The organism is Streptomyces roseicoloratus, assembly GCF_004117935.1.
In the GTDB taxonomy this organism is placed as follows: domain Bacteria; phylum Actinomycetota; class Actinomycetes; order Streptomycetales; family Streptomycetaceae; genus Streptomyces; species Streptomyces roseicoloratus.
Genome location: NZ_SDOY01000144.1, coordinates 112,703 through 220,420 on the forward strand (window position 1 = coordinate 112,703; position 107,718 = coordinate 220,420).

At 69.5% G+C, this 107,718-nt stretch carries 111 protein-coding genes, 1 pseudogene and 1 riboswitch (1 of these 113 running past the window's edge); of the genes and pseudogenes, 46 read left to right on the plus strand and 66 right to left on the minus strand.

The window, feature by feature from the left end; translation table 11 throughout:
- Nucleotides 1-1,278: the 5' portion of a murein biosynthesis integral membrane protein MurJ gene (gene murJ, locus ESG85_RS24195; protein ID WP_386478845.1), read on the minus strand. The gene continues 426 nt to the left of window position 1, outside the view; the window shows 1,278 of its 1,704 coding nt (coding positions 1-1,278); it begins with the start codon at nucleotides 1,276-1,278; its stop codon lies beyond the left edge, outside the window.
- A gap of 146 nt (nucleotides 1,279-1,424) precedes the next feature.
- Between murJ and ESG85_RS24200 the strand changes: the two genes are divergently transcribed.
- The 3 genes from ESG85_RS24200 to ESG85_RS24210 all read left to right on the plus strand — a co-directional run bounded on the left by ESG85_RS24200 (nucleotide 1,425) and on the right by ESG85_RS24210 (nucleotide 3,879).
- A complete protein-coding gene (locus ESG85_RS24200; RefSeq protein WP_128982684.1) occupies nucleotides 1,425-2,603 on the plus strand; it encodes a lipid II:glycine glycyltransferase FemX in 1,179 nt (392 codons plus the stop codon).
- Nucleotides 2,604-2,663: 60 nt separating this feature from the next.
- Nucleotides 2,664-2,845: riboswitch (cobalamin riboswitch) on the plus strand.
- Nucleotides 2,846-2,883: 38 nt separating this feature from the next.
- Nucleotides 2,884-3,096, plus strand: a complete 213-nt coding sequence (locus ESG85_RS24205) for a CbtB domain-containing protein (protein WP_128982686.1) — start codon at nucleotides 2,884-2,886, stop codon at nucleotides 3,094-3,096.
- An 18-nt stretch (nucleotides 3,097-3,114) separates the two neighbouring features.
- Nucleotides 3,115-3,879 (plus strand): CbtA family protein, encoded by a 765-nt coding sequence (locus ESG85_RS24210; protein ID WP_128982688.1) that lies wholly within the window; start codon nucleotides 3,115-3,117, stop codon nucleotides 3,877-3,879.
- 59 nt (nucleotides 3,880-3,938) lie between these two features.
- Here ESG85_RS24210 and ESG85_RS24215 read toward each other — a convergent pair whose 3' ends face one another.
- Nucleotides 3,939-4,979 carry a C40 family peptidase gene (locus ESG85_RS24215; protein ID WP_128982690.1) on the minus strand — a complete coding sequence of 347 codons (1,041 nt, stop codon included), beginning with the start codon at nucleotides 4,977-4,979 and terminating at the stop codon, nucleotides 3,939-3,941.
- A gap of 260 nt (nucleotides 4,980-5,239) precedes the next feature.
- Between ESG85_RS24215 and ESG85_RS24220 the strand changes: the two genes are divergently transcribed.
- Nucleotides 5,240-5,830 carry a histidine phosphatase family protein gene (locus ESG85_RS24220; protein WP_128982692.1) on the plus strand — a complete coding sequence of 197 codons (591 nt, stop codon included), beginning with the start codon at nucleotides 5,240-5,242 and terminating at the stop codon, nucleotides 5,828-5,830.
- Nucleotides 5,831-6,017: 187 nt separating this feature from the next.
- On the opposite strand, the gene ESG85_RS24225 is transcribed toward ESG85_RS24220, so the two are convergent.
- Entirely contained in the window at nucleotides 6,018-6,797 is a 780-nt protein-coding gene (locus tag ESG85_RS24225; RefSeq protein WP_128982694.1) for an SGNH/GDSL hydrolase family protein, read from the minus strand.
- Between the two features lie 251 nt (nucleotides 6,798-7,048).
- Nucleotides 7,049-7,636: a TetR/AcrR family transcriptional regulator gene (locus ESG85_RS24230; RefSeq protein WP_128982696.1), complete on the minus strand. Its 588-nt coding sequence runs from the start codon at nucleotides 7,634-7,636 to the stop codon at nucleotides 7,049-7,051.
- A gap of 83 nt (nucleotides 7,637-7,719) precedes the next feature.
- Between ESG85_RS24230 and ESG85_RS24235 the strand changes: the two genes are divergently transcribed.
- Entirely contained in the window at nucleotides 7,720-8,580 is an 861-nt protein-coding gene (locus tag ESG85_RS24235; protein ID WP_128982698.1) for a class I SAM-dependent methyltransferase, read from the plus strand.
- Between the two features lie 605 nt (nucleotides 8,581-9,185).
- Nucleotides 9,186-10,472, plus strand: coding sequence for an aminotransferase class V-fold PLP-dependent enzyme (locus ESG85_RS24240; protein ID WP_128982700.1), 1,287 nt, complete (start codon nucleotides 9,186-9,188; stop codon nucleotides 10,470-10,472).
- An 89-nt stretch (nucleotides 10,473-10,561) separates the two neighbouring features.
- On the opposite strand, the gene ESG85_RS24245 is transcribed toward ESG85_RS24240, so the two are convergent.
- The 3 genes from ESG85_RS24245 to ESG85_RS24255 form a co-directional block, all read right to left on the minus strand.
- A complete protein-coding gene (locus ESG85_RS24245; protein ID WP_128982702.1) occupies nucleotides 10,562-11,479 on the minus strand; it encodes a F510_1955 family glycosylhydrolase in 918 nt (305 codons plus the stop codon).
- 748 nt (nucleotides 11,480-12,227) lie between these two features.
- On the minus strand, nucleotides 12,228-14,498 hold the full coding sequence (locus ESG85_RS24250) for a heavy metal translocating P-type ATPase (protein ID WP_128982704.1): 2,271 nt from the start codon (nucleotides 14,496-14,498) through the stop codon (nucleotides 12,228-12,230).
- 28 nt (nucleotides 14,499-14,526) lie between these two features.
- On the minus strand, nucleotides 14,527-14,745 hold the full coding sequence (locus tag ESG85_RS24255) for a heavy-metal-associated domain-containing protein (protein WP_128982706.1): 219 nt from the start codon (nucleotides 14,743-14,745) through the stop codon (nucleotides 14,527-14,529).
- A 221-nt stretch (nucleotides 14,746-14,966) separates the two neighbouring features.
- Between ESG85_RS24255 and ESG85_RS24260 the strand changes: the two genes are divergently transcribed.
- Entirely contained in the window at nucleotides 14,967-15,806 is an 840-nt protein-coding gene (locus ESG85_RS24260; protein WP_128982708.1) for a DUF2182 domain-containing protein, read from the plus strand.
- Between the two features lie 19 nt (nucleotides 15,807-15,825).
- Here the strand turns inward: ESG85_RS24260 and ESG85_RS24265 are convergent, their stop codons facing one another.
- Together ESG85_RS24265 and ESG85_RS24270 are read right to left on the minus strand one after the other, a co-directional pair.
- On the minus strand, nucleotides 15,826-16,449 hold the full coding sequence (locus tag ESG85_RS24265; RefSeq protein WP_128982710.1) for a DUF1326 domain-containing protein: 624 nt from the start codon (nucleotides 16,447-16,449) through the stop codon (nucleotides 15,826-15,828).
- A gap of 730 nt (nucleotides 16,450-17,179) precedes the next feature.
- Nucleotides 17,180-17,806, minus strand: a complete 627-nt coding sequence (locus tag ESG85_RS24270; protein WP_246095250.1) for a TetR/AcrR family transcriptional regulator — start codon at nucleotides 17,804-17,806, stop codon at nucleotides 17,180-17,182.
- Between the two features lie 142 nt (nucleotides 17,807-17,948).
- Here ESG85_RS24270 and ESG85_RS24275 point away from each other — a divergent pair, with 142 nt between their 5' ends.
- Complete coding sequence (locus ESG85_RS24275) at nucleotides 17,949-18,899, plus strand: saccharopine dehydrogenase family protein (protein WP_246095251.1); 951 nt, start codon at nucleotides 17,949-17,951, stop codon at nucleotides 18,897-18,899.
- 187 nt (nucleotides 18,900-19,086) lie between these two features.
- On the plus strand, nucleotides 19,087-19,968 hold the full coding sequence (locus tag ESG85_RS24280; RefSeq protein WP_181019094.1) for a DUF5655 domain-containing protein: 882 nt from the start codon (nucleotides 19,087-19,089) through the stop codon (nucleotides 19,966-19,968).
- A gap of 61 nt (nucleotides 19,969-20,029) precedes the next feature.
- Here the strand turns inward: ESG85_RS24280 and ESG85_RS24285 are convergent, their stop codons facing one another.
- The 23 genes and pseudogenes from ESG85_RS24285 to ESG85_RS24400 all read right to left on the minus strand — a co-directional run bounded on the left by ESG85_RS24285 (nucleotide 20,030) and on the right by ESG85_RS24400 (nucleotide 43,150).
- Entirely contained in the window at nucleotides 20,030-20,443 is a 414-nt protein-coding gene (locus tag ESG85_RS24285; RefSeq protein ID WP_181019095.1) for a TIGR03618 family F420-dependent PPOX class oxidoreductase, read from the minus strand.
- Nucleotides 20,444-20,641: 198 nt separating this feature from the next.
- Nucleotides 20,642-21,964 (minus strand): DUF317 domain-containing protein, encoded by a 1,323-nt coding sequence (locus tag ESG85_RS24290; RefSeq protein ID WP_128982714.1) that lies wholly within the window; start codon nucleotides 21,962-21,964, stop codon nucleotides 20,642-20,644.
- Between the two features lie 13 nt (nucleotides 21,965-21,977).
- The gene (locus ESG85_RS24295; RefSeq protein WP_128982716.1) at nucleotides 21,978-23,126 is read right to left on the minus strand and encodes a DnaB-like helicase N-terminal domain-containing protein; all 1,149 of its coding nucleotides are present in this window, start codon (nucleotides 23,124-23,126) and stop codon (nucleotides 21,978-21,980) included.
- Entirely contained in the window at nucleotides 23,126-24,403 is a 1,278-nt protein-coding gene (locus ESG85_RS24300) for a DNA cytosine methyltransferase (RefSeq protein ID WP_128982718.1), read from the minus strand. The genes ESG85_RS24295 and ESG85_RS24300 overlap by 1 nt, the downstream gene beginning before the upstream one ends.
- Nucleotides 24,400-25,260 carry an adenine nucleotide alpha hydrolase family protein gene (locus ESG85_RS24305; RefSeq protein WP_128982720.1) on the minus strand — a complete coding sequence of 287 codons (861 nt, stop codon included), beginning with the start codon at nucleotides 25,258-25,260 and terminating at the stop codon, nucleotides 24,400-24,402. The genes ESG85_RS24300 and ESG85_RS24305 overlap by 4 nt, the downstream gene beginning before the upstream one ends.
- Before the next feature lie 210 nt (nucleotides 25,261-25,470).
- Nucleotides 25,471-26,307, minus strand: a complete 837-nt coding sequence (locus tag ESG85_RS24310) for a hypothetical protein (RefSeq protein WP_128982722.1) — start codon at nucleotides 26,305-26,307, stop codon at nucleotides 25,471-25,473.
- A 95-nt stretch (nucleotides 26,308-26,402) separates the two neighbouring features.
- Nucleotides 26,403-28,193, minus strand: a complete 1,791-nt coding sequence (locus ESG85_RS24315) for a type IV secretory system conjugative DNA transfer family protein (protein WP_128982724.1) — start codon at nucleotides 28,191-28,193, stop codon at nucleotides 26,403-26,405.
- Between the two features lie 60 nt (nucleotides 28,194-28,253).
- Nucleotides 28,254-29,018 (minus strand): SPDY domain-containing protein, encoded by a 765-nt coding sequence (locus tag ESG85_RS24320; protein WP_128982726.1) that lies wholly within the window; start codon nucleotides 29,016-29,018, stop codon nucleotides 28,254-28,256.
- Nucleotides 29,015-29,581 (minus strand): hypothetical protein, encoded by a 567-nt coding sequence (locus ESG85_RS24325; RefSeq protein WP_246095252.1) that lies wholly within the window; start codon nucleotides 29,579-29,581, stop codon nucleotides 29,015-29,017. The genes ESG85_RS24320 and ESG85_RS24325 overlap by 4 nt, the downstream gene beginning before the upstream one ends.
- A gap of 60 nt (nucleotides 29,582-29,641) precedes the next feature.
- A complete protein-coding gene (locus tag ESG85_RS24330) occupies nucleotides 29,642-30,454 on the minus strand; it encodes an SPDY domain-containing protein (protein WP_128982728.1) in 813 nt (270 codons plus the stop codon).
- On the minus strand, nucleotides 30,451-30,840 hold the full coding sequence (locus tag ESG85_RS24335; RefSeq protein ID WP_128982730.1) for a hypothetical protein: 390 nt from the start codon (nucleotides 30,838-30,840) through the stop codon (nucleotides 30,451-30,453). The genes ESG85_RS24330 and ESG85_RS24335 overlap by 4 nt, the downstream gene beginning before the upstream one ends.
- A 264-nt stretch (nucleotides 30,841-31,104) precedes the next feature.
- Nucleotides 31,105-31,851 carry a hypothetical protein gene (locus tag ESG85_RS24340; protein WP_128982912.1) on the minus strand — a complete coding sequence of 249 codons (747 nt, stop codon included), beginning with the start codon at nucleotides 31,849-31,851 and terminating at the stop codon, nucleotides 31,105-31,107.
- A gap of 387 nt (nucleotides 31,852-32,238) precedes the next feature.
- A complete protein-coding gene (locus ESG85_RS24345; protein WP_128982732.1) occupies nucleotides 32,239-32,670 on the minus strand; it encodes a hypothetical protein in 432 nt (143 codons plus the stop codon).
- A gap of 100 nt (nucleotides 32,671-32,770) precedes the next feature.
- Entirely contained in the window at nucleotides 32,771-33,268 is a 498-nt protein-coding gene (locus ESG85_RS24350) for a hypothetical protein (RefSeq protein ID WP_128982734.1), read from the minus strand.
- A 157-nt stretch (nucleotides 33,269-33,425) separates the two neighbouring features.
- Entirely contained in the window at nucleotides 33,426-34,424 is a 999-nt protein-coding gene (locus ESG85_RS24355) for a hypothetical protein (protein WP_128982736.1), read from the minus strand.
- A gap of 26 nt (nucleotides 34,425-34,450) precedes the next feature.
- Nucleotides 34,451-34,810 (minus strand): hypothetical protein, encoded by a 360-nt coding sequence (locus tag ESG85_RS24360; RefSeq protein ID WP_128982738.1) that lies wholly within the window; start codon nucleotides 34,808-34,810, stop codon nucleotides 34,451-34,453.
- Between the two features lie 1,043 nt (nucleotides 34,811-35,853).
- Nucleotides 35,854-37,368, minus strand: a complete 1,515-nt coding sequence (locus ESG85_RS24370) for a VirB4 family type IV secretion system protein (protein WP_128982741.1) — start codon at nucleotides 37,366-37,368, stop codon at nucleotides 35,854-35,856.
- A gap of 28 nt (nucleotides 37,369-37,396) precedes the next feature.
- Nucleotides 37,397-37,876, minus strand: a complete 480-nt coding sequence (locus ESG85_RS24375; RefSeq protein ID WP_128982743.1) for a DUF6238 family protein — start codon at nucleotides 37,874-37,876, stop codon at nucleotides 37,397-37,399.
- A 71-nt stretch (nucleotides 37,877-37,947) separates the two neighbouring features.
- On the minus strand, nucleotides 37,948-39,420 hold the full coding sequence (locus ESG85_RS24380) for an SCO6880 family protein (protein WP_128982745.1): 1,473 nt from the start codon (nucleotides 39,418-39,420) through the stop codon (nucleotides 37,948-37,950).
- 87 nt (nucleotides 39,421-39,507) lie between these two features.
- Nucleotides 39,508-40,872, minus strand: a complete 1,365-nt coding sequence (locus ESG85_RS24385; RefSeq protein ID WP_128982747.1) for an SCO6881 family protein — start codon at nucleotides 40,870-40,872, stop codon at nucleotides 39,508-39,510.
- Nucleotides 40,873-40,903: 31 nt separating this feature from the next.
- Nucleotides 40,904-41,593: a hypothetical protein gene (locus tag ESG85_RS24390; RefSeq protein ID WP_128982749.1), complete on the minus strand. Its 690-nt coding sequence runs from the start codon at nucleotides 41,591-41,593 to the stop codon at nucleotides 40,904-40,906.
- Nucleotides 41,593-41,908: pseudogene (locus ESG85_RS24395) on the minus strand (DUF6112 family protein). The gene ESG85_RS24390 and the pseudogene ESG85_RS24395 overlap by 1 nt, the downstream one beginning before the upstream one ends.
- A 123-nt stretch (nucleotides 41,909-42,031) precedes the next feature.
- On the minus strand, nucleotides 42,032-43,150 hold the full coding sequence (locus ESG85_RS24400; RefSeq protein WP_128982753.1) for a C40 family peptidase: 1,119 nt from the start codon (nucleotides 43,148-43,150) through the stop codon (nucleotides 42,032-42,034).
- Between the two features lie 516 nt (nucleotides 43,151-43,666).
- On the opposite strand from ESG85_RS24400, the gene ESG85_RS24405 reads away from it, so the two are divergent.
- From ESG85_RS24405 to ESG85_RS24480, 16 genes are all read left to right on the plus strand, one after another.
- Nucleotides 43,667-44,422: a DNA-methyltransferase gene (locus tag ESG85_RS24405; protein ID WP_128982755.1), complete on the plus strand. Its 756-nt coding sequence runs from the start codon at nucleotides 43,667-43,669 to the stop codon at nucleotides 44,420-44,422.
- 147 nt (nucleotides 44,423-44,569) lie between these two features.
- Nucleotides 44,570-45,109 (plus strand): DUF4913 domain-containing protein, encoded by a 540-nt coding sequence (locus ESG85_RS24410; protein ID WP_164986310.1) that lies wholly within the window; start codon nucleotides 44,570-44,572, stop codon nucleotides 45,107-45,109.
- Entirely contained in the window at nucleotides 45,109-45,594 is a 486-nt protein-coding gene (locus ESG85_RS24415) for a hypothetical protein (protein WP_128982759.1), read from the plus strand. Before ESG85_RS24410 ends, ESG85_RS24415 begins: the two co-directional genes overlap by 1 nt.
- A gap of 18 nt (nucleotides 45,595-45,612) precedes the next feature.
- Nucleotides 45,613-46,311, plus strand: coding sequence for a hypothetical protein (locus tag ESG85_RS24420; RefSeq protein WP_128982761.1), 699 nt, complete (start codon nucleotides 45,613-45,615; stop codon nucleotides 46,309-46,311).
- A 28-nt stretch (nucleotides 46,312-46,339) separates the two neighbouring features.
- A complete protein-coding gene (locus ESG85_RS24425; RefSeq protein WP_128982763.1) occupies nucleotides 46,340-47,062 on the plus strand; it encodes a hypothetical protein in 723 nt (240 codons plus the stop codon).
- A gap of 148 nt (nucleotides 47,063-47,210) precedes the next feature.
- Complete coding sequence (locus ESG85_RS24430) at nucleotides 47,211-47,570, plus strand: SH3 domain-containing protein (RefSeq protein WP_246095253.1); 360 nt, start codon at nucleotides 47,211-47,213, stop codon at nucleotides 47,568-47,570.
- A gap of 41 nt (nucleotides 47,571-47,611) precedes the next feature.
- Nucleotides 47,612-48,055: a hypothetical protein gene (locus ESG85_RS24435; RefSeq protein ID WP_128982765.1), complete on the plus strand. Its 444-nt coding sequence runs from the start codon at nucleotides 47,612-47,614 to the stop codon at nucleotides 48,053-48,055.
- Nucleotides 48,052-48,501: a hypothetical protein gene (locus tag ESG85_RS24440; RefSeq protein ID WP_181019096.1), complete on the plus strand. Its 450-nt coding sequence runs from the start codon at nucleotides 48,052-48,054 to the stop codon at nucleotides 48,499-48,501. Before ESG85_RS24435 ends, ESG85_RS24440 begins: the two co-directional genes overlap by 4 nt.
- Before the next feature lie 113 nt (nucleotides 48,502-48,614).
- Nucleotides 48,615-48,917 carry a hypothetical protein gene (locus ESG85_RS24445; protein ID WP_342781380.1) on the plus strand — a complete coding sequence of 101 codons (303 nt, stop codon included), beginning with the start codon at nucleotides 48,615-48,617 and terminating at the stop codon, nucleotides 48,915-48,917.
- A 40-nt stretch (nucleotides 48,918-48,957) separates the two neighbouring features.
- Complete coding sequence (locus ESG85_RS24450) at nucleotides 48,958-49,791, plus strand: winged helix-turn-helix transcriptional regulator (RefSeq protein ID WP_128982771.1); 834 nt, start codon at nucleotides 48,958-48,960, stop codon at nucleotides 49,789-49,791.
- Nucleotides 49,788-50,312, plus strand: coding sequence for a hypothetical protein (locus tag ESG85_RS24455; protein ID WP_128982773.1), 525 nt, complete (start codon nucleotides 49,788-49,790; stop codon nucleotides 50,310-50,312). The genes ESG85_RS24450 and ESG85_RS24455 overlap by 4 nt, the downstream gene beginning before the upstream one ends.
- 146 nt (nucleotides 50,313-50,458) lie before the next feature.
- The gene (locus ESG85_RS24460) at nucleotides 50,459-51,697 is read left to right on the plus strand and encodes an MFS transporter (protein ID WP_128982775.1); all 1,239 of its coding nucleotides are present in this window, start codon (nucleotides 50,459-50,461) and stop codon (nucleotides 51,695-51,697) included.
- Between the two features lie 28 nt (nucleotides 51,698-51,725).
- Nucleotides 51,726-52,031 carry a hypothetical protein gene (locus ESG85_RS24465; protein WP_128982777.1) on the plus strand — a complete coding sequence of 102 codons (306 nt, stop codon included), beginning with the start codon at nucleotides 51,726-51,728 and terminating at the stop codon, nucleotides 52,029-52,031.
- 45 nt (nucleotides 52,032-52,076) lie between these two features.
- On the plus strand, nucleotides 52,077-53,306 hold the full coding sequence (locus ESG85_RS24470) for an ATP-grasp domain-containing protein (protein WP_246095254.1): 1,230 nt from the start codon (nucleotides 52,077-52,079) through the stop codon (nucleotides 53,304-53,306).
- Nucleotides 53,303-54,172 (plus strand): SPDY domain-containing protein, encoded by an 870-nt coding sequence (locus ESG85_RS24475; RefSeq protein ID WP_128982779.1) that lies wholly within the window; start codon nucleotides 53,303-53,305, stop codon nucleotides 54,170-54,172. Before ESG85_RS24470 ends, ESG85_RS24475 begins: the two co-directional genes overlap by 4 nt.
- A gap of 47 nt (nucleotides 54,173-54,219) precedes the next feature.
- Nucleotides 54,220-55,917, plus strand: a complete 1,698-nt coding sequence (locus ESG85_RS24480; protein ID WP_128982780.1) for an MSCRAMM family protein — start codon at nucleotides 54,220-54,222, stop codon at nucleotides 55,915-55,917.
- Between the two features lie 170 nt (nucleotides 55,918-56,087).
- On the opposite strand, the gene ESG85_RS24485 is transcribed toward ESG85_RS24480, so the two are convergent.
- From ESG85_RS24485 to ESG85_RS24520, 9 genes are all read right to left on the minus strand, one after another.
- The gene (locus ESG85_RS24485) at nucleotides 56,088-58,025 is read right to left on the minus strand and encodes an AAA family ATPase (RefSeq protein ID WP_128982782.1); all 1,938 of its coding nucleotides are present in this window, start codon (nucleotides 58,023-58,025) and stop codon (nucleotides 56,088-56,090) included.
- Nucleotides 58,025-58,597, minus strand: coding sequence for a hypothetical protein (locus ESG85_RS24490; RefSeq protein WP_128982784.1), 573 nt, complete (start codon nucleotides 58,595-58,597; stop codon nucleotides 58,025-58,027). Before ESG85_RS24490 ends, ESG85_RS24485 begins: the two co-directional genes overlap by 1 nt.
- On the minus strand, nucleotides 58,594-59,952 hold the full coding sequence (locus tag ESG85_RS24495) for a dsDNA nuclease domain-containing protein (RefSeq protein WP_128982786.1): 1,359 nt from the start codon (nucleotides 59,950-59,952) through the stop codon (nucleotides 58,594-58,596). Before ESG85_RS24495 ends, ESG85_RS24490 begins: the two co-directional genes overlap by 4 nt.
- Nucleotides 59,953-60,412: 460 nt before the next feature.
- Entirely contained in the window at nucleotides 60,413-61,180 is a 768-nt protein-coding gene (locus ESG85_RS36155) for a hypothetical protein (RefSeq protein WP_246095255.1), read from the minus strand.
- Nucleotides 61,181-61,223: 43 nt separating this feature from the next.
- Complete coding sequence (locus ESG85_RS36160; protein WP_246095256.1) at nucleotides 61,224-61,523, minus strand: hypothetical protein; 300 nt, start codon at nucleotides 61,521-61,523, stop codon at nucleotides 61,224-61,226.
- Between the two features lie 96 nt (nucleotides 61,524-61,619).
- Nucleotides 61,620-62,894 (minus strand): MFS transporter, encoded by a 1,275-nt coding sequence (locus ESG85_RS24505; protein WP_128982788.1) that lies wholly within the window; start codon nucleotides 62,892-62,894, stop codon nucleotides 61,620-61,622.
- Between the two features lie 81 nt (nucleotides 62,895-62,975).
- The gene (locus ESG85_RS24510; RefSeq protein ID WP_128982790.1) at nucleotides 62,976-63,506 is read right to left on the minus strand and encodes a carboxymuconolactone decarboxylase family protein; all 531 of its coding nucleotides are present in this window, start codon (nucleotides 63,504-63,506) and stop codon (nucleotides 62,976-62,978) included.
- 33 nt (nucleotides 63,507-63,539) lie between these two features.
- A complete protein-coding gene (locus tag ESG85_RS24515; RefSeq protein ID WP_128982792.1) occupies nucleotides 63,540-64,400 on the minus strand; it encodes a hypothetical protein in 861 nt (286 codons plus the stop codon).
- Nucleotides 64,401-65,133: 733 nt separating this feature from the next.
- On the minus strand, nucleotides 65,134-67,884 hold the full coding sequence (locus tag ESG85_RS24520) for a heavy metal translocating P-type ATPase (RefSeq protein WP_128982794.1): 2,751 nt from the start codon (nucleotides 67,882-67,884) through the stop codon (nucleotides 65,134-65,136).
- Nucleotides 67,885-68,049: 165 nt separating this feature from the next.
- On the opposite strand from ESG85_RS24520, the gene ESG85_RS24525 reads away from it, so the two are divergent.
- The 12 genes from ESG85_RS24525 to ESG85_RS24580 all read left to right on the plus strand — a co-directional run bounded on the left by ESG85_RS24525 (nucleotide 68,050) and on the right by ESG85_RS24580 (nucleotide 75,754).
- Nucleotides 68,050-68,271, plus strand: coding sequence for a DUF2933 domain-containing protein (locus ESG85_RS24525; protein ID WP_128982796.1), 222 nt, complete (start codon nucleotides 68,050-68,052; stop codon nucleotides 68,269-68,271).
- A gap of 34 nt (nucleotides 68,272-68,305) precedes the next feature.
- Nucleotides 68,306-68,587: a hypothetical protein gene (locus tag ESG85_RS24530; protein ID WP_128982798.1), complete on the plus strand. Its 282-nt coding sequence runs from the start codon at nucleotides 68,306-68,308 to the stop codon at nucleotides 68,585-68,587.
- Nucleotides 68,580-69,272 (plus strand): methyltransferase family protein, encoded by a 693-nt coding sequence (locus ESG85_RS24535; RefSeq protein WP_128982800.1) that lies wholly within the window; start codon nucleotides 68,580-68,582, stop codon nucleotides 69,270-69,272. Before ESG85_RS24530 ends, ESG85_RS24535 begins: the two co-directional genes overlap by 8 nt.
- 6 nt (nucleotides 69,273-69,278) lie before the next feature.
- Complete coding sequence (locus ESG85_RS24540) at nucleotides 69,279-69,560, plus strand: hypothetical protein (RefSeq protein WP_128982802.1); 282 nt, start codon at nucleotides 69,279-69,281, stop codon at nucleotides 69,558-69,560.
- Nucleotides 69,561-69,652: 92 nt separating this feature from the next.
- A complete protein-coding gene (locus ESG85_RS24545) occupies nucleotides 69,653-70,210 on the plus strand; it encodes an ATP-binding cassette domain-containing protein (protein WP_342781381.1) in 558 nt (185 codons plus the stop codon).
- Nucleotides 70,207-71,709, plus strand: a complete 1,503-nt coding sequence (locus ESG85_RS36695) for an ABC transporter permease (protein ID WP_128982806.1) — start codon at nucleotides 70,207-70,209, stop codon at nucleotides 71,707-71,709. Before ESG85_RS24545 ends, ESG85_RS36695 begins: the two co-directional genes overlap by 4 nt.
- A complete protein-coding gene (locus ESG85_RS24555; protein WP_128982808.1) occupies nucleotides 71,706-72,347 on the plus strand; it encodes a DUF305 domain-containing protein in 642 nt (213 codons plus the stop codon). The genes ESG85_RS36695 and ESG85_RS24555 overlap by 4 nt, the downstream gene beginning before the upstream one ends.
- Before the next feature lie 477 nt (nucleotides 72,348-72,824).
- On the plus strand, nucleotides 72,825-73,178 hold the full coding sequence (locus tag ESG85_RS24560) for an SPDY domain-containing protein (protein ID WP_128982810.1): 354 nt from the start codon (nucleotides 72,825-72,827) through the stop codon (nucleotides 73,176-73,178).
- Between the two features lie 100 nt (nucleotides 73,179-73,278).
- A complete protein-coding gene (locus tag ESG85_RS24565) occupies nucleotides 73,279-73,563 on the plus strand; it encodes a hypothetical protein (protein ID WP_386480881.1) in 285 nt (94 codons plus the stop codon).
- 14 nt (nucleotides 73,564-73,577) lie between these two features.
- Nucleotides 73,578-74,399, plus strand: coding sequence for an SPDY domain-containing protein (locus tag ESG85_RS24570; protein WP_128982814.1), 822 nt, complete (start codon nucleotides 73,578-73,580; stop codon nucleotides 74,397-74,399).
- A 291-nt stretch (nucleotides 74,400-74,690) separates the two neighbouring features.
- Complete coding sequence (locus ESG85_RS24575; protein WP_128982816.1) at nucleotides 74,691-75,026, plus strand: ArsR/SmtB family transcription factor; 336 nt, start codon at nucleotides 74,691-74,693, stop codon at nucleotides 75,024-75,026.
- Nucleotides 75,027-75,028: 2 nt separating this feature from the next.
- Complete coding sequence (locus ESG85_RS24580; RefSeq protein ID WP_128982818.1) at nucleotides 75,029-75,754, plus strand: cation efflux transmembrane domain-containing protein; 726 nt, start codon at nucleotides 75,029-75,031, stop codon at nucleotides 75,752-75,754.
- A gap of 96 nt (nucleotides 75,755-75,850) precedes the next feature.
- On the opposite strand, the gene ESG85_RS24585 is transcribed toward ESG85_RS24580, so the two are convergent.
- From ESG85_RS24585 to ESG85_RS24630, 9 genes are all read right to left on the minus strand, one after another.
- Nucleotides 75,851-76,537, minus strand: coding sequence for a hypothetical protein (locus ESG85_RS24585; protein ID WP_128982820.1), 687 nt, complete (start codon nucleotides 76,535-76,537; stop codon nucleotides 75,851-75,853).
- Nucleotides 76,538-76,610: 73 nt separating this feature from the next.
- A complete protein-coding gene (locus ESG85_RS24590; protein WP_164986309.1) occupies nucleotides 76,611-77,069 on the minus strand; it encodes a hypothetical protein in 459 nt (152 codons plus the stop codon).
- Nucleotides 77,070-77,152: 83 nt separating this feature from the next.
- On the minus strand, nucleotides 77,153-78,877 hold the full coding sequence (locus ESG85_RS24595; RefSeq protein WP_128982822.1) for a relaxase/mobilization nuclease domain-containing protein: 1,725 nt from the start codon (nucleotides 78,875-78,877) through the stop codon (nucleotides 77,153-77,155).
- A gap of 15 nt (nucleotides 78,878-78,892) precedes the next feature.
- A complete protein-coding gene (locus tag ESG85_RS37000; protein WP_425471273.1) occupies nucleotides 78,893-79,651 on the minus strand; it encodes a plasmid mobilization protein in 759 nt (252 codons plus the stop codon).
- A 202-nt stretch (nucleotides 79,652-79,853) separates the two neighbouring features.
- The gene (locus ESG85_RS24610) at nucleotides 79,854-80,045 is read right to left on the minus strand and encodes a hypothetical protein (RefSeq protein ID WP_128982826.1); all 192 of its coding nucleotides are present in this window, start codon (nucleotides 80,043-80,045) and stop codon (nucleotides 79,854-79,856) included.
- Nucleotides 80,042-81,475, minus strand: a complete 1,434-nt coding sequence (locus ESG85_RS24615; RefSeq protein WP_128982828.1) for a hypothetical protein — start codon at nucleotides 81,473-81,475, stop codon at nucleotides 80,042-80,044. Before ESG85_RS24615 ends, ESG85_RS24610 begins: the two co-directional genes overlap by 4 nt.
- Nucleotides 81,472-82,098 carry a WhiB family transcriptional regulator gene (locus ESG85_RS24620; RefSeq protein ID WP_128982830.1) on the minus strand — a complete coding sequence of 209 codons (627 nt, stop codon included), beginning with the start codon at nucleotides 82,096-82,098 and terminating at the stop codon, nucleotides 81,472-81,474. Before ESG85_RS24620 ends, ESG85_RS24615 begins: the two co-directional genes overlap by 4 nt.
- A gap of 197 nt (nucleotides 82,099-82,295) precedes the next feature.
- Nucleotides 82,296-82,988: a zinc finger domain-containing protein gene (locus tag ESG85_RS24625; protein ID WP_128982832.1), complete on the minus strand. Its 693-nt coding sequence runs from the start codon at nucleotides 82,986-82,988 to the stop codon at nucleotides 82,296-82,298.
- Nucleotides 82,989-82,994: 6 nt separating this feature from the next.
- A complete protein-coding gene (locus ESG85_RS24630) occupies nucleotides 82,995-83,873 on the minus strand; it encodes a helix-turn-helix domain-containing protein (RefSeq protein ID WP_128982834.1) in 879 nt (292 codons plus the stop codon).
- Nucleotides 83,874-84,947: 1,074 nt separating this feature from the next.
- On the opposite strand from ESG85_RS24630, the gene ESG85_RS24635 reads away from it, so the two are divergent.
- Nucleotides 84,948-86,342 carry a helix-turn-helix transcriptional regulator gene (locus ESG85_RS24635; RefSeq protein WP_128982836.1) on the plus strand — a complete coding sequence of 465 codons (1,395 nt, stop codon included), beginning with the start codon at nucleotides 84,948-84,950 and terminating at the stop codon, nucleotides 86,340-86,342.
- A gap of 73 nt (nucleotides 86,343-86,415) precedes the next feature.
- Here the strand turns inward: ESG85_RS24635 and ESG85_RS24640 are convergent, their stop codons facing one another.
- From ESG85_RS24640 to ESG85_RS24705, 14 genes are all read right to left on the minus strand, one after another.
- Entirely contained in the window at nucleotides 86,416-86,769 is a 354-nt protein-coding gene (locus tag ESG85_RS24640; protein WP_128982838.1) for a MazG-like family protein, read from the minus strand.
- A gap of 9 nt (nucleotides 86,770-86,778) precedes the next feature.
- Nucleotides 86,779-87,540, minus strand: coding sequence for a 3-deoxy-manno-octulosonate cytidylyltransferase (locus ESG85_RS24645; RefSeq protein WP_128982840.1), 762 nt, complete (start codon nucleotides 87,538-87,540; stop codon nucleotides 86,779-86,781).
- Between the two features lie 20 nt (nucleotides 87,541-87,560).
- A complete protein-coding gene (locus ESG85_RS24650) occupies nucleotides 87,561-88,562 on the minus strand; it encodes an NAD-dependent epimerase/dehydratase family protein (RefSeq protein ID WP_246095260.1) in 1,002 nt (333 codons plus the stop codon).
- Between the two features lie 29 nt (nucleotides 88,563-88,591).
- Nucleotides 88,592-89,428, minus strand: coding sequence for a phosphotransferase (locus tag ESG85_RS24655; protein WP_128982842.1), 837 nt, complete (start codon nucleotides 89,426-89,428; stop codon nucleotides 88,592-88,594).
- Entirely contained in the window at nucleotides 89,425-90,084 is a 660-nt protein-coding gene (locus tag ESG85_RS24660) for a histidine phosphatase family protein (protein ID WP_128982844.1), read from the minus strand. The genes ESG85_RS24655 and ESG85_RS24660 overlap by 4 nt, the downstream gene beginning before the upstream one ends.
- On the minus strand, nucleotides 90,081-90,845 hold the full coding sequence (locus tag ESG85_RS24665) for a phosphotransferase (RefSeq protein ID WP_128982846.1): 765 nt from the start codon (nucleotides 90,843-90,845) through the stop codon (nucleotides 90,081-90,083). The genes ESG85_RS24660 and ESG85_RS24665 overlap by 4 nt, the downstream gene beginning before the upstream one ends.
- Nucleotides 90,842-91,687: a class I SAM-dependent methyltransferase gene (locus tag ESG85_RS24670; RefSeq protein WP_128982848.1), complete on the minus strand. Its 846-nt coding sequence runs from the start codon at nucleotides 91,685-91,687 to the stop codon at nucleotides 90,842-90,844. The genes ESG85_RS24665 and ESG85_RS24670 overlap by 4 nt, the downstream gene beginning before the upstream one ends.
- Nucleotides 91,688-91,718: 31 nt before the next feature.
- The gene (locus tag ESG85_RS24675) at nucleotides 91,719-92,231 is read right to left on the minus strand and encodes a P-loop NTPase family protein (RefSeq protein ID WP_128982850.1); all 513 of its coding nucleotides are present in this window, start codon (nucleotides 92,229-92,231) and stop codon (nucleotides 91,719-91,721) included.
- A 96-nt stretch (nucleotides 92,232-92,327) separates the two neighbouring features.
- Nucleotides 92,328-93,380 carry a glycosyltransferase family protein gene (locus ESG85_RS24680; RefSeq protein ID WP_246095261.1) on the minus strand — a complete coding sequence of 351 codons (1,053 nt, stop codon included), beginning with the start codon at nucleotides 93,378-93,380 and terminating at the stop codon, nucleotides 92,328-92,330.
- The gene (locus ESG85_RS24685) at nucleotides 93,377-95,104 is read right to left on the minus strand and encodes a carbamoyltransferase family protein (protein WP_128982854.1); all 1,728 of its coding nucleotides are present in this window, start codon (nucleotides 95,102-95,104) and stop codon (nucleotides 93,377-93,379) included. Before ESG85_RS24685 ends, ESG85_RS24680 begins: the two co-directional genes overlap by 4 nt.
- Entirely contained in the window at nucleotides 95,104-96,060 is a 957-nt protein-coding gene (locus ESG85_RS24690) for a thymidylate synthase (RefSeq protein ID WP_128982856.1), read from the minus strand. The genes ESG85_RS24685 and ESG85_RS24690 overlap by 1 nt, the downstream gene beginning before the upstream one ends.
- A complete protein-coding gene (locus ESG85_RS24695) occupies nucleotides 96,057-97,907 on the minus strand; it encodes a hypothetical protein (protein WP_128982857.1) in 1,851 nt (616 codons plus the stop codon). Before ESG85_RS24695 ends, ESG85_RS24690 begins: the two co-directional genes overlap by 4 nt.
- Nucleotides 97,904-98,545: an HAD family hydrolase gene (locus ESG85_RS24700; RefSeq protein WP_246095262.1), complete on the minus strand. Its 642-nt coding sequence runs from the start codon at nucleotides 98,543-98,545 to the stop codon at nucleotides 97,904-97,906. The genes ESG85_RS24695 and ESG85_RS24700 overlap by 4 nt, the downstream gene beginning before the upstream one ends.
- Before the next feature lie 103 nt (nucleotides 98,546-98,648).
- Nucleotides 98,649-99,137 (minus strand): ATP-binding protein, encoded by a 489-nt coding sequence (locus tag ESG85_RS24705; RefSeq protein WP_128982861.1) that lies wholly within the window; start codon nucleotides 99,135-99,137, stop codon nucleotides 98,649-98,651.
- Between the two features lie 342 nt (nucleotides 99,138-99,479).
- Here ESG85_RS24705 and ESG85_RS24710 point away from each other — a divergent pair, with 342 nt between their 5' ends.
- Together ESG85_RS24710 and ESG85_RS24715 are read left to right on the plus strand one after the other, a co-directional pair.
- Nucleotides 99,480-100,868, plus strand: coding sequence for an NsdA family TPR-like regulatory protein (locus tag ESG85_RS24710; protein ID WP_128982863.1), 1,389 nt, complete (start codon nucleotides 99,480-99,482; stop codon nucleotides 100,866-100,868).
- 75 nt (nucleotides 100,869-100,943) lie between these two features.
- Entirely contained in the window at nucleotides 100,944-101,429 is a 486-nt protein-coding gene (locus tag ESG85_RS24715) for a TrmO family methyltransferase domain-containing protein (RefSeq protein WP_128982865.1), read from the plus strand.
- Nucleotides 101,430-101,518: 89 nt separating this feature from the next.
- Here ESG85_RS24715 and ESG85_RS24720 read toward each other — a convergent pair whose 3' ends face one another.
- The gene (locus tag ESG85_RS24720; protein WP_128982867.1) at nucleotides 101,519-101,917 is read right to left on the minus strand and encodes a hypothetical protein; all 399 of its coding nucleotides are present in this window, start codon (nucleotides 101,915-101,917) and stop codon (nucleotides 101,519-101,521) included.
- Nucleotides 101,918-102,064: 147 nt separating this feature from the next.
- Between ESG85_RS24720 and ESG85_RS24725 the strand changes: the two genes are divergently transcribed.
- The 4 genes from ESG85_RS24725 (at nucleotide 102,065) to ESG85_RS24740 (ending at nucleotide 105,374) form a co-directional block, all read left to right on the plus strand.
- The gene (locus tag ESG85_RS24725) at nucleotides 102,065-103,171 is read left to right on the plus strand and encodes a helix-turn-helix domain-containing protein (protein WP_128982869.1); all 1,107 of its coding nucleotides are present in this window, start codon (nucleotides 102,065-102,067) and stop codon (nucleotides 103,169-103,171) included.
- A gap of 16 nt (nucleotides 103,172-103,187) precedes the next feature.
- A complete protein-coding gene (locus ESG85_RS24730; RefSeq protein ID WP_128982871.1) occupies nucleotides 103,188-103,856 on the plus strand; it encodes a YdcF family protein in 669 nt (222 codons plus the stop codon).
- Nucleotides 103,798-104,454 carry a WbqC family protein gene (locus tag ESG85_RS24735; RefSeq protein ID WP_246095263.1) on the plus strand — a complete coding sequence of 219 codons (657 nt, stop codon included), beginning with the start codon at nucleotides 103,798-103,800 and terminating at the stop codon, nucleotides 104,452-104,454. The genes ESG85_RS24730 and ESG85_RS24735 overlap by 59 nt, the downstream gene beginning before the upstream one ends.
- A 69-nt stretch (nucleotides 104,455-104,523) precedes the next feature.
- Nucleotides 104,524-105,374 (plus strand): IS5 family transposase gene (locus ESG85_RS24740; protein ID WP_386480879.1). Its coding sequence is split into 2 segments (ribosomal slippage): nucleotides 104,524-104,863 and nucleotides 104,863-105,374, totalling 852 coding nucleotides; the frame shifts between segments, so codons are not numbered across the junction.
- A 15-nt stretch (nucleotides 105,375-105,389) separates the two neighbouring features.
- Here the strand turns inward: ESG85_RS24740 and ESG85_RS24745 are convergent.
- A complete protein-coding gene (locus tag ESG85_RS24745; protein ID WP_128982873.1) occupies nucleotides 105,390-106,460 on the minus strand; it encodes a hypothetical protein in 1,071 nt (356 codons plus the stop codon).
- Nucleotides 106,461-106,501: 41 nt separating this feature from the next.
- Here ESG85_RS24745 and ESG85_RS24750 point away from each other — a divergent pair, with 41 nt between their 5' ends.
- Together ESG85_RS24750 and ESG85_RS24755 are read left to right on the plus strand one after the other, a co-directional pair.
- Nucleotides 106,502-106,801, plus strand: a complete 300-nt coding sequence (locus tag ESG85_RS24750; RefSeq protein ID WP_128977975.1) for a transposase — start codon at nucleotides 106,502-106,504, stop codon at nucleotides 106,799-106,801.
- Between the two features lie 2 nt (nucleotides 106,802-106,803).
- Complete coding sequence (locus ESG85_RS24755; RefSeq protein WP_246094928.1) at nucleotides 106,804-107,685, plus strand: IS3 family transposase; 882 nt, start codon at nucleotides 106,804-106,806, stop codon at nucleotides 107,683-107,685.
- Nucleotides 107,686-107,718 lie beyond the last annotated feature (33 nt).

Genomic DNA, 107,718 nt, shown 5'->3' on the forward strand with positions numbered 1-107,718 from the left:
ACAGGCGATCACGAGGGTGAGGAAGAAGGGCGTACGAGTGTCGCCGAGGGCGTAGAAGCCCCGAGCGAGAACGTACTGCGCCGATAACGCCGCGAGACCTGGGGCGAACGCGGCAAGGACCCAGCCGATCGCCTGTGCATCGGCCTCGGTGACCTGGCCGTACTGATAGGCGACGCCGGTGAGCCGGGGTGCCAGGAGCAGGAAGACGACGGCGGCAGGGACGATCGCCACGGCTGTGGTCTTGAGGCAGCGGGTGAGCTCCGCGCCGACCCGGCCGGGGTCCCCGTCGATCGCTGCCCGGCTCATCACGGGCAGGAGGGCGGTGACCAGGGAGACCGTGATGATCCCCTGGGGGACGACCCAGAGCTGGTACGCGCTGCTGTATGCCGTGTACCCCACACCCGCCGTGATCCCCTCGGCGTCCGCACGCAGTCCGGCCGTCGTGGTGAGCCGGGTCACCACCCAGTACGCGACCTGGTTCGCGAGCACGAGCAACAGCGTCCACACCGCGGCGCGCACCGGGCGGCCGAGGCCCGAACGTCGCCAGTCGAACCGTGGGCGCCACCGGAAGCCCGCGGATCGCAGGGCGGGCAGCAGGGCGAGGGCCTGCACCGCGATTCCCGCCGTACTGCCGAGACCGAGGAGAAGGAGCTGCCCGTCAGTGACCTCGCCGGCTCCGGTCGCCGTCGCGGCCACCACCAGATAGAGGCCGAAGACCACGATCACGACCACGTTGTTGAGGACAGGGGTCCACATCATCGTGCCGAGCCGGCCACGGGCGTTGAGTACCTGACCGAGCACGGTGAAGGCGCCGTAGAAGAGGATCTGCGGCAGGCAGTAGCGAGCCAGGGCCACCGTGAGGTCGCGCTGGGGGCCGGCGTAGTCCGTGTACGCGGTCACGATCCAGGGCGCCGCGAGCACGGCCACAGCGGTGATCGCGGTCAGTGCGACCAGGCAGAGGGTGATGAGCCGGTCGGTGTACGCGACCCCGCCGTCCTCGTGCTCCTTGGCGGCACGGACCAGCTCGGGCACGAAGACCGAGTTGAGCGCCCCGCCCATGAGCAGGATGTAGACGATGTTCGGCACCGTGTTGGCGACGTTGTAGGCGTCGGCGAGCAGCGCGGTGCCCAGGGCCGCGACGACCACCGCGCTCCGTACGAAGCCTGTGATCCGGGAGGCGAGCGAGCCGAGCATCATCAGCGCCTTGCCGCGCCCGCTCCCCGCATCGCTCTTCGCGCTCCCGACGCCGGCGGCTCCCGCCGGCCTCGTCCCGGTCACGCCGCACTCGCCGGCGAGCCATTTGCCTGGATGCCGGCGAAATCGTCTGCCACATTCCGGCGCCACCGGGCGTGCATGAGACAGGCGGGGGTATCCCGCCGCCCTCCCGCAGGGGGCGTAAGGACCAGAACGAGGAGACCTTCGACATGGCTGTCGCCGAGGTGCAGATGACCCACCGTGCCGGTGCCCTGGAGACCGTGCCCACGACCGCTGAACAGCACCTGGCCTACCTCGACTCCCTCTCGGGAGGTACGCAGGGCGACCAGGTCAGCTTCCTCCAGCTGCCGTCCTGGAGCGCGGTCAAGGACGGATGGCGGGCCGAGCGGCTCGGCTGGTTCGACGGGGCAGGCCGTCAGCGCGCCGCCGCCCAGGTGCTGTACCGCCAGCTGCCGGGAACGCGGCGCTCCTTCGCGTACATCCCGGACGGTCCGGTGCTCGACTGGGCGGACCCGGCGCTGATGGATGTCCTGCAGCTGCTCCTGGACCACCTGCGGGCGGCCGGGGCCTTCGCGGTACGCATGGGGCCGCCTTTGGGATACCGCCGCTGGAACGGGGCGACGCTCAAGGCCGCTGTCGGCCCGGGGCGCCGGGTGGGCGACGTGCTGCCGGACGTGGTCGAGCCGGTCGGGGCGGCCGTGGCGGACCGGCTGCGAGCGGCCGGATGGCGGCGCTGCGGTGACGACGGCGGCGCGGGCGACGCCCAGCCCCGGTACCTCTTCGAGCTTCCGCTGGTCGGCCGCAGCACGGACGACCTGTGGTCCGGTCTCAACCAGGAGTGGCGGCGCAACATCAAGAAGGCGACCACGGCGGGGGTCGAGACCTGCCTCGGCACCGGTGAGGACCTGCCCGCCTTCTACGACCTGCTCCAGGTCACCGAGCGGCGCGACGGGTTCCGACGGGGGCGCTCGCTTCCGTACTTCGAGCGGCAGTACGAGGCGCTCAACGCGGAGGAGGTCGGGCGCATGCGGCTCTATCTGGCACGGCACGACGGCGAGGTGCTCGCCGCCCACACCATGATCGTGGCGGGTCGGCGTGCCTGGTACCAGACAGGGGCCTCCGCCGACCACCGCCGCGAGGTCAGGCCGAGCAACGCCCTGCAGTGGCGACTGATCCGCGACGCGCACTCGCTGGGGGCGGCGGTCTACGACATGCGGGGTGTGCCGGACACCCTCGACCCCGCGGAGCGGCCGTTCGGGCTGCTGCGCTGGAAGCTCGGCACAGGAGGTCAGGTGGTCGAGACCCTCGGTGAGTGGGAGCTTCCCCTGCAAGGAGCGGTGAACAAGACCCTGCATCGGGCCATGCAGGCGTATCTCTCGCGCCGCTGAGTCCACCCCAGGGGCGTGTGGATCGGTCATGGGTGAACCCTAATCTATCCTTCTAAGTCTTTTAGAAGTTTGGTTGTGGGTTCGAGAGGCTTCGGCTACCTTGACCGGGACAAGTCAATCGACGGGCGGCGGAAGCCGGTGGGAATCCGGCACGGTCGCGCCACTGTGTGCTCGGCGGCAGCCGCTCATCTCCTGAGCGGCGCGGCTGGGCAAGTCAGACTCGCCCTCGTCGTACGAGCTCCATCCGACCGGGACGCGAGTTCCCACTGGAGGTCCTGCCATGGCCCAGACCGCTGCTCAGCCGAGCGTCGCCACCCCCGCCGCACTCCCCGTCAAGGCGATTCTGCCCTGGGCCGTCTTCTTCGGGGCCCTGATGCTGCTCGCGCTCTTCTTCGTCGGCGCCGAGCAGGGCGCCACCGCCATCTTCGCCGGCGAAGGCGTCCACGAGTGGGTGCACGACGGCCGTCACCTGCTCGGCTTCCCCTGCCACTGAGACGGGGCTGCGAGCATCATGAACTCCGCAACTGTCGGAAAGCTTCTCGCGCGCGGCATGGTGGCCGGTCTCCTGGCTGGCCTCCTCGCCCTGGGCGTCGCCTACTTCCTCGGCGAGCCGCCGACCGAGGCCGGCATCGCCTACGAGGCGGCACACAGCCATGAGGAGGGGGCGGAACTGGTCAGCCGTGCGGCCCAATCCACCACCGGTCTGGCGACGGGCGTCCTCGTCTACGGCGTCGGCCTCGGCGGAATCGCCGCGCTGGCGTACTCCTTCGCCCTGGGCCGGATCGGCGCATTCGGACCCCGCGCCACCGCGGCGCTGCTGTCCCTCGGCGGCCTGATCGCGTTCTACGTCGTGCCGTTCCTCAAGTACCCCGCCAATCCACCGGCGGTCAGCGATCCGGCCACGATCAGCCAGCGCACCACCCTGTACCTGCTCATGGTGGTGCTCAGCGTGCTGCTCGCCGTCTCCGCCGTGATCGTCGGCAAGCGGCTCGCGTCCCGTCTGGGCAACTGGAACGCGTCGGTCGGGGCAGGGGCGTTCTTCGTCCTCGCCGTCGGACTCGCCTACGCCTTCCTGCCGGCGGTCACCGAGATGCCGAAGGACTTCCCGGCTTCGGTCGTCTGGCAGTTCCGCGTCTCCGCGCTCGCCATCCAGGCCACGCTGTGGGCCGGATTCGGTCTCGTCTTCGGCATCCTGGCCGAGCGACTGCTGCAGCCGCGCGAGTCCGGCGAGCGGATCGGGGCCATGGAGCCGGGCGCGGTCGCGCCCTCGTCCTGACGCCTGTTCATGCGAGAGGGGGCGCCGGTCTCGGACCGGCGCCCCCTCTGCTGTGTGCGTCAGCCGATGCGGACGCCCCACATGAAGGGCATGCCGCTGCGGGCGATCGACTCGTACCGCACCTGGGCGCCGGGCTTGGGTGCGTGGAGGATCTGCCCGTTGCCGGCGTAGAAGCCGACGTGGCTGAGGTCGCTGCGCATGATGATCAGGTCGCCGGGCTTCAAGGCGCTGAGGGAGTTGATACGCGTCCCGACGCCGGCCTGCGCCTGGGAGGTGCGGGGTATCGTCACGCCGGCCTGGCGGAACGCCCACGAGGTGAGGCCGGAGCAGTCGAACGAGGTCGGGCCGCTCGCGCCCCAGACGTACGGCATGCCGACGCGGCTCTTGGCGGCGGCGAAGGCCGCGGCGGCGCGCCCCGAGGCGCTCGCCTCGTTGCCGAGTTCGACCCGCGCGCTTGCCCGGTTGGCCCGGTCCTCCGCTTCCGCGATCCGGGCCCGCTCCTTCGCCGAGAGGGTGTTGAGCAGGCGCTGGGCCTCGCGCAGCTTGCCCTGGATCTCCGTCTTCCGCTTCCCCAGTTCCTTCTGTACGGAGTCGAGGTCGCGCAGTTTCCCGGAGGCTTCTCGCCGCTGCTGCTGGAGAACCCGCTGCTCGGAGAGGAACTGCTGCAGTACTGCTGCCTGCCGGTCGCCGGCGCGGTCCAGCGCGGTTGCCTTCTCCAGGTACGTGTCGGGATCCTGGGAGAGGAAGAGCTGGAGGGCCGGGTCGAGGCCGCCCGAACGGTACTGGCCTGCGGCCACCGTGCCGATCTTGTCGCGGAGTTCGTTCAGCTCACCCTGCTTGCGGGCCGCCGTGTCCTGGAGGGTCTCCACCTGCTCCTTGAGGGCGTCGGCCTTTTCCTTGGCTCCGTTGTACTTCTCGGTGGCCTGGGTCGCCTCCTCGTAGAGGCGGTCCACCTGCGCCTTGACGCCCTTCTTGTTGGGGTCGGGCAGTGGGTCGGCCGAGGCCACCTGGGTGGACAGAGCCACGGCCGCCGCGGCGGTGACGGTCAGGACGCCGGTGTAGCGCGGACTGGACTGCTTCGGGCGGCGGTGGGAGGCCACTGCGGAGCTCCTTCTTCCTCGACCGCCGACGTGCTGGGCGTACAGCCGGCGCGGCGGCGCCTCCGCCGCCGCCCCGGATGGGCGACCGGCTGCGCGAAGACTCCGCGAATACTAAGCTCCTTAGATGCTTAGACTCAACGAGGATGCTTGTGGCGGGCAGTGAGGGACGCCACAGGCGCACCGGATATCGGGTGCGAAAGCCCTCACATGACGGGCGCCTTACGATGACCGGACTTCTGTGAATAGGGAGGGGAACCCTCTTGACCGTCCGGCTCACGCTGTTGTGCGCTGCCGCCCCCGTGGAACGCGACGTGCGATTCGGAGACGTGCGCCTCGACGAACGGGCGCTGCGGCAGGTTCAGGAAGCTGCCCCTTCTCTGCTCACAGCCACGGCCTCCTTGCTGTACTCGGCACCCTCGCAGCGCTGTGCTCAGACCTTCGAGGTTCTGGAGTGGGACGTGGTCACCGTCGAACCTGCCCTTCGCGACATCGACACGGGCAACTGGCTCGGCCGGACGCTTGCCGAAGTCGCGGCCGAGGACGGCGCCGGGCTCGCCGCGTGGATGTCGGATCCGGACGCAGCGCCGCACGGAGGTGAATCGGTGGCGCAGGTCTGCCGCCGGATCGCCATATGGATGGACGGCCTCCCGGACGATGCCGGGCGCGTACTGGCCGTGGTCGAACCGGCAGTGGTGCGCGCGGCGTTGGTGTCCGCACTGGGCGCACCGCAGCAGTCGTTCTGGCGCATCGACGTTCCACCTCTGGCCGTTGTTCAGCTCACGGGCCGTGACGGGCGCTGGAACCTACGGATGGGGGCTGCCTCCGCCACAAGTGGCGATGGCAGCGGTTGAACTTCCTTCCGCGCAGGCGGGCGTTCCCGGAACCGTCCGTGTGCGGTCAGCGGTCCCGCGAGGCGGCGCGTCACCTTTCCTCGAGTTCTTGCGGTCGCCCCGCTCTCATGGAGACGGGTGGATTCACCGCACGCCCGGCAGCTGATGGACGACTTCAGCCATCGGCGACGCTCCATGGTGGTTTTCGTTACAAGGGCAGGAGCTCGGGACGCTTTGGTTCCAGGGCCTCGGCTGCGGCCCTGCCGAGCAGGTGCTGGCCGAGCCAGGGCAGGAAGTGCTCCTTGGCCCACCGGAGGTCTTGGAGCTGCTGACGTACGGGAGGCTGCGGTACGTCCGACGCGCGCGCGTTCTGCGCTGGCCCCAGCCCGAGAACCTCAGCGGCTCGCAATGCGACCTGTCTGTGCCCCTCGGACGACAGATGCAGCCGGTCCTCGCTCCACGCGCTCGGATGCTGGATGGACTTCAAGGACCACAGATCCACTACCGCGCAGTCGTGCCGATCCGCTATGGCGTGGATGTGAGCTGTGTAGGTGGCGATCCTTCCACGCAGCCGACGTAGTACGGGTGTGTCCCGCGGGTCGAACCCGGTGAAGACCAGCACCGTGTTCGCGTTGGCGCTGAGCGCTGTGATGGCCTCCTCGAACCGGTCCGTGATGCGGTCGACGGAACTCCCCAACCGTAAAATGTCGTTGCCTCCGGCGCAGAAACTCACCAGGTCCGGGGCCAGTTCCGCTACCCGCGGCACTTGCTCCTCGATGATCTCGTCGATGACTCGACCCCGAACGGCGAGATTGGCGTAGCGGAACGGCACCGGGGATCGGCGGGCCATCAGATCGGCGAGCCGATCGGCCCACCCCACGCACGCACCGTCGGAGGTCTCATCGCCCAACCCCTCCGTGAAGCTGTCTCCGAGGGCTACGAACGAGCCGATGGAAGCACGACCGGGCATGCTCCGCTTCTCCGACATCTTGCCTCGCCTCCCCGTAGGCCCCGGCTCCAGAAGCAGTGGACGCGTGGGTGAGGAGCACGGACGCTGGGGCCGAGCAGGGCGGGAACGCCCACCGTGCCACCTCATCACCGCGAGCTTGGTGCGTATATTTGGTTTGGTCAAATAATTGGTCGACAGTGTGTCATGTGTCAGTCGGTAGCCGCTCAGCAGGTGATCGATACCCCTCATGGGTGTGCCGATGCAGGGTTCTGTGTGGGCGTGGCGACGGGCTAGGTGGCAACGAGGAGGGTGACCAGGCGCTCGGCGGTCTGTAGGGGCTCCGGTAGCCCGCTCGGGCCGCTGGTCATCAGCAGGTGGTGCACGGTCCCGACCAGGGCGAGAGCTGCGGTTGCGGTGTCAGTACCGGACGGGATCCTGCCCAGCCGGCTCTCGGCGTCGAGATAGCCGGTCACGGAGTCCTGGATTGCCGAGAAAGCGGGCGCCCCTGCCTCCAGCCCCTGGCGCGTGTGCAGTGCGGCTGCCGGGCGGGTCATGGCGAGGGTGACCATCGCTGGATTCACCGAGGTCAGAAGCGCGGCCGTGACCGTGACGAGGTTGGCCTTCACCGTGTCCTGGCCGACCAGTGACGGCAGCTGGTCGGCTTGGCGTGCCGTACTGGCGAAGCGGTCCAGGACGAGTTCGCCGATGAACTCGTCCAGGCCCGAGAAATGGGCATGCAGGGCCCCCTTGGCGACTCCGGCCTCGCTCGTGACCGCCCTGCTCGTGAGCGCCCCCGGCCCGTCTCGGGTCACCACCCTTTCCGCCGCCGCGAACAGCCGCTCGCGTACGTCGGGAATCGCTACACCGCGGGGTGACATACCGCCTCTTTCCGGAAGTGGATTGCCAGTATGGGCGCTCGCCCATACTGTTTGGGCACTCGCCCATACTAGTGAGGTGCCGCATGGAACACATCGTCAACACCGGGCAGGCGCAGGCGTGGAACGGCCCGGAAGGCCGCCACTGGGCCGCCCATCAGGACCGCTGGGACGCCGTGAACGACGGCTTCAACAAGCTGCTGCTCGACGCCGTCGGCCTCGCCCACAACGCCCAGGTACTCGACATCGGCTGCGGAGCCGGCCGGACTACCCGCCTCGCTGCCCGCCTTGCTCCGGCCGGGCGGGCTGTGGGTCTGGACCTCTCCGGGCCGATGCTCGACCGCGCCCGGGCCACCGCCCGCGACGAGGGCGTCGCCAACGTCGAATTCCTGCAGGGTGACGCGCAGGTGCACCCCCTTTACCCGGATACGTTCGACGCGGCCATCAGCCGGTACGGCGTGATGTTCTTCGCCGATCCCTCCGCGGCTTTCGCCAACCTCGGCCGCGCGCTTCGGCCGCACGGGCGCCTCGCGTTCGTCTGCCCGGCAGAGCCGGAGGGGAACGAGTGGATCACGGCTATGACGTCGCTGCGCGGCATCCTTCCGGTCGGCGATTTCGGCACGCCGGGCGCGGGCATGTTCTCGCTGTCCGATCCCGACCGCATCACCGGGATTCTCTCCGCCGCCGGGTTCGCGGACATCCGCATCGAGCACGTGACGGCGTACGGGCACTGGGGCGAGCGCGCCGAGGACGCTGCGGCGTTCCTCCTGGACTCCGGCCCCGGTCGCCATCTGCTCGACCAGGTGGATGCCGACGTACAGGCCCAGGCTCGAAGCGCCCTGCAAGACGTGCTGCGACTGCACGAAACAGAGGGCCGGGTGGCGCTTCGGAGCACGGCATGGCTGGTGACCGCGCGTCGACAGGCCGGAACACCGGCCGGGGCCTGATCGAGGATCCGGCGTCCCTGAGGGTTCAGCTGTGCGGCCGGCAGGTCCTTGGTCCCCGCGTTCGTCGCGTCGCTCGCGGGGCTCAGAGGTTGATCCCCCTTTGCGTGATACGAGCTCGAGGGACTGTAGGACCGGGCGAACAGCGTAGGTACGTCGGCGGCCGGGGGAGGTACCGCTCGTTGTTTCCTACGTGGCAGGGGGATCGCCCGGTCCTAGCTGTTGGAGCTTGATTCCCGTGCCGCTGGGTTCCAAGCCGCGAGAAGAATTCTGCCCCGACGCGCGGGGTCGGCCAAGCGAATCGGATTGCGTTCACACGCGATGGCGCGATAACGCCAAAGGCGTGGGCAGGCGCCGGTCCCGCCGGAACACGTCCCACAACTCGTCCGGCATCAGACGCTCGACGAGACTCGCCGTGTTCGGGACAGTGAAAACGATTCGCCCGGAAGAAGAGATGTCTGACTGACATGACATCGCTCCACTGCCAGAGGCCGTTTGGGTGATGGAGTTGTCGGCACCCGCGGCCACCTCGCGTAGCCTCGTCACCAGAGGGGCACCGACAGCTATTCCGCCACCGCGTCGCCGGTCGCGGTGTGAAGGGGTGCTGGATGTCGATGACGAGTCGGCGTGATCTGTTGGCGAGATCTGCGGGAGTGGTGGCGGTCGCCCTCGTGCCCGGCTCCGGCGTGGCAAGCGTGCCCACACCACAGGAACTGCCGGTCACTACGCCCGATGGGGGCGTGGACTGGGACGCCTTGCGAGCGCAGTTTCGTCTGGAGCCGGGATGGGCGAATCTCGCGTTGTTCTACCTGGCCTCGCATCCGAAGGTCGTACGTGATGCGGTGGATCATCTGAGTGCGCAGGTCGATGCCAATCCTCTGTCGGTACCCACGGGGTTGGCGCTGCCCGACGGTCCGACTGGATGGCCCCGGGTTCGCCAGTCGCTCGCGACCTATCTGGGAGGCCGGGCCGACGACATCGCGATGACGGCGAGCACGAGTATCGGGCTGGGTGTCGTCTACAACGGCGTCGTGACCCGTCCGGGACAAGAGTTCCTGTTGACGGAGCACGACCATAACGCCCATCGCACCGCCGCTCGGTTGGCCGCCGAAAAGCATGGCAACAGGGTGCGGCTGGTCTCCTGGTTCGCCGATCCGGCCACCGCGACGGCCGACGGCATCGCAGCGGCGGTCGGCGAGGCGCTACGCCCGAACACCAGAATCGTGGGGATCACCTGGGTGCAGTCCAGCACGGGGCTTCGGATGCCCGTGCGTGCGGTGGCCGAGGTGGTGCGCCGGGCCAATGAAGGACGCAGTCCTGCCGACCGGTGCCTGCTGGTCGTCGACGGCGTGCACGGGCTGGCGGCAGTCGACGAGGATGCCGCCCGCCTGGGCGCGGACGTGGTGGTCGCCGGAACGCACAAATGGCTCTTCGGTCCAAGGGGCACGGGGCTGGTCTGGGTGGCGCCGGATGTCCTCGAGCAGCTGCGGCCCACGTTCGTGAGCTTCATCAGTGGCGGGGGAGCAGCGCCCCTGTCGCCCGGCGGGTTTCTGGCGTTCGAGCATGCCTTCGCCCTGCCCGTGGCAGTGGCGCTGCATGAGCAGCTGGGCCGAGCACGCGTTGCCACCCGCATCACACAGCTGTCGACCCGGGCGAAACAAGGACTGAGCCGCATCCGCGGGGTCACCGTGCACACTCCCGCCGACCCGGAGCTGTCAGCGGGTATCACCTGCTTCAGCGTGGCAGGCCACACCCATCAGCAGGTCGTCGACCACGCCGCCGCCGCCCGCGTGCGGCTGTCCACCTTGACCTACACCCGCATCGGCACCGCCGTCATCAACACCCCAGCAGAGATCGACACCGCACTCAACAGTGTGGCTGACATCACCCGCTGACAGCCGTGTTGGGCGTCGCTGGGGCGTTCGGCAGAGATCAGGTTGGGCTCGCCGATGACTGCCGGGCCGGCCCGATGCACCGCCGTACGTCAGTGGTGATCGCCGCTTGCCACATTGAGACGCTTGGTGAAGGTCTTCCCCGCGTCCTGGGACTCGTAGATCCCGTCCTGGGTGGCCGCGAGGATGTGCCGCTCGTCGACGGCGGTCAGGGCCTGGGGCTGTCCTCCGGGCACGGTCGCCGTCTTCTTCCAGGTGGCGCCGCCGTCCGAACTGATGCTCAGAGCGCCGGTGAAGTCGACGCCGAACAACGCGCTCGGCGATCCCCAGGACAGGTACTCCATCCCCGCTCCCTCGCCGGGTCCGAAGGTTGCACCTCCGTCCGTGCTCCGCGCAACGCCCTCCGCCGTGGTGGCGACAACCTGGCTCGGGTCCGCCGGATTGACCGCGAAATCAAGAGCCTGCAACTGGGCACGGTTCTGCCAGCTCGTGCCGTCCTTGCTCACCCGCAGTAGACCGCGTGTGCTGTCGTATCCGTAGATGACGCCTTGGGCGTGGTCCAGGCTGTGGAAGTCCGCCTCGCCCTGGAGCGAGGCACTCTTCCACGACCTTCCGGCATCGGTGCTCTTGATCAGCCCGTGGTCGGCCGGCTGATCGCTGTCGGGGGCCGGGTGGCCGCTGGCCAGGAAGGTCTTGGCGCCGGCCACGGTGAAGCCCATGAAGTCGTCCTTGCTGTCTCCGACCAGCTGCGGGCTCCCAGCGCCATCCGGAGTGAAGATTCCTTCGTGGGTGGCCACGTAGAGCCTGCCGTCTTCCGGGTCGACCCCCAGTCCGTGAATGTGGCTGTGCAGGGCCGGGGCCGACTTGACGCCATCACTCCCGGCAGCAGCGCCTTCGGAGGTGGTCCCGTCACCACAGGCGGCAAGGAGGAGGGCACCCGCAGCAGCGGAGCCTACGGCGAAGAGTGAGCGGGTGCGCGGTCGGCGGAACGGATTCGTGAAGGAAGGCATGAGTGAATTACCTCGTGTGTCGGTCGTACGGGGAGCCGCTGGCGGAAGCACGGGACGGTCTATACCCGTAGGACCGGCAACCGGGCCAGGCTGAGTACTCGCGGCAATGGGGCGGGCCGAAGCCAATGAGCGAACGCTGCCCCACTCGGAGGCGACCAGCCGGGGTGACGGGGGAGCGCAGGCCGAAGCAGTGAAGCGGCCGCCGAGCTGCTGATCGCTCCGACGCACAGTGAGGACATGTCCGAACCATTGGACGGGCTGGTGACCGTCGACGAATGGCTGTACTGAGCAGACAGCTGCGATGAGCCGTCACTCGTAGGTTCGTCGTGGGAGTGTCCCGCGCCGTGCGGGGTGGCGGACACGCCGTGGACCGGCGAGCCGTCCGCATGGCAGACGGTGTGCATGACGAGCGCGGCGAATGCGAGCACTCCGACGAGCAGGAGGCGCCCCAGGACACCGCCTGTGCGTACGTCTCTGCTCGCGTTCACGTTCGACCTCCGCGCGGGACACTATCAACCGACGCAGGGCGCCCTCTGTGGTGAAACCCACCATGGGACTCTGACGGCAGCCGGCCCGAGCACGTCATGGCGGGCACCTGATCACGATCAGAGATCCTCGGGAGGACGCACCCAAGATCGCGACAGTCGCGTGGCTCATGAGACTGCATGGTGCATCAGGGGGGCGAGTGACCGGTGGAGCAAGGAAGAGGGACGGACCCCATGGGGTCCGCCCCTCTTTGCCTACTGGCTTACTTGTCGGCGGCCTGGAAGCCGCGCAGGCGGAGGCTGTTGCCGACGACGAAGACCGAGGAGAAGGCCATCGCGGCCCCCGCGATCATCGGGTTGAGCAGTCCGGCCGCGGCGAGCGGCAGGGCGGCCACGTTGTAGGCGAAGGCCCAGAAGAGGTTCGAGCGGATCGTGCCGAGGGTCTTGCGGGAGAGCCGGATCGCGTCGGCCGCGGCCCGCAGGTCTCCCCGTACGAGGGTCAGGTCGCCGGCCTCGATGGCGGCGTCCGTGCCGGTCCCCATCGCCAGGCCCAGGTCGGCCTGGGCGAGCGCGGCGGCGTCGTTCACGCCGTCGCCGACCATCGCGACCGAACGGCCGTCCGCCTGGAGCTTCTTGACGACGTCGACCTTGTCCTGCGGCATGACCTCCGCGATGACCTCGTCGATGCCGACCTCGGCGGCGACGGCCTCGGCGACGGCCTTGTTGTCGCCGGTGAGCAGGATCGGGGTGAGCCCGAGGGCGCGCAGCCGCCGGATGGCCTCGGGGCTGGTCTCCTTGACGGCGTCGGCGACCTCCAGGACCGCGCGGGCCTCGCCGTCCCAGGCCACGGCGATGGCGGTCTTGCCGGCCTTCTCCGCGGTGTCCTTGGCGGCCTTGAGCTCCGCCGGGAGGGCCATGGCCCACTCGTCGAGGAGCTTCTCGCGGCCGACGAGGACGGCGTGTCCTTCGACGATGCCCTGGACGCCGAGGCCGGGGATGTTGGCGAAGTCCTCGGGGGTGGGGAGCGTGCCGACCTTGGCGGCGGCGCCGGTGGCGACGGCCTGGGCGATCGGGTGCTCGGAGGAGTGCTCCAGGGCGCCCGCGAGGCGCAGGACGTCGGTCTCGTCGGTGCCTTCGGCGGTGTGGACCTTGATGAGGGTCATGCGGCCGGTGGTGACGGTGCCGGTCTTGTCGAGGACGATCGTGTCGACCTTGCGGGTGGTCTCCAGGACCTCGGGGCCCTTGATGAGGATGCCGAGCTGGGCGCCGCGGCCGGTGCCGACCATGAGGGCGGTCGGGGTGGCCAGTCCGAGGGCGCAGGGGCAGGCGATGATCAGGACGGCGACGGCGGCGGTGAAGGCGGCGGTGAGTCCCTGGCCGGTGCCGAGCCAGAAGCCGAGGGTGCCGAGCGCGAGCGCGATGACTACGGGTACGAAGACGGCCGAGATCCTGTCGGCGAGGCGCTGGGCGGCGGCCTTGCCGTTCTGGGCGTCCTCGACGAGCTTGGCCATGCGGGCGAGCTGGGTGTCGGAGCCGACGCGGGTGGCCTCGACGACGAGCCGGCCGCCGGCGTTCAGGGTGGCGCCGGTGACGGAGTCGCCGACGGAGACCTCGACCGGGACGGACTCGCCGGTGAGCATGGAGGCGTCCACGGCGGACGAGCCCTCGACGACGGTGCCGTCGGTGGCGATCTTCTCGCCCGGGCGGACCAGGAAGCGGTCCCCGACCTGGAGGTCGGCGGTCGGTACGGTGACCTCCTGGCCGCCCCGCAGGACGGTGACCTCCTTGGCGCCCAGCTGCATCAGCGCCTTGAGGGCGGCGCCCGCCTTGCGCTTCGAGCGGGCCTCGAAGTACCGGCCGGCCAGGATGAAGGCGGTGACGCCGGCCGCGGCCTCCAGGTAGATGTTCCCGGCGCCGTCGGAACGCGCGATGGTGAACTCGAAGGGGTGCGTCATCCCCGGCGTACCGGCCGTCCCGAAGAACAGCGCCCACAGCGACCAGAGGAACGCGGCGATCGTGCCGACCGAGATCAGGGTGTCCATGGTGGCCGCGCCGTGCCTGGCGTTGGTCCATGCGGCCTTGTGGAAGGGCCAGGCGGCGTAGACGACGACCGGCGCGGTGAGCGTGAGGCTCAGCCACTGCCAGTACTCGATCTGGAGGGCCGGGACCATCGCCATCGCGATGACCGGCACGGCGAGGGCGACGGCGGTGACCAGCCGCTGCTTGAGGGGCCGCAGCTCCTCGTCGGCCTTCTCCTCGTCGGAGGGGCCCTCGGGGGCGCCGGGGGCCGCGCTCTTCGGCGGCGCGGGCTCGGCGGCGGTGTAGCCGGTGGCCTCGACGGTCGCGATCAGGGCGGCGACGTCGATGTCGGCGTCGAAGGTGACCTTGGCCTTCTCGGTGGCGTAGTTGACGGTGGCCTCGACCCCGTCCATGCGGTTGAGCTTCTTCTCGATACGGGCCGCGCACGAGGCGCAGGTCATGCCGCCGATGGCGAGCTCGACCTGGGCGGTCCCGGCCGTCGTTGGGGTGCTCATGACTAGCTCCTCGTGGTGAAGGCGGGACTCAGGCGCGGCCGACGTAGTCGTAACCGGCGTCCTCGACGGTCTCTTCGATGAGCTTGTCGTCCAGCTCCACCGCGCTGTTGATGGTGATCAGTCCGGTGGAGATCTCGACCTGCACGGTGTCGACGGCGTTGAGCTCCCGGAGCGCGCCACTGACGATCGCCTTGCAGTGACCGCTGTTGACGCCGACGACCTTGTAGGTGGTGGAGTGCGCGGACATGGGGGCCTCCTGGGCCTTCGGAGATTGATACCCCCCTGGGGTATCTCGTTGAGACAGGTATACCCCCAACGGTCCTGTCGATGCAAGCCGGATGGGGGTGAATTAATACCCATAGGGGGTATGGTGAGCTGTGGTGATGGCCATACGCGGTGACTCGGGGCGCTCACGATCCGGATCTGTGCTGTGCTGGAAACGTCAGCGTGTCCTTCTGGAGGAGCGCCATGCCGCATCCACGCGCTGCGCCTTCGGCGGCCGTCGACTCTCGCGCTCTGCTGCCGAGGCGGGATCTGGCTTTCGCCTGGGTGCTGATGTTTCTGCTCGCCGCCCTGGCATGGGCGCTGACTGTGGGCCAGGCGCGTGGCATGGCGATGGGCCCGGGCGCGATGGGGCTGGCGCTCCCCGTATTCCTGCTGCTGTGGCTCGTGATGATGGTGGCGATGATGTTTCCCTCGGTGGCGCCGGTGGCCATCACCTGGGGACACGCCATCGGGCGCCAGTCATCCGGGGTGGTCCGTGCCGTGCGCACCACGGCGTTCGTTGGCGGCTATCTGTTCGTATGGACGACCTTCGGCCTCGCCGCGTACGGCCTGCTCACGCTGACGGCCGACCTGGTGCGCGACCATCCCGATGCCGGGCGCTGGATTGGTGCCGGCGCGTTCCTTGTTGCCGGAGTGCAGCAGTTGGGGCCGTTGAAGGGGGTCTGCCTCCGGCACTGTCGGTCCCCGATGTTCCAGCTCCTGCGGTACTCGCGTTTCCGGCCCCGGTTGCGTGACCTCCGGGTCGGTGCCCATCACGGGCTCTACTGCCTGGGGTGCTGCTGGGGACTGATGATCGTGCTCATCCCGCTCGGGGTGATGAACGTCGCGGCCATGGCTGGGCTGGCCGCGGTCATCTTCCTGGAGAAGCTGTGGCGCTACGGTCCCTGGCTCGGCCGCGCGGTCGGAATCGCCTTCCTGGTCCTCGCCTTCCTCGCTGTCCTCGCACCGTTCCAGGACTGGCTTCTCCCTGGGCTCGGAGCAGATGGGGCCCCCATGGATCCCACGATGCCCGGGGGTATGTAGAGCTCCCGTCCGTGTGCCGTTACCCTCGACCCGTCGGAGCGCCCTCCGCCTGTTCGGTGGAGAAGGAGAAGTCGCCGAGCTCGCCGTACGCGCCCTCGAAGGCCAGGCCGAACGCGTCGGAACGGCCCTTGGAGGTCCCGAGCGTGAACTCCGGCGAGAAGCCGAATAGAGCGTTCTTCATGGTGGTCGGTGTTCCGTCGGGTCCGCGAAGCGCCGTGAACTCGATGTCGCTTCGGCCGCCCACGGAGAGGCGGGGCTTCTCACCGTCCGAGAGCGAGACGTCAGCCCGCTCCATACCCAGGTACTCGCCGAAGAACTGGGACAGCTCGCCGAACGGTCCGCCCGCGCGGCCGGAGACGATGGTGTCGATCGCCTCCGCCTGGTCGTCGCTCGCGCCGCCGTCCACGACGATGCCGACCTTCCAGTTGCCCGATGTCAGATTGGACGGGAACTCGTTGTACAGCGCGAAGTCCACACCGGACAGATCGACGTCGTCCAGTTGGCCCTCGGATATGTGGAAGACACCTACTCCCAGGCACTCCTCCCGGCCCTTCGCGTCGCGCGGCTTTGCATCGACGGCACAGCCGCAGACCAAGGCGCACGAGCAACCGGCGATGTAGTTGCCGGCGATGGTCCATGTCATGACGTGCTCCTCCTGTTGGGACGTCCGCCCGAGGTGACGAGCGGCGCGGGGGAGCGTTGTCGGGGCGGGGAGCGTGCGCTCCGAGGAGGGTGCAGCGCAAGGCGACGGCCGGTGGGCTGGTCGTGCACTCTCTGCAGCAGGCCATGGCCCGGGACTGGCCGGCGTGCTGTTGTCCGGATCATCCGGGAAGCGTCCATCATGAGCTGCGCATCCGGAAGTGTCGGAGCTCCCAGACCTGTCGGCGTTCCGGAGAGCGTCTCCTCCCCTTCCACGCTAGGCGGGTGCTCGTGGTCCTGCAATCACGGCCCCGCAGCCCTCGACGCCCGTGGCGCGATAGTGGGTCGGTGGAGAGCGGAAGGAGGCGGGGCAGCGGGCTGACCTCGGAGGGTGGTCACAAGGTTGCTCATCGCCATGATCGCGACACCCGTTGCGGTGCTCCTGATTCCTCGTGCGCGGGACGGCAGGACCGGGCGCGCACCGCGGGGTACGCCGAGCGCGTGGGGGAGGGGGATTCGCTCGTCATGCCTCGCGCCTCCAGAGCAACGCCCGGTCCTTGCCGTTCGGGCGCTGACTCCCGTGCCGCCGGGGCCACGCCGCGAGCATCATCCTGATGCAGAGCCCAACCCCTGGCCAAGCAGCACCCGTTGCGTAAAGACGCGATGGCGCGATGACGCCACCTCCTCGATTGAGGCAGTGGCGTCGGAGCGCCTGGAGCACCGTTCGGGAGGGCTCAGGGCAGGAGCTGGCGTACGAGGGTGTCCGTCGCCCAGTGCTCCCAGCGCGACGCGGACCATCCTCGGTTGTTCACCAGGAGACCGTACGTCTCGGGGCCGAGCACGGTTGTCGCGATGTCCGCGGCCGACATGGCGTCATGACCGTCCCGGAGGCCGGAGTCGACCTTGTCGACGAGGGACTGCGCGAAGCGCAGTTGGACGGTGTGTCGTTGGTGCAGGTTCGCCCGCCACAGCTCGGCGAGCTCCGGATCGGCGGCCGCCGCGCCGCGTACCACTTCCAGGACGGATGCGGCGCGTTCGAGGATGTGGCGCGCGCCGACGGTCTGCAGGGCGAGTTGGGTCGCCGGATCGGGCTCCGCGAGGATCTCGCGGGCCCAGGGGCGGTCGAGCGTGGCGACCGGGTCCGTGTCGCCGGCGATGGCGGTGTCCAGGACCTCCTTCAGCAGGGTCCGCTTGTTTCCGAAGGTGAAGTAGACGGTCTGCACACCGACTTCAGCGGCGCGGGCGATGTCCTCCACGGTTGTCCGTGCCCAACCTCGTTCGGTGAACAGCTCCGTCGCGGCGTCGATCATCCGCAGCCTCGTGCGGCGCGCCTTCTCGGCCCGAGTCAGGGGTGCAGTCACCAGTGCCGCCGCCTTCGTGATCGCAGGATGTATTTCACTGTAGTGAGACTACAGCGTGGTTTACTGGAGTGTGACTACAGCGAATGGTGTGTCGACTGGCCGGGTTCTCGTCGTCGGTGGCTACGGCGCCGTGGGCGGAGTCGTGACGGAGGCCCTCTCGGTCTGGTTCCCGGGGCGGGTGGTGCCGGCGGGACGGGACGAGGCCCGCGCCCGGCGGCTCGGCGGGGTACGCGTAGACCTGACCGACCCGGCAGGCTTCGCGAAGGTGCTGGACGAGCTGGGTGACGTCGCGGTGGTGGTGTTCTGCGTCGAGCCACCGGATGCCGGGCCGGCGCGTCTCTGCCTCGAGCGTGGGATTCACCTCGTCGATGTCGGTGCCGACCACCGGCTACTCCAAGCGGTCGCAGACCTGGACGGCCTCGCTGCCCGAGCGGGGGCCGCGGCGGTGCTGAGCGTGGGCCTCGCGCCCGGGCTGACCAATCTGCTCGCCCTGCGGGTCCACGAGGAGGTCGGTGGGGCCGAGCGCATCGACCTGACCGTGCTGCTTGGCACGGGGGAGCGGCACGGGGACGACGCCGTGCGATGGACGGTCGCCGGTCTGAGCGAACCCGTCACCGCCCGCCCGCGGCGGATCGAGCTGCCCGGCTACGGCACGCGGACCGCGCACCACTTCCCCTTCTCCGACCAGCACACCCTGAGGCAAACCCTCGGCGTCGCGGAGGCGACTACTCGCCTCTGCCTGGACTCCCGCCCGCTCACGGCCGCCCTCTTCGCACTGCGCCGAACCGGTCTGGTGCGACAGCAGAGCCTGCTCACCAGTGTCTTCACCCGTGTGCACATCGGCGGCGACGGCTTCGCGGTTCGAGCCGACGCCGAGCGCGACGGCCGGCGTGTTTCCTGGGCGCTCACCGGTCATGGCCAAAGCCGAGTGTCAGGGCTGGTGGCCGCCCACGTCAGCCGGACACTCCTCACCGGACGCGTATGCCCGGGGGTCCATCACATCGAGCAGATCCCCGGATTGGCGGACCTGCCCGAGCGGCTCATGCCCGATGGGATCGCCGTCCGGCGTCCGGTGACCGGAGCACGGCAGTGACCGGTGTCCGGGAAGTCGCCGTCGGCACCGCCTGAGGCAGCCCGGCTCATGCTCCTTCCATAACCGGGCTGTCGACACGAGACCCGCGGCCCCGCATCCTCACGTGTTCTTCACAGGATCGAGGTCCTTCACGGAAACAATTCAGACTTCGACCGGCGTTAGTGATCTCCTGGCAAAGAAGGGGGAGGTGCTGGTCCTGAAGCTGTTTCACGCGATGAATGGAGGCATGACGGAGGTCGTGCCGCGTCTTGCCGAGGTCGAGTCGGATGTGCAGAACCTCGTTGAGACGAACATGGAGACGATGCTGGGCGTTCGCTTCCTGGCGAGCGAGTACAGCACCGGGCGGGTCCACGGTGGGCGGATCGACTCGCTCGGGCTGGATGAGAACGGCTCCCCGGTGATTGTGGAGTACAAACGCGGGATCGACCCCGGTGTGATCAACCAGGGGCTCTTCTACCTGGCGTGGCTCGTGGACCACAAAGAGGAGTTCAGGCGTCTGGTCCGCGACCGCCTCGGGGCCTCGGCCGCCGCGCAGGTCCTCTGGGGCACGCCTCGGCTGGTCTGCGTGGCCGGAGACTTCACCCGCTATGACGTGCATGCCGTGCGCGAGCACCGGCGCAGCATCGACCTGGTTCGCTACCGCTTCTTCGGCAAGGACCTGATCGGTCTGGAGACTGTGGCTTCCGTTTCGGCTCGAACGTCTGCGTCGAAGCGCGTGCGTCAGGGTGCTGCTACGCATCCGTCCGCCAATGGCCGGCTCGGTGCGCTGGCAGCAGCGGTCGACGAGGTTCTGCTCGGCCTCGGCGACGGCATCACCCGAGTCCAGCGCAAGCAGTACCGCGCGTACCAGCGCCTACGGAACTTCGCCTGCGTCTGCCCGCCGCAGAAGACCAAGCTCCTCGTCTACCTGAAGGCCGACCCGAGTGAGGTCGAACTCGTCCCCGGCTTCACCCGGGACGTGACCGGACTCGGGCACCACGGCACGGGCGATCTGGAGGTGCAGCTGCGCTCCGAGCGAGACCTGGAGCGGGCGCAGGACCTGTTCCGCGCGAGCTACGCGGCAGCATGAAATGCCCACGGCCGCGTAGCCCACGAGCGGCTCGACCTCTCGGCTCGAACCGCTGCGGTCGTCACCAACCAGCGGGCTTGGCGGTGCCCATGGCGCGCGTGACGGTGATCTCGATGACGACGCGGTTCGGGTTGACCCGCGGGGGCTTGTAGCGCTCGGTGTAGCGGCGCTCGGCCTCCGCTACGGATTCGGGGTCGTCCTTGATCACCGCTGTGCCTTCAAGGGTGCACCAGCGTTGGCCGTCGGCTTGGCCCACGGCAGCTCGGGCCGCGGGGCCGGCGGCGCGGACGTTGCGCACTTTCCTGCTGGCACCGTCGCTGATGACTCGGGCGATGCGGGTTTCGGGGTCGTATGTGACGCCGACGGGCACGAGGTGCGGGGTGCCGTCGGGCCGCTGGGTGGTGAGGAAGCACACCCGGCGCTCCTGCCAGAAGGCGTTGCCGCCGTCAGCGGTGGGCGGGGTGTCGCGGTTCAATGTGCGTCTCCTCAGTGCGTACGGTGCGGATGAGCGGCCCGATTCGCGTGCCGACTCGGGTGTGGTATCTGCCTGCGCTTCGACGTTACGCGAGGACCCCGACTGTCCGTTCTCAGGCACACGGTCGCTCTCGACGACCGAGCCGTTTCGATCTCGGTCCGCCGAGGTCGCCCTCGAAGGGGCTCCATCTCCGCCGAGTCAGCGATGGTGCGCTACTGACCGCGGGCGTCCGGCCGGATGAGGCAGAGGAGTGACTGGGGTGGGCGTCTCTCGTCCATGGGGCCGATCCCGGCCGAGTGCGGTGGCGTCGATGAGCTTGGTGGTGAGCCGGGCGAGGACGTCGGGTGCTGTGGTGGCGGAGAGGTGGATGGCCCAGGTGGGGTGGTTAGGATCGGCGCCACCGTAGGCGGTCCACCGGTCGTCGACGCTGTGCGGATTGTGCTCGAAGGCAAGGCTGCGGTCCGGAGCCCGCCAGGTCGTGCGGGAGGTGTCGTCCTCAGTCCAGCCCGCTTCGCGAAGCGGTCCGTACGGGGCCTCGGCGGTTGACCACGGTGCGTTGGTGAGGCCCTCCATGACGGCGCGGACAAAGGCGACCGGGGTGGTGGCCGTGATCGTGCTGTACCAGAGCCGTTCGCCGACCGGCGATTCGTAGGCCGCGATCGTCCAGGCGGTGTCGGTGCGGTGCCGGGCCTCGTGGTCGAACTCGGCACGCAGGGCGAGGGACTCGTGGTTCACGATCGTCGTCTCATCGCTCCAGGTCCGGTACCGCTCCCAGTCCGTGTTCGACTTCAGGAAGATGTTCAGGAACTCCTCGTGCTCGCCGGGGCCGGCCGTAGGCACCGGTGGCGTCTTCGTGACGATCTCGGCGGGAGCCTCGTCCTGGCCGCTTGCCCCTGTCAGGACCGAGGACGTGAGGAGCTTGCGGACGGACTTCTCGACGTCGGTGAGCGGCGGGGGTCCCGGGCGGACGGCGGCGGAGTGCAGACGGTGGAAGTCGGCGACCGCCTCGGCTTCGTCGGCGTAGGCGTTGGAGATCTGGCGAAGGTGGTTCTCGCCGTGGAGGTGGAGGCTACGGCGGATCCCGCTGGTGTAGGTAGCGACGGCGACGGTGGCCGGGCCGTCGTGAGCGTGGAGGTGGATGAGCAGGCGGCCGGCGGCGATGTCGTCGTGGAGGCGCTGGGCAGCGGCGCTCACTTTGCGGATGTCCTCGCGGGAGCACCCCGGCAGGGGATAGTCAGGCCAGGTCCACTCGGTGTCGATCTCCTCCTGGAGCTCTGGGGTGACCTCGACGGTGTATCCGTGCCGGCGGAGCTGACCGGCTGCGGCGTTGGCGTAGTACGGCTCCTCACGGTCGATCCGGGCCAGGATCATCGTGTTCGGGCCGGTGCTGCGGAAGCCCAGGTCGTGCAGGTGGGAGCGGGCGGCGTCGCTCGTCGGGCCGGATGTCGTGGCGACGACGGCGGGAGTGTGGGTGGGGTGGCGGTCGAGGCGGACGTGTGCGTCGGCCGGGGCGTAGGGCATGCGGGGCCTTCGGTCATGGGGTCCGGCCGACGGTTCGCCGGGTGGAGGCGGAGCGGACGGCAGCGGCGGTCGTGCCCGGACGCTGCGGTCCGGCACGGGCGGATACGGCGACGCTGGCCCTTGGTGCCGGCGTGGCCAGTGGGGTGGTGGCCCGGTGCCAGCGAGTCCGTATGGCGGTCAGGTCGGCGAGCGCGCGGCGGCTGCCGGTGATCAGCTGGTGGACTGTGGTCGCCGGGTCGTCGGTGTAGGCGCCGATTCGACGGGCGACCTCTCCGGCACGGGCGAGCAGGGCCCGCTCGATGACCCTCGTACCCCAGTGCTCCGGGGAGCCCGCCGGCGCGGACATGAGCGTGACCACCTCGTCCGGCGCGAGCCCCGACGCGAGGAGCCCGCGGTGCTGCGCTTCCCACAGCACGGTGACCGGGTCGACCGGATCTCCGCGGTGGGACAGGGAGTTCAGGCACTGCCAGAGCGCGCCGTGAGTCGACAGGGAGAAGTCGTCGGCGGCCAGCCAGCGCATCTCCTTGATGGCCGATGGCGATACTGCGGCGCTCGCTAGCAGCATCCTTTCCTCATCCAGGACTTCCTCGTCCGTGCCACCAGCTGGTGCCTGCAGCACGGTGGTGCGGGGGAGGGAACCGGGGTGGGCGGGGAAGCGCCCGGAGAGCTCGTCGAGGTGCCGTGCGAGCCCGTCCGCCCGCGCGAGGACGGCTGTGGCCCGGTCTGGCAGGGCGGTGTCGGCCGCGTCACGCGCGAGGTGCTCGGCGTGCAGGCGGATGGTTCGGCGGGCGTGCTCGGCTCGGATGATCGCGGCGTACGCGTGCGCGTGCGCGAGCCGAGGGCAGGCCGAGATGAGTGTGTGCAGGTAGGAGATGGTCAGGCCACGAGCATCCGGCAGCGCCGCCTCCAGGACCGCATTCACCCAGAACGGTCCGGCCTGGTGGCGGACAGGTTCGGGGATCGGCACGCGACGCATCGCGGAGAACAGAACCCCGTGCGAGGCGTTGGAGAACGCATCGACCTCGAGTTGCTCAAGGTCGGCGAGTAGGGCGGGTTCGAGAAGGAGGGCGCCGAGCAGGGCACGCTCGGCGTAGTGCACAGGGGCCGGTCCGGGCGGGTCGTACAGGACCTCGTCGTCGTGGGGGTCGGAGGCGTGCTGCATCAGGCGGCCAGGGCGAAGTCGTCGGGGTTGAAGGGCACGCCGAGGTGAGGGGCGAGCAGGTGGCCGGCGAGCCGGGGCGGGACGGCGTTGCCGATCTGGGAGAACTGCGGGCCCTTCGTGCCCTGCCAGGGATAGTCGGCGGGGAAGGTCTGGAGGAGGCCGGCCTCGGCGGCGGTGATCCGGATCGGCTCCGGAGCGGCCGACTCGTCTCCGGCGGGAGTGCCGGGCGAAGGGGCGGCAACCCACGTGCATTCGTTCGCTCGATGCCCGAAGAAGAGGGTTCCAGCAGGCTCGTCGATGGAACGGACCGTCGCGTTGGCCTGGTTGTTGCTCCGCAGCGACCAGGACCAGCGGTGCGCCTCGGCGGCGAACGTCGGCGCCGGGGCATCGGCAGACCGGTCCTCGCGCGTGCCGTGTCGGGCGTCCCAGCAGGATCCCTCCCGCTGGGACCGCGGCACGACCCCGTCCGCTCGGGGCTTCCAGGTGCCTCGGTCGCGGGCGTCGGAGAGGGCCTTGCGGGCGCCGGAGGGAAACGGCTCGGGGCCGCCGCCCGGTCCTCCGCCGGCGCAGACGGTGGGGACGGGACGGTCGGTGGCGCCCCAGCCGAGGGCCTCGGCCATGGAGACCCACCGCTCGCGGCCCGCCCCGAACAGCGACTCCGGCTCTGCTCGCCGGGCATGTGTCGGCGTGGGCGGTTCGGCGGTGCGGACGCGGGAGGCGAGTAGGATCGCCCGCTTCCGGGTCTGCGGGACGCCGAAGTCGGCCGAATTGAGGATCCCGCACCAGACGGAGAACCCCCAGGAGCGCAGGATCGCTGCGTACTGCTTCCACAGCGGTAGGACGTCGGGTACCTCCTCCATCGCGATCCACTCCGGCTCCCCGACCGCGTTCAGAGCGTGGAGGTAGCGCATCGGCTCCGCCGCGAGCAGGGAGCGCTCGTCGCGGCAGGCGGCCAGGAGCTTCTCGCGGGTGTCCCGTCCGGCGGCGAGGTCGGCGACGGCCTGGTGGACGAGGGGCTGGTCGAGCAGGCCGAGCCGCTTGCCGGCCATCGACCACGCCTGGCACGGCGGTGACGCGATGAACCCGCGGGTCCGGCCGGTGAACGGCCACACCGGGTAGGCGGCGACGTCGGTACGGATCGTCAGCAAACCGGCTGCCGCGCGGGTGCGGCAGGCCCACTCGTCCCATTCCAGGCCGATGTCCCGGACGCCGAGGACGCGCAGGGGGTGGCTCCAGCCGCCTGGGCCTGCGAAAAGGTCCAGGACAAGGCGCTTCACGTCGTGAGCCCGAAGTTGTCCTGGGTCGGCGCGACTTCACCACGGCAGGCCCACGGGGAGCAGCCGTCGTCGACGACCCGCTCCAGCTCTGCGGCGGAATCGCGGTCCTGCTGCCGTGCGGCCCACTCGCCCGCGGTGACATGGTCGATCGGCGCCTGGTCGAGCGGGACGCGGGAGCGATGCAGGAACGCCTCACCGAGCAGCTTGTTGCCGCTGACGTTCGCGCGGTCGTTGCCCTTTCGGATTGCCGCGTCGAACTCCACGACATCCGCCCACTCCTCGGGGGAGCTGTCGCGGATATTCCGCCACTGGGCATTGCCGTGGAAGGGGCAGCCGAGGCAGCTCGATTTCGGGGTCTCTGAAAGGCCGAGCGACGTGAGGTAGCGGACACAGTCGGAACGTGACCAGTTCATGTCGATGAGCGGATGCGTATTACGCATGTACTTCACGTCCGCGTCCTTGGCGCGGTGGAATTCATCCGTGGATATGCCGATCCACTGCTCGACGAACACGCCCTTCGGGACCCGTGCTGGATACGGGTAGCCGAGGAGGTCTCGGACCTTCTTCTTGATTGGCTTCACCTTGTACTCCCCGGTGCACTGGCGCCTCGTCATCCCGGGGCGTCCGTCCCGGTTGAGGATGTAGAGGGGCATCGAGGCGAAGCGGTGATCCGGGTTGAGGGCGTCGTCGCGGATGTTTCCGGAGGAGACTCGAATGATCGGGATTCCCGCAGGTTCTGCAATCTCGCGTTCGAGGCGGTCGAGATGCTCGTAGACCGCTTTTGGTTCCCATCCGGTATCGGCGAAGATCGCGTATTCGACCTTCGGGAGGATTCCCTCCGCAGACAGGGCGAGCATGGCGCTGGACTGGATTCCCGCACCTAGGGAAATGGCACGGAACTGGGGCGTGGCGGTAATAGGGACGTCCTTGTGTTGGAGCGTGGGGCCATCAGTGACCCGGGCCGGTGGCGGGCCGATGTGGGTCAGTCACGGGCAGGACGGGGGCACTACGCCGCGCGGCAGGGCAGGAGCCGAACGGTGCGCTTGGGCGACCGCCGCGGCGTGGCGTCACCGCCGAGTGCTCGTCCGGGCAGTCGGCCTCGGAGCGTTCGGCACCGACGTCGTGACGGCGGGGCGGCCGCCGGGCTTCGGGGGAGAGGCGGCGAGGAGCGTCTGGATGCCCGCGGAGGTGAGCCGGATGGCGGACCGGCCCTGCTGGCCCGCGAGGGGAGTGAGGGTCAGCAACTTCTTCGCGGCGAGCGCGTCGATGGTGGCGGTCCGAACGGAGGCGTTCAGAGGACTCTCCAGCTCACGGAGGCTGTGGCGGGCCTCACGGAACACACCGTCCCCCCGCGCCAGCGAGGCGAGACCCTTCCGCTGGGCCTCGCTGACCTTGACCGTGCCGCCGCTCGGACCGAGGTTCTCCCGAGCGGCGCGCGCCTGGGCGTAGAGGTATCCGTCGTGCCGGAGCAGGGCGGAGCCGACTTCCTGGCAGGTCACCGGCGTCCTGTGCAGGTGGACTCGTGCCTGCTCCAGAAGGCGATCGGCGGTAGAGGTGTCGCCGTGGGCGAGGGCGGCGATGCTCTCGGCCGCGCGCAACGCGGCGGAGGTGGTGGCCTCGGCAAGGCGACGGAGGAGCGAGACGGCGGCGAGGCCGTCGACGGTGGTCGTCGCATCGCTCAGGGCGGCTTTGGCCAGCAGCCCGGCGGCATGGAGTGAGGTCTGGTGAAGCGCGCCGCCTGCACGAACCGCGTCCTGCAGCCGCTCGGGCGCCGTGCCGCGCCGCTTGAGGTCGTCGAGCTGATTGCCGGAGGCCAGCAGGTAACGGGTGAGGGCCCAGAGCTCCTCGCCGCTTGGGCCGAGCGGATAGGGGCGAGTCAAAGAAGAGAACTCCTTGATCGGCATACGGGATGGCAAGGGGTGGCATGCCGTGGGTGCTGGCTGCCCACGGCGCGACCGGTGTCACTGAGAGCCGTCGTCCATGCAGTGTCGTTCGCGTGCTACGCGGCCCGGCCGTAGTCGTCCTGATTCGGGGCGCTCTTGGCGACGGCACGGGCCGTGATCGCCTTGGACGCGCGGGCGGAGGAGGCAGCGAGCTGGTCGGCCCCGGGTTCGAGGTACCAGGGGCGGAGGTCGAGCATCGCGACGCGCAGGCCGGTGGCCAGGCACAGGGCGGAACCCTTTGCCAGGGCGCGGATTGCGTCCGCAGGCAGGATTCGCTCCTGCCGCATCGAGACCGAGGTCGACTTGCCGGAGTCGGAGATTGAGGTGGACGTGGTTTCGACGTCGTGGTCGCCGATCATCCGGGACAGCTTGTCGGCGAAGTCCGGGTCGTCGATGCCGCTGCCGATCACCTTGACGGTGGCCGCGCTCCACATCGCGTCCATGCCCGCGTCGCCCCATACCTTCTGGCCCTGCCGGTAGCTCTGCAGGATGGTGATCGGGATGATCCCGCGGGACCCCAAGTGCGAGTACAAATCGGGGAGGTCCGAGATCTTGCACACGTTGGCGGCCTCGTCGAGGATCGCGAGCATCGGAGGGTCGAGCCGGCCGCCGGCCCGCTCGGCCTGGGCGGTCGCGGCCCGCATGACAGAGTCCGCACACGCCGCGATCAGGGCGCTCGCTCCGCCGCCACCGTCCTTCGACAAGAGGAAGAGGGTGTCGTTCGAGGTCACGAAGTCGGCCGGGCGGAACTCGGGGATGTCCTTCTGTGGGGTGACCCAGGCGGCGATCTCGCTGTTCAGCAGGGCGGATGCGTACTGCCGCGCCGTCTCATAGATGCCGTCGCGTGTCTCGGGCGGACCTTCGACGGTGCCCTTGAGCTGGGAGGCGACCGCGCTGAACTTGTGGTCACGCAGGATGTCGAGCGGGGTACGGTCGGCGGGGAACGCGAGCCACTGCATCACGTCGGTGATCGGCCGCTCGTCGAGCGCCGCGGCCAGGAACAGCTGGGACAAGATGTTGCTGCCGGCCTTGGACCAGAAGTCGCCCTGCTGGGAGGCGTCGACGGAGGCGGCGAGGAAGTGGCCGGCCAACCTGCCTGCCCCGTCGAGGGTCTTGGCGTCGGCAAGGGGGTTCCACCACATGGCCCGCTCGGCGTGGGCGATCTGCTGCGGGTCCATCGACCACACCCGCCCCACCCGGCGCCGGGCATCGAGGCAGGTCGTGTAGGCGTCGCCTGCGGCCTTGTTCGAGGTGAGCAGCACCGGGCCCGGCGCGGCGAGGATCGAGGGGATGGCGAGGGAGGTGGTCTTGCCAGAGCGTGGGGCCATGATGGCGACGGCGACGTCCTCGAACCCCATCCGTACCTCGTGCTTCGTCCCCTGGAGGTTGCCCAGGAGGATGCCGGTGTCGACCGGGGCGACGGCCTTGGCGTTCCTCAGACTCGGGCGCAGGGAGCGGGCCTTGGCCTCGATCGCCTTCGCCAGCAGCGGTTCGATGTCGCGAGCCTTCGCCATCCCGTCGACCTTCTTTCGGCCGCCGGAGGAATTCTTGTACCGGAGCCACAGGACGCCGACGGTGGCGGCGAGGAAGAGTGTCAGGGCGATGGGGATGATTCGGGTACCGACGAGCAGGGACGCTTCTCCGGCGTCCGGCCAGAGCTGTTCGGGGTGGAGAAGGGCGTGGGTCGGCTGATACGGCGCCCACGGGTCGGACCTGGTTGCCCAGGCGGTGAGATTTCCTGCCAGCCAGGCGATGTTGGCGAGCGGAAGACCGACGGCGAAAGCGCCGATGAGGATCTTCAGGGCTATGTCGTAACCGTCGGAGCTGGACGAGGAGGAAGAGGGCAAGGGGCGGCGGTTCCTTGAACGGGGGGGGGGCGGGCCCGGGGCGTATGGCGTGCGGTGGTGTCAGCGGGGGCGGCGACGGGGCGCCAGCGGCCGCGCGGGCGGCGGCGGCGGTGGGGGAGTGCCGGCGTGACGGGACGCGAGGAAGTCGACGCGCTCGCGCAGGGCGTAGCCGACCTGTTCGGCAGGCCACTCCTGCCAACGGAGCGTGATCCGGCTGCGACCGAGGGCGGGACGCTGCTCGGGCGAGCGCCGCAGCGGTTCGGGATCGGACAGCGCCCGGGTGAAGGCGGCGACGAGGCGGGCGGGGGCGCTGTCCCCGAAGCGAGCCTGCCAGATCTGGTGCTCTGGATCCCGACTGAGGGCCGTTTCAATGGACCAGTGGGCGCTGCCGCTGTAGTTGAAGCGCTCGACTCGGACGATGCCGTCCGGCGAGGCGAGACCGCCCTCCTTCGCCCGGCCCCATCCGGCCCGCAGCAACGGCTCGTTCGGATCCGAGCCTGCTCTGCCGTTGAAGCCGGGGTCGGTGAGGGAGTCGGTGACGGCCGCGATCAGCTCGACCGGGGTGCGGGCGCCGAAGGATGCGTACCAGCTGGGCCCGTTGGAGCCGCCGGAGTGGGTCAGGCGCCACCACGGCTCGTCCGGAGTGGGTTCGAGGCGCAGCAGCGTCTTCTGGTCAGGGCTGCTGAGAACGACCTGGGGCATCAGCGGGTCGTGGCCGTGGCTCCAGCCGGCGGCCTCGTTAAGTGGGACGGTGACCCAGGCCGGATTCCCCGGGCCGGCGAGGTAGCGGGGCGAGATGAACGCCTGCTCGACGCGGCTGCTCATCCTCGCCTCCCCGACGTATGACCAACGCCCTTCGGCGAGAGGGCGGGGCCTGGGGAGGAGGTCAGGATCCGGGACGGGGCCGTGAGAGCGAGGGCGTGCATTTCGATGAGGGCCTGGCCTTGGGCGGACCAGGTGTCGAGGGAGGACCACGCCTCCTCGTTACGTTCGGCGACGGCGTCGTCGAACTCCTCGGTCCCCGGCACTGCCTCGCTCGACAACGCGTCGCGAGTCTCCAGCCACTCGCCCTGCAGCTTCTCCAGCTGTGTGAGTGCGGTAGTGAGTTCGGTCAGTTGCCACACCCAACGGGACTGGATGGCACCGGGGTTTAGCTGCTGCAGCTGGACCTCGGCCGTGGCGAGCATCTTGCGCGCTGCGTAGCGGATCCGGTTAAACGAGCGCCAGGTCTCGGCATCGCGCCGCATCATGTGTTGGCCGTACGAGAGCGGGTCGTGCGGCCAGCCATCGGGATCTGTGTGCTCATCGGAGTAGGCGTCCCAGGCGGCGAGGATGTCCCGGGACTCAATCAGGAACAGCTCCAGCTGCCGCAGCAACAGGCCGTGCATTTCGGAGGGCGTGCGGGTCGGTGGGGGCAGGGCAGGTCTCCTGTGACGTGGGGACGGTGGTCAGCGGCTTCCATGGGCGGCACGGGCCGCCGCGGCGTACGCCTGGGGCAGGGGAGTACGGGTGCGGGGGCTGGCGGATGCCCAGGAGTTGCGGGCCCAGGTCGCGGCGCGGGCGGCGGCTATCCGGGCCTGCTGCCACGCGCCGAGCTCCGAGGGCCGCACCGACACCGAGGTCGTGCGGATCCACCGGGAGGGCGGGATGTTTCCGCGGGGGCGCATCACCGGCTGTGGGTCGGCCAGCGCGGCCGAGAACGCCTCGATCAGGTGCATCGGTGTGCTCGGGGTGAGCACGGCGTCCCAGGTCCGGCCGTGCTCGGTCCGGGCGCCGGCCCACCAGTGGGCCTGGCCCTCGCCGGTCTGATGGAACTGCAACCATGCGTTCCGGTCTGGGCTGACGGCGGTGAAGTGCTGGGCCCGCTCCGTCTCCCAGCCGTGCTGTTGGAGTGGTGCCCACGGGTTGGGGGCGTGCGCGGAACGCGACTTGGTGAGGGCATCGGTGAATCCTGCGACGATTTCCACGGGGGTCTGCGGGGTGAAGGTGACGTTCCACTCCGGCTCATGGCCGTTGGCCTCGCCGGCAATCGTCCAGCCACCCGGTCGGACGAAGGGGTTGTAGTCGACGCGGACCGTACGGTCTGGGCTGGTGAACACCAGCGGCCCGCCGGTCCTGGACCGGTCGGTCCATCCGGCGGCACGGAGGAACTCCGAGACGTGCCGGATGTCTCCGCCTCCGGCGAGGTGGCGGGGCTCGACCAGGTAGTGCTGCTCAGCCTGCTCGCCCGCTCCCCAGCCGGGATGCTGCTTCTTACTCATCGGCGCCGCCTCACGACCAGAGCGGAGGCCACCGGTGTCGGCGAAGCCGACCGGGTGGGCGCCGGGGCTTCGGCGAGGGCACGGAGGGTGCTGGCGTTCTCGTCCAAGTCACGGCCGACGGCGGCCAGCTCGTTCGCGGCGCGGCCGACGGCGAGCCACACCTCGGGCGGCAGGATGCCCCGCTCGGAGTGCGTCTTGGCGAACTGCGACCCAGTGCTCATCAGACCGGTGATCCGCCCCAGGATCCCGTCGTCGAAGTCGAGGACCTGGCCGAGGATCCGGGCGGCCTGCTGGGGTGAGGCTTGGGCGAGGTGCTCGCTGAGCTGTCCGAGCTGGATGGCGATGCTGTCGGCCAAATGGATCGCGTAGGGCGTCGGGTCGTGCATGGGTCTCCAGGGACGGGGCGGTGCGGAGTGGTCAGCCGACCTGCGCGAGGCGGCGGGATTCGTCGAAGGTTGCCTCGGGACGCCCGCCGGCGAGTGGCGTGGGCCGGTCGGGGCCGCTGAGTACGCAGGCGTGCAGGTAGCGGCGGATCAGAATTGCGGCAAGGCGGGGCCTGCGGGTCGCCGTGAGGGGCGGAGAGGTACGTGCTGCGGGGCTGACGGGGACTCCAAGAAGGGGACGACGGGGTTGGGGCGAGACGGGACGTGTCACCGGCCGCGCTGCGGGGCCGACGTCAGTGGGGAGGCGGTCCGGGGGGCCGTAGTGCCCAGGGTGGTGCGGGTCGGGTGCCGCAGGACGACACCGATGCCGAGCTCGGCCAGTCGGGTACCAGCGGCTCGTACGGACGCTGCCTGCCGGGACGAGTCGTCGCCTGCGAGCACGAGCAGGCCCTTGTCTGCGTCGTGGACGAAGCCGTGGTCGGCGAGGACGGCGGCGATGTCGGGCCGCTCGGGCGGGGCGACGACGAGGGCGTCGCCGGACCAGGCCATCACCAGGTTCGCACCGTGGGGCGGGGAGGAGGCAAGGCGGGAGGCGTTGTGCCGCACCTGGGCGAGGGCCTTGTCGTAACGAGGCAGCAGACTGAGGACGACGTCCTCGGCCGCGCGGAAGGGATCCTCGGGCACGGCGATGCCGTCGGGTTCGCGGACACCTTGGTACGCGGCGACGGGGAGGGCGCCCGGGGCCAGGGCGGCGATGAGGAAGCCTTCGCCACGACCCTTGCGGTCCATGACGAACAGCCGGGTGCCATCGTCGCGGGTCAGGACGGCACAGTGGTCGACGATGTACGTGGCCGTCGCCTCGGCGACCTGGTCCATGTCCCACACGTCGACGGTGAGGTCGTCGTAGTTGGCGTGGCCTCCGTGGTCGGGGTGGTACTCGCTGGTCCACCTCCCGGGCAGTTCGCCGGCGAGAACAGAGGCGAACGAGGCGAGGGAGTCGTCGGGGTCGTGCATGGTCACCTCAAGAGAGCGGTGGAAGTCACCGCCTGCGGCCAGCAACGGTGGGGCCAGCGGTGACGGGACGGGGGCGGGGGCGATCCGGGACGGTGGTGGGCAGGCGCAGACTGCGGAGCTTCGGTTTCGCCCGAGGCGACTTCGGCGGTGCACTCCTGCCGTGTGGGGTGAGGCTCGTGCCGGTCGGCCAGGTTGTTGCGGGAGCGGGAGAGGCCGGACCAGACGACGTGGAGCCGACTGTCGGTGAGTTGAGCGCGAGCCGACTTGCCGGCCTGTTCGCCAGCAGAGGTGATCCTGGGCCCGACGAGGCGGGTTCTCCCAGCTGCGGCCTACTGCGCGTGACTTCGCCGGGCGTACCCGTTGAGCGGAGCTCGTTGACGCGGGGGATCACCGCCCGTCCCGGGCGTCGTCGATGTGGACGAGCTGGTTCAGCTCTGTGGTCGTGTACCAGCCGCAGTCGATGAGGGCGGCGGAGGGGTGTCTCGGCAGGAGGTGGTCCTCCAGGGCGCGCAGGTAGATCAGGCAGTCAGGGCACCGGCGCGAGAGGTGGACCATGTACCGGGGGTGGGCGGTGATGTACGACTGCTGGCCGCCGGTCGCATCGCGCAGCCGCCATCCGTCCTCGTCGGTCGGAGTGTGCCAGGACGGGGCGACGATGTGCATGGCGTCCCCCCAGAGATCCCCGTCAGCCACGCCCTTGAGGACGACGACCTGCTCGCCGGCCTGGAAGTGCCGGTGTGTGACGTCCCGGTCCGGAGTGATCGGGTCGGGAGTCGGCGCGAGTACCGGGGTGCGCGGGGGCGAGCTGGGATCGGTCACGCGAGGTCCTTCTGAACAGTGGGGTGGCGGTGTGAGGAACAAGGGTCCGGAGGATCGCCGGTTTGGCCAACCGGCGATCGGCGCCTATATTTCGCCGCCGTCAGCGAAACGGGTTCTCCGTTTCCCGGTCGTCGTCGGCCGCGGCGTCGAGGAGTTCTAGCAGGTCAGCGCCCTCCGCGTTGCGCTGGTCTATCCACCATCCGGCCCGGGTGATCGCGCGCGCCTTCTCCTCCAGCTCCGTCCAGTCGGTCTCGTCCCACGTGCCCTCGGCGACGAGTGCGGTGTGTGCGGCCGTCATCAGCTGGTGGCGGGAGCGCCCGCCCCAGTCCAGGGCTCGTTCGGGCCCTTCCAAAGGCGGCATGTCGAATTTCTGGGCCCACTCGGCGGCGGCCTGCTGCTCCTCGGCGCGCTTGGTGGCGAGCCACTGCTCCTTGGACTCGGTATCAGCGTCGCGGGCCTCCTTCCAACAGTCTGTGCAGTCCCGGCCGGCGAGCCAGCGGACGAAGCCGGCTCGCCGGTCGGCCGGACGGTCGGAGAGGTCGTGGATGACCTGGTGGCCGCAATGGTGATCGACGTTCCACTTCGTACGGACAGCCATAAGTGATCTCCTCAAGTCGGATTCGGAAGCCAGTTGTGCGGATGAGTGGGTCGCAGGGCGTGCGACGCCCTGCGGCGCGTGCGGCGGCAGCCTCGTGCAGCTCGCGGTGACGGAGCCGGAGCTGGTGCCCCAGAAACACGAGCCTGATGGTCGTGTGTCAGCGGCGGCGGACAACGCCGGTCGCGGCTGCCGGTGCCGGAGGAGTCACGGCAGGAGAGACGCCTGTGCGCGCGCCGGTTGCCAGCGTGGTGGCGACGATGCGGGCTAGTTCGATCAGGTCCGCGCCGTCTTCGAGCCAGACGGCCATGGCGTCAGTCCCCTCGCCCGCAGCGGCCGCGCCGAGGCCGGCCTCGACGCGGTCCACGAGGGCCGTCTGGCCGGCGGAAAGGGACGGGCCCTTCCCGCGGCGCAGAAGGTCTATGACGGGCGGCGCGTGCATCAGGAATCGGTCGAGTGCGGCGTTGAGATCGCTGTCGGCACCGGTACCGGGTTCGAGGTTCCCCACCCAGCACAGGTCCTCCTCGGCCTCCTCCAGCCGTGAGATGAGCACAGCATGCTCGTACTCGGGCAGAAGAGAGGCGCCGATTCTGGCTGCGAGGCCGGAGATGGTCCGCGCGGCGACGCAGCGGGGAGCCGGACCGGTGACGTTGAGGTGGTCGGGGCTCGGGAGGAGCGCTCCGGCCAGGTACTGGCCGTCCCATGGACGCTGGGCCAGCAGAAGCTCGGTGCCGGCGCCGTCGCGGAGTATCGCGGCACAGGGGACGCGGTAGTCCGTCATCGTGGCCAGCAGAGGTCCCGTGTTCCAGAGCCAGGATGTGAGGCCGTCCTGATTCGTTTTCTGGGGGAACCGCTCGATGGTGGCCTCCCAGGCACCGGGCAAGTGGGAGGCCACACCTGAGGCGATATCTCCGAGGAACCGGTGGGGGCTGGTGACGACCTTTACATGGAGGCCCGAAGCGGCCTGCTGAAGGCTGCTCAGGCAGGCTCGGGCCTTGTTGGGGTCGCCCAGAGGGAGGCGGTGCAGACCGTCGTCCTCCTGGGGGAAGCCCGCTATGGCCAGGACGGTTTCGGCCCACTGATAGGTGTCTCCGCCAGGCAGGCCGACGATGGTGTCCTGCCCGCTGAGATGGAGCGTGACGGTGGAGACAGAAGTCAAGGCGCGGTCTCCTTGAGCCGGGCTGGTCAACGGTGGGGGCGGTGGGCTGCGACGGGTGGCGACGGCTGTGAGGTCATCGTCAGCGTGGACCGGCTACCTGTTGATGGCGGAGTGGCACCGATGCGAGGCGCGTACAGCGCCCGGTCGAGCTCCACGTAGTACTTGGCGGCGGTCAGCATGTTGGCGGCCCAGGTTGCGTGCTCGTTCTCCCATGCCTCGCCCATGTCGAACGGCAGATGGATCCAGGGCCCGCGGAGGGACGGTTCGAAGAGGAATCCAGCTCGTTGCAGGACTGCTGTGGCGAAGGAGTCGGTGGGCCCGCCGTTCACCTCGACCTCGCCGCCTCGTCCGCGGGTGATGCCGATCGGTTCGCTGCTGGGCGTCATCGGCTCCGCCCTGCCCCAGACGACGCCGTCAGGTGGACGGTCGGCGCATAGTCGGGTTTCGGAGGGATCAGCCGCGCGCCGGGTCGTGTCGTGGTGGGCGACGATTGGCGCTGCGGTGAGCGGGCCGCGGCGGCCTGCGCGATTCGGCTGCGGCGCTCCATCAGCCCGTGAGGCGGGGCCGGGCCCAGCGGGCCGGCGGAGGCTGCCGGGTCGAGGAGAAAGTCGGCGTGCACGGCGTAGCCCATCCGACGCAGGTCGTGGACGGCCTGGCGAGTGCGACGCGACCCGTCGTGCTCAGGATCCGTGAGTCGGAAGAGCCTGGGCTCACCGGGGACGGGCTCGAACTGCTCCCGGACGAGGAACCAGTGGGCGAGATGCGCGGGCGTGGACGAGGTGAACGAGGCGACGAAACCGTGGTCGTCGTGTGTCCCGAAGACGAAGTGGGTGCCAGGATCCAAAAGGCGGGCCTTTCTCGACGGTGGTGCAGCTCAGCGGGCGGGCGCACAGGCCGGGGTAAGGCCGGCGACATTGGGGGAGTCGGGCCGGAGCAAGGGCGCCGCGTGGGGTTCAGCGCGTACGGCCGGTAGCGGAACCCGAAGGCGAAGGCATGGGCGGTAGCCCATCGGCTCGCATGGACGGGGCGGCAGGCTGGGCCGGGACGAGGACACGCATTACGTCGGTGGCGACGTGGAGGTCTTCGCCGATGCGGCGCAATTGGCGGGCTGCGTGAGCGAGGTCGTCGTGCAGGTCCAGTCCATCTTCGGTCCCGGCTTCCTTGGCCTTCTCGCCTGCCGCGTCGAAGAACTCCTGCAGTCGTTCGAGGAGGCCGTCGATGGGATCGAGGATCTGGTCGGTGAGGGCGGCGGCTTCCTCGTACGAGCGGGAGGATCTGAGCTGGTCGGTCAGAGCGAGGACGGCCCGACCGTAGACGTATCGGCCATCCGGTTCGGTGGGGGTGCTGTCGGCTGGGGAAGCAGGTTGGGCGCCGTGAGTGATCTGAATTCCTCGGAGCGTCGTGGGTACCGGTGTTGCTCGGGCGGTTCTCAGTGCATGCGGGCGTCGGTGTCGAACAGGGCCCGTTCATGGGGGTGCAGGACGTGCTGGACGATGAAGCTCCTGCCGGCGACCTTCCACAGGCCGCGCCCGCGGTTGAGGTGGGCGATGGCTTCGGTCTCGACGCTGGTCAGGCCCAGCAGGGAGGCAGCGGCGTTGAGTTGGTCGGATTCCTGCCGGTAGATGATGCGGGTGGAGCAGTCGGCCAGTAGCCCTTCCGCGAGGGCGCGGCCCTGAGAGCCGGCATCGCCGGCGGTCAACAGGTCGGAAAGCCGGTGGATCACCATCAGGTTGGCGATGCCGAGGCCGCGGCTCAGCTTCCACTGCGCCTGCATGCGCTGGAGAAGCCCCGGGTGACGCATGAGACGCCACGCCTCGTCGTAGACGATCCACCGCCTGCCGCCGTGCGGGTCGGTGAGGGCGGATTCCATCCAGGCGGAGGCGCAGGTCATGGCGAGGACCAGGGCGGTGTCGTCGCCGGATCCGCCGAGCCGGGACAGGTCGATGGTGAGCATCGGACTGTTCGGGTCGAAGACGACGGTGGACGGGGCGTCGAACATGCCGGCCAGATCGCCGTGGACGAGGCGGCGCATGGCGTGAGCGAGGTCGCGGGCTGCTTCCCCGAGACGCCCGGACATGGTTCCCGCCACGTGGTCGAGCTGGTCGGGATTGTTGAGGGCCGCGGCGATGTCGCCGAGTAGCGGGGATCGTCCGATGGCGGCGGCTCGTGTCACGACGGTGTCGAGGGCGACGTCCAGCGCGGTGTGCTCCATCGGCAGCAGGTCCCGCCCCAGGACCGTGCGTGCCAGCGAACCGAGCAGGAGCAGGCGGCGCTTACGGATCTCGCCCGCCCAGTCCGTTTCCGGGACGGAGGTCGGTCTGGGCGCGGCGTCGAGGGGGTTGAGCCTACCGGGCAGGCCAGGACCGAGGGCGACGGACGTGCCGCCGAGCGCGGAGGCGACGGCCGTCCACTCCCCCTTGGGATCACAAGGGACGTAGATCCGGTAGCCGAAGGCGACCGACCGGAGCGCGAAGCTCTTCGCCAGAGCGCTCTTGCCCTGGCCGATCACGCCGGCGAGAAGAATGTTCGGGTTGGTGAAGCCTTCGACGCGGCCGTAGAGGGCGAACGGGTCGAACACGAAGGAGGCTTCGGCATGGACATCGCGGCCGATGTAGATGCCCTCGGCGCCGAGACCGCCCTCGGCGAGGAACGGATACGCCCCCGAGGCGGTGGCGGTGGTCATGCGGTGCGCCGGCAGCTTCAGCCTCCCGCCGCGGGCGGAGGCGAGGCCCGGACGCCCGCTCGGCGGATAGAGCGGAGACGGCATCGTCTGCTCGGCGGGCTCGGTACCGGCAGGGTGGGAGCTCGCTTCGGCGCGGGCCTTGGCGGCGGCCTCGGCGAGCTGCCGACGTGCCGCCCTTCGGCTGGCGCGGTCGGCGGTGTGGGGCGTGAACAGTGGGGAAGCGGAGGCGCGACGGGCTCGGCGTGCGGGCCGGTGGTTCATCGGGGGCCCTCTCTCCGGCGTGCTCCGCTCACCGGGCGCACGCGGTGGCGTGCGCGGGGAGCGGGCTGCTGAGGTCGGTTGGGGTGGTCTTGCGGCGCACGCTGTGCCCGGCGGCGAGGTGGCGCTGGCAGATGGTCAGCACCGGAGGGCCTTCCGTCAGACGGTCGGGGTGACACTCCGACGCGTCGGTGCGGTCGCGGGAGACGGTGGGCAGGAGGTGGAAGGCGGAGTGGACTTCGGCGATGGCCTGCCACAGCCGGGTACGCGCCGCGGCGAGGTGACGGCCGGCTGCCGGGTGCGGGGGACGGACAGCATCGGACAGCTGGTCGAGCAACTGGTGCACCTGGGTGAGGTGGGCGTGCAGCACGTCGAGGTGCGCGCGGTCCACCGCCGTCCTGTGCTCGGCCGCCTGCACGGTCCGAGCGAGAACACGGGTGTGATGGCGGATGCCCGCACTGGCGGCCCGGAGGTAGGGGTGCGCGTCGTCGGGACGCGAGCTTGTGCGCAAAAGAGGGATTCCTTCCTGTCACCGGGCGGGGGACAGGGCGAGGGAACAGCGACGGTTCGAGGCCGCCGCTGTCAGAGGGCGGTGCGGGCGAGGGGCAGGGCACCGAGGGCGAAGGCGTCAGGCTGTTGGTAGAGGAGTCGGCGCAGGTCGACTCCGGCGGTGACGGCGGCGGTCTCGATCTGGGCGCAGGCCGCGTCGAGGAGGGCGTCTGTCTCGGCGGTGACGGTGAGCAGTCCGGTCAGAGCGACATCGGCGTGTCCGGCGATCAGTTGCCGCTCGCGCTGCTTGACGTCGGCGTACTCGACGGAGTCGGCCTCGGAGTCGACCTGCCCGCGCCGTGAACGCTCGCTGGCGTCGGCGATGATCGCGGCCTTCTTCCGCTGGACGTCGCGCAGCGCGGACTCGAGCCCCTGCGGCACGTATATAAGGGACAGGGTCCGCCGCACTCCGGCCGTGAACATGAGCCCGTGCAGGAACCCGGCGCCGGTTTCGGTCCTCGGCCAGTCCTCGACCCAGTAGGTGGCGTGACGGGCGGAGTCGGTGGCGATCCGGTCGTACTCCTCGACCTGAACGACGGGGCCGGCGGCTGCGGCGTCCGCCTCGGCGCACCCTGTCTCGGACCACTGCTGCAGGGTTCCGAGGGCCTTGGGGTCGTAGGCGGTACGGATGACACCGGCGATCTCCCGGGTGCTGAGCCAGCCGGTCACTGTCAGGCCCGCGCTGCGGGCGGCCTGGGCGATCGAGGAGGTGGTCTGCTCCAGGACGGTGAAAGCGCCGTTCAGACCGCCGCCGGCCTGAGAGACGAGGCGCTTGGCGGCCTTGAGGTCCAGGGAGATGGCGAGGTACGCCTCGTGCGGGGCGGCGGTCGGGCCGGCGGAAGCGACGAGCTCGGCGTACACCTGCCCGGCGACCGGGGCGTCGGCCTGCCCGTATTGCGCCCAGTGACGGGCGAGGGTGTCGCCCGAGTCCGGCACGGTGCGCTCCAGGACCTGAACGGTGGCGACATGACCGGTGCGGGCGACGCCGGCGAGCGCGCGGCCCCATGCGGAGACGTTGTGGTTCTGCGTGGCAGGGTCGAGCAGGGCGAAGGCGCGGCTGGAGACCCGCGCGATGGCTGTGAGGGTCTGGCCGTGGGGGTCATGGACGGCGGCGGCGCCGTTGGCGGAGTCACCGGGGGTTACGACCTTGAGCGAAGCGTCGGTGCCCGGCAGGTGCAGGACGCCGTCCTGCCGGGGGCGGGAGACAGGCCGGGCGAGCCAGAGCGTCTGTCCCGTACGTCGGCGGTGGGCGTAGCGGGCGACGACCGGGGCCCAGTCGATCAGCGACCGGCCGTCGCGGCGGACCACGACCAGGGCGGCGACCGCGGCCCACAGCGGAACCAGGGCGATGGCGCCGACCAGCCCGGTGGAGAGCACGGTTGCGAGGAGGAGCGCCAGTGCCCCCGAGACGAGGACGAGCTGGGGAAGGGACAGGCCGAGCAGAATGCCTCGGCGGGACCGGTGAGGGAATTTGACCGTGACCGGGGCGACGGAGAGATCAGACAAGTGGGCGGTCCAGACGTGCGCGGGGTGGTCGCCCCGGGGCGGGAGGTGTGGGATGCCTCCCGCCCCGGGGTTAAGCGGATCAGAAGCTCAGAGGCCGGCCGGAGGGGGCGGGGAGGCCGACCATCCGGCCCCGGCCGCCGAGTCAGACGTGGACGGGGCGCCCTGTGGCGGCGGGCTGGTCGACGGCGGCGTGGACTGCCACCCGCCACCCTGGCCGGTTGCGGCGCCGGTCCCGGAGCCACTCGGTCCAGTGCTGCCGCCGAACTGGCCGCTGGTGTCGTCGGAGACGCTGGTCGGCGGGGGCTGTGCCGCCTTCTCCAGGCTGGACAGCGCGGCGTCCCCACCGGGAGAGACGCCCGATCCGGCGCTCTGCGAACTCTCCTGACCACCGGTCGGGTTGGAGGCGATGTCGCCGGGGAATCCGCCCCCACCAGGGACTGAATCGGGCCCCTGTGGAGCAGCACCTGCGCCGGCCGCGGCACCACCGGTTCCGGCGGTGGCCGCCACTTGGGCGGCCTTACGCGTGGCCTTCTCCGTGTGCTGCTTGGCGAGTTGGGCGCCAGCGCCGCCTGCGCGGTGGAGCGATTCTCCGTCCGATCCCTCTGCCGCCCAGTGGACGAACTTGAAGGTCGCGTAGGGGCACAACAGGATCAAGACCATGATGACGATGCCGGCCATGACGTCGGCGAGCGCGGCCAGGCCGTCGTCCGCTTCGGTCTTACCCATTGCTGCGATACCGAGGACGAACACGATCGTCATCAAGAGCTTGGAGACCACCAGGGTGGCGGTGGCTTCGATCCACCCGCGCCGCCAGCGGCGGGCCACCTCCCAGCCGCCTCCGGCGCCCGCGAACACAGCCAGCGTGACCATGAGCAGAATGCCCACCTTGCGGGTCATCATGATGCACCAGTACAGGAGCGCACCCATCGCGGCGCCGAGGCCGACGAGAGCGGTGACGAGCCAGCCGAGCCCGGAAAGGGCAGCGATCTGCCCCACCTTGACGATCCGCCGGACCGCGGACTCGATATCCAGATGCGCGGCCTTGAACAACCCGTCGGAGAGGGCGTCGACAACCTCGATGGCCACGGTGGTGAACGCGATGGCGCAGAACGAGAACAGCACGCCGCTGGCGGTTCCCGTGAACGCTTGGGTGAGGGCTTGGCCGTCTCGGCGGACCGCGGCCCGGATGAGTTGGGCGCAGAACGTGGCGACCAGCAGGACGAGCCCGATGGGGAGGAGTAGTTCGTAGTTGTCGACGAACCACCCGGCACGAAGGTCCACGTTGGTCGTGGCGTTGACGGCCTTGGCGGCCAGGTCGGCTGCGGTGGCGGCGAGTTCGCCGGCGGACTTCGCCATCCAGTCGCCGATCGCCTTGCCCGGGTCGGACGCGAAGTCGACCGCATCGCCGACCGCGCAGACGGTGCCCGCGAGGGGAAGGTCGCAAAAGCCCATGAAGGTGGTCCCTCCTTTCGTTCAGGGTGGGTCAGGGCGCGACGCGCGGGGCGATGGCCACCAGCGAGCAGTCGTGGGACGGCCGGCACTGCACGGCGAGGGTTACGGAGCGGTCCTCCGCCCCACCGCCGCCCTTGACCCATGCGATCCGCTGCTTGCCGGTGACAGTTACGGCGTAGATGTACGCCTTGGTGATCGCGGCCGGATCCTCTGCGAGGGCCTGCTTGAACGCCGCCGGATAGTGGCCGTCGGCCATGGCCGCGCTGGCGTGCTGCTGTTGGTCGGCCATACGCGACCACAGGGTCGGGTCCGGCACCTGCGCGGAGACCGAGAGCCAGTCGCTGTACTGCGACTCCTTCGTCATCCAGAGCTCCATGCCGGCGATCTGCTCATCGCGGGTGGTGTCGCGGGTGTCGTAGGACCAGAGCATGGCCGCGGCCCGCTTGGCGAAGGCGACGGGATCGGCGATCCGTGGTGGTGCAGGTACCGAACCCGTACTGGCCTGCGGATTCCCGCTGCTGGCCGGTGTCGTCGTGCTGCTCGGTGATGATGAGGCGGGGCTGCCGGCGGACTCGGGGGGACGGTCGCCTTGACCGGTCAGCGTGGCGGCCAGGCCGGAGACGGCGATCAGGGTGATGAGTACGGCGGCGATCAGCAGGGCCCTGCGGGTTGACGACCAGCCCGTGCCGTAGCCCGATCGGGAGAAGGATGATTTCAGCATCAGTGGACCTGCGACCCTAGGGCGCTGAAGAAGGTGACGATGCCGTTGGCAGCGCCCAGGCCGAGGGCGGCGCCCGCCGCCACGAGCGCACCCTTCTTGCCGTTGGCCTCGGCCTGGTGGCCGCCGGTGTGGTGGCCCCAGGCCCACACGCCGAGCGAGACGGCGAGCGCGCCGACCACGGCGATGAGGCCGAACATGTTGATGCTGGAGACGACGTTCTTCAGGACGGACAGGCCGGGCAGTCCGCCGCCCTTGGGGGGTGATGCCGGGGTCGTAGGCGAGGTGGAGGACGCGGTCAGCGAACGGCATGGATATGGGGAAGCTCCTTGAGGGCGCAGGCCGAGGGCCCGGCGGGGAGGCGGGAGATGAAGGGAAGAAGCGCGACGAGCGCGGAGGACAGGCCGCCCGTGGTGTGGAAAGGCGGCGACGGGCGCGATGTCAGAGGACGCGACGCACTGCGAGGACGTCCCAGTCGGCGAGAGGCGTGATCCGTACGGGCCTGCCCGTCTTCGGCGCCTCGATCACGAGGCCCTGACCGATCGCCATGCCGACGTGCTCGGGCCGAGCGGCGGTGCCCCGGGAGAAGATCAGGTCACCGGGCTTCAGGCTCTTCGCCGAGACAGGCTTACCCTCGTTGACCTGCGTGTACGTGGTGCGGGTGAGCTTGATTCCGGCCTTGGCGTACGCCCGCTGCATCAGCGAGCTGCAGTCGCATCGGCCCATCGGGTCGGGGCCGTGCGGGGCCGCGCACGAGCCGCCCCACTGGTACATCGTGCCGAGCTGGTGCATCGCCCAGACGATCGCCGTGCGGGCCCGCGGGTCGGTGCCCTTCGGGATCGTGTAGCCCTTCGGGACGGCACCTTCGGGGATCGGCCCGAACGAAGAGCCGTCCGCCGTACTGCAGCCCGAGAGGGTGACCTTGTCGTCGGTGCCCTTGCCGGGGCGGTCGCGGCCGGCGCGGGGGAAGGTTGCGGCGACGGCCTTCTGCAGCGCGGTCGCGAGCGGCTCCCACTGGGCATAGGCGTCCGGGTAGCCAGAGCGCTGTACGACCTGCGCGGCCTGCGTCACCGTCATCTGCTGCCAGCCGTTCACCTTCAGCAGTGCCTTGTAGAACTGCTCGGAGGCGTAGACCGGGTCGCGGATCTGCTCGGCGGTGCCCCAGCCCTGGCTGGGCCGCTGCTGGAACAGCCCCAGCGAGTCGCGGTCACCGTAGGCGAGGTTCCGCAGCCGGGACTCCTGCATGGCGGTGGCGAGGGCGATGATCTGCGCGCGTTTGGGCACGTCGAGGCTGATGCCGGTGGCGATGATGGTCTGTGCGTGGGGGATCTGCTCGCCAGTTAGGTCGAGGCCCTCGATGCGGACGTCGGTGGCGTCCGCGCCGTCGAGGACGCGGGTCACCTGATCGGCGACCTTATCCGTGTCGAGGTCGGGAAGGCACTGGCCGATCGAGCCGGTGCTCTGGACGGCATCGCTGGAGGCGGCCATCGCCATGGCCGTGCCGCCGAGGAGGAGAGGGGAGAGGAAGACGACGCCGATGCCGGCGGCGACGACCTTCATCCGGAGCGGTTCTCTCGTCCGAGTCGGGTTGCGGGCGGGGGTGGGTAACGAGACGTCACAGAACGGTCCTTGAGGGTGCGAGGTCCGGCCTGCCGTGCACGCGTGATGACGGTCGGAAGGGACGCGGCGGCCGGAGGCGGGTGATCAGGAGAGACCGGGCGTGCGGGCGAGTTGCCGCTCGGACCGCGCGCCGGAATCGGTTCAGGCATGCCGGAGCAGGGAGAGCTCCAGGAGGCATGAGGGTGGGATGAGCCATCGGCGGTGTGCGCCGGGCGGTTCCAAAACAGTAGGGCCGAAATCCCGGTCGGCCAAAAAGTCGGCAACAAGGGGTCGGAACGCGACCCCTCTTCCATCCCCTTCTTGGTCGACCGGCGTTCTGCACCTAGAGTTTTGGAACTCTCCTCGCTCCTCCTGCTTCCGTGCCCCTGGGCTTCCGCATGCCCAACTCCGGCCCGCAGGACTTCTTATGAGCGAGCTGTCTCCACCCATTCGCCGCACTCGAACCGGGGTACCCCTTTGTCCTTTTCTCTCCACCAGGGCGACGCTCTCAGCGTCCTCGCCGGCCTGCCGGACGACTGCGTCGATTCCGTCATCACCGACCCGCCGTACAACAGCGGAGGCCGGACCGCGAAGGAGCGCACGAGCCGCAGCGCGAAGCAGAAGTACACGTCCGCCGACGCCATGCACACCCTCGCCGACTTCACCGGCGAGAACATGGACCAGCGCAGCTACGGCTTCTGGCTCACGCAGACCATGACCGAGGCCCACCGGCTCACGAAGGACGGCGGGACCGCGCTGCTGTTCACCGACTGGCGTCAGCTCCCTGTCACGACGGATGCGATCCAGGCGGCCGGCTGGCTGTGGCGCGGAGTGCTGGCCTGGCACAAGCCGCAGGCCAGGCCCCAGAAGGGCCGTTTCACGCAGAACTGTGAGTTCATCGTGTGGGCCTCGAAGGGAGCGATCGACGGCTCTCGCAACCCGGTCTACCTGCCGGGCCTGTACAGCGCGTCGCAGCCGTCCGGAAAGGCCCGGCAGCACATCACGCAGAAGCCCGTCGAGGTGATGCGGGAGCTGGTCAAGATCGCCCCGCCTGGTGGCACGGTCCTCGACTTCTGTGCCGGATCCGGTTCCACGGGCGTGGCCGCACTGCTGGAGGATCGTGCATTCATCGGTGTTGAGAAGACCCCGCACTACGCCGGGATCGCCGCCGACCGTCTGACCGAGACCATCCGCCAGACCCTCACTAAGGACGACGTCGGCCTGACTGCCTGACGTTCCAACTCCAGCTATTCGTCGAGGTCTTCAAGGAGCCGCCCTTCCATGCCCGAAACCGCGTACCCCGAAGAGGCTGGGGAAAGGGAACCGATACGCGTTCCGGATTCCCACCTCGAAGGGATCGAGGCCAGCGTCCGGAAACTGATGGAGCAGTCGGCGCAGCAGGCCCGGCAGCTCGACGACCTCGCCTCCGCACCCATGCCTTCGCCATCGCCGTTCGCTGCCTTCGGTATGCCCGGACCAGGCGGGTCGGCACCGGCTGTCTTGCCGCAGCCCCGGCCGATCCTGGAGCTGGAGGGCGAGTCGTACGAGGACGAGCTCGACGCGCTGTCGGACTGGGTCGACGACTTCCTCCTTCCCGTCTACGGAGCCGAGGTCACCACGGCGGCGCCGTGGTGCCTGCAGTGGCAGGAGCACAACGACGTCGTCGCCTGGCTCCACGCGCTCTGGCTCGCCTACCAGCAGCACAAGGACCCGGAGACCGGGCTGTCCGGCATGCTGGTGTGGCACCGGGACTTCCTCGCTCACACCATCGCCGCGATCCGGGGACCGGGCGGCCCGCTGTCGGCCTGCATGACCTCCCCGGACCGACCCTCGCACCGTCTCCTGCCCGGCCCGAAGCCCTCGGCCCGTACTGCGGACAAGTCGGACGAGCCCGGCGGTGACCTGGACCTGGCGGCGTGATGGCCGGGCCCGAGCACCGTCCGGTCTTCGGCCTGTCCTTCGATCCGCGGGCCCTGACCGACCTCCTCCAGGCTCCCGGAGACATCCGTGACCTCGCCCTCGCTCAGCTGCAAGACGTGGTCAACGCCCAGCTGTTCGGTACGAAGCTGACCGGCGACCTGTCGGGCTACCGCAAGCTCCTCGTCGACTCCCGCAAGGAGTGGAGGGTTGTCTACGCCGTGCGGCCGGCCCCATCGACCGCCCAGCACTCCAGCGAGGTCCACGTCGTCGCCGTACGACCACGCGCGCGCAACGACATCTACGACACCGTCGGGCACCGCCTCGGGATGGCGCGCCGGCCGCTGAGCGCCCGGACCCACGCCTCCCGCTCGCGTTCGCCGCAGCTCTCGCCCCACGGCCCCGTACCGGTGCCGGCACCGCTGCTCTCCGCGATGCCGGGCCTGCCCCGCCCCGCCCTCGGTGTCACGCAGCACTACGTCCGATGACGACAGGAGTCGAACCTCATGCCCCCTGACCTTCCACCGGGAGCGATACGGCGTGCGGTCTCGTCGCTCGACCTGCGTATCGAAGCGGCCACCGGCCACGACGTCGACACGCTCTGGGCCCACCGCGACCGAGGCATCCTTGACGAGCGGCAAACCGCTCTCGTCGACCGGCATCGCGCGCTGGTCAAGGCCGAGACCGCCGTGAGGTTCCACCGCACGCTGCTGCATCGGCTCTCCAGCGGCGAGTTCCCCGTCGATGCCGCTCTGCTGCAGCGCATCGGCCGTACGGTCGGCCAGCTGGAAGAAGCGGCCGACGAGCGCGCCGTCGTCGCGCGGCTCGTACTCGCCGACCTGGAGCCAATCGAGAGCTCCGCCCGCACTGCACAGCAGGCCGCCGGTGAACCGATGACGGCCGCCGACTACGCAGCGCTGCTGGCCATCGCTGGCGGCGCCAAGCTGTACGAGCACCTCCTGACGGGCCGGATGTCGGTGGCCACAGCCTCTGGTACCCGGATCCCGTACGCGCGGCTCCAACAGCTCGAATCCCTGGGCCTTGTCTCCCGAGTCACGAGCCACCCGGTGCACACCGGACAGCCGGTCGCGCTCACCGCGCCAGGCCGCGCGGCTCTGGCGAGCAGTCACCGCGGCAGCGCGGCGGCGGTGCCGACCGCACCTCGACCCGGGACGTGGCCGAGCGCGGCGCACAGCCGTCGATGACCCTCACCCCGACTCACCGAGAGGCCCGATGCCCCCACCCGAACTGGATCTTCGCCTCGACGGCTTCGAGGCTGCTGACGAACAGACCGACGAGGCGTTCTGGCACGCGATCGAGATCGAGCAGGACATGCTCACCGTGCTCGCCGAGCACCACACGGACGAGGACTCGGCCAGCTACTACGTCCTGCACAACGGAACCACCACCTACGGAATCCCCGGCGAGCCGCAGGTCGTCGCCCTCCACCTGCAGCGCGATCCCGCGGCGCGGACGTTCCGCTTCGAGCACACCTACCTTCCTCTGCCGGTCATGGCCCAGTCCTGGCTGATCTCCCGCGGCTGCCCGCCGGACGTTATCCGCCTGCCACCCGGCACAGGTACGGCACCGGCCGATGAGACGACCCGAGTGCTGGAAGAGCGGCTCATGGGCGACGGCGACCGCTTCGCCCTCCTGACCAGCTACACAAACGACGACCCCGACTCCATGCTCACCCTCGTCGTCCTGCGCGCGCTCGACGAACGAGCCCCGTCCCCCTTCCGCGTGCTGCAGGAGGACGTGGACACCGACACCTGGACACACACCCTGCGCGAAGGGGGCTTCGCCACCGCCGAGGGCGCGCTGCAGTGGTACGAGGAGCGCCTTGCCGGCAGCGCAGGCCCACTGCCGTCCGTGACACCAACGGCCCGCTCCCTCCAGACGTGGGGAGCCGTACCGCCGACCCCATTCGGCCGCCCGTCGGGCCGCCGCCGTTGACCCTCCCACGGGCTGGGGCGCGCGAAAGATAGCCGAGGATCGCCGGTTAGCCAAACCGGCGAATCTGCGGACTCTTGTACCGGCGCTGAGGGAGGAATCCCCGGGCCGCACCTCTCCCGTCCCATTCCTCCATGGAGGTTCATTCCGCATGCGCTCCACCCGAATTGCGATAGCCACCGCGATGCTCGGAGCACTCGCTCTGCCGCTGGTGACCGCGGCCTCGGCCACCGGCTCACCGGCAGCACTCCGCAGCAACGCGCACGCCGCTCTGCCGTCGATCCGTGACTGCGACCGGCCCGGACCGTGGGTGATCGGCGCCCGCGCCGTCACCATCCGCTCCAAGGCCACCACCAAATCCACCGCCGTCGGAATCCTCTACCGGGGGCATTCCTTCACCGTCCACAAGAGCAGCGGCGGCTGGCACTACATCACCGATCGGACCACCGGCGTGAAGGGATGGGTGTCGGGCACCTACGTCTACCGCGACGTCTACATGTGCCTCGACTGACCTTCTCTGTCGAATTCCACTCTCATCAGAAGGGATTGCCCGTGTCCGACGGCATAAGGGATGTGGTGGGCCCGATCACCGAGCAGATCGAGCAGCGCTTCGGCCTGAGCATGGACGCGCTCAAGGCCGCGGTCGAAGCGGCGCCGAACGCCCATCGGGAGGCCACCGTTGTCGTGCGCTGGCATGGGCTGCTCACCGAGTCGCAGGCCGCCTTGGAGCGGGCGGAGGACGACCTCCTCGCCGCCTTGGCTACCCAGCCCAGCGAGGTCGACGACCCGACGCTGGTTCTCGCTCACCGCGTTGACTCTGCTGTCACGATCCGTGACGGCCGAGCCGTGGCCCTCCGGCTCCTGCTGGAGCCGAACGCCGGCGGCCAGCAGGATGTGGAGGCCGAACGCCTGACGCGGCGCGGACCGGCCGTACCGACCCGCCCGGCGACGCGTTCCGCACCTGTGTCTGTGCCGCCCCGGGTGGTGGTTCGGTGAGAGTGCGGACCAAGCCGTGCAGCCAGGATGCCCGTCTCCACGAGGCTTTCGGTGCCCCAGTCACGGAGCTTTATGAACTGGCCGCCGGCCCGGACCCGTCTGCCGCTCTGACCCGCGCACTGGAGCTGCGCTCCTTCCTCGTCGTGGTCGAGGAGCAGGTCGCTCGCATTCGGGACCGCGTGCACGAGGCGATGTCGCCAGGGCGGGACATGAACGAACTGTCCGCCGACGAACTTCGGATGGACGCCCAGTGGCTCGAAGCGGCACTCGATGCCCGCAGCGGATACCGACGATCACTGGACGTCCTGCTGCGCACAATGCCTCCGTACGTGCAGCAGGACCGGGCAGTGCGTCGCACCCAGCAGTCCGTCACGGCCACGCTGCCGCCGGCCGTTGCCGCCCGGGCGCCTGTGCGTGTCCGGGCGGCCCACAGCCGCCGACCGTGAAAGCCCTTCGATCGACCGCTCTCACTTCCGCCGAACTTGCCGTACGGATTGAGGACTTGTACGGCGCCCCGCTCACCACACTCGAGATCCACGCTCAGACCCAACCCCCGGGCATGCTTGCCGCCCTACTCGGCAGCCGTCACGACCTGGACCTCGCCGAGCGGACCATCACCCTCCACCGTGACCGGCTCCTACAGCTGGTCCAACCCGAGCGCGGCATCGGCGTCCATGAGGCGTCCCACCTGCTCGACTGCGCTCGCCGCATCGCTGAAGCCGTTGCCGCCCGGGACGCCCAGGCCAAGACCGCCGCAGCGGTCCTGAACAGCCTGGGACGAGTTCGCGCGTGTGAGCCCCCGGCCGTCTCCGTGGCTCCCGCACCGCCGACGGCGACCGCGACCACAGCCCCGAGCCGCTGAGCCGAACGGGCGCGGCTCTTTCACCCCCTGGAGTACTCCCTTGGCCACCACCGGTCTGCCCGCGGGCAGCGACGCCGACATCGCCCGCGTCACCGAAACCCTCGGCATGATCACCCCGCGATGGAACGTCCGGATCCTGCTGACGCTGGGCTCCGGCCCCCTCCGCTACACCGAGATCTCGGACAAGATGCCCTGGCTCCTGAGCGGCCAGCTCCACCCCAAGCTCCGGGCCCTCAGCGATGCAGGGCTCGTCGAGCGCACGGAGCACACGTCGCGGCACGTCACCTACGGTCTCACCGATCGGGGCACGGCGCTGCTGCCGGTGTTGCCCGTGATCGCCTCCTGGGCAGAGGAGTTCCTGGAGAAGCCGGACGAGCCCCTGTCCGCGATCGAGCACGTCGAGGACAGCCTCACCCTGCTCACCCGTCGGCATGCCGCCGCGATCCTGTGGGTCTTGAAGTCCCGCGGGGAGAGCAGCGCGCGGGCCGTCGCCAGGATCGTGATGCCCGACGGGTACTGGACGAACATCTACCCGCCCCTGCGGCAACTCGCCGACGACGGGCTCGTGGTGAGCGCCGGCCCCGGTCAGCCCTATCGGCTGTCGTCATCCGGCGAGGGCCTGGGCCGCGTCTTCGGGGCGCTGTCGGCCTGGTCTGCCGGCCGAACCCTCGACTCCGGCGCCCAGCACCCGGTCTGGGGGAACGCGGACCGTGCTTCGCGTGCGGCCCCGAAGCACTGGACCAGCCACCGGCCCCGCCTTCCCCAGCCGGCCGTGCCCACCCGACCGGCACGACCTGCCTATGGCGACCTGTTCTCCCACGCCAACCCGGCTCGCATGCAGACGACGCTCCAGGCAGGAGGTGCGCGTCGATGACCTCCACCCGCCGCTGCGACGAGTTCGGGCGGGCCTGCTCGGCCCTGGCCTCACCCGAACTGATCCGTCTGGTCACCGAGATAGACGACAACGGCACCATCCCGCCCCGCGGCCTGGCACGTACCCTCCCGGATCTCTCGCCGCATCAGCTCCGGCACGCCACCGAGCAGGCGCACACTCTCGGCCTTGTCCGTACACGACAGGGCCTCAGCCTCACCGAGTCCGGTATTCAGCTGGCCGAGGTCTACGACGAAGCCGCCCGCTGGGCTCGTGCCCATGGCTACCCGGGCGTCACCAGCACCTTCGTGACACGGGTACGAGCCACCCTCCAGCTCCTGGGCAGCGCCGACGTATCCGGGCGGCGCCAGGAACGGAACGGCGAGATCGGTCTCGTGGTCTCGCTGGAGGCCGCCGAAAGCCTCACCGGTCCGAAGACCGCCGTGGAGTCGTGGATCGCCGGACATGGCGGAGCCGACCTCTCGGCCACCGATGCTCTCGACGGCGCGCGGCAGGCGGCGTAACCCGGCCACCGGCGGGGTCACCGACCTCGGAACGCATCCCACAGCCGTGCGGCATCCGCCCAGGGCGTGTGCCAGTCCCTCGCCTGACCGGCTCTTCTCTTCCTCCATCCCGCTGAGGCGGGCTGCGCTCCTTGACGAAAGCGACGATGACCGACCTGATCGCCGGACCCCGGCACGCCCTCCACACTGCAGGACTGCTGCGCGGCATCTACCTGCCGCGCACGGTGGACGCCCTCGCGTTCGCCATGTCCACGTACGGCATCCCGCTCCTGGTTCTTGCGACCACCCGCTCGGCCGCGCTGACCGGTATCGCGTTCGCCCTGGAGTGGGTGCCTCGCCTGGCCGCGTTCGGATGGGCGGGCGCGGTCGTGGACCGCCGTGGCGCCTCGGTCGTCTTCTTCCTCGCCTCGCTCGGCCGCGCCCTGGTCATCGCCGCCGGTGCGATCATCCTCGTCCTCCACCCCGTCGGCATCGTGGCGACCGTGACGGTGATGGCCCTGGCCGCGACCACCGGAGTGCTCACCGAGTTCAGCTACATCGCCGCCGAGACCGCGGGTGCCGCCGCCGGCCGAGTGGCGGGGGAGCGGGCGCACCGTGTCCAGGCCGTCCTGCTGGGCATCGACCAGACCGCGACGCTCGCTGGACCGGCGCTCGGCGCGCTGCTTCTGCTCGCCGGACCACCCCGGATGCTGGCCGTCATCGCTGCCCTTTCGCTGCTCGCCGCCCTGCTCGCCCTGAGTACCCCGCCGTCGGTGGTCGCCCCCGCCCGGGCGCCGAAGCAGCGCGCAGGCGCCGGGCTGATCACCGGGCTGCGGACCATCCGGTCGTTGCCCGCCCTCGGTTGGCTCGTGACGGGCCTGACGATCTCCAACCTGGCGACGGGCTTCCTTCAGGCTGCCGGTCCCGTGATCGTCGTGGACCACTACGGCCAGTCCACCACGGCCGTCGGCATCGTCTGGTCGGCCGCTGCCGGGGCCACCCTGCTAGCCGTCACCGTCTGCCGGTTCGCCATCGACCGCCTCGGGTTGTGGCGAGTGGGAGCGACCTGTGCCGTAATCGCCTCGCTCGCCTGCCTCGCCGTCTCCCAGGCCCCCGACTACCTCTCGTACCTGGTCCTCGTCGCCGTCCTGATGGCCGGCGAAGGCGGCATGACCGTCGTCCTGCGCACCCTGCGTTCCCGCCTCATCCCCCCGGCGGTGTTCGGCAGCACCCTGTCGGCCACCATCCTCGTCCTCCTGGTGCCCTTTCCCCTGGCCGGCGTCCTGACCGCCCTGACCCCGTCCTGGGCGCTCGGCCACGTCATCACCGCTTGTGCCGCCCTGCAGGCCCTTGGCCTGGCCATCGCCTTCGCCCGCCTGCGCACCGACCAGGCCCTGGCTGCCTGACCCGACTCGTCCTCGTGGAGTTCCCCCGATGCCCACAACCCGCCTGGCCCCGCGCCGCCGAGAGGCCCGCCTCACGATCGCCGAGCAGTTCCACGCCTTCGACGCTCGCAACCCGCACGTCTACCGGGCCCTGGAACGACTCACCCGCGAGCGGCTGACGGCGGGAGCCACACGCATCAGCCTCAAGGCCCACTTCGAAGCGCTCCGGTGGCGGCTGCCGCACGGAGTACACGGCCTGAACAACAACTTCACGGCCCTCTACGTCAGGCAGCTGATCGCCGAGCACCCCGAGTGGGCCCCCGTGTTCGAGCTGCGCCGCCGCCGCACCCCCTGACTTCCCCCTCGTCCACGCCGTCCCCCTCGCACACCTGGAGTCGTCTTGTCCGCTCGTCCCGTCGTGCTCGTCGTCGCCCCTGGTGACCGCACCTACCGCGGCTACTGCCTGGAGCAGGTCGCGGCCGCGTACGACGTCGTCCTGATCACAGGCACCGAGCCGTCGTGGGAGAAGCCCTTCATCGTCGACCACGTCGTTGCCGACCTCGACGACACAACCGCTCTGTTCGCCGCCGGCCGTGCTCTGGCCGAGCGCCACGAGGTCGCGGGCATCGTCACCTGGTCGGAGTGGCACCTCGTCCCCACGGCCCGGCTCGCCCGCGCTCTCAGCCTCGCCGCGAACTCGGTGGAGGTGATGCAGGCGTGTCGGAACAAGGCCACCGCCCGCATGCTGTTCGCCCGCCACGGCGTCCCGTCGGCCGCTTCCATGAAGGCCCGCTCCCTGGTCGAGGCCGGCCTCGCGACGATGACCATTGGGTACCCCGTCGTCATCAAGCCCGCCGCCTTCGCCGGAAGCATCGGCGTGATCCGCGTCGACCGGGCCGAAGCCCTCCCCGACGCCTTCCAGTTCGCCGCGGCCGGAGCCGACCAGAGCCGGGAGGATACGGCGATCCTGGTCGAGGAGTACCTCGACGGCCCGGAGATCTCCGTCGAGTGCGTCACCCACCGCGGCGTGACCACCGCCGTTGCCGTCACCCGAAAGTCCCTCGGGCCGGCCCCCTATTTCGAGGAGACCGGGCATACCGTCGACGCCCGCGACCCTCTCCTGCCCCAGGTGGGTCCTGTCGCCGTCGCTGCGATCAAGGCTCTGGGAATCACCGACGGCATCCAGCACGTCGAGATGCGCCTCGTCGACGGCCGTCCCCGCTTGATCGAGGTCAACGCCCGCATCGGTGGCGACATGATCGGCCACCTCGTGCACCTCGCCACGGGCATCGACCTGCCGAGAATCGCCGCCGACCTCGCCACCGGACGGGCCCCCGACCTCACGCCGGCCCACCGCCGGGCCGCCGGCATCCGCATGCTCTACCCGGCTGCCTCCGGTGTGCTCACCGAGCGCCGGATCACCCAGCCGTTCGCAGCCCACGCTCCGTGGCTGCGAGAGGTGACGTGGATCCGCGCGGTCGGCGACCAGCTCGTCCTGCCGCCCGAGGGCGACCTCTTCACCGGCCGCGTCGGCTTCTATATCGTCACCGGCCGAGACACGGCCGAGGTCAACGAGCGTCTGGAACTGGTCGCCGAGGAGATCACCGTCGAGACCCGGGCGGCCCGATGAACCACCGCACCGAGGACGCAGCGGAGGTCGACGGAGACGTCTTCGTCTCGCCCCGCTACCTGGCCGGAAGCACCGCGACGGGGGACCCCGCTCTTCAACCCCTGTTCGCGCTGGGCTGGGAGCTCAGCCATGACGACCTCGGCAACGCGTACGTCAATGCGCCCGACCGCAAGGTCCGGCTCGGCTTCCTCCCCGAGGGGGAGGACGACGGACTGTGGCGCATCAGCGCGTACCGCGACACATTCGGTCCGCCCGTCTGGGGTGTGTGTTTCAACGACATGGCGCCCACGGAGTTCGTCGCCGCGTTCACCACCGCCCTGGCCAAGGCGTACACCGCCGGCCCGCACACGTACCTGGCCCCGCCCCACCCGGAGAACGAGGAACTCGACGCGTTCCAGCCCATGGTGCCGCTGATCCAGCGCGGCTGGGAGATCCAGCACCCGCGCTGGGGCGTCCTCGAACTCCAGACCCCCGACGGTCTGGCCGGCATCGAGTACACCACCGGCGACCTCGACGCCGAGAAGGAACTCACCACCTTGGAGGCGCGGTGGTACCTGTGGGGTGGCCCCAAGACGAGCTATGCCCGCTGGTACGCCACAGCGTCCACGCACACGCCGATCGCGCTCGTCAGGGCCATCACCGACAGCGTCTCCGACCCGGCGCCCGTACCGCGCTGGAAGGACAGCATGTTGTCCTCGCTGCCCGAGCACGCCCAGCTCACCGCAGTGTTGCCGCCCAGGTCCCCGGCACCGACCCCGCGCGACCTGCAGCGAGCCGCTGCCGCTCGCCGCGCACCGGCCCTCGCCACACGCAGCGTCCCCCGGTGGACCACGGCCACACGTCCGCCGACGAGCCGAGTCCGCTGACCCACCCCTTCCCCGATTCGCCCCACCCGTCAAGGAGCACCACCTTCGTGCACGCCCGTTTCGTCCGCGTCGCCGTCCGATCCCTGGCCGTCGCCATCGCCGCAGGCGCGGCCGGCACTCTGGCCTGGTCACCTGCCCAGGCCGCCCCCGCGCCGAGCCCGCTGGGCCCCGGATACACGATCCCGGACTCGGACGGCAACGTCGGCGCCTCGCACATCGGCGCGTACGGCCCGCCCGGGCCAAAGGTCTTCGGCAACGCCGAGACCTACTGCGCGGACCCCGAGCGCAAGGGGCCGGCTGACTCCGGCGGGTACAGCGACCCGACGGTGGTCACGTCCTGGACGTCCTCGGTGACGGGCAAGCCGGTGCCCCGCGAAAACCTGGCATACGCCTCGTACGTGATCGGCCGGTACGGGCAGACCCGCGACCACGCTCAGGCCGCCGCGGTCGACGCGGCCGTCTACGAGTGGCTCGCGGGAGGCACGTACGGGATCGACGGCACCCGGGGCAAGCAGCGCCTCGCCTACCCGGTGGTCTCGCCGACGGCACGCACGCTCGCGCTGCGATACATCGACGAGGCCAAACGGTATGCCGGCCCGTACGCCTTGCACATCAGCCCGTCGGTCACCCAGACCCACACCGGCCGGAAGGTCAGTGTGGAGGTGAAGGTCACCTCCACGCTCACCGGCGCCGCCGTCCCCGGCATCACCGTGCAGCTCGCCGAGTCCGGCTCCGGCACCGCCAACGGCCAGGTCGCCACGAACCAACAGGGCGCCGGGGTTTGGGAGTTCACTGCGGGGAAGACCGGGAAGGCCACAGTGCGGGCCACCGCCACCGGCCTGCCCGGCTCCCAGCTGAAAATCCTCACCCCGCAGAACCCCGCTGCCCAGCGCATGTTGCTGGCCGGCGCCACCACCACGGCCGAGGACACCGCCACCGTGGAGGTCACCGCAGCGCCCGGCGGCGTGGAGATCCACAAGAAGGACCCCGAAGGCTCCGTCCTCACCGGGGCGGCCTTCCATCTGCTCGACTCCGCCGGCAAGGTCGTCGCCGAGGGCAAGACCGACGCGAAGGGCATGCTCGTTCTCGACGGCATCGCGCCCGGCGCCTACCGGCTGCGCGAGACGTCCACGGGCGACACGATCCACGACCTCGCCCCGGACCAGGACGTCACCATCACCGAGGGCCGCACCGCCCACGCCAACCCGCTCGTGGTCATCGACCCCTTCAAGAAGGCCGACTTGCTCCTCCGCAAGACGGACAAGGTCACCAGCGAGACGCTGACGGGCGCGGTCATCAACGTCCGTACGGACGAGGTCGGCCCGGATGGAAAGCACCGGCCGGGCAAGCAGCTCCTCGCCCTGACCACAGGCAAGGACGGCACCGCCACAGCGAAGCTCGATGTCACCCTCAAGGCCGGTACCCGCTACTGGGCCACCGAGATGACTGCCCCCAACGGCTACCAACTCGACTCCCAGCCCGTGGCCTTCGTCGCCAAGCCCGGCGAGCGTGTCACTGTCACCCTCGCGGACACCGCCACCCCGCCGAGCCCGCCGTCGCCCACCACACCCCCGGCACCGCCCACCCAACAGCCCCCGTCCGCCCCGCCGTCCGGCAGCCTCGCTCACACCGGCGCCGAGACCACCCGCTGGCTCCTGGCAGGAGCGGGCAGCCTGCTCGGTATCGGCGGCGCGCTCTACCTGACCGCCTGCCGCCGACGAGCAATGGCGCGCCCCGTCGACTAGCGATCAGCCCGACTGGCGGGGATGGCGCGGGGGACCGCTCGATCCTGGAACCGTGGATGAGGCAGCAGGCGCTGCTGTACGCCTCAGCCGGTGCCGACGGTGCGCTGGTGTAGACCTGTCGCGGCTGGTGTAGGTCCGGTGGCCTCCTCGGGAGCGGCCCCGGCTGGGGCTTATGCCTCGTAGTTGTGTTCGGCTCGGTGGGTGTGCTCGGGGCCAGGGTGCGTCACGCCAGGGACCATGGGGTGGCTGTAGTCGAGGGAGATGGTGCTGAAGGTGTCACTGGGGACGGGAGCTGTGTCGTTGTCGGCGATGATCAGCTGCACGCGATCGCCGTAGGTATCCGCGAGTGCTTTGAAACTGCCGTAGATGCGGTTCCCACGTTCCTGGTCGTCCGGGTTGTTGCCCAGCGCCTTGCGGGGAGAGTCGATGATCAGTAGTGAGGGGACGAGGACGTCGGGGTGCGTGAGCCCGAATTCAAGCAGTGCGAGGCTGTAGGCGATGCTCACACATGTCGTGATCCCGCCGCCGGAAGCCTGCAGGCTTTCGAAGGGGCTTCCATCGATCACTGGTAGGTATGTCTTCGGATCGATGACCGCCGTCTGTACCCAAGGCAAGTGCAGCTCGGCGAGCAGGGTGAAGAATTCCTGGCTCAGGTCGTCGACCAGTTGTCCGCGGGCGGCGAGTGCCAGGGAGCGGGTCTTGACGTCAGCTTGGACGCGTGTGCGCGTTGCTCTGAGGTTCTTGACCTCTTGGGCGATGGACCGCGCGCGAGCCCAGGCATCGCGCAGCTGAGTTACGGCGTCGATGCTCGCTCCGAGCGCGGCTACGCGGGCGCTGGAGCTGGCGATCGCGTCGAAACGAGGCGCGACGACGTCACGGGTCTGCGCGTCCAGCTCCCGTCGGAGGGTGGTGACGAGAAAGTCGGTTTGCTGGGCCCGGTCGCGAGCAGCTGTAAAAACCTGTGCATCAGCATCTAAAACTGCTCGTGCGTCCAGCAGCTGCCTCTCCAGGGCCTCACGTGCCTCCTGGATGGCTGCGGGGTCTACGGACTCGTCCGGGGGGTCGTGCTGCAGGCAGACGATGCAGTGGTCTTCTTGGACCGGTCGCCCTTCCAGCCGCTGCATGCAGCGTGGGCAGATGACAAAGTCGAAGGGGGACAGCTTCTCAATCGCGGACGCCGAGCGGTCCAGCCGTAGGAGATCGAGTTCGACCTGAGCGACCACTGATTCACGCGCCTCGAGCAGCTCGCGTGCCGCCACGATTTCTTGGCTGGCGTCCCTCGCCGCTGCGACGGCCTGACGAAGCTCCAGGCGGAGAACGGCATCAGCCGCGCTGCTTTCCTCCAGCTCCGAGCGCAGCGCACCGAGGGCTCCTTCGGCGAGGGTCAGCATCTCGCGCAGCTGAAAGAGCTCCGCACGGAGCGCGTCATCGCTGCGCGAGTCCGACTCTCGCAGGAAGTTGCTGACATTCTCGTGCTCAGCGGTCTTCGCCTTCATGTCTGTCAAGAGCTGTGCCGAGCGCTGCTTCAGATCCAGAAGCACGCTGTCCGTCAGGCCGAAAATGACTTCGAAGAGGGCTCGACGCATGCCGTCGAAGTATGACTGCTGGTGGCGAACGATTTGGGTGTCGATGTAGATCGCTTCGAGATAGACGTAGGCGAACAGGGCCTGGAAGGTCATGTTGGCCTTGGCCGCTTTGCCTTCTCGGCGTACGGGAATCGATACACGGGGGAAGCCGAGGGCGCTCAGCAGTCGGTCGGACAAGGTCGTCTGACCCTCTTCGGCGCGGATGATGAGGCTTTCGCGGAGATCCAATGTGACCGGGTCGAGCACGTCTACTCGGTCGCTGCCGGCCTCGCCGATCATCCTCCTGAGCGCCACGTGCTCGTCGCCGACGAGGATCTCCGCGCACACCGAGTGGACGTGGTCACGTACGGCAGGCGTCAGGATGGCGTCGCCGCCGATAGCGTGCTTGAGCAGCATGAGAAGGCTGGACTTGCCGCTGCCGCTCGGCCCGCTGATCACGGTGGCCGGCTGGTCGAACCGGTACGTCTTTTCGGCGTCGGCGGTGGTGACGGTCAGGGCGAGAAACTTCAGGTGGACCGCCATCAGATTTCCGTTCGCCAGGGCCTGTCCACCGCGTCGGGCAGGCGCTCGTAGATGAGGGTCTTTAGCGCTGACCCAGACTTGTCGAAGTGCTTCTTCAAGAGTGCTGTCCGATGCGAAACGAGCGCCCACTCAGGTGTCTCGGACAGAGTGGCCGCGGCAATGGCGCCGGAGGCGGTGATGCGGAACTCAGCCCGGTCGCCCTCGCCGTACGTGATGAGATCACGGGCCGCGAGCGAGCCGAGGACGCTGTAGTAGCGCTGATCCCACGGCCCGTACTTGTAGCGGGTCATGCGGCTCTCGACCGCCCGTCGCTCCGCGGCCGTGGGCTCCGTGCCGCGGGGCCAGGTGTGGCCGCTCTCCTTGAGTAGGCGCTCCAGCATCGCCGGATAGCGAAGAAGGAAATCGAGCTTGGCCAGCTTCGTGAGTCCCGCCAAGCCCGTGCGCGCCGTGGTGAAACGGTCGATCAGCAACAGGACCCTTGCCTCGTGATAGTGGGCTTCACGGCGTTCCTCGCTGCGGGCCTGCCCCTTGATGCGCGCCTCGGAGGCCAGACGCTCGGAGGCGTTGCTCACGACGCCTCCTCCTCGGAGACATCGAAGACGTCGGAGAAGTAGTAGTCGCAGTCGTCGCACAGCTGATACGCCAAGCCGCGAAGATGCTTGGAGTTGATCTTGAACGGCAGGGTTGCCAGCATCGCTTCCGGCGTCAACCGCTGCCTCAGCAGCCTGTTCATCCTCGCCCCGTACGGGCTGCCCTCCGCCGCTTCGGTCTGCGCATCCGCACGGCAGTCAAAGGCGGTGTCCAACACCTCCAAGCGCATGTTCGCAAGGTCGGAACTGTCGCCGGGTAACCCCGAGCGGTGCTCCGCCCATGCCACGTACCAGGCCGAGCGCAGGGTTTCTGCGTGTGCGACCTCATCAGCGGGTACATGCCCGCGTACCAACTTCTTGCGGAGATTCGCTCCCCCGGGAGCGACCATCGGGAGTCGGCCGGGAGTAAATGTCGGCACCGTGAGCTCGCGGTAGACGAACTCCTCGCGCACGGTGTGGGGGTAAAGCGTCCGGCGCGCGATGCGCTGCTGCATCTGCACGTTGTGGAGGACCCGGCTCGGCGTCGCGATGTACTCGGCCAACTGGCCGCGCTCGCCCTCGCCGCGGTTGGCCTGCTCGATGCGCTCGACGATTCGCCGGTAGGTGGCTCCTTCATCTACGTGGTTCAACTCCAGAGCCAGGATCGCTGGCCGAAGAAGCTGCTGGAGGTTGTGGTCAGTGATGAACCGGGAGGAGGGGACGCTCTTGTAGTCGATGTGCAGCACTGCCAGGAAGCGCTTGATCGTGGCAACGAAGCCATCGGGGATGACGATGTCAGTCATCTTCTTGGTTTCGGTCACCACTGGAATGTGCGGGTACGGCTGCTTCCAACGGATCTTCAGGAAGTACTGTGCGACGGTCGTTGCCATAGCATCGACGCCGGTAGTGACCTCCGGTTCCGGGCCGCACATCTTGGCGAGTACAGCGGCATTTCCCTTGCTCGTGTTCAGGGCGCCGTTCGTCGTGAGGCGCAGTCGGACGTTGTCTGCGGAACCACATGCGCGCCAGCTGTTGAACAGGTGAGCGAGGCCCCCGTCCTTGCACAGGTCGCCTACATTCCACAGGGTCCGGTGGTACTGGCGGTGCTTCACTGACACCAGCTCGACGGAACCGTTCTTGAAGGCGATGACGAAGTCCTCGTGCCACTCGCAGACGACGAACTCGATCTCGTCCCGCGTGAGCATGGCCAGACATGCCTGGGCCGCCACTTCGGCTTGATACCGATACAGCCGAGAGGTGTCGGTTCCCCCGTCCTCCCCAGGCGCTCGCTGAAAGATGGGATGCACGAAGTCATCGGCATCATCCCCCGCGTCCACCGCCACGTCGACCACAACCACCCCCAAGCTGTGTAACGCACACCGCGAGCCCCAGGGAGGGCCAGCGAGCCGAAGATCCTTAGGCGTATCACAGTCCGCACGCGTGACGTAACTGAGCGATCGCGCATTTCTAGAAACGGCCAGATATCTGCGCCATCAGCGGTGGCGCTACCGGCTCAGGAACGGGCTGTGTCGTGCACGGCTCACGGCCGGTCGGGCCAGAAGATCGACAAGGGGAGCCGCACGGCGGGAAGCTGTACCGTTTGGAGGGGCCCGAGAGCGGCTGTTGTGGCGCGAAGGGCCTCGTCGTAGGAGCCAGAGCCCAGGACTTCAGCGGAACAGGCAGGACAGTCTCCAGGGAGTCAGACGTGGCCAGCGCTGCGAGCCCCGGAACCTCGGACGTGCGCGAAGGCGTCATCGGGGAAGTCGGCCCGCACGGCATGCCATACCCCGACGCGTTCGCCTTCGAGCAGCCCGGCTGCTACCGCCGGCCGCATCGGTGGCAGCAGGCGTTCGTGTTCCTGGATGAGGAACACTCGGTCGGTGAAATCGACGCTGTCCCCCTCTGGGCGCTCGTGTTCCAGCCACGCCCGGGCCTCCTCGCGGGTGCCGGGCCCCACAAGTACTCCGTCGGGAATCGCGTGGTCTCGTAGCGGGTGTCGAACTCCGCCCAGTGATCGTCATTCCAGCGGCTGTTCGGGATGAAGGGGATGGCCCGCACCACGACGTGCTGGTAGTCGTCGCTTTCTTGTTCCTCCGTTGGGTCCGGAACGGAAAGTGCTCCGGCGGGTTCCATGCGCGCCCGCCCGGAACCATTCCAGCTCAGCACAGCCATCCCCCGGTGCAGAGATGCCGGGTACAGGCGCCCGCCGGGAGTGGCCCGCCCCCACAGCTGGTTGATCAGTTCCGCCAGGTCCCGCACTGTCCGGGCTGCCCCAACGGAGCTGTCGACATGATGGCCAGAGGGATGGGCAACGTGGTTGCGCAGCTTGGCCAGCGCGTCTTCGATCGTGCGACTGCGCCGCCCGCGGAGTAGACCTGCCATGCGCGCCCACTGGCGAAGGCCGTGCAGCACGCCGTTGAACTCGACGGTGTTCGTGGCGACGACCAGCTTCGCGCGTCGCCGCGCCATCCTGTCCGCGAGCTTCTTGACGTCGTCGTACGACGCGACGGGGAAGGAGGCGTCCGGGCCTTGGGAGAAGCGGAAGGTGATGGTGCCAGCGCACCATTCCATGAAACGGTCGCGCAAACGCCTGCTCGTAGATGAGGAGCGCCTGGTTGCCGACCATGGTCTACACGTCGTAGCAGAGTACGCCGTAGGCGAAGGCGGCACGCAGCCGCTCGAAGGGGGCGCGTGTTCCTGCTGCGACACCCTCCGCCAGGTCGCAGTCGGCGATCTGCCGCTGTTGGAACTCAGCGGCGTCCTCGGGTTTCAGGCGGCTGCCGAGGCCGTAGGGGTTGAACGTTAGTGACAGAGGCTCGTCCACCGGCATCGCTCTGACCACCGGTTCCGCTCCGCCCTCGGTTGTCCACAGAGCTTCGTCCCGCTGTGATGTCCATTTCGCGCGCTCGGTCTCGCAGGAGAAGGCCATGGCCGCCACCCGCGTGGAGTGGGACGGCGACCACGGCCTTCTCGGTGTGTCTGGCCAGCAGCGCTTGCTGTGTACGACGCAGGCAGCCAGTGCGCTTCACGCGGCCTTGGACAGGGTGGACCGGTCCATGTTGGGCGCGTGCCGGGCGGGTGTCACGGGGCTGGTCATGGCTTCTCGTCCGTCGTGGCGCGGCCACAGGAGGAGGGCACCGATCGCTCCCGCTCCGGCAAGGAGTACGAGGACGGACCAGGCAAGGGTGAAGCCGACGTTCGTGCCGAGCCATCCCGCGACGGGGTAGGTGATCAGCCAGGCCAGGTGCGACAGAGAGAACTGGGCCGCGAATGCCTCGGGGATCGCGTTCCGTCCGACGGAGGCGCGCAGGACCTTGCCGGTCGGCGTGATGATCAGTGCCATGCCGATGCCGATCACAGTCCAGATGATCGCCGTACCGGTCCATGTGGTCAGGCCGGCCGCGATCAGCGTCACAGCGGTGGTCGTGCCGCCGACGAGGACTCCGGCGCCGGTCACCATGACGGTGCGGGCGGCGATCCGGTCGAGAACGCGGGGCAGCACGAGGGCGGCCAGGAGGGTTCCGGTGCCTGACGCGGCGAGCATCCAAGCGACGTCCGACTGCGAGCCGCCGAGCTCGTCACGGACGTAGTTGACGGTGTTGACGACGACGATCGACCCTGCCGCCGCAACCACGAGGTTGAGCGCCATGATGCCGCGCAGCCGCGGCGTCCTGAGGAAGGTCCTGATCCCCGCTGCCGCCTTGTCCCATGCCTTGGTGTGGGCACTGGGGCGGGCGTCGGGGATGCGCGTCGACAAGACGAGCAGGGCGGAGAGGAGGAATCCGGCGGAGGTGCCCAGGAAGAGCCAGTTGAAGCTCATGAACGTCAGGGCGACGGCTGCCAGCACGGGGCTGAGCAGGCTCTCCATGGTGGAGGCGACCTGGGAGGCGGACAGGGCACGCGTGTAGTCGGACTCGTCCGTGACGATGTCGGGGATGACGGCCTGGAACGTCGGGGTGAACGCCGCGGAGCCGGCCTGGAGCAGGCCGATCAGGACGTAGATGTGCCAGACATCGGTGATCAGCGGCAGTGCCAGGACCACCGCACCGCGGACCACGTCGAGGAGGACCAGGAGAGTTCTTCTGGGGAGCCGGTCGACGTACGCGGCAGCAAGAGGGGCTATGACCACGTACATGACCATCTTGATGGTCAGGGCGGTGCCGAGGACCATGCCGGCGCGCCGTCCTGCGAGGTCGTAGGCGAGCAGGCCGAGGGCCACTGTGGTCAGTCCGGTACCGAACAGGGCGATGACCTGGGCGCTGAACAGGTGGCGATAGTCGCGGATGGCGAACAGACGCATGGCGGGTTCCTTCCGTATCCATGCGGCGGGGCACGCCCCCGGGGTGGAGGCCGTGCCCCGCGAGTACAGGCGGGGGTGTCTCTACGCACCGGTGTCGCTCCCCGGTGTGAGGCCGGCGAGCAGGTTGAAGGCGCCGGTGAGGATGTTGAGCGAGACGACGCCGACGACATCGGCTATCGCCCGGTCGCTGTAGCCGTGCTCACGCAGCGCGCTGACCTGTTCGTCGGTGATCGACGTCGGCTCGCGATAGACCTGGAGGGCGAGGGCGATGATTGCTGCGATCGCGGGATCGGCCGAGGTGCCCGCATGGGCGCGCTTGATCTCTTCCTCGTCCACTCCCATGGAGCGGGCGGCACTGACGTGCGCGTCGAGGCAGAGCCCGCAGCCCTGGAGTGCCTGGACGGCGATCGAGATTCGTTCGCTGATTTTGCGGTCGAGTTTGGCTCGTCCCATGGCCCTGCTGAGCTGGAGGTATCCGCCCAGTACAGCCGGTGAGTGCGCCATCGTGGAGACCATGTCGCCGATCTGGCCATGGCGGGAGACCAGGTCGGCGAGGAGGTCGCGCGAGGCGCCGACCGCCGTGTCGGGCGTGAGTCGGGTCAGGCGGGGCATGACGCTCCTTCCGATGTGGCTTCGTTCATGCGGTCAGTGGTGTGCGTGGTGGCCGTGGTGGTGGCCGCTGTGCTCGGGTGCGGCCGGGGCTGTCGCGTCCGAGTGGGGAGCGGCCGTGGCGGTCCGCACCGTGAACTCGGCTGTCCGGACAGCGTCGTTGTGCTGGAAGTCCAGGTACAGGCGGTAGGTGCCGGCCGACGGCGCGACCGCCATGAAGGCGATCTCCGGTCCCGGCGCGGTGGTGCCGTCACCGGGTTCGCCCTCCGGGTGGACGTGGAGGTAGCCCAGGTCACCGACCCGCAGTGCCACCAGGTGTCCGTACGCGGCCAGGTAGGGCTGCAGGTCGGTGACGGGGCGGCCGTTCCGGCTGACGGTGAGGGTCAGTTCGCTCGCCTCGCCGGGCAGGAGTTCGCCGTCGAGCGCGACGGTGTACTCGCCGATCTGCGCGATCCCGGTGGCCTCGGGGAGCGGCCGCGGGTCGTACGGCCCGGCGACTGCGGCGTCGATCCCCAGCGTCATGGTCCCGTTGCGGCTGGCCGGGTGGACGTCGGCGAAGAACCTCCAGTCACCCGGTTCCAGAGTCAGGTCGACGCTCCACGTGCCCTTCTCGTCCATCACCGGGTGCACGTGCTGGAACCCGGCCGTGTCGCGCCGGACAGCGATGAAGTGCAGTTCCTTGTCGTGCTCGGCCGTGAACTCGGTCACCGCCTGTCCGTCGGGGCCGATCACCCGGAAGCTGACCGGCTGCACGCCGGCGGTGAGGATCGTCGAGTCGAGCTCGAGGGTGTACCCGTCCTCGGAGACCGACAGCCCACCGGGCTGGGCTCCGCTGTGGCCAGCGTGGCCGCCGTGGACTCCGTGATTGGTCTGGCCGTGGCCGGTGTGATTCTTCATGGCATCTCCACTGGTGTGATGCGCCTTCTGGCGTTGTCCGTTCAGGACGTTGATCAGAACCATATACCCCCGGGGGGTATTCCGGAGGGCCTTGATGGTGGAAATCTCGAGAGGGGCATACCGAAGTGGATCTACCGGGCGGAGGCGCCCACCTGCCGAGCCCGTGACACCGGTGTGTCGGCGCGGCTGCCCGGGCGGTGGCTGCCGCAGCCGAGCGGCGTGAACTGGTCAGTGCACTGCCGACGCGCGGCAGGGAAAGTGGCACCACCGGCGCGTATGCGGGCACACGCGTCTGTGCCAAGGGGGCGAAGTCGGGTATGTCGAGCTGAAGGGTGTCGGGGACGCCGTCGCCTGCCTCGTGCACTCGTGACGCCGTACCGGTGGTGACGGCACGCCTGAAGGCGGCGGGGTTGGGGAACCTGTAGGGGCCACGTACGGACCCAGTTTGTCCTTTGCCATCCAACTTAGTCGTGGACGTACCACCTGACCTGGGCGGACTAGCTTGGATGGCAAGGTGCCCGAACCCGCAACGGTGGCTATGTAGAAGAGTGGTGCCGTCAGGCAGTCCTGGTCGTTGACCAGGGAACGGCTGCCATCAGGGCGACCACGACTGGTAGTTGGCCGGCCGCGTTCGAGAAGCCACAGGTCCACACCCCGTGTCGATTCGTCGTTGGCCATGTCGTCGGTCGTTAGCCGGCCGTCCGTGGGCGCGGTTGCTCTCTGTCCCGTCTGCTCATTTCGCGGCGGTGGCGGTGTAGAGGTCAGGGGCGGCGTCGAACCTGGTGGCGCAGCGGGTGGAGCAGAAGTAGTAGGTGCCGGTGTCGGTGTGCCGCTGCTCGCTTGCGGATGCCGGGTCGATGTGCATGCCGCACACCGGATCTGTGACTCCCTCGCTGTCGTCCTGGCGTGGGTGGGCATCAGGCTCGTGGTTCGGGGCGGCGGCCGCTGTGGTGGCCTGCTGGTCGTGGAAGGTTTCGACTTGGGGTTCGATGGTCTGGGGCTGGGTGTCGGTTTCGGTCGGCGGTGTGGGGCGCCAGCGGCGGAGGCGGGAGGAGTTGGTGACGACGGACAGGGAAGACAGGGCCATGGCGGCGGCAGCGATGATCGGGCTGAGGCGAAGGCCCCACAGGGGGTAGAGGGCGCCGGCGGCGATGGGGATGCCGAAGGCGTTGTAGACGAGGGCGAAGAACAGGTTCTGCTTGATGTTGCGCATGGTGGCGCGGGACAGGCGGATGGCGGTGACGACTCCGGTGAGGGAGCCGGAGATGAGGGTGATGTCGGCGGCTTCGATGGCGACGTCTGTGCCGGTTCCGATGGCGAGGCCGACGTCGGCCTGGGCGAGGGCGGGGGCGTCGTTGATGCCGTCGCCGACCATGCCGACGGTGCGGCCTTCGGCCTGGAGGCGGCGGATCTCGTCGGCCTTGTGCTCGGGCAGCACCTCGGCGAGGACGCGCGGGATGCCGACGTGCGCGGCGATGGCGGCGGCGGTGCGGGCATTGTCGCCGGTGAGCATGACCACGTCGGTGCCGAGGTGCCGTAGAGCGGTGATGGCCTGGGCGGAGTCGCCCTTGACAGTGTCGGCGACGGCGAGGACCCCGGCCGGTCGGCCGCCGACAGCGGCGAGGACGGGCGTCTTGCCGGCGGCCGAAAGGTCCTCGGCTACGGGATGGAGGGAGGACGGGTCGATACCGGTGTCGCGGAGGAGGCGTGCGGTGCCGACCAGGACGGAAGTGCTGTTGGCGGTGGCGCGGACGCCTTTTCCGGTGATGGATTCGAAGCTGGTCGCGGCCAGGGGTGGAAGGCCGCGGTCGCGGGCGCCGGAGACGATGGCCTGGGCGAGGGGGTGTTCGCTGTCGGCCTCTGCGGCGGCCACGAGGGCGAGCAGATCGTTCTCGGCGATGCCGTCGAGTGGTCGGACATCGGTGAGGACGGGCTTGCCCTGGGTGACCGTGCCGGTCTTGTCGAGGACAATCGTGTCGATCTTGTGGGCGGTTTCCAGGGCTTCGGCGGAGCGGATGAGGATGCCTGCCTGCGCGCCTTTGCCGGTGCCGACCATGACGGAGAGCGGAGTGGCCAGGCCGAGGGCGCAAGGGCAGGCGATGATCAGGACGGCGACGGCGGAGACCAGGGCGAGGGTCAGTGCCGGGGAGGGGCCGAGGGTGTACCAGAGGGCGAAGGTGCCGATCGCGATGGCGATGACGGCGGGGACGAAGTAGGCGGAGATCGCGTCGGCGAGGCGCTGGATGGGGGCCTTGGACGCCTGGGCCTGCTGCACCAGCCGGATGATCTGGGCGAGCATGGTGTCCGCGCCGACCTTGGCCGCGCGCACCCGCAAGGAACCGGTGGTGTTGACGGTGGCGCCGATGACACCGTCGCCCGCCTGCTTCGTGACCGGCATCGGCTCCCCCGTGACCATCGACTCGTCCACGGCGGAGGAGCCGGAGAGGACCTCGGCGTCGACGGGGATCTTCTCCCCAGGGCGGATGACGATCTCGTCCCCGACGACCACCTCGTCCACCGGGATCTCGGTTTCGCCACCGTTGCGTACGACGCGCGCGGTGCGGGCCTGCAGGCCGATCAGAGCGCGGATGGCCTCGCCCGTGCCGGCCTTGGCCCGGGCCTCCAGAAGGCGGCCCAGCAGGATGAGGGTGAGGATGACGCCGACCGCTTCGAAGTACACCTCGCGTACGTCCTCGGGTAGCAGTCCGGGGGCGAGGGTGACGAGCAGGCTGAAGCCGTAGGCGGCGCTAGTGCCCAGCGTGATCAGGGAGTTCATGTCCGCCGACCGGTGGCGCAGGGCCAGCCAGCCGGTGGAGTGCACGGGCCAGCCGGTGTAGAGCATGACCGGCGTGATCAAGGCGAGCTGGAACCAGTGGTTTAGCATCCAGCCGGGTACCCAGTCGGCGCCGAACAGCTCGTGCGCCATCACGGCGAACAGGACCGGCGCGGTCAGTACAGCGCCGACGACGACCCGGCGGGTCAGGTCCTTGATCTCCGCCTGGCGCTCGGCGATGTCGGCCGCCTCCGCCGCCTCGGCCGGCGTCTCCACGGCGCTCGGTGCCGCGCTTTCGCCGGGCTCAGCGCCCGGTTCTTCAGGTGCTGCGCCGTTGGTGGGTTCGACGACGAGGGTGCCGTGGATCATGTTCATGCCGCAGGCGAAGCCGAAGGTGCCGGCCCTGTCGGGGTTCAGATGGACGGTTGTGCGGGTGTGGGCGGGCAGACCGGCCCCGACCTTGAGATCAGGGAAGACGACGCGGGAGGTGCATTCTCCGGCCTCCTGCCGGTCGAAGACCAGCTCGACCGGGGTGCCCTGGCGGACCTTGATCAGGTTCGGGCTGTAGCCGCCCCGCACGGTCACGTCGATCCGCTGCACCCCGCCCTCCAGCCGGGCCGTGCCCGCCTTGCGCGGGCCGAAGAAGTACCAGGCCAGCACCGCGATCAGCCCAGCGGCGACCACGACGATGATCACGTCTACGACTGTCACGGCCACTCGCCTCCTCGCACGCCCTGCTGTTCCAGCCTCCCGCGCGGCATCCGCCCGGGCCACTCCTGCCAGGCAGGGACCGTCCGGCCCCAGGCGGGGACCGTCCGGCCCCTCTGCCCATCCGCCGACTGGGGAGACGATGAGAAGTGAAGAAGGAGGCCCGTGATGAAGCAGAACCAGTGGGGCCTGTACGCCATCGCCGTGGCCATCGCCGTCGTCGGCGCCCTTGCTCTCGGTGTCCCCGTCGGCACCCTGGCGATCCTGGGCATCGCGCTCGCGTGCCCGCTGATGATGTTCTTCATGATGCGCGGCATGCGCGACCAAGGCGGTCACGACCACGAGTCGCACCGCCACGATGACGACCACAGCGGATCCGGCCGCGTCTGACCCGCGACCCGGGATCAGGGCCGGGGTGAGTTCCGTGATCGCCGTGATCGCAACCGTTGCCGCGGGGCTGATGATCGCGGGCATCGTGTACGACACCGCCCGCATGATCGGCCCCGACGAGTCTCGCTGCCCGCCGCTCGCCCGCCTGTGGGGCCGCCGTGCCGCCCTTGAGGCCGCCGAAAGCCGTCTGGTCGCCGTGCGCCTGCGCGGCCGGATCGATACGGCCGCCTACCAGCGGCGTATGGCGGCCATCGCCCACGGACACCGGTATGCGGCCTCCCCACCCCGGACGCACGTCGGAGGCGGTCATGGCTGACGCCGCGTACGGCCTGTTGCCACTGGTCGTGCTCAACACCCTGCTGTTCATCGTCTTCGCCGCGAGCTTCTTCCACCCGAAGACGAAACGCGACTGGCGGGCGATGGGCGCCTACAGCGCGTTCATGGTCGCCCTGTTCACCGAGATGTACGGCGCCCCTCTGACGATCTACCTGCTGGGCAGCTGGCTCGGCAGCACCTTCCCCCTCCTGAAGGACACCCACGCCGGCGGACACCTGTGGAACGACCTGACGGGCTGGTCCGGCGACCCGCACCTCAGCCCGTTCCACCTGGCCAGCTACGTTGCCATCACCGCCGGATTCTGGCTCCTGGCCGCCGCCTGGAGACGCCTGCATGAAGCCGCCCAGCACGACCGGCTGGCCATCACGGGTCCCTACGCATGGGTGCGTCACCCGCAGTACGACGGATTCCTCCTCGTCATGACCGGCTTCCTGCTCCAGTGGCCGACCATCCCCACCTTGATCATGTTCCCGGTACTGGTGTACGTCTACGTCCGCCTCGCCCGCGGCGAGGAGCGCGAGGTCGCCGCTCGCTTCGGCGACGAGTGGAACGTTTACGTGGCCCGGACCCCCGCGTTCTGGCCTCGCCTGCGGCATCACACATCGCCCGTGCCGCCCTCGCCGCGGCGTGCTTCCGATCCGCGCGGGCGTACCGCCCGGAGGTGAGCAGTGGTGGCGGTGCTGACCTGGGTCCTGCTGGCTGCCGCAGTGGCGGCAGTCGCCGCGTGCCTCGCCTATCAGCGCCGGCGGCGTGATCCCGGGCCTTGGCTCGCCCTCGTCCTGTCGCTCGGGGGCCTGCTCCCGCTGCCGGTGCTTCTTGCGTACGACGCCTCCGCTGCCGCCTGGGGTGTGTGGGGTGCCATCGTCATCGCCGCCGCGCTGGTCTGGGCCGCCGCCGACACGCTGCGCGACACGGCTGCCGCGCGGGGCCGCCGTTCACGGGGCCGGCCGTGAGCGGCCGCCTGCCCGACGGGGTCGTGCTTACCGCTGCGGGGATCGTGAAGTCGTACCGGCGCGGGGTGTGGCCGGTACGCCGAGCTGTCTTGGTGCTGCGCGGAGTCGACGTGGAGCTGGCCGAGGGAGAGGTGGTCGGGCTGGTGGGGGAGAACGGCTCGGGCAAGAGCACCCTGATGCGGATTCTCGTCGGAGAGCTGGCCCCCGATGCCGGCACGATCGCCCGGGGCGGGCGGATCGGGTACTGCCCGCAGGATCCCGTCGTCTACGAACGGCTCACCTGCGACGAACACTTCGAGTTGTTCGGCCGCGCGTACAGTCTGCCCGGCCATGCCGAACAGACCACCCGTGCCGAGATCTACGAGCGGCTCGGCTTCGGCCGGTACGCCGCCACCCGCGCGGACCGGCTGTCGGGCGGGACCCTGGCCAAGCTCAACCTGGGCCTGGCCCTCCTGGCGGACCCCGAGGTGCTGCTCCTGGACGAGCCGTACGCCGGGTTCGACTTCGACACCTATCTGAAGTTCTGGGACCTGGTCGCCGAGCGCCGCCGGGCGGGCCGCTCGGTGCTGATCGTCAGCCACTTCGTCACCGACGCCGAACGCTTCGACCGCATCGTCCACCTCCGCGACGGCAAGGCGGTGGAAGGATGACCGCTTCCCTGCTTGTGCGACGTTTCCTCGCTGATGCCGCCCGTACCCCGGTGAACCTGCTCGTGCTCGTCCTCGTGCCGATCGTGTTCGTCGTCGTGGCCTCCCGTCCCCTCGCCGATTCGGCCGAACTGATGGGCGGCCCCGGCGGGCCGGCCGTGCAGACCGCGACCGCCGGATGGGCTGCCGGGTTCATCGCCGCCATCGCGATGTACTTCCAGCTACGTGGCGCCCGCGCCGCCGACCGACGCCTCGTCCTCGCCGGACTCGCGCCCCACCGGCTCGTGGCAGCCCGCATGGTGACCGGGCTGGCTTTGGGGCTGCTCGCTGCGGCGGCGGCCCTGGCGGCCCTCGCCGTACGGACCGGATGGGGCCAACAGCCGGGACGGGTCGTGGCCGGCACCGTGATGTACGCGGTGATCTACCTCGGCATCGGCGCCGTCATCGGCGCCCTGGTGAAGAACCCGGTCAACGGCACCGTGCTCGTGCTGTTCGTGTGGATCCTGGACGTGTTCTTCGGCCCCGTCCTCGGCGCCGCCGACCGGCCGCTCACCCGGATCCTGCCCACCCACTACGTGACCCTGTGGATGGTCGACCTGCCCTCCGGGCACAGCGGACGGCTGGGCGACCTCGGCTGGGCCCTCGCCTGGACCGCGGTCGCACTGGCCGTCGCCTGGACGGTCATCACCGCCACCAGCCGGCCCCGCTCCGCCCGCCGCACAGCCCGGCCCGGTTCTCTGCGGGCGCAGACGTCCGCCGCGGTGCGGGCAGGGCTGAGGGAGGCCGCCCGCAACCGGGTCCTGTGGGTGCTGCTCGTCGCCGTGCCCGTCGTGTTCGTCCTCCTCGCGGTGGCCACGACACCGCAGGAGTTCACCACGCTGAGGGTCCCCGAGAACGGCATGGACCGCGCGGTGCGGGCGTGGCTGCCCGACATCCACGGCGGCACCATGGCCCCCATCGCCATAGGCTCACTCGCCGCCATGACCGGACTGTTCACCGTCCTCGCCACCGGCGCCGCCGACCGGCGCCTGGCGCTGGCCGGCATGCGCCCCGCCGCGCTGCTCGCCTCCCGCCTCACCGTCGTCGTCCTCGGCGCACTCGCGGCCACCGCGGCCTCCCTCGCCGTCACCGCCACCGTCCTCGACGCCAGCAACTGGCCCCGCTACATCGCCGCCAGCATCCTCATAGCCCTCACCTACGCGCTGATCGGGGTCCTGCTCGGCCCCCTCTTCGGACGCCTCGGCGGCATCCTCATCGCCTTCCTGATCCCCTTCATCGACCTCGGTATCGAACAGAGCCCCATGCTCCGTCCCACCCCGCTCGACTGGGCCCACGCCCTTCCCGGATACGGCGCCGTCCGCGTCCTGACGGATGCCGCCCTCACTCCCGGCTTCGACACCGCCGCCGCCCTGCTCCTCGCCCTCGCCTGGCTGGCCGGCCTCACCCTGGCCGCCGCCGCCCTGTTCCATCACACCGGTCGCACCGCAGGAGGCACGCCATGAACGCCACCCGCACCGCCCGCCGCCGTCTTGCCGCCACCGCGGCCGCGGCAGCCGTCACCGCCGGTCTCGTCCTCGCCGGCTGCGACAGCGACGGCACCAGTACCCCGGCCAGTACCCCGCCCGCCACCTTCACCCAGGCACCCGCCACAGCCCAGGACGGCGCCCACAATCAGGCCGACGTCACCTTCGCCCAGCAGATGATCCCGCACCACCGCCAGGCCATCGCCATGTCTCAGATGGCCAAGACCCACGCCGCGACGCGCGATGTGAAGGCCCTCGCCGACCAGATCGAAAAGGCGCAGGAGCCCGAGATCCGGACCATGACCGGCTGGCTCACGGCATGGGGTGAGGAAGTCCCCCGGGGCATGTACGGCATGCACGACGACATGGGTCAGACGAGCGGTATGCCCGGGATGATGAGCGGCCGGCAGATGATGGACCTCGACCACGGCTCCGGCCGCGCCTTCGACACCATGTTCCTGACCATGATGATCGAACACCACGAAGGCGCCATCACCATGGCCAAGACCGAGAAGCAGAACGGCGCCTACACCCCGGCCAAGAACCTCGCCGACCAGATCATCGAAACCCAGACCGCCGAGATCGCTCACATGCGCGAGATGCTCCACGGCAGTTGACAGACAGGACGGCAGGACCGGGCGGCCACCGCGGGGTACGGCGAGCGCGCGGGGGAAGGGATACCACTCGCCATGCCTCGCGTCTCCAGGGACGACGCCAGGCCCATGCCGTTCCGGCACAGACTCCCGTACCGCCGTGGCCGATGCCGCGGGCGACATTCTCACCCCGCCAGGGGACGGCGCCGACGCCGGCCTGCGGCGTCCACGCACGACACCTCGATGTACGGCACGGCCCCGTCCGTCCCAGCCGGTACAGCCATACAACACCCCCAGCGTGCTCACCCCGCACGACTAGGTTCACTGTCACAGAAGGCGGAATGGCTTGGTTCGCTGTCAAACGCCTCGATTGGATGACAAGGGACACAGTTCGCCTGGGGCAGACAGGAAGGATCCACGAAAGACTGGCCAACGGGTGCAGGGGCATGTCAACGTAGACGACCTTCCCGGAAAACCCACAGGTCAGTGAGGTGAAGGCCCATGACCGTGGCTCCTGCGAGCCCCGGATTCTCCACCACCATCCAGGCCCTGCGACTGCGCGAGTGGCAGCTCGGCCCGGGCCAGCCCACGCTCGTGATGGACCAATTTTCCGCGGCCGACTTTCACGTGGTCGTGGACGACCGGGCCGATGTGCACGTCAGCTCGAAGGACGGACGCTTCTACCTCGGCTGGTATCCGCTCGGTCGCCCCGGTACCGATGGGGAGGGATGGAAGATCGCCGTCACCGGCACCGCGAAGGTCCCTGGCTACAGCATCGCCTTCGACACCCAGACGCCGGCCGACGTTGTCGCCGCCGCCGTGGCTCGTGTGCTGGAGACCTCCCGGCCCCTCTGAGGGGCGATCCTCGAGTCCCCCGCGCATCAGGCGGTTCGAGAGTCCGCCTTGCCCAAGACGCCCCTGAACTCAAGGAGACTGCCCCGTGGAACGACCGGAGATGACCGTCGGCGACCTCATCGATTGCCTCTCCGCGTGTGATCGCAGCGCGCCGTTGCGGCTGGCGATGAACCCCTTCTTCCCCATGGCCCACCGGGCAACGCGGATCGTCGAAGCCCTGGACGAGCAGGAGAAGCCCGTCGTCTACCTGGCCGAGGGGCGGGGCGAGGACAGCCAGTTCGGTCCCCTGCCGCCCGAGGTGGCCGTCGCCCTCACCTGGCAGGCGCCCGTACTGGCGCCCCCGCGCCGCCTCCGCCGTTCTGCTTGCCCGGTCGGCGGGCAGTAGCCCGTACACAGCCCTTGGAGGCGCCTCTGAACCGCAACTCCCCGCTCAATCCATCCACCCCGAGCAGCGCCCAGGCCCGCTACTGGGTCGGCCCCCGACACTTGGCCGGTGACGACGGACGTCTCTACGACACCGTCGCGGACACGCTCACCGCCCTCGGCTGGACGAGCCTCGCGATCGTCCGTGGACGTCAGGAGCCGGACGAGGCGCCGGAGGACCGGCAGGTCCTGCGCAGCACCGTCCTTCACATCAGCCCCGACACCCTTCGGTGGGCCCAATGGGCCCTGCCGGACGAGCCGTTCCACCTGGGCGAGCTTCCGGTCGCCTGGCAGGTGTCTGCCCGCGCGGACACCGACAGTCCGCTCGCTCAGTGGTCGGCCTACTTCACCACCGACGTCCCGGGCGAAGTCCTGGCAGACTTCCTCGTCGCGCTCGACGCCCGAGAGGCAACCGCCACCGCGTTCACCGGGCCCGACCTGGTCCTCGACGCCGTCACGGCGCATGGCTGGCTCCGCGACATCGACCAGCCCGACGCGGGGGCGACGGACCCCACCTTCACCTCGCACCTCAGCCTCGGCGAGGTTCCGCCCCTCATCCAGGACGCTGACCCGCGCGCTCTCACTGTTGGGGCCGACGTCGCGGGTCCGGTCGGATGGCAGGCGTGGGCGGAACCCGCTCTTGGGGAGTCCTACCTGTGGGCCGCGTCCTTCAGCGCCAGCGTGCCGCACGACCTCGTCGCGTGCTTCGCCGCCTCCGTCAGCTCCACCGCACCGGTCCTGCGCGGCGTGCTGCCCGAAAGCACCCACGACAGGCTCCTGCGCGCGCCGGCCGGCTGAACGCTTCCACATGGAACGAAGCCCGGTCTCCCGGTTCAGGGAGCCGGGCTCGTACCTCCCCGATCGCGCTGACCTGTCCCCGCCGCACCCGCGAACAGTTCGCCGCCTTCGCCGGCGAGCGAAACGGCCGGCCGTGGAAGACGCTCGGTTGGAGTCCTTGTCGAGCGCTGTCCAGACTGCTCGCAGTGTGGCCGACAGTGCTGTGGGCTCCGCGCCGCCAGGGCATGAGGTGCATCGCATCACCATCAATCCAGGGTTTCCTGAATTCAGCGTTCTGTGTACTGTCATGGTGTGCTGACTGTTGCCTCCGATATCGAGGTGCTGGCCCGGTTCGGCCGCGCGCTCGCCGACCCGATCCGTTGCCGCATCCTGCTCGCCTTGCGCGATGCCCCCGCCTACCCGGCCGACCTCGCTGACGCTCTCGGCGTCTCTCGGACCCGGCTGTCGAACCACTTGGCATGCCTTCGTGACTGCGGTCTGGTCGTGACCGTGCCTGACGGCCGCCGTACCCGTTACGAGCTCGCGGACGAACGCCTCGGCCACGCGCTGGACGACCTGCGCACCGCCGTGGTGGCTGTGGAGACCGATCGGATCTGCGTCGATGCCGACGAGAAGGGCTGCTGCTGACCATGGCCGCCGAGATATCGATATCCCTCGGTCCCTCCCCGGCCCGCCGTGACGCGCTCACCCGCCGCATACGCCTGCTGGTCGCAGCCACGATCACCTACAACGTCATCGAGGCGATCGTCGCCATCACCGCCGGCACGATCGCCTCCTCCACAGCTCTGATCGGCTTCGGCCTCGACTCCGTCATCGAGGTCTCGTCCGCTGCCGCCGTCGCCTGGCAGTTCTCCGCCCGCGACCACGCCGTCCGGGAAGCACGCGAGCACCGCACCCTGCGGATCATCGCCGTCTCCTTCTTCGCGCTCGCCGCCTACGTCTCCTTCGACGCCGTTCGCGCGCTGACCGGCACTGGCGAGGCTGACCGCTCCATCCCCGGCATCGTCATCGCCGCCCTCTCGCTCGCGATCATGCCGTTCCTGTCCGCCGCCCAGCGCCGCGCGGGCCGCGAACTCGGCTCCGCCTCCGCGGTCGCCGACTCCAAGCAGACTCTGCTGTGCACCTACCTCTCGGCCGTGCTCCTGCTCGGCCTGGTCCTCAACGCCACCCTCGGCTGGTCCTGGGCCGACCCCATTGCCGCCCTCGTCATCGCCGCCATCGCCATGAAGGAAGGCCGAGACGCCTGGCAGGGGAAGGGCTGTTGCGCGCCCACGTCCTCCACCCTGGCCCCGTCGTCGGCCGATGCCGAAGCGGACGCCTGCGGCTGCCGCCCTGGTTGCGACTGCTGCAACTGACCGCCGACAACACGGAGCGGGCCCCGGTACCACACCGGGGCCCGCTCCTTCATGTTCACGATCTGGCACTTCGCGCCGACGGTCTACCAGCGAACGTCAGCTGGCGGATGTCACCTTGGACAGCGCCTTACTGACGTGTCGGTCGACGAGGGCCGGCGAGCCGGAGACGATCACCAGGATGGTCCCGGTGCGGATCGCAGTCTGCTTGACGACCGAGTCCCGCCCGCCGGCGGAGAAGGTCGGGAGCTGGCTCCACTGCTCGTCGCCGAGCTGGGGGGCTGCCGCTTTCTGCGTCGTGATGTCGATGGCGGTGCTGCCGGTGAGGACCTGGTACCTGGGGCAGCCGGTCATGGCGTCGAAGATCCGGCCGATGCTGTCCGACAACTTGTCGGCCGAGTCGCTGTACAGCTCCTCGGACACCTCCGAGCCGCCGCCGACGTAGGTGAAGGACGCCTTCGCCTTGTGGGGGAGGGTGAGCGAGCCGCCGCTGGCGGCGTTGCCGCCGAGTTCGTCGAGGTCCGGGCAGCCCAGGACGGTGACGTCGTCGTAGCGGGCGGGCCGTTCGTTCTTGCGGGTGTAGTCGCTGCCGAGGTCGCCTTCGTCGAGCAGGAGCGGCTCCAGCGCCGCCGAGGGCAGTAGTGCCTCGCTGTCGGCCCGCGCACCGGTGGGAGCGACGGAGGCGGAAGGAGGCGTCGTGGGGCTGTGGGAGGTGGTGGAACAGGCGGGTACGGAGAGGGCGGTGACGGCCGTGAGGCCGAGGACTGAGACGACGCGAGCACGCATGGGGACCCCTGTGTTGTCGGTGACAGGTCGGACAGTGCGGGCCCGGGGGACCGGTGGGGTCGTAGGGGAGGGGTCAGTGGCCGAGGTGTCGCAGGCAGTCCTCGAAGGTGGCGTGCGTCGTGTCCGCGGGGCCTGCGGTGCGGTTGTACCAGGCGGTGTCGAGCCGAGGCTCGACTTGCTGGTGTCCGGCACGGCAGCGCAGCCAGATCTCATCGCGGGTGGAGAGGATGAGCCAGTCCCGGTACTCCCCGCACTCTGCGCAGGCGACGACCTCATCGTCGATGACGAGGGGGTGAGGCCGGGGCATCATGCGGCCCTCGAGCTGGTCGTGGCTGGGCACCCGGAGATCCGCCGGTAGGAAGTCGTCCACCTTGGCCGTCGGGCCGGTGGCCAGCCCCACGTCGGCTGCACTCGGCTGGCAGGAGTCGACGGGCGGCACCTGGACGGCCAGCCACGCTGCGATCTCCGCCTGCTGCCGCTGTATCGCGGTGATCTCCTGGTCCGTGCGGCGCCGGCGTATCCGGTGAAACACCCGTGGTCCTCCCTCGTCTCGTCGTGCATGCATCATGACCGTGCCACAAGCCCCTGACCAGGTTCTATTCACAGAGTCGATAGTCATTTCTTGCGGCGCGAAGTTTCCAACGAGGCGCGTGCCGACCCCTTCGTACGCTGCGTCAACGTCCCCTCTGCGCGACCGGCCGGCACCTGGTCAGCGGTGTCAGCGGGCAGGTCCGCGGAGCGGCGAAGCCGCCACACGAGCACGTCGCTGACCGATTCCGCGCTCGTCAGCTCCCGCCGCCCCGCGACCTCGGTGAGCAACGAGACCGGGTCGTGGCCTGCGGCCTCGGCGTCGTTGAGCGTGGCGGCGAGGGCGTACCAGCCGGGCTCGGCGAGGATCTGTTCGGCCAGCTCTGGGAGTGTCTCGCGCAGCAGCGCCGTCTGTCGCTGTTGCACGGGATGGGCGAGATGTCGGCCGCGCTGGTAGAGCGCGCCGAGGGGTTGGGCGGCGGCGGCCTCGTATGCGGCACGCAGGTGCAGGGCGGCCTGTTGAGCGGCAGCGGCCTGTTGGGTGTGGTTCTTCTTCGCGTGCCAGTGAGCGGCGGCGGTGATCAGGAAGAACAGCATGTCGATAGCCATCGCCGTGGTCGCGCCGTCCTCTCCGCGGCCGAGGGCGGGGCCGCCGTGGACGAGTTCGCGGGCGGCCTGCCGCAGGGCGCGGTCGTGCCCGCGTTCGGCCCGGACGTGCGAGCGGGAGGCGCGCTCGAACACGAAGGCTGCTTCGTGCAGTGCGCTGCGGGTGTGTGCGGCGGAGGTCTTGGCGAGCGCGTCGAGGACCTCGCCGGCCGCCGCGATGTGGGCGGCGGCGACTGTGTCGTCCCCGCCCTCGACGATCAGCACTGCCTGCCAGGCGGCCGAGGCTGTCTGCCGACGGGCCGCCGCCGGACGGCTCGCCACCGGACGCGTCGACGGCTCCGCGCTCGCGGGTTCGGGGTCGAGAGGGCCGGCGGCCCAGCGCTCACGGACGCGGGGCAGGGACAGGTCCGGCGCGAGCCGAGCACCGGGGTAGAACACCGGCTCGTCTTGGGCGTTGCGGTCGTCGGGGAGCGCGACTTTGTACCCGAGCAGGTCCCCGGACGGGGCGATCCGCTTGCGGATCAGCAGGCCGGCGGCTGCGAGCCGGTCGAAGAACTCGGCCTCGCTCGTCGCGCCGGCGACCGCTTGGCGCACGGTCTCGCGCAGTTCCTCCCGCGCGGTGCGCTCGCGCCCCTGGCGCTGCGCCTTGTGGCGTTCGGCGCTGGTGGGCCGCTGCGCAGCGGTGCCGTCGCCCTTGTTGAGGCGGCGCAGCCCCAGCTCAACTTCCAAGGCCCGGGCGGCGGCTTGGACGCGGGGCGCGTCGTTGTTGAGGTCGGGCTTGTAGCCGTCTTCCCGGACGAGGGTGGCGACGATATGGATGTGATCGTCGGCGTGCCGTACCGCTGCCCAGCGACATCCCGCCCCGCCCCGTTCGGGGTCGTCGATTCCGGCGGCGGCGACCATGCGATGGGCGATGGCGCCCCACTCCTTGTCCGAGAGGAGGCGGTCCTCGGCCGCGTTACGGACGGACAGGTGCCACACGTGCTTCGTCGGTCGCTCGGAGGCATCGATGTTCTCCAGGGGCTGGTCCAGGAGCTGCTGGAGCTGCTTGAGGGTGGCTGTCTCGTGGCGCCCTGGGTCGGGCGCGTTGCTGTCCCAGGACGCGACCAGGTGCGGGTCGGTGTGCTCCTCGTACTTGCCCGGCCCGTACAGGTAGTGCAGGAGACCGAGGGTGCGCTGCCCGCGCTTCTGGATCCTGGGGATCATGCCTGTCGCGTATTCCTAGTTCTGGGCGAGGAGCCGGTCGGTGGCGTGCTGGACGCGCTGGGCGGCCCGTTCGGTGGCAACGAGGACCGCGTCGAGCGAGGGCGGGTGCGCTCCGGCGTTGATCGCGCGGGTGAGCTGGTTCAGGTTGTTGCCCACGTGGCCGAGGTGCCGGCGGGCGGCGAAGAACTCGGCGATCACCTCTCGCTCTCCGGCGACCGCGCTCGCGGTTCGGTCGAGGTCGCGAGCGGCGCTGAGGGCGGCACGGGCGAGGAAGCCGGCGACGGTCAGACCGGCGGCGGCAGCGCCGGCGGTCACACGGGCGAGCTCGTCGTCGCTGAAGCGCGTGTTGCGTACGTGGGGACGCTGGCGGCGCTGGTACTTACGGCGACGGGTACGGGGATTCGTCGGAGGGACGAGATCGGGCTCGGCACGCTCTGCACCCCGTTCCTGTCCTCCTGGCCGCGATCCGCCCTCGGTCGCGGCCTCTTCGTCAGGCGACCCCCGGCGCCGGACGTTCCCCTGCCCCGGAGGGGTGGGGGAACCCTTGGATACTCCGCTCAAGGCGGAGTATCCAAGGGGATAACTTGCTCTCCCCGAGACCGAGTTGTGGTTCGGACCGGGATCCGGGGTGTTGTCGTTCTCGTACGGGTGCGTCATCGGATTCGGTGCCTCGTGGAGCGGATACGGTGCTGAATCGCGGCGGCCAGATCGACGACGTCGGCGGGTCCCGCGAGGACACGGACGGGACCGTCGGGCTTGTGCTGGACGAGCCATTGGCCGGTCGGGGCCCGGACTGCGGCGTGCAGAAGCTGCCGGCGGACGAGCACGTCCGCCCAGGCGCTTGCCTCGGCGGTCGTCGCAGCGGAAGAGCGGTTGTGGAGTGCGTCGATGGGGACCTCCTGAAGTGGGGCGGTGGCCCGGCGCGGCGCCGGGCCACAGGATCGGGATGCGGGCTGCGAGCTGCGGTTTCGCTGGGTCAGCCGCATTCGAGGCAACGCTCGACGTGGCCGCTCAGGGCTCTGGCCATGCGGGACTTCGCCGAGAGTGCGTGATGCGCACTGGACTTGGCAGACGGCCTGCCGGCGTACCGCTGGGAGTGGGCGTTCAGGAAGCCGATCTCCCGTTCGTACCCCTTGCGGATGACATCGAAGCGGTGGCAGGTCTTCATCGGGCGGTGCTCCTTGTCGTAGCGCTGCTCTCCTCACTCCGCAGTTGCTGGAGGACGAGGCTGAGTCGTTCGTTGCGGCCGCCCTGGAGGCCCTCACGACGGAGGATCTCGCGCAGCTGGACTCGGGTGAGGGATTCGTTGCCGTCCCGCGCCAGCAGGGCGGGGACGTGAGGCTGAACCTGCTTCACGAGCTGTTCGACGGCCGCCTCCAGCTCGCGCGACGGGTGCTGGGCCGGGCGGCTGCGGGTCCGGCCAACGCCGCTGCCTGTGGGCTTGGCCCTGGTGGTCGGCTTTCGCCGACGGGCGACCTTGTGTCCCCGGTCCCCGGGGCCGGTCCCCGACTCGGCGTCGGTCGGTCCCCGGTCCGTGGGGGTGTCCGTCCCCGGCTCGGCACCGGTCGGTCCCCGGCCTCCGTGAGTGTCGGTCCCCGGCTCGGCGTCGGTCGGTCCCCGGTCCCGATGGGTGTCGGTCCCCGGCTCGGTGTCCGTCGGTCCCCGGTCCCGATGGGTGTCGGTCCCCGCTTCGGTGTCGGTCAGTTCCCGGTTTCCGATCTGTTCGACGCCGGCGACCTGGCCGTGGTGTGGCGGGGACCAGGGGGAGGGGAGGGGGACCGTAGCGAGGGTGGGTGCGTGTCGGCGCGCGGCGAGCTGATCGAGGAGTTCGGCCCGCTGTGCTGGATCGGTGCCGACTGCGGAGCGGCCGATCGCCTTCGACAGACGCCGTGCGAGGCGCCGACCGTGCCAGCCTTGCTGCCGCTGGGGGGTGAGCTCTGCGAGGCGGGCGGCGAGGGTGACCGCGCGGGCCGTGGCTCGGTCACGGGTGATCTGCGCGGCGTCGCGGTCTCGCGCCGCGATCCCGAGGCGGGACAGCAGACGCTCGCGCACCTCCCGTCCCAGGGTCGCGACGAGGCCGTGGGAAGTGGCGTCGGGCGTGCGTAGGCGCAGCTCGATGCCCATGGCGAGGTGCCAGAGCATCGCGGCCATGATCGGGCCGACGAAGGCCCGGACGGTGCCGCCCACGGGCCCGCTCTCGGCGTACGCCGGAATCACCTGGACTCCGGTGATCACCCAGACCAGAGTGCCCGGCAGGCCGGGCGCTCCCTGCGTGGCCAGGTTCTGCCGGGCCATCAGTGCGGTTGCGAACAGGGCGAGTTCGGCGGCAGCGAACATTCCCGCCCGCTCGGTGGTGCCGGCCATGTCGAGGTAGTCGGCGGCGAATCGCCAGCTCGTGTCCGCGCTGTAGGCGGTGCAGCCGATGGCCGCGATGGCCGCGACCTTCACCGCGGGACTGCCTGACCGTCGGATCCGGCGTATGGAGCCCCGGCGCCGCATCCCCCAGCCTGCCAGAGCGAGGGCAGCGGCACCGGGAATGCCGATCGCGAGGAGAAGGGGCAGGTCTGGGATGACACCGAAGGACAGGTCGGGGCTCATGCGGCCTTTCCGAGCGAGGCGGTCAGGGAGGTTGTGCGGACCGGCCGGGACACCGGCTGGATTGTCGGGGGTGAGCTGCTCTCGGGCTTGCGCGTCGTTCGCTTCATCCGCGACTTCGGAACTCCGTGGTAGCGGTCGCGGTCGGCAACGGCGTTTGCGGCCTGAGTCAGTAGGTCGCGGGCGTGCTCGTAGCTGACCTGCAGGGCCAGGGCGAGGCGGTCTGCGCGCCAGCCCCGGGCGTAGGCGTGATTGACGACGACGTGGCGCTCGGCGGCGGTGAGGTGAACGTCGCGGCCGTGGAAGACGGCGATCACACGGCTGTAGTCGAGCCGCTGATGCAGGCCGTCGTGCCAGGGGCGGCGCTCGGCCTCGGTCAGGCCGCCCCAGATGCCTTCCTTGAGGCTGTTGTCGAGGGCGTAGTTGAAACAGTCGCGCACCACTGGGCACTGGGCGCACAGGGTCTTGGCCTCGTCGATGGCCTCGCGGTCCCGGGGCAGCGGGAAGAAGGTGGCGTCGGCGTCGTCGGGGTCCATGCCGTGGCACACGCCGCGCGTGTGCCAGCTGGTGTCGGCGATCCCGCGCAGGGAGGTCGCGGGTGCTTCGTGGGTGGTGATGGTGCGCAAGGTGAGTCTCCGAGGTCACTCGCGTCGGCCGGCGGGAGGCGGGGCCGTTGGTGGCCGGACGCGGTATCGAGGGCGGCTACGGCGCAGGGAGGGGCCGGATCCGCCCGGGTCGGGTGGAGGTTGAGGCAGCGGGCATCACCCCGCCGGGTGCGTCGTAGGGCACCTGGTTCGGCGCGTAGGGTGCCGCCGGCGGGCGGCTAGGCCGCCATGGCCGGCTGCTGGGCTTTCGTGGTTGCGAGCTCGATTCGGCTGGGGTGCGGCGTGGCGCGCGGGGCGTTGCCGCGTGCGCCTCCGTCGGGGCCGACTCGCCGACTGCGGCAGTGCTCGCCCGCCTGGGCGTGGCACCAGCTGCACCGGACACTGAGGTAGTCCGGGTGGCCTTGGGCAATGGCCGCTTCACGTGCTGCGCGGGCGGGCCGGTAAGGGGCCAGCTCCGTGCGGACGGCCGGTGGGATGCACGAGCCGATTGCGCGAAGCCGGGTCTCCAGGTCGGGGTGGACTCGGCCGTTGGTGATCTGTTGGTGGGTCGAGGGCGCGGCGGTGCCGGTGGCAACGGCACGTCGGCGGTCTGCGAGTTCAGCCCGCCAGGCGGAGATGTTGTCCGGATCCGTGGCCGGCGTCGGATCGGTGTGCCGACCGAGGCGGTCGCGCCGGTGAGAGCGCCACTTGCGGGCGACATCGACCGGGAGGATCGGATACGGCGAGTCGAGGATGTGCGCCCTGATCGCAGCGCGGGCGTCCCACCCGTGCTCTGTGGCCAGGGGCACGTCCGCGAGCAGTTCGTGCCACTGCGCGATCTGATCGCGGGCCTCGCCGGTCTCGGTGCGGATGGTGCGGGGGTCGAGTCGGCCGATGTAGGCCAGGACTGCGGCGACTTCTCGTCGGTCCACGGGGTGCTACTCCGTTCCGGTCGGCTCTTCGAGGGCTGCGAGGAGAGCGGCGGTGTGAGCCTCCGCTCGGGTCATCCGGCCTGCTGGAGCGGGCCCGGCAGCGCTGCCGGGCAGCGCGTAGAGGTTCGGGCGAGCCGAACGTTCCCGGGCGACCCAGGCCCGCCAGTCGGCGGCCCAGACATCCGCCGAACGTCGTGACCAGGTGGCTCGGTGCGCTCGCCACTTCTCGTCGGCGGCCTGCAGGCCGTGCTCGCCGAGTCGGGCGAGGTGGCCCTCCTGGAGAGCCCAGGTGTGCGAGGCGGGGTCGATCTGCCACTCGCCGGCCGTGGTCGCGGCAGTAGAACTGCTGTTCCTACGGTTTACCTTCGGTTCACTACGGTTCTGGGGGTCGGAATCCGTTCCTTCCGGGGGCCGGAATCCGACCCGTCGGGGGGTCGGATTCCGGCGGGAGGGGTCGGAATCCCTACGTGCCGGGATCCGGGGTGAGGGGTCGGAATCGGTCCCGTTCCTGGGCCGGATTCCGTACCGTCGGAGGGCCGAGAGATGGAGGGGCCGCTCCGGGATCGCCTCGTCCGCAGGCGAAGCATCGGCCATGGGCTCGCCCTGAGACAGAGCCTTGGCTGCGAGAGGCAGGCGGTAGACGGTGCTCCGCTGCGGGCCTTCGAGGTCGACGAGCTCTTCCAGCTCGTCGCCGGCCAGGAGCCGGTCCAGAGCTTCGCGCACCGCAGTCCGCGAGGCGTTCGTACGCTTCACGAGGCTGGCCACGGAGGCGAAGGCGACGCACTGCTCGTCGGCGACCCGGTCGCTGATCGAGAGGAGGACCAGACGCGCGGTGCCCTTGCTCTCGCTGCTTTCCCACACCCACTCGCGGGCTTCTCCGCTCATCGATCGCTCCCGTGCGACGGGCGGGAGCAGGCCGGCAGACCGGCCAGGCGTCGGTTAGATCCAGGCCGTATGAGGCCCGGCGGGAAGGAGATGGCCGTGCAGGCCGGACCTTCGGGCCTTTCGCGCAGGGAAGAGGGCATGCCAGAATCTCCTTTGCAGTGTTGTCGCGCTGGCGTGCCCCGTCGGAAGGGACCAGCGTGGTGATGGTGGGCAATCTCCGCCCTTGCCGGGGCGGGTTTGCTCAGTGAGGCGTCCGGCGTCGGGGAGTTCCAGCTCCTGGACGCCGCCGCTGTTTGAGGACCTATGTGGTCCGGTTGTTGCTCACGCTGCTCCTTCTGCTCACTACTCCCGGTGCGGCCGCCGCGGGGACGACGAACATACGCAGGGGCCTCGTCAAGATCCAGACTTGGCTCAAGAACTCTCTACTATTCCCAAAGCGCTTGCCGGGATATACGGCCTGCAACGTGACGTGGGCTTGCGTCAGTGATGGAGCGGTAGGCATGTGGCCGGTGCCACATTTCCATCCGACCCCTGTGTTACGTGTCACGAACAGGCTGTTGAACTAGCTGGTCAGAAGGATTTAAGCCCTCCCGTCGCGCCTCCGTCAACGAGCCAGACCCAAGGGTGTGACGCGCGTAGAACAGGAGGCGTGAAGGGTTGCCGTTCCCCTTCGCGTGTCCAACTCCACTGATCCTGCTGGTGATGTGATGGGCCGTCTGGGATGGCGATGCGTCGCAGGAATCGGAAGTGAGGCGTCAGGTATGCCCCATGCGAAAAAGCGGCAATCTTTTTCCGGTTTCGAAACCGGAAATTATCTGCCGGTCGAATGCCCGATTCGCCGCGAAGGCGCACTCGTTGTGGTTTATTTATAAACAACCTCCACTTGTAAAAGTGGTGTCCGCCACAGAGGTTCGATCTTGGTCAAGAGGCCCGAAAACGATCACGTACTCTGGAGTAGGGAGATTGAGGGCGGGGTCGGCGCATATTGCGGCGGCCCCTTTTTGGTGCGCCTCGATCTAGGCAGTGTCGCCTTCTCGGACAAGTACACGTGTAGATGGAGAGGGGACAGCTCAGATGAGCACGAAGGGGAGCCGGTCCGGCGGCGACGGAAGCGAAAGCCAGGAGACCCCCCTCGGCGACGCGCAGGGAACACCGACCGCCGGCCAGGTGATGGGATTCGGTGGCCAGCTCCGCGCCTGGCGCAAGGCCGCCGGCCGACGGCGAGGGCGCGTCGTCACCCAGGAAGAGGTCGCCCGGGCGATCCTCAAGTCGGAGCGCTGGTACCGCGACCTGGAGCGAGGGGCCACCGCCCGCCGCTTGGACCGCGAGCAGTGCGACAACCTGGCTGACCTGCTGCAGCTCGACCGCGACGAGCATCACGCCCTGCTCCTGTACAACCAGCTCAACACCGCAGACCCGGACGCCGGCGGCGACTCCCGGGTGCGCAGCGCGCTGCGCCTGTTGGTGGACAAGCAGATGCCTGACCCCACCTACCTGTGCGACGCGAAGTGGAACATCCTCGCCTACAACCAAGCCATGGCTGAGTGGTGGCCCTGGGTGATGGAGCCGGGCGCGAACCTCATGCGCTGGGCTCTGACCAGCCAGGAGGCCCGTGTCCAGTACCACGACTGGCACCAGCACGTCGCTGCTTACGTACGCATGCTCAAGTACGCGCTCGCCGGGCACGGCGACGACCCGGAGCTGCTCGGGCTGATCGGCGACGTTTGTAAGGATGCTGACGTGGCGCGCATATGGGAGGGGGACGCCGGCCACTCCGTCAACCGGGACGGGCACGTGTTCAAGATGTCCCTGCCCGCGCTCGGTTGGGAGACCGTCGACGTTGTCTCCCACGTCCTCTACCCGGCGAGTCTGCCCGACTGCCGACTCGTTGTGATCACGTGGTGGAGCGACGAAGGAGACACCGAGACGGACCCCCTGGGCGGGGCGCGTAACGCTTGGGCCGAGAACGCGAATCCTGAGATGCCCACCTCGACGCCGGCGGAGTCCCTTGACGACGCCTCCAGGCGCCGGATCGCCAACTCGCTGACCAAGAGGCCGTCGGTCGTCACTGCGGCAGAGGCAGCTGCTCTCGCAGGCGACGACGGAGTCGACCTTCCGGTGCTGAGCGCCATGATCGGCCCCGACACACAGCTGACCCTCTCCCCGTCGACCCACTCCGTGATCTGGGCCGTCCGGGACGCCGACGGGCAGTGGGGGATCTCCGAGGTCGACGCCTACACCGTCATCGTGCGTGTGCCGCAAGCGGCCATCAACAAGGACGCCAGGAGGGAGATGATGCTGCTGACGCGCACCGTCCTCCCTGCCGAGCCGAAGGAAGCGGTCGACCGGATCCAGCAACTGGTGCCGCAGTTGAAGCAGCGCATCCAGCTGCTTGAGGCCATTCACCGGGACCTGTGGGAAGCCGACAACACCCTGCCGTACGTGTGGGATCCGACTGACGAGCTCTGACGGAGCCTTCCGGCTTGGTGCGTTTGGGTGTGGCGCACCAAGCCGCAAGTCGTCGGACAGGCAGCCGCTGAGGCTATGTGTCCTCAGCGGTTCCGATCGACGTGGGGAGGAAGTTCGCAGCCTTCTTCGCGAGTACGGCGGCGAAGTAGTCCGGGGCGTCGGCGGGGCGCATCCGTGCCAGGGCGACCATGCCGGTGATCACACAGTCGGCCACTTCCTCCTGCACGTGGTCCCAGGTGTGGCTGTGGCCCTTCCTGGGGTTCGTCGCTCGGGCGCCGATGACGGCCTGGGCGGCTTCGCCGACCTCCTCGGAGATCTTCAGGACCTGCAGGGTCCACTGCTCCTCCGGAGTCATGCCGCGTCCGGCGTCGAGCTGGGTGAAGAGCGCGGCAAGCGTGCGGATCGTGTTCCACGGGTCGTTGCTCATCAAGGTTCCTCATATGCGTAGGGACTGGAGGATGGCGCCGGCCCTCACGAGGTCCTCCGGCGTGTCGACCGCCACGCCGTCGTCCACGACGGCGAGCATCTGGACGGCGTGGCCGTGCTCGACGAAGCGCAACATCTCCACGCCTTCGGTTCGTTCCAGCGGCCCTTGCGGGAGATCGCGAAAGAGGCGGAGAGCCTCGCTCGTGAAGCCGTAGAGACCCAGCTGGCGGAGGTACGTCGGGCGGCCCGCTCGCGGGTAGGGGATCGCGTTCCGGGAGAACATCAGGGCGTTCCCGCCGGCACCGACGACGACCTTGACGACGTTGTGGTCGAGCACGGCGCCGGCACTGTCCAGCTCCGTGTACGCGTTCACCGCGAGGGTGCCAGGGGGCAGGTCGTCCAGTGCCTGGGAGACGGCGTCGATCGCGGCCGGGGCGATGAACGGCTCGTCGCCCTGGACGTTGATGTACGCATCGGCGGCGAGGTGTTCGGCGCACTCCGCGACGCGGTCGGTGCCGGTGAGGTGTTCTCCCGTGCGTAGGCACGCGATGCCCAGTTGGTGGCAGACCTCCTCGATGCGCTCGTCGTCCGTGGCGACCACCACACCGTCGAGGCGTTCGGCTTCCAGGCAGCGCTGGTGGACGTGCCAGAACAGGGGCTTGCCTTCGAGTTGGGCCAGGGGCTTACCCGGAAATCGGGAAGAGCCCCACCGGCAAGGGATGATGGCGATGCGGTGGCGTGCTGCGATCTGCTGCGCTGTGGTGGCGGCCACGGCGTTCTCCTTACGGCTGGTTATGCCGCCCGGCCGTACACGGCCGGCTCGGCGGCGAGGGCCTGCATGTGGGAGCGCATTCCGCTGTGGAGGTCGACTTGAGGCTGCCACCCCAGGACCTCGTGGGCGCGTCCGGGGTTGGCGCGGGTCGTGAGGACGTCGCCGCTCCGAGGCTTGTCCTGGTGCACCTCGATCTCGCGGCCCACGAGGCTTCGCGCGATGCCGATCACTTCGAGCAGTGAGGCGCTGGAGCCGCCGCCCACGTTGATCACGTCCTTCGCGTTCGACGTCGTGGCCGCCGCGATCGTGGCGGAGACCGCGTCGTCGATGTAGGTGAAGTCCCGGCGCTGGTGTCCGTCTCCGTACAGGCGCAGCGGCCGGCCGGTCAGGGCGGCCTTCAGGGCGCGGTGCGTGAACATGTCGGAGCGCTGCCGGGGACCGTAGACGGTGAAGTACCGCAGGGCGACGACGCTGGTGGCGCAGTGGGCCTGCGCGGCGTGCGCCAGGCAGAGCTGCTCCTCGGCGAGTTTGGTGACCGCGTAGGGCGACGCGGGCCGCGGCTGATCCGTCTCCACGCTCGCACCGCCGCTGGTGGGGCCGTACACGCTGGAGGATGAGGCGACCACCAGTCGCGGAACGCCGATCCGGGTGGCGGCCTCCATCACGCGCTGGGTGGCGAGGATGTTGGAGGCGACGTACTCGCCGAACTGCGGTCCCCACGACGGGCGTACGCCGGGGATCCCGGCCAGGTGGAAGACCACGTCCGCGTCGATCAGGAGCGGGTCGATGGCGCAGTTCAGCAGGTCGGCGGTGATGTGGACGTATCCGGGGAGCCTGTGTAGCGGGGCGAGGTTGGCCGCGGCCGTGGGGTCGACGGCCGGGTTCCGGCGGTCGACGCCGATGACGACGGTCCCGGCCTGGGCCAGGGTGTGGGCGAGGTGGGAGCCGATGAAGCCGGCGGCGCCGGTCACCACCGCTCTCCGCGGGAAGGCGGCGGTGACGTGGGGCAGGTGCTGTGACACAGAGGTCTCCAGAGTGAAGGGAGGGGATGTCAGGTCAGCCGGGCCAGGACGGTGCGGCCGTGGGTGCTGAGGGTGAGGTCGTCCTGCTCGTGTCCGCGTACCAGGGAGGTGACCGCCTCGATGGCACCGAAGGACTCCAGCAGGCGCTGCTCGGTATCGGTCAGCGGCGTGCCGTAACCGGCGAAGAACGCCATCCGGAGCTGGGGCGCCGCTTGCCATCGGCGGAACTCGAGCCGCGCGAAGTCGCGGATACGGGCATCACGACGCATGTGCTCGAAGTCGCAGAGCCCGAAGGAGGCGCCGACGAGCCAGTTCCGGGGCTGGTAGTCGAGGTGACACACCGCACTGTCCATGAGTGTGTTCGCCAGGACGTCCCCACTGCGACGCAGGCGGTGGTGCTCGGCCATGGAGATGAGGCCGGCCCGGTCCGCCCGGTCGATCCACGAACCGAGACGCTGTGCCAGCTCCGCACCGATCGCACCAGTACGCGGGATCACGGTGGTGTGATGGAGAGTCCCCAGCGCTCGGCCGGCTTCGTAGTGCGCCTGCTCTTCCTCGGGTGATCCCGGGGCCAGCGAGTCCGCGCTCGCACCGGGGAGGGCCGTGAGCAACAGCGTGCACGTCGCGTCCCGGCGAGCGACCAACCTGGGAGCATGGCCGTTCAGGTAGGTCACCCACTCGCCGTAGGAGTGGACCTCCCGCAAGTAGCGCTCCCGCTCGCCGTGGTGCTTGGCGAAGAACTCTCGTCCGCGGCTGTCCGCCAGGCGTAGGAGGCGGGGTGGGAGCTTGGGGTCGGCGAGTACTCGGACAGCTCCGACCGTCTCGCGGGCCAGTTCGATGCGCGGGTCGTCGAAGGCCGCGATCACGAGTCGGTCTCCGCTGCGGTCAGAGTCGTCAGGTGCTCGGTGTCGTTGTGCCCGTCGAGCATCCACCGCTGCTGCCCCAGCCGGTTGAGATGGCGCTGCCACCGCGTGATGGAGCCGTGGGACACGGCGAACCCCGCCGGCGAACCGATCGGAACTCCCAGGAGCAGGGTGTTCGCGGCAATCACCGTCTCACCGTGGGCCGCGAACAGGACACGGTCGCCCTCATGCCGATCGAGGAGTTGCTGGAGGAAGCCCCCGGCGCGCTCCAGATAGCCGTTCCAGGTGTCGGATCCCTCGGCCCACGGTCTGTCGGGGTGGGCATGAGGCCCGCCGTCGGCGGCGTTCTTCACGTCCCTCCAGGGCAGACCGTCGGCGGCGCCGTGCACCGGACCGTCGAGGCGCTCGTCCACGAGCATCGGGATCTGGAGGGCCTGGCTGATGATCTCGGCGGTCTGACGCAGGCGGATGCGCGGGCCGGCGTAGAGCGCGTCGAAGGGCTTCTCCCGGTGTTCGGCGACGAGCCGTAACGCGACCTGCTCGGCCTGTGCATAGCCGAGGTTGGTCAGTCCGGTGCACGTGCGCGGCCCTCCGACCACGCCGTCGATGTTGCACTGGGCCTCGCCGTGGCGGACGAAGACGAGTTCGGTCGTGATCATGCGGAACCTCGGGGTCGTTGATGGCCGGGCAGCCAGCCGTGGCGGTAGCCGTTGCGCCCGCCGTACGGGGCTGTCAGGACGGCGTGCAGCGTGACGAAGTCGTCGAGCCGTTCACGGCCCGTGGTGCCGAGTCGGACGTCATGGCATGCGGCGGCTCGGTTGTAAGCCGCCAGCGCTTCGACGACGGCACCCTCGGGCAGCGGTCCGTACGTCGCGATCAATGTCACGATCAGCTTGGCCAGGTCGTACGCCAGTGGGGCGAGGGTGAGGTCGTCGGTGTCGACCGTGTAGACGGCGCCGGTCTCCTTGATGAGGAAGTTCCGGGGGTTGCAGTCCTTGTAGAAGGCGGTGGGCCCCTCGGCGGTCTTCTCCAGCAGAGTGAGCATCGTGTGCAGGGCGATCTTGTCCGGCACGTACCCCTGCTCCAGCCGCCGCCGCAGGGCTGCCTGCCGGGGACCCAGGTAGTCGCCGAACGCGGTGCCGTCCTGGAAGCGGTGTGGCGTAGTCAGTGGGGCCGACCTGAGGTCGCTGGTCCAGGCGGCACCATGAGCATTGCCCAGCAGTTCCGCCAGGAGCGGCAGATCCTCCGGCCGGGCCGGCCGGCCCTCGACGCGTTCGAACGTCACGCTGGTCGGCCCGACACCTGTCACGGCCGGCTGTCGGAGAGGAGTCGCGTGCTCGGCGATCCAGACATGGTGGCGGACGGCGGCGGTGACCCGTGCGGGAGTCTCGTAGTACTTGGTGAAACGGCCGGCCGTCATGATCGGCCTCCCTTGGACCGAGCCACGACGTACGTGACGACGGACCGTGTGGTCAGCTGCTGATCAGGTAGGACGTCCCGCAGGGCTGTTGCCAGCGCACCCGGGTTGCCGTACAGGCCGGGAGGCAGGTGGTACTTCGGGTTGGTGGCCAGGTACTCGGCCACGTGGTCGTGGCCGTCGAAGGTGAAGCGGTGCTCCTCGTCTTCTGCGTGCAGCACGTCGAGCGACGGGGCGGCCAGGTCGGCGAGGTTGCCGCTGTGCGCCGAGACGTAGAGGCTCTCGTGCCCGGTGGCCCCCAGGTCGAGACCGGCGGCGGCAACCAGCTCGTCCATCTCCCGGTAGCTGTCAAGGTCCTTCGTGACGAGCACGGCCAGGCCCTCGGGGAGGAGAACCCGGTCGAGCTCCGCGATCACCGTCGCCGGGTGCGTCGAGTGGTACAGACAGAACGCGGCGACGGCGAGATCGCACGAGCTGGCCGGCAGGGGGACCTGGTGAAAGTCGCCCCGGAGAAAGCTCAGGTGGAGGCCGGCCATGTGACGGGCGCGCCGGCGAGCCTGCTCGATCAGGGCTGAGGCGGCGTCGAGCCCGATGACGTGCCGCGGCCGGAGCTGCTCGGCGAGGGCCATGCTGCTTGTGCCGCGACCACAGCCGACGTCCAGCACCAGACCCAGACGATCCGGCCGCTCGTGGTGCGCTCGTACCAATCGGACGATCGCGTCGGGTACGGGCCGACCGGCGGTCTTGGCCCGCAGCAGGGCGTTGGATCGCCCGGCCAGCCGGGAGGCGTGGCCGTATAGCTCCGCCTGGCGGCTGGGGTCCAGGAAGGGGTTGGTGATGCTCATGCCGCACCCTCCCCTCGGGGGTGCGGTGTGCTCAGCGGTGCTCGGCGGCGACCTTCCGCAGCCAGCGCCGCGTCTGACCTCGACTGGTCAGCAGCACCACTTCGGCCCGGCCGGAGGCGAACTCCTCGATCTTGGACATGACGCGCGGGCGCATCTTGCGGCGGTACGTCGCCACGTACTTGATCACGCCCCAGTTGATGCGGTTGTGCACCCCGTTGCCCTTGTGCCCGGCCCCGTGTCGGATCTGCCGGGAGAAGATCCCGTACAGCGCCGCCACGGTCGACACGTCCATCAGGACCACGGTGTCGCACGCGTCGAGTCGGATCTGCAGCGTCGAGTTGTAGTTCCCGTCGATCACCCACCTCGGCTGCGCGACCAGCTCCCGCTGCAGGTTGGCGAACTTGTCCAAGGGCAGCGCGTTCCACTCGTCGTCGTAGAACGCGGCGTCCAGGTGCGTCACCGGGGCGTCGAGAATCCTGCCCAGCTCGCGCGCCAGGAACGACTTGCCGCTGCCTCCGCAGCCGACGATGGCGACCTTCTTCATGGTGCTCCAGCGTAGAGTCGATCGGATGCCCGGCTGGACCGCCCGGCGGGACACGTTCGGATGATCCAGGCGTCACGGCCTGGGGGGTCAGCTGCATCAGGCCGCTCCCCGCTCCACCGCGACGGGGCCGACGGCCGTCGCCAGGACAGCCTCCAGAGCATCGACCTGCCTGCTCATCCGGAACAGGTCCAAGCGGTTCAGGCATGCCGCAATCAGGTCCGCGTGCTCCTGGGTGCCGGCGATCCGCTGGAGGTAGGACAGCCGCTCGATCGCCTCACGGCCCGACCTGACAATCAGGTCCGCGGGCACGAACCGATCGACGTGCAGGATGTCGGCCGGGGCGAGCGGGAGGCAGCCGGCGAGCACCGCCTCGAAGATGCGCTGCGTCATCTGCCCGACCGTGGCGTACCGCTCGGGCAGCATGAGGACGGTGGCCAGGGATCGGCTGTAGACGCCGTAAGCAGCCTCGTAGGGGATCCTGCCGAGGAAGCGGACGTGCGGCCAGCGGCTCGTCCTCGTCCACTTGCCGGCGACCAGGTGGTCGAAGCACGCGGCAGCGGGGGAGAAGAAGCGGTCGAAGGGCTCGTCCCGGTCGTACTGGTTGCCGACGTACCCGAGCACGATGTCCCGGCGCTTCGAGGCCAACTCGGCCGGATCCGCCTGGTCCAGGAGGCGGTCCTCGACCGGGAAGAGCAGACGGTGGGCGCCCGGCGTCGGTTCGAGGGCCGCTTCGCACACCGCAGTGCGCGGGGAACGCCGCCACATGCTTTCGGGCCGGAGCTTGCGATCCTTGTCCCAGATCACGGTCGGTGTCCCGCGCCGCACGGTGTACCGCATGATCAGCTCGGCTTGGCGATGCAGGTCGCAGGTGTGGTCCTCGGCGTCGCAGGCGGTGGTGTTGCGGCCGTCGACGGCCCAGCGCCATTCCAGGAACAGGGCGTCGATGTCCGGCCTGCCGGAGTCGAAGGCGTAGGTGCCGCGGAGGTCGTCGCCGGCTTCGAGCAGGTCGCGGTTGGCCTGCAGGAAGACGATCTCGTGCCCGCGGGCGAGGAGGGCGTCGATCAGAGGGCGGCGGTGGCTGCGGCCCCCGTCCGGTGTGTCGGTGATCCCGTTGCCGAGGAAGCCCCAGAAGCTGTATCCGATTTTCACTTGGTGATCCACCGCCCTTCGAGCAGGAGGGCGTCCAGCCCGGAGTTGGCCAGGCAGTCCAGGGCCATGGCCGGCGTCCCGCAGATCGGCTTGCCCTTGACGTTGAGTGAAGTGTTGATCAGCACGGGCACCCCGGTGCGGCGGGCGAAGGCGCTCAGCACCTCGTGCATGAACGCGTTCTGCGACCGTGTGACGGTTTGGAGGCGCGAGGTGCCATTGGCGTGGACGATGGCTGACACGTGCTCACGCGCCTTGTCGGTCACGCCGGACGCCATCGACATGTAGGGCGCCTCCTGGCCCAGGGTGAAGAACTCGCTGGCGCGCTCGGCTAGGACCATGGGGGCGAAGGGGCGGAACGGCTCCCGGAACTTCACGGTGGCGTTCAGCCGCTCCACGACCCCGGGCTCCAGCGGAGAAGCGAGGATCGAGCGGTTCCCCAGCGCGCGGGGCCCGGCCTCGACTTGGCCCTGGAAGAGCCCGACGATCATGCCGTGGGCGAGCTGGTCGGCGAGGAACTCGGCGGTCTCGACGCCCAGCGACTTCTGCTGGAGCCCTGGCCACGGCGTGAGGTCGAGGGCCTGGTACTGGTAAGACGGGCCGAGGTAGCAGGCCCGGGCGACACCGGACACCGGCCGTCGGCTCCGGCTGTCGGTGTGTACGGCGATGGCGGACCCGATCGCGGTCCCGGCGTCGCCGGGGGCCGGCGGGACGAAGACCTCGTCGAAGATGTCGGCTTCGATGATCCGGCCGATGCTCACGCAGTTCGTGGCGACTCCGCCGCCGACGCACAGACGGCGCGAGCCGGTGATCATCCGTGCCCGGCGGGCCAAGTGCAGCATCACCTGCTCGGTGCGCTCCTGGAGGGCCGCAGCCAGGTCCCGGTGGACGTCCAGGAGCGGCTCGCTCGGGTGCCGTTCGGTGCAGGTCTCGTCAACGAAGCGGCGAGACGTCCTCGGGTAGCCGGACGTCAGCACTCGCGGGGGGAAGTAGGCCGGGTCCAGGAAGAAGCCGGTCGGCGTGGTGCGGACGGCCGACGCGAAGAGGTGCCGGAATCGCTCGGGGTCGCCGAGGGCGGCGAGAGCCATCACGGTGCCCTCCTCGTCGCCGCGGCGCCACCCCAGATGCTCGGTGACCGCGCCGTACACGTACCCCAGGGAGGCGGGATCGTTGATCGCTTCCAGGGTGCGGGTGGAGGGGCGGAGCGCGTCGTGCCCGCGGGCGATGGTCGTGGTCTGCCGCTCGCCGAGGCTGTCCACGACGAGGACGGCGGACTCGTCCCACCCGGACGCGGCGAAGGCCGCCAGCTGGTGGGCTCGGTGATGCAGGACGGGCGAGACGCGGGCGGTGGGGAACCGCCGGCCGAGGGCGCGCGTGCGCAGCTGCGTGCGCACGGCCACCTTGGCGAAGCCGCGAGCCCGCGGAAGCGCGCGGTCGCGTGTCGTCGCGGACAGTGCCAGGCGCAGCGCTGCCGGGGACTCGGCGAGGTAGCGGGCGGGCTGGAAGTTGTACGCGATGGCGTCCACGTCGGCGGCGGAAAGCCCGGCGTCGCTCAGCAGCCACTCGACGGCGTGGCGCGGGTACTCCTTGGTGTGCTTCTGCTGCGAGAGCCGCTCCTCCTCGATGAACCCGATCAGTTTCCCGTCCACCAGGAGGGCGGCGGAGGAGTCGTGGGTGTACGAGCACAGTCCGAGGATCACCGAGGGCACACGGGTGACGGCGGCCATCACCTCGTCCCCGCCTTCTCGCGCGCGGGGGAGGTCCCGGTCCGGCTGCTCAACTCGCCGTACCAAGCGGCCAGCGCCTGACCGAGAGGTCCCTCGATCTTGTCGGCCAGCCGTCCCGCGTCGTCACGTCGGCCGTCCTTCCAGAGCCGATAACTGCGCAGCGTCTCGGCCATCGTGTCCCAGCCCGGATGGCCGGTCACGTCCCGGGCCCGGACCTGGTCGAGGAGGCCGTCGAAACCGTCCCACGGCGTGGTCAGGTCCGGCATCATCGCGCTCGCGGTGACCGAGGCCAGCTCGTCGGCCTGGTCGAGGTGGTTCTCGTAGATGTGCAGGGAGCCGACGTGGTGGTGGAACTCGCCCAGCTCGGCGCCGAGCCAGCCGGCCACCAGCTCGTGCAGCGTGGTGTAGAAGAACAGGTCGTACGGCATGCCGATCCACACGTCCTGGCCCCGCATCGTGGTCGACATGTGCAGGCGGCCGGCGCGCAGGTAGAAGCGGAAGCCGAGCGTGCAGGGCACGTCCTTGTGACCTGCGGCGTCCTGGGCCGGGTCGTAGAGCTGGATTAGGGCCCGGCGGGAGTCGGGGTCCTCTTTGAGTATCTCGACCACGCGGCGCAGCTGGTCCACCGTGCCCGCCCACTTCCGCATCCGCGGCCCGTACGCGCCGCGCAGGACACCGTCGTCGGCGTACTGCCGAAGGCGCGAGTTGTAGTCGAAGATCCACGGGGCGTCCGAACCGGAGAGGTGCCAGACGGTCTCCGCCACCGCGAACGCGGGATTGATGACGCGCGCCGGAGGCGCGTACAGCAGGCGGGCCCGCGGCCGCGTCAGGCACATGTGGACGTCGAGCACCTCGCGGGTCGCCATGCCACGCGGGCTGATGCGCTCGCCGGACGTGGCCAAGGCGACGGCACCAACGAAGAGCTCGGCGACGCTGTCGGCGGTCAGGTGTGTCATCGGACAGGAACTCCTTCGCCCTGCGGCACACCGGAATCGGTGCCGTGGGCCTCGTCGGGTACGGGAATGTGGCGCACGGGATGGCCGGCGCGGCGCAGGACGAGCTGCGCGACCTGCGCAGCGCTGTCGCCGCGCCACCGGCACACCCCGTCCTTCGCCGTCTGGGCGGCCGGATGGTGCGGACCCTGCAGTTCGGAGAGCGCGTCGGCGACGTCGTCGGCGCTGCTGCAGCGCCGCGCGAGACCGTGCTCCGCGAGTCCGAGCCTGTGTTCTCCGGGCGAGCCGATTTCGAGGACCGGCACATCGAGCAGGGCTGCCTCGATGCCACACGTCGAATAGGCGCTCACCACGGCGTCGGCGCCGGCGAGACAGCCCCGTGCGCCGACCCTTGGATCGGCCACGGCCACGAGAGGCTTGCCGTCCCGCTGGAGGAGAGAGGCGAAGACGTCGATGCTCTGCGCGGGATGCGGGGCGATGACGAGCCCCCAATCGCCATCGGCCCTCCAGAGGCCGTCCAGGAGAAGGTCTGCTTGGGCCGCGAGTCGATCGGGTCCGAATGGCTGGCAGGCCCACACCGCGATGTGGGTGGGGCTCTTGCACGTGCCAGGAGCCAGCAGGTTCTCCAGATAGCGCCGTTGAGTCTCGCTGGCCAGTCCGGCGAGCGCATCGAAGCGGGGCTGGCCCAGGACGTGGACCTCAGCTTTCGGATGGCGCGCCCAGGCTTTCGCGAGGGAGACGTCCCGCTTGCCCATGACGACGATGTCGCGGCTGTGCACTGCCGGCCACGCGACCGACTCCGCAGTCCACGCGCCGTGCTGGACGTGGACCGTGTTGATGCCGTGGCGGCCTGCGGTGTGCACGGCGACCGCGCCCAGGGGGCTGGTGTCGTTGCTGACCAGAACAGTGTGGGGCCGGACCCTGGAGAGCACTCCGTCCAGCCACGTCTCCGTTCGGATGACCGACCGCCATGACGGCTGGGTGCATCCCCCGCTCGTCTCCAGGACTACCGACACGAGCCGCACCAGTCGCGCCAGGCGAACGCTGTGCTCCTCCACCTGGACGACGTGATCGTCGTCCGGCAGGCGGAGGCGGTCCACGTTGCCGGAGACGTTGAGGAGTGCGGCCGGGGGCGAGCAGAGGCTCACGCCCTCGGCTTCGGGGACCGGGCATCGGTCCGCCGGATCGGTGGCCAGGTCGATCACGAGACTCGTCCGGCCGGTGCGTGCCAGCTCGTCGAGAACGGGCAGCAGGGTGCCCACGTGCCGGGAGGACCACGACAACGCGACGACGTCGCTCTGCGGAAGCTCCGACGGAGGTGGGCTCGGCATCGCGGTGGCCAAAGAGACAGGGGGAAGGCCGCGTAACTGCGCTGAACGCAGCGGGTTGTACGGCGCCGCAGCTCCCAGTACGTACGCGACGCCGGACCATGTGACGGTGTAGGCCCGGTACTCCCGGGAGCTGCTCGACCGCAATCCGACGAAACCCTCGTACGGTGCCAGCCCCAGCGGTCCCGGAGCCTTCGCGAAGGGCTCCCAGGTGTTGACAGCCAGCAGTTTGCGCACGAGCTGTGTCACCAGGCGTCGCGTCGGGACATGCTGTGCGTACAACCACCCGGCACCGCCCGGTGTACTCGCGAGGTCGGCGCCGTACGCCTCGAGCTCCTTCATCACGTGGTCGACCATCGCCTCCACGCGGTGCGCGTCGAGCGGCAGGGTCTCCAGATCACCCGTGGTGATCCCGTCGGCCCGCATGCTTGCGAGGGCACCTTCGCCGACCAGCGCCCACAGCGGCTGGCCACGGAACTCGGTACGGACGATGCCGAGAGCACTACCTCCCGGAGTCTTCACAGCAGGCTCCCTTCGAGGAACGGAGCTCTGTGGACGGCGGTTTCGAGGAACCGCAGAAGGTCCGCCGGGGATTCGGCGATCTCGGGGGTGGGGGCGCTCGGACGGCCGTAGCCCCAGCCCGCGTGCACGAACGCGACACCGGCGCGGTGGGCCGCTTCCTGGTCGACCGCCATGTCGCCCACGTACGTCGCGTCGGCCGGGTCGGCACCGAGGTCGATCAGAGCGAGCAGGATCGGATCCGGCGCAGGCTTGCCGCGCCCGACCCCGTTCGGCGTCCGCACGGTGGCGAACGGGACGCCGAGCCGGGCCAGCAGAGGGGCCGCGCGGTCCAAGGGCTTGGAAGTGACGATCCCGAGCAGCCAGCCCGCGGCGGCGAAGGCGTGGAGGACCTCCGCGACGCCCTCGAACTGCCGGGTGAGGTGAGACGCAGCCGTGGACGCATCCGCGTACGTCCGGTGAATCAGTTCGGCGTCCCCGATTCCGAGCCGCTCCATGATGTCGGCGAAGGGTCTGCCCAGATGGTGCTCGTACGCCTCGAACGGCACGTCGAGGCCGTGAGTCTCCCGGACACGGAGCCAGGCGCACTCCATGACGGGGCGCGTGTCGACGAGCACACCGTCCAGGTCGAGCAGCAGCACGCGCGGTGCTCCGGAGCCGGTGTTCGACCACCTCCAGCTGGCGTGAGGTGAGGTCGGGGGCGTAGGCCGTGATGGCATGACGAAGATCTCCAGGGGAGTGGGGTCAGTGAGGGACGGTGGCCTTGTGGCGCCGCACGAAGGCGATCACTCGCTTACCGCTGCCGTCTTCCTTGGGACAGGCGGTCCAGGCGGCGGCCGTCGCGGCGACCAGGAACAGGCCGCGGCCACTGGTCGCGTAGAGGGAGGTAATCCTCGGGGCCGGGGGCTCCGGGGAGTTGTCCTCCACCTCGATTCCCACGACGTCGGCCTGGACGGCAAGGGTCAGCGTGATCTCATCGGCCAGCTCGCCCTCCACACCCGGTCGCACCTCGGCGTTCTCTGCCGGAGCTCGACCGTGGCGCTCGGCGTTGGTGGTGAGCTCGCTGACGATCAGCACGGCGTCGTCCATAAGGTCCTCAACCCCCCACGCCCTCAGCGTCTGGCGGGTGAACGATCGGGCCCTGCCCGGTGCCCGATCGTTGGCGACCAGGGTCAAACTCTGCTGATGCTCGGGGGCGTTGATGACGCTTCCGAGGCTCTCGATGGGCTCCATGCTCGCCTTCTCACAGCTCGTGCCGGAGTCCCTGAAGGACTCGACCGGCGGTGGTGTCGGAGGTGTCGAAATGGCGGAAGTTCTCGACGAGCACGGGAGCCGCAGGAGGTGGCCGGCGCTCGGTCCCTCGGATGCAGAGGAGCGGGATCCGAGGCTGCCCGGAGCCGTCCGGACATCGGCACGCGTCGAGTGGCTGGGAATCACCGGTTTCCTCTCGGGCAGCGGTAGTTGGTGGTTTCGTTGACACCGAGCGAACCGTGAATCCCATGCAGGCGGTATCTCCGGACGGCGCCGGAGACCGTCAAACCCGTCAAAGATCGTTTTGGTGAACCGAGGTAGACGATGGCGCGCGAGCGGAACGTGAAGCTGGCCGACGCGATCGCGGAAACGGGCTGGTCGCAGCCCAAGATCGCGGCCGCCTTCGTGAGGGTGGCGGCCGAGGTCGGAGCGCAGGAACTCCTCGGAACGAGCCGTTCGCACATTGCTATGTGGGTGGCAGGGACGCACCCTTCGGGCAGAGCGCCCGCTATCTTGTGCGAGGCGTTGTCCCGACGACTTCAACGCCCCGTCACGCCGACCGAGATCGGACTCTCGACGCCCGGCGATAGAGCGGCACAGGCATCCGAATGGCACGTGGATACGCTGAGCGCGCTGGTGGACCTTGGGAGGAGCGACGTGGACCTGGAACGCCGCCAATTGCTCGCAGGCGCTGCCTACTCCGTAGGCGGGCTGGCCCTGCCCGGGCAGCAATGGTGGGACGAGGCCCCTCAGCGGGCGAGGTCTCGCCACAGCGCCACGGGTCGCAGAGTCGGGCTCGCCGAGGTCGGCAACGTCCGTGAGATGACGGAGTTCTTCTCCCGGCGAGACCAGCGACACGGAGGGATGGACGGCCGTACGGCTCTTCACCAGTACCTCGTGGACGACGTTGCGAGGTACGTCGGCGGGGGCTTCACCAGCGAGGAGACGCGTCGCGACCTCCTCGCCGCCGCCTCCGAGGCGGTGTACGTCGCTGGCTGGATGAGCTTCGACGCCTCCTACCACGAGGCCGCGCGACGCTACTTCAGCCTGGCGCTCAAACTGGCGGCCGAAGCTGACGACGCCCCGCTGGCGGGACACATCCTGAGGGCGATGGCGCACCAGGCGACCGACCTCGGACACCCGCAGGCGGCCGTGGACCTCGCCACCGCTTCCGTGGAGCGCAAGCGGTACACCCTGGCAACGCCCCGCGAGCGGGCTCTGCTCTGCGTGGTGCAGGCGCGAAGCCTGGCCGCGAACGGGCAGAGGCAGGAAGCGATCGCCGCGCTCCTCCGGGCTGAGGACGATCTCGCTGCTGCGGCACCCGGTGACGGAGACCCGCACCGGGTCTGGTTCTTCCAGCGAGCCTCCTTGGCCCACGAGACCGCCCGCACGCTGTGGACGCTGGGCGACCTCGAAGGGGCGCTCAGGGAGTTCGACAACAGTGTCCTGACCAGGAAGGCGGACACCTTCAGCAGAACCCACGCCGTGACGCTGGGGTACATGGGAACTGTCCAGGCCAGAAGGGGCAATGTCGAAGCCGCCTGCACCACGTGGGCACAGGCTCTGGACGTCATGGAAGGGGTTCAGTCGGGTCGGGCCCGCGACGCCGTCGTGAACATGCGCCGAGTGCTCTCCCCCTTCCGTCACCGTGGAATCAGCGCCGTGATGGAGATCGACGAGCGCGCCAAGGCCGTACTCGAACGAGTAGCCTGACGGCGTCATCGCGGCGAACCGAGGCTTCGTACGAGTGCCCGAATCGCCCTGCTGCGAGCCGAGAAGAGGGAGTCCGTGTCCACAGAGTCCATCGAGGTTCCGGTGATCGCCGACGTGGTCGGAGGTCACACAGGGAAACTCGACGACTTCAAGGGGGGAGTGGAGTCGATCATCCGGCTCCGCCCGGAGTTCCCGGTGGAGACGCTGCAGGGGATCGAGGAGTTCTCGCATCTCCAGGTCACCTGGTTCTTCAATCTGGGCTCGCCCGAGGACGTTGCACTGCACGCGCGCAGCCCACGCGACAATCCGGCGTGGCCGGCGACAGGCACCTTCGTGCACCACAATCACCGGCGCCCGGCGAGGCTCGGCGTCTCGTTTCCCCGGCTGCTCCGCGTGGATGGACGGGACCTGCACGTCACCGATCTGGACGCGGACGAGGGCACGCTCGTGATCGACCTGGTGGCGGTCTTCAAGGAGTTCCTCCCGCGCGGCACCGTCACGCAGCCTTCGTGGCCCGGCGAGATGTTGGCGGACTACTGGCGGGACGCCGGCGAACGCTGACGAAGCACCGGAGCCTGGTCGGATGCTTGCTGCGACCAGCCAGGTCTTCATGGCGGTCGGTGCCGGCACGAGCTGGTTCTGGGTGCCATTCACGACGTGGCACCCCCTGTGGCAGGTGCCGGCGCTGAACCACTCGTCGCTGTGGACTGAGCGCCCCGGACGAGGAGGATCTGCGCTCCCGCGGCGGCGAGTCGACTCCGACGGTCAGCCGCTATGTTTCTGGGCCCCAGGTGGGACGGCGCGGGGATCACGATGCCGTACGGTCGCGTGACCACGAGGGCGTCGAGCATTCCGACGAAGGCCGAGGACGTCGAAGAACAACGTTCCATGTACACAGCGGCCAGCGTCAGTTCGTGCCGGCGGCAGTAGTCGCTGATCGTCGTCGCCAGTGCCTTCTGTCGGCGGGCGGGTACTCCTACGAGCCGGAGGAATCCGAACACGAGCGGCCCCGTGACGTTCCGCTGCTCCGTGAGGAGTTCCATGATCATGACCGTCCATCGGGCTCGGGTGAAGTGACACTCCGAGCCTGGCCGTGACGCGGCGATCGGGGAATCCACGCCCGTCCCACTTCTGTCCCACAACTGCCCCTCCTGCTGTGGCCCCCGTGCTTCGATGGCAACGGAAGGGAGAGGCATGTGGCGACCGTTCACGAATGGACCGGACTGGAGGCACTTGCCCTCCGCAAGGCCCTCCGGCTGAGCGTGCGCGGCTACGCCGAGCATCTGGGCGTTGCGGTCAACACGATCAGCAACTGGGAGAAGCACCGGGCGACGCGCCGCCCCAACACGGAGAGCCAGGCCATCCTCGACACCGCCCTCGCCCAGGCGGATGCCACGACTCATGTCCGATTCGAGACGGAGCTCGCAAAACTCGGCGAGGCAGGCGACCCCGCCGCGAGCGTCGCGCGAGTCACCATTCCCCGCCCGAGGGCATGGGAGTACGAGTCGTGGTCCGAGGACATCGAGCGCACCGTCGTCGCTCTGTCACACCAGAACTTCGCCTTCGCCACGGACCTGCTTCACCGGTGGACGTCTCGCTACAGCACGTCAGACTTGGATGAACGCGGCTTGTACCTCCTGGCCCGGGCTACTGCGCTCCAGGGCGATCTGAAAAGGGACCAAGGCGCCGTCGTCGGGCCGCTCTCAGCCCAGCGCTCGTATGCCGGTGCCCGCTCGCTCTACACACAGCTGCAGATTCCGCGCAGGGTCGCGCAGCTCGACCTCTCGCTCGCGGTGATCACCGAGATGGCCGGCGATCTGGAGCCTGCGGCCCGTCAGTATGAGGACCTCTCCGGCGACGAACGCCTCGCTGCTCGCGACCGGGCCCGTGCCCGACTGTGGGTGGGTACGGCGCTGAGCAAGGACGGGCACCACGACTACGCGGCCCGCGTGATGGAAATGGCGATCCGCGAGTTCGAAGACCTCTCCGAGCAGGAGGATTGGTCGGTCGCCCAGCAGAAGCTCGCACTCGCCCACCGTGGGTCCGGCAACCTCGACGCCGCGCTGCGCCTCATCGACGTCGCCCGCAGCACGGGCGTGACGGAATCCCCCATGCAGCGGGTACGTCTGGACACCGCGTACGGCCACATCCTGCTCTCCGACCCGGCCACCCTGGATGATGGGTTATACGTCCTCGATGACGCCGCCAAGCAGGCGGCCCAGTACGGGCTCACCCACCAGCTACGCAGCATCATGGACATCCGGAGGACGGCCGACGGGGCATCCAGCCCCACACGACGGTGATCAGGGAGACGAGCGAGTGACCGACAACCAGCCGGCCATCAACGAAGAGCAGATCCACAACGCCAAGCTGGTCTGGGACTTCCACCAGATGCGACACGACGTCCGCCCCGTCGACGTCGCGATCGGCCTGGGCAGCCATGACCTCGGCGTCGCCGGCTTCACAGCGGAGCTCTACCGCGCCGGCCTCTTTCCCACCGTGGTGTTCACCGGCGGCAACAGCCCCACCACCGCCAAGGTCTTCCCCCGCGGAGAAGCCGTCCACTTCCGCGAGCACGCCCTGACGCTCGGGGTCCCGGACAGCGCGATCCTTGTGGAGCCGAACGCCGGCAACACCGGCCAGAACATCGACTTCTCCCGGACGCTGCTTGCCTCCGCCGACCTCCACCCGAAGTCCGTGCTGCTCGTCTCCAAGCCGTACATGGAGCGCCGCTCCCACGCCACGGCCCGCAAGGTCTGGCCCGAGGTCGAGGTGACCTGCGCCTCGGAGCCCATGGAATTCGACGACTACCTCAAGAGCATCGGTGACGAAAAGCTCGTCATCGACATGCTCGTTGGCGACCTCCAACGCATCATCGAGTACCCGACGCTCGGTTTCGCGATCGAGCAGCATGTCCCGGAGGACGTACATGCCGCGTACGAGTCCCTCGTCCACGCCGGCTTCACCAGCCGACTCATCGGCGCCTGACGAGCCTCCGCCGGGCGGCTTGTGCGAGATTCACCAGCCCAACTTCTTCCCCCGGCTGAGCACCCTCGCCAAAATCTTCGCGGCGGACTACTGGATCGCCCTGGACGACCTCCAGTTCGCCCGCCGCGACTACCAACACCGTGCCCGCCTGGGCAGCACGTCCGATCCCGTGCGGCACCAGTGGCTCTCGATCCCCACGCACCTTCCGCGCGGTCGGTCGACCTTGGTGGGGGAAGCAGTGCTGGTCGACCCGGAACGGTCTCGCCGGCGGGTCATGCTCATGCTGGCGCAGCACTACGGTGACTGCCCCGACTGGCCGCTCTTCCGCCACGAGCTGGAGTCCGTCCTTCTCCAGTTCAGGCGGGCCGGCAGGACGGTCGATGTAGCCGAAGAGTCCACACGGATCCTCCTCCCTTGGGTGGAAGCGCCGCGTTCTGCACAGCAGCCGGCACCCCGCTCGGCCGGACCGATCACAGCGTCTCGCCGATCTCACCGCCACCACTGGCGGGGGCGGCTACCTCTGTGGCTCTGGCGGCATGCAACCGAACAGCTTCGAGGCGTCGCATCCCGCCGCACAGTGACCACGGGCTCTGTCTAGAGCACGGGCGTACCTGGTTCAGCAGGAGTGGCAGCTAGGCAGTTTCGTTGGGATCTTCTGCTCGTTGGTCTGGGTGTGTCGTTGACTGACGCGCAGTGGGCGCGGATTGAGCCGTTGCTGCCGGACCGGACGCCGAAGCGCGGTGGCCGGTGGCGTGATCACCGTGAGGTGATCGACGCGATCGCGTTCAAGTTCCGGACCGGTTCGCAATGGGTGCACCTGCCGGAGAGGTACGGCAACTGGCGGGGCGTCTACAACCGGCTGCGGATGTGGGCTCTCGACGGCACGTGGGAGCGGGTGTTCACCGCTCTCATGGCCCAGGCGGACACCGACGAGGACCTCGACTGGGCCGTGTCGGTGGACTCCACGATCGTTCGTGCGCACCAGCACGCGGCCGGGGCCCGCAAAAAGGGGCCCCGGCCGGCGAGCCCGGCGACCACGCCATCGGACGCTCCCGCGGCGGGCTGACCACGAAGATCCACCTCGCCGCGGACGGCCGGTGCCGGCCGCTGGCCTTCGTGCTGACCGCGGGCCAGGCGGGCGATGCTCCCGCCTTCACCGCGGTGATGGCTCGCCTGCGCGTCCCCCGACCGCGCGGACGGCCTCGCACCAGGCCCGACGTGGTCCTGGCCGACAAGGCGTACTCCTCGCGTGCGATCCGCGACCACCTGCGCGCACGCGGTATCCGCACAGTGATTCCGATTCCGGCCGACCAGCGCGCGAACCGGCTGCGGCGCGGCAGCCTCGGCGGCAGGCCGCCCGCCTTCGACCGCGAGGCATACAAGAAGCGCAACACCGTCGAGCGGTGCATAAACCGCCTCAAGCAGTGGCGCGGCATCGCCACCCGCTATGAGAAGACCGCCACCATCTACCTCGCCGGACTCCACATCGCAGGCATCTTCCTCTGGTCCGCCCGCTGATCCAAACGAGATTGCCTAGCGGTACATCGCGTAGAGGCTGCCGTTGTGGGAGGTGACGCCGGGTTCGCCTTCCATCGCGCCGACGTCGGCGTTCGGCATGCGGACCCAAGGGCTGTTGCGGTTGGGGGTGTTCAGGGCGTGGATGTGCCCCGCGTTGCCGCGGGCGACGAGCCAGACCTTGCCTTTGTGGGTGGCCAGGGTGGGGCCTTCCGGCGTGTTCCAGCCCGACGGCGGGTGCACGTAGTCACAGACGATGCCGAGCATCTCGGCGACCGTGTTGACTCCGTCGTGCTCGCGAAAGGCAAACCAGTTCCTGTCGCCGTGGGTGGTCATGGACGCCCTGTGGGCGGTCTCGTGGGCGGCTGGCCACGGGTAGAGCTGGTTCCAGGTTTGCCCGTCGGAGGAGTAGGCGATCTGCCCCCCTCTCCAGGAGCTCTGCCAGTTGTACGTGTAGTACGTGGCGTAGATGTAGTCGTCCTTCGCGGACATCGACGCGGCCCGGTCGGACTTGGCCGTCCCGGCGAGGCGGGTGGTGGTGCTCCACGCCGTCCCGCTTCCGGCCCAGGTGCTCAGAAGTACGTCGCCGTTCAGCGCGATGACCGTCGCGTACAGCCTGCCCTTGAAGGCGACCAGGCCCGGCACGAAGTCGCTGGACCAGGAGTTCACGCGCTGGGGTGGAGACCACGCGCCGTTGGTCATGCTGCTCCACATCACCGCGCGGTCGCCCGGGCGGACGTACATGCAGTGGAGTTTGCCGCCGAAGGAGACCAGGGACGCGGGTGAGGCGCTTCTCCAGCCCAGGGACACCGGGGCGCTCCAAGCGGTCGCGCCGTCGTCGACGGTGAGGTACTTCAGGGCTCCGGTGGGGAACACCGGTCGCTCGCCGGCGTACTTCACCCGCAGGGTGTGGCGTCCGTCGCCGTTGAAGTCCCAGTCGAAGTCCCGTTTGTTGTACATGGTCACCAGCGCGTTGCGGTCGAAGAAGAACGTGCGCTGGCAGGACAGGTCGTCGTCGTTGCGGAACGCCTCGTTCAGATCCACGATGATCCGGAACGCGTAGTGAAGCTTCCCCTTGATCGTGGACACCTGGAGACTGGGATCTGAGGTTCCAGAGGAAGTAGCACCAGGTGGGAAGCAAGTACACGAAGCGGTACACCGAGGAGTTCAAGCGGGACGCGATCGCGCTCGTCGACTCCTCGGGCAAGACGGTCACCGCCGTCGCCCGGGAACTCGGCATCAGCTCCGAGTCCCTGCGCGGCTGGTACCGCCGGGCCAAGGCCGACCAGGGCGAGGGCGTCCCGGGCGAGCTGACCAGCGCGGAGCGTGAGGAACTCAAGCGGCTGCGGCGGGAGAACCGCGAACAGCAGCAGACGATCGAGATCCTGAAAAAAGCGACGGCCTTCTTCGTGAAGGAGAGCGACCGGTGACCATGTTGTACCGGTTGATCCATGCGGAGAAGGCGAACTACCCGATCGTGCTGTTGTGCCGGGTGCTGCACGTGACCCGCTCCTCCTACTACGCCTGGCGCGAGGGCGAGGCCGCCCGCCGAGAGCGCCAGGCCACCGACGACGCGCTCGCCCACGAGATCACCGTGCTCCACATCGCCTCCCGTCGCACCTACGGCGTCCCGCGCATCCACGCCGAGCTGCGGCGTCTGGGGCGGCGGGTGAACCGCAAGCGCATCGCCCGCGTCATGCGCGAGCGCGACATCCGCGGCGTCACCCGCCGCAAGCACCGCTCACTGACCCGGCCGGACAAGAAGGCGAAGCCGGCCCCGGACCTGATCGGCCGCGACTTCCACGCCGCGCGTCCCGGGATCAAGCTGGTCGGCGACATCACCTACCTGCCGACGGCCGAGGGCTGGCTCTACCTCGCCTGCTGGCTGGACCTGGCCACCCGCGAGGTCGTCGGCTACGCCATGGCCGACCACCACCGCGCCGAGCTCGTCGTCGACGCCCTCGACATGGCCTACGGCCGAGGCGGCCTGGAGCCGGGATGCGTGATCCACAGCGATCGCGGCAGCGAGTACACATCGACGCAATTCAGAGATCGAATACGGGAGTTGGGGCTGCGACAGAGCTGCGGACGCACCGGATCATGTTTCGACAACGCCGCGGCGGAGAGTTTCTGGGCCCTGCTCAAGGAAGAGATCGGAACCCGGACCTGGCCCGACCGGGCCACCGCCCGCGCCGAGGTCTTCACCTTCATCGAGACCTTCTACAACCGCCGCCGCCTACGCAAGCACAAGATCTTCGGCTACCTCACCCCGGCCGAGACCAGACAGCGGCACCAACACGCCCTCGCGGCATAACGAACGAGTGTCCGAGATCACGGGGAAACTTCA

What these genes read in the sequence shown, in the direction of transcription:
- ESG85_RS24565 (WP_386480881.1), top strand. Translation starts at nt 73,279, where the DNA reads ATGACCGTCGGCGACCTCATCGATTGCCTCTCCGCGTGTGATCGCAGC.
- ESG85_RS24475 (WP_128982779.1), top strand. Translation starts at nt 53,303, where the DNA reads ATGAACCACCGCACCGAGGACGCAGCGGAGGTCGACGGAGACGTCTTC.
- ESG85_RS36160 (WP_246095256.1), bottom strand. Translation starts at nt 61,523, where the DNA reads ATGGCCTTCTCCTGCGAGACCGAGCGCGCGAAATGGACATCACAGCGG.
- ESG85_RS24335 (WP_128982730.1), bottom strand. Translation starts at nt 30,840, where the DNA reads ATGCACGACCCGACGCCCTACGCGATCCATTTGGCCGACAGCATCGCC.
- ESG85_RS24660 (WP_128982844.1), bottom strand. Translation starts at nt 90,084, where the DNA reads ATGATCACGACCGAACTCGTCTTCGTCCGCCACGGCGAGGCCCAGTGC.
- ESG85_RS24230 (WP_128982696.1), bottom strand. Translation starts at nt 7,636, where the DNA reads ATGTCACCCCGCGGTGTAGCGATTCCCGACGTACGCGAGCGGCTGTTC.
- ESG85_RS24675 (WP_128982850.1), bottom strand. Translation starts at nt 92,231, where the DNA reads ATGAAGAAGGTCGCCATCGTCGGCTGCGGAGGCAGCGGCAAGTCGTTC.
- ESG85_RS24535 (WP_128982800.1), top strand. Translation starts at nt 68,580, where the DNA reads ATGGCTGACGCCGCGTACGGCCTGTTGCCACTGGTCGTGCTCAACACC.
- ESG85_RS24400 (WP_128982753.1), bottom strand. Translation starts at nt 43,150, where the DNA reads ATGAAGGTCGTCGCCGCCGGCATCGGCGTCGTCTTCCTCTCCCCTCTC.
- ESG85_RS24720 (WP_128982867.1), bottom strand. Translation starts at nt 101,917, where the DNA reads ATGATCATGGAACTCCTCACGGAGCAGCGGAACGTCACGGGGCCGCTC.
- ESG85_RS24690 (WP_128982856.1), bottom strand. Translation starts at nt 96,060, where the DNA reads ATGACACACCTGACCGCCGACAGCGTCGCCGAGCTCTTCGTTGGTGCC.
- ESG85_RS24360 (WP_128982738.1), bottom strand. Translation starts at nt 34,810, where the DNA reads ATGACGCCCAGCAGCGAACCGATCGGCATCACCCGCGGACGAGGCGGC.
- ESG85_RS24255 (WP_128982706.1), bottom strand. Translation starts at nt 14,745, where the DNA reads ATGTCCGCGCACTCCACCACCTACAAGGTCGTCGGCGTCAACAGCGGT.
- ESG85_RS24410 (WP_164986310.1), top strand. Translation starts at nt 44,570, where the DNA reads ATGGAGCAGTCGGCGCAGCAGGCCCGGCAGCTCGACGACCTCGCCTCC.
- ESG85_RS24200 (WP_128982684.1), top strand. Translation starts at nt 1,425, where the DNA reads ATGGCTGTCGCCGAGGTGCAGATGACCCACCGTGCCGGTGCCCTGGAG.
- ESG85_RS24610 (WP_128982826.1), bottom strand. Translation starts at nt 80,045, where the DNA reads ATGAAGACCTGCCACCGCTTCGATGTCATCCGCAAGGGGTACGAACGG.
- ESG85_RS24755 (WP_246094928.1), top strand. Translation starts at nt 106,804, where the DNA reads ATGTTGTACCGGTTGATCCATGCGGAGAAGGCGAACTACCCGATCGTG.
- ESG85_RS24225 (WP_128982694.1), bottom strand. Translation starts at nt 6,797, where the DNA reads ATGTCGGAGAAGCGGAGCATGCCCGGTCGTGCTTCCATCGGCTCGTTC.
- ESG85_RS24630 (WP_128982834.1), bottom strand. Translation starts at nt 83,873, where the DNA reads ATGAGCGGAGAAGCCCGCGAGTGGGTGTGGGAAAGCAGCGAGAGCAAG.
- ESG85_RS24445 (WP_342781380.1), top strand. Translation starts at nt 48,615, where the DNA reads ATGCTTGCCGCCCTACTCGGCAGCCGTCACGACCTGGACCTCGCCGAG.
- ESG85_RS24240 (WP_128982700.1), top strand. Translation starts at nt 9,186, where the DNA reads ATGTCGATGACGAGTCGGCGTGATCTGTTGGCGAGATCTGCGGGAGTG.
- ESG85_RS24295 (WP_128982716.1), bottom strand. Translation starts at nt 23,126, where the DNA reads ATGCAGCACGCCTCCGACCCCCACGACGACGAGGTCCTGTACGACCCG.
- ESG85_RS24710 (WP_128982863.1), top strand. Translation starts at nt 99,480, where the DNA reads ATGGCGCGCGAGCGGAACGTGAAGCTGGCCGACGCGATCGCGGAAACG.
- ESG85_RS24320 (WP_128982726.1), bottom strand. Translation starts at nt 29,018, where the DNA reads ATGAGCAGCCGCGTCGAGCAGGCGTTCATCTCGCCCCGCTACCTCGCC.
- ESG85_RS24510 (WP_128982790.1), bottom strand. Translation starts at nt 63,506, where the DNA reads ATGCCCCGCCTGACCCGACTCACGCCCGACACGGCGGTCGGCGCCTCG.
- ESG85_RS24455 (WP_128982773.1), top strand. Translation starts at nt 49,788, where the DNA reads ATGACCTCCACCCGCCGCTGCGACGAGTTCGGGCGGGCCTGCTCGGCC.
- ESG85_RS24235 (WP_128982698.1), top strand. Translation starts at nt 7,720, where the DNA reads ATGGAACACATCGTCAACACCGGGCAGGCGCAGGCGTGGAACGGCCCG.
- ESG85_RS24205 (WP_128982686.1), top strand. Translation starts at nt 2,884, where the DNA reads ATGGCCCAGACCGCTGCTCAGCCGAGCGTCGCCACCCCCGCCGCACTC.
- ESG85_RS24665 (WP_128982846.1), bottom strand. Translation starts at nt 90,845, where the DNA reads ATGACGGCCGGCCGTTTCACCAAGTACTACGAGACTCCCGCACGGGTC.
- ESG85_RS37000 (WP_425471273.1), bottom strand. Translation starts at nt 79,651, where the DNA reads ATGGCTCGTCCAGCACAAGCCCGACGGTCCCGTCCGTGTCCTCGCGGG.
- ESG85_RS24465 (WP_128982777.1), top strand. Translation starts at nt 51,726, where the DNA reads ATGCCCACAACCCGCCTGGCCCCGCGCCGCCGAGAGGCCCGCCTCACG.
- ESG85_RS24415 (WP_128982759.1), top strand. Translation starts at nt 45,109, where the DNA reads ATGGCCGGGCCCGAGCACCGTCCGGTCTTCGGCCTGTCCTTCGATCCG.
- ESG85_RS24685 (WP_128982854.1), bottom strand. Translation starts at nt 95,104, where the DNA reads ATGGCCGCCGTCACCCGTGTGCCCTCGGTGATCCTCGGACTGTGCTCG.
- ESG85_RS24515 (WP_128982792.1), bottom strand. Translation starts at nt 64,400, where the DNA reads ATGAAGAATCACACCGGCCACGGCCAGACCAATCACGGAGTCCACGGC.
- ESG85_RS24210 (WP_128982688.1), top strand. Translation starts at nt 3,115, where the DNA reads ATGAACTCCGCAACTGTCGGAAAGCTTCTCGCGCGCGGCATGGTGGCC.
- ESG85_RS24250 (WP_128982704.1), bottom strand. Translation starts at nt 14,498, where the DNA reads ATGAGCACCCCAACGACGGCCGGGACCGCCCAGGTCGAGCTCGCCATC.
- ESG85_RS24290 (WP_128982714.1), bottom strand. Translation starts at nt 21,964, where the DNA reads ATGCCCTACGCCCCGGCCGACGCACACGTCCGCCTCGACCGCCACCCC.
- ESG85_RS24305 (WP_128982720.1), bottom strand. Translation starts at nt 25,260, where the DNA reads ATGCTCGCCCTGTCTGCGGAGGGAATCCTCCCGAAGGTCGAATACGCG.
- ESG85_RS24430 (WP_246095253.1), top strand. Translation starts at nt 47,211, where the DNA reads ATGCGCTCCACCCGAATTGCGATAGCCACCGCGATGCTCGGAGCACTC.
- ESG85_RS24585 (WP_128982820.1), bottom strand. Translation starts at nt 76,537, where the DNA reads ATGCGTGCTCGCGTCGTCTCAGTCCTCGGCCTCACGGCCGTCACCGCC.
- ESG85_RS24485 (WP_128982782.1), bottom strand. Translation starts at nt 58,025, where the DNA reads ATGGCGGTCCACCTGAAGTTTCTCGCCCTGACCGTCACCACCGCCGAC.
- ESG85_RS24425 (WP_128982763.1), top strand. Translation starts at nt 46,340, where the DNA reads ATGCCCCCACCCGAACTGGATCTTCGCCTCGACGGCTTCGAGGCTGCT.
- ESG85_RS24370 (WP_128982741.1), bottom strand. Translation starts at nt 37,368, where the DNA reads ATGAACCACCGGCCCGCACGCCGAGCCCGTCGCGCCTCCGCTTCCCCA.
- ESG85_RS24595 (WP_128982822.1), bottom strand. Translation starts at nt 78,877, where the DNA reads ATGATCCCCAGGATCCAGAAGCGCGGGCAGCGCACCCTCGGTCTCCTG.
- ESG85_RS24555 (WP_128982808.1), top strand. Translation starts at nt 71,706, where the DNA reads ATGAACGCCACCCGCACCGCCCGCCGCCGTCTTGCCGCCACCGCGGCC.
- ESG85_RS24260 (WP_128982708.1), top strand. Translation starts at nt 14,967, where the DNA reads ATGCCGCATCCACGCGCTGCGCCTTCGGCGGCCGTCGACTCTCGCGCT.
- ESG85_RS24385 (WP_128982747.1), bottom strand. Translation starts at nt 40,872, where the DNA reads ATGGGCTTTTGCGACCTTCCCCTCGCGGGCACCGTCTGCGCGGTCGGC.
- ESG85_RS24615 (WP_128982828.1), bottom strand. Translation starts at nt 81,475, where the DNA reads ATGAGCCCCGACCTGTCCTTCGGTGTCATCCCAGACCTGCCCCTTCTC.
- ESG85_RS24265 (WP_128982710.1), bottom strand. Translation starts at nt 16,449, where the DNA reads ATGACATGGACCATCGCCGGCAACTACATCGCCGGTTGCTCGTGCGCC.
- ESG85_RS24340 (WP_128982912.1), bottom strand. Translation starts at nt 31,851, where the DNA reads ATGCACGACCCCGACGACTCCCTCGCCTCGTTCGCCTCTGTTCTCGCC.
- ESG85_RS24460 (WP_128982775.1), top strand. Translation starts at nt 50,459, where the DNA reads ATGACCGACCTGATCGCCGGACCCCGGCACGCCCTCCACACTGCAGGA.
- ESG85_RS24245 (WP_128982702.1), bottom strand. Translation starts at nt 11,479, where the DNA reads ATGCCTTCCTTCACGAATCCGTTCCGCCGACCGCGCACCCGCTCACTC.
- ESG85_RS24420 (WP_128982761.1), top strand. Translation starts at nt 45,613, where the DNA reads ATGCCCCCTGACCTTCCACCGGGAGCGATACGGCGTGCGGTCTCGTCG.
- ESG85_RS24390 (WP_128982749.1), bottom strand. Translation starts at nt 41,593, where the DNA reads ATGCTGAAATCATCCTTCTCCCGATCGGGCTACGGCACGGGCTGGTCG.
- ESG85_RS24670 (WP_128982848.1), bottom strand. Translation starts at nt 91,687, where the DNA reads ATGAGCATCACCAACCCCTTCCTGGACCCCAGCCGCCAGGCGGAGCTA.
- ESG85_RS24505 (WP_128982788.1), bottom strand. Translation starts at nt 62,894, where the DNA reads ATGCGTCTGTTCGCCATCCGCGACTATCGCCACCTGTTCAGCGCCCAG.
- ESG85_RS24580 (WP_128982818.1), top strand. Translation starts at nt 75,029, where the DNA reads ATGGCCGCCGAGATATCGATATCCCTCGGTCCCTCCCCGGCCCGCCGT.
- ESG85_RS36695 (WP_128982806.1), top strand. Translation starts at nt 70,207, where the DNA reads ATGACCGCTTCCCTGCTTGTGCGACGTTTCCTCGCTGATGCCGCCCGT.
- ESG85_RS24350 (WP_128982734.1), bottom strand. Translation starts at nt 33,268, where the DNA reads ATGGCTGTCCGTACGAAGTGGAACGTCGATCACCATTGCGGCCACCAG.
- ESG85_RS24635 (WP_128982836.1), top strand. Translation starts at nt 84,948, where the DNA reads ATGAGCACGAAGGGGAGCCGGTCCGGCGGCGACGGAAGCGAAAGCCAG.
- ESG85_RS24310 (WP_128982722.1), bottom strand. Translation starts at nt 26,307, where the DNA reads ATGCCGATCAAGGAGTTCTCTTCTTTGACTCGCCCCTATCCGCTCGGC.
- ESG85_RS24330 (WP_128982728.1), bottom strand. Translation starts at nt 30,454, where the DNA reads ATGAGTAAGAAGCAGCATCCCGGCTGGGGAGCGGGCGAGCAGGCTGAG.
- ESG85_RS24735 (WP_246095263.1), top strand. Translation starts at nt 103,798, where the DNA reads ATGCCGCGTACGAGTCCCTCGTCCACGCCGGCTTCACCAGCCGACTCA.
- ESG85_RS24560 (WP_128982810.1), top strand. Translation starts at nt 72,825, where the DNA reads ATGACCGTGGCTCCTGCGAGCCCCGGATTCTCCACCACCATCCAGGCC.
- ESG85_RS24705 (WP_128982861.1), bottom strand. Translation starts at nt 99,137, where the DNA reads ATGGAGCCCATCGAGAGCCTCGGAAGCGTCATCAACGCCCCCGAGCAT.
- ESG85_RS24640 (WP_128982838.1), bottom strand. Translation starts at nt 86,769, where the DNA reads ATGAGCAACGACCCGTGGAACACGATCCGCACGCTTGCCGCGCTCTTC.
- ESG85_RS24525 (WP_128982796.1), top strand. Translation starts at nt 68,050, where the DNA reads ATGAAGCAGAACCAGTGGGGCCTGTACGCCATCGCCGTGGCCATCGCC.
- ESG85_RS24325 (WP_246095252.1), bottom strand. Translation starts at nt 29,581, where the DNA reads ATGCACGGCCTGTTGCTGCGGCAGCTGGAGCTGTTCCTGATTGAGTCC.